The organism is Bradyrhizobium sp. 40 (genome assembly GCF_023100925.1).
GTDB lineage: Bacteria > Pseudomonadota > Alphaproteobacteria > Rhizobiales > Xanthobacteraceae > Bradyrhizobium.
Genome location: NZ_CP064688.1, coordinates 5030560 through 5144230 on the forward strand (window position 1 = coordinate 5030560; position 113671 = coordinate 5144230).

Annotated in this window: 110 protein-coding genes and 2 pseudogenes (2 of these 112 running past the window's edge); 67 read left to right on the top strand and 45 right to left on the bottom strand. The window is 64.2% G+C overall.

Translation table 11 applies throughout. The features are described 5' to 3' along the window. Both frc and IVB40_RS24330 read left to right on the top strand, forming a co-directional pair. Window positions 1-710, top strand: the 3' portion of a protein-coding gene (frc, locus tag IVB40_RS24325; protein WP_007608365.1) for a formyl-CoA transferase. Its footprint begins 568 nt before the window's first position; 710 of the gene's 1278 nt are visible here — the last part of the coding sequence; its start codon lies beyond the left edge, outside the window; it ends in the stop codon at window positions 708-710. 373 nt (window positions 711-1083) lie between these two features. Beyond that, window positions 1084-1266 carry a hypothetical protein gene (locus tag IVB40_RS24330; RefSeq protein WP_007608360.1) on the top strand — a complete coding sequence of 61 codons (183 nt, stop codon included), beginning with the start codon at window positions 1084-1086 and terminating at the stop codon, window positions 1264-1266. Between the two features lie 66 nt (window positions 1267-1332). Here IVB40_RS24330 and IVB40_RS24335 read toward each other — a convergent pair whose 3' ends face one another. The 3 genes from IVB40_RS24335 to IVB40_RS24345 form a co-directional block, all read right to left on the bottom strand. Beyond that, complete coding sequence (locus tag IVB40_RS24335; protein ID WP_027569146.1) at window positions 1333-1557, bottom strand: hypothetical protein; 225 nt, start codon at window positions 1555-1557, stop codon at window positions 1333-1335. Window positions 1558-1611: 54 nt separating this feature from the next. Next, window positions 1612-1854, bottom strand: a complete 243-nt coding sequence (locus IVB40_RS24340) for a hypothetical protein (protein ID WP_007593322.1) — start codon at window positions 1852-1854, stop codon at window positions 1612-1614. A gap of 98 nt (window positions 1855-1952) precedes the next feature. Further along, complete coding sequence (locus IVB40_RS24345; RefSeq protein ID WP_007593324.1) at window positions 1953-2162, bottom strand: cold-shock protein; 210 nt, start codon at window positions 2160-2162, stop codon at window positions 1953-1955. Between the two features lie 397 nt (window positions 2163-2559). Between IVB40_RS24345 and IVB40_RS24350 the strand changes: the two genes are divergently transcribed. Beyond that, window positions 2560-3003: an SRPBCC family protein gene (locus tag IVB40_RS24350; RefSeq protein ID WP_247816559.1), complete on the top strand. Its 444-nt coding sequence runs from the start codon at window positions 2560-2562 to the stop codon at window positions 3001-3003. A 40-nt stretch (window positions 3004-3043) separates the two neighbouring features. On the opposite strand, the gene IVB40_RS24355 is transcribed toward IVB40_RS24350, so the two are convergent. Next, window positions 3044-4375, bottom strand: coding sequence for an Hsp70 family protein (locus IVB40_RS24355; RefSeq protein WP_247288867.1), 1332 nt, complete (start codon window positions 4373-4375; stop codon window positions 3044-3046). A gap of 279 nt (window positions 4376-4654) precedes the next feature. On the opposite strand from IVB40_RS24355, the gene IVB40_RS24360 reads away from it, so the two are divergent. The 14 genes from IVB40_RS24360 to IVB40_RS24425 all read left to right on the top strand — a co-directional run bounded on the left by IVB40_RS24360 (window position 4655) and on the right by IVB40_RS24425 (window position 21026). Then, complete coding sequence (locus tag IVB40_RS24360; protein ID WP_197031186.1) at window positions 4655-4792, top strand: hypothetical protein; 138 nt, start codon at window positions 4655-4657, stop codon at window positions 4790-4792. 251 nt (window positions 4793-5043) lie between these two features. Beyond that, window positions 5044-6330, top strand: a complete 1287-nt coding sequence (gene oxlT, locus IVB40_RS24365) for an oxalate/formate MFS antiporter (RefSeq protein WP_027569143.1) — start codon at window positions 5044-5046, stop codon at window positions 6328-6330. A 260-nt stretch (window positions 6331-6590) separates the two neighbouring features. After that, the gene (gene oxlT, locus IVB40_RS24370; protein ID WP_247816560.1) at window positions 6591-7913 is read left to right on the top strand and encodes an oxalate/formate MFS antiporter; all 1323 of its coding nucleotides are present in this window, start codon (window positions 6591-6593) and stop codon (window positions 7911-7913) included. A 174-nt stretch (window positions 7914-8087) separates the two neighbouring features. Beyond that, entirely contained in the window at window positions 8088-8513 is a 426-nt protein-coding gene (locus tag IVB40_RS24375; RefSeq protein ID WP_027569141.1) for a CBS domain-containing protein, read from the top strand. 104 nt (window positions 8514-8617) lie between these two features. Further along, window positions 8618-9637, top strand: a complete 1020-nt coding sequence (locus tag IVB40_RS24380) for a 2-dehydropantoate 2-reductase (RefSeq protein ID WP_247288860.1) — start codon at window positions 8618-8620, stop codon at window positions 9635-9637. Further along, window positions 9637-10422, top strand: coding sequence for a fumarylacetoacetate hydrolase family protein (locus IVB40_RS24385; RefSeq protein ID WP_247816561.1), 786 nt, complete (start codon window positions 9637-9639; stop codon window positions 10420-10422). The genes IVB40_RS24380 and IVB40_RS24385 overlap by 1 nt, the downstream gene beginning before the upstream one ends. A 283-nt stretch (window positions 10423-10705) precedes the next feature. Then, window positions 10706-12112 carry a hypothetical protein gene (locus tag IVB40_RS24390; protein WP_247816562.1) on the top strand — a complete coding sequence of 469 codons (1407 nt, stop codon included), beginning with the start codon at window positions 10706-10708 and terminating at the stop codon, window positions 12110-12112. A 60-nt stretch (window positions 12113-12172) separates the two neighbouring features. Further along, window positions 12173-12889 carry a hypothetical protein gene (locus IVB40_RS24395; RefSeq protein WP_247816563.1) on the top strand — a complete coding sequence of 239 codons (717 nt, stop codon included), beginning with the start codon at window positions 12173-12175 and terminating at the stop codon, window positions 12887-12889. A gap of 170 nt (window positions 12890-13059) precedes the next feature. After that, the gene (locus tag IVB40_RS24400) at window positions 13060-13260 is read left to right on the top strand and encodes a hypothetical protein (protein WP_007608336.1); all 201 of its coding nucleotides are present in this window, start codon (window positions 13060-13062) and stop codon (window positions 13258-13260) included. A 67-nt stretch (window positions 13261-13327) separates the two neighbouring features. After that, complete coding sequence (locus IVB40_RS24405; protein WP_247816564.1) at window positions 13328-13978, top strand: hypothetical protein; 651 nt, start codon at window positions 13328-13330, stop codon at window positions 13976-13978. A gap of 915 nt (window positions 13979-14893) precedes the next feature. Beyond that, window positions 14894-15889: a nitronate monooxygenase gene (locus IVB40_RS24410; RefSeq protein ID WP_007593350.1), complete on the top strand. Its 996-nt coding sequence runs from the start codon at window positions 14894-14896 to the stop codon at window positions 15887-15889. Between the two features lie 25 nt (window positions 15890-15914). Beyond that, window positions 15915-16886 (top strand): zinc-binding dehydrogenase, encoded by a 972-nt coding sequence (locus tag IVB40_RS24415; RefSeq protein ID WP_247816565.1) that lies wholly within the window; start codon window positions 15915-15917, stop codon window positions 16884-16886. Between the two features lie 209 nt (window positions 16887-17095). After that, window positions 17096-18469 carry a cation-efflux pump gene (locus IVB40_RS24420; protein ID WP_027569135.1) on the top strand — a complete coding sequence of 458 codons (1374 nt, stop codon included), beginning with the start codon at window positions 17096-17098 and terminating at the stop codon, window positions 18467-18469. A gap of 226 nt (window positions 18470-18695) precedes the next feature. Next, a complete protein-coding gene (locus tag IVB40_RS24425; protein WP_027569134.1) occupies window positions 18696-21026 on the top strand; it encodes a PAS domain-containing sensor histidine kinase in 2331 nt (776 codons plus the stop codon). A gap of 3 nt (window positions 21027-21029) precedes the next feature. Here the strand turns inward: IVB40_RS24425 and IVB40_RS24430 are convergent, their stop codons facing one another. Further along, window positions 21030-21923, bottom strand: coding sequence for a LysR family transcriptional regulator (locus IVB40_RS24430; protein ID WP_247816566.1), 894 nt, complete (start codon window positions 21921-21923; stop codon window positions 21030-21032). A gap of 223 nt (window positions 21924-22146) precedes the next feature. On the opposite strand from IVB40_RS24430, the gene IVB40_RS24435 reads away from it, so the two are divergent. From IVB40_RS24435 to IVB40_RS24455, 5 genes and pseudogenes are all read left to right on the top strand, one after another. After that, window positions 22147-22623 carry a formate dehydrogenase subunit gamma gene (locus IVB40_RS24435; RefSeq protein ID WP_247288851.1) on the top strand — a complete coding sequence of 159 codons (477 nt, stop codon included), beginning with the start codon at window positions 22147-22149 and terminating at the stop codon, window positions 22621-22623. Then, window positions 22620-24176, top strand: coding sequence for an NADH-quinone oxidoreductase subunit NuoF (locus IVB40_RS24440; RefSeq protein ID WP_247816567.1), 1557 nt, complete (start codon window positions 22620-22622; stop codon window positions 24174-24176). Before IVB40_RS24435 ends, IVB40_RS24440 begins: the two co-directional genes overlap by 4 nt. A 10-nt stretch (window positions 24177-24186) precedes the next feature. Next, window positions 24187-27073, top strand: a pseudogene (gene fdhF / locus IVB40_RS24445) (formate dehydrogenase subunit alpha). A gap of 4 nt (window positions 27074-27077) precedes the next feature. Further along, a complete protein-coding gene (gene fdhD, locus IVB40_RS24450; protein ID WP_247407630.1) occupies window positions 27078-27905 on the top strand; it encodes a formate dehydrogenase accessory sulfurtransferase FdhD in 828 nt (275 codons plus the stop codon). Then, the gene (locus tag IVB40_RS24455; RefSeq protein ID WP_219680856.1) at window positions 27895-28128 is read left to right on the top strand and encodes a formate dehydrogenase subunit delta; all 234 of its coding nucleotides are present in this window, start codon (window positions 27895-27897) and stop codon (window positions 28126-28128) included. Before fdhD ends, IVB40_RS24455 begins: the two co-directional genes overlap by 11 nt. Here IVB40_RS24455 and IVB40_RS24460 read toward each other — a convergent pair. From IVB40_RS24460 to IVB40_RS24520, 13 genes are all read right to left on the bottom strand, one after another. Further along, a complete protein-coding gene (locus IVB40_RS24460; RefSeq protein ID WP_247816568.1) occupies window positions 28085-31072 on the bottom strand; it encodes a bifunctional [glutamine synthetase] adenylyltransferase/[glutamine synthetase]-adenylyl-L-tyrosine phosphorylase in 2988 nt (995 codons plus the stop codon). The two genes, IVB40_RS24455 and IVB40_RS24460, sit on opposite strands and share 44 nt — an antisense overlap. Further along, window positions 31069-32529, bottom strand: a complete 1461-nt coding sequence (locus tag IVB40_RS24465) for an ATP-binding protein (RefSeq protein ID WP_027569126.1) — start codon at window positions 32527-32529, stop codon at window positions 31069-31071. Before IVB40_RS24465 ends, IVB40_RS24460 begins: the two co-directional genes overlap by 4 nt. Further along, window positions 32513-33193 (bottom strand): response regulator transcription factor, encoded by a 681-nt coding sequence (locus tag IVB40_RS24470; RefSeq protein ID WP_035963061.1) that lies wholly within the window; start codon window positions 33191-33193, stop codon window positions 32513-32515. Before IVB40_RS24470 ends, IVB40_RS24465 begins: the two co-directional genes overlap by 17 nt. Window positions 33194-33474: 281 nt before the next feature. Further along, entirely contained in the window at window positions 33475-35058 is a 1584-nt protein-coding gene (locus tag IVB40_RS24475) for a Do family serine endopeptidase (RefSeq protein WP_027569124.1), read from the bottom strand. Between the two features lie 229 nt (window positions 35059-35287). After that, the gene (locus IVB40_RS24480; RefSeq protein WP_247816569.1) at window positions 35288-35770 is read right to left on the bottom strand and encodes a cytochrome c-type biogenesis protein; all 483 of its coding nucleotides are present in this window, start codon (window positions 35768-35770) and stop codon (window positions 35288-35290) included. A 4-nt stretch (window positions 35771-35774) separates the two neighbouring features. Then, entirely contained in the window at window positions 35775-37757 is a 1983-nt protein-coding gene (locus tag IVB40_RS24485; RefSeq protein ID WP_027569122.1) for a heme lyase CcmF/NrfE family subunit, read from the bottom strand. Next, window positions 37754-38281 (bottom strand): cytochrome c maturation protein CcmE, encoded by a 528-nt coding sequence (gene ccmE, locus IVB40_RS24490; protein ID WP_247816570.1) that lies wholly within the window; start codon window positions 38279-38281, stop codon window positions 37754-37756. The genes IVB40_RS24485 and ccmE overlap by 4 nt, the downstream gene beginning before the upstream one ends. Before the next feature lie 37 nt (window positions 38282-38318). Next, complete coding sequence (gene ccmI, locus IVB40_RS24495) at window positions 38319-39434, bottom strand: c-type cytochrome biogenesis protein CcmI (protein ID WP_247816571.1); 1116 nt, start codon at window positions 39432-39434, stop codon at window positions 38319-38321. Between the two features lie 131 nt (window positions 39435-39565). Then, on the bottom strand, window positions 39566-39835 hold the full coding sequence (locus tag IVB40_RS24500; RefSeq protein ID WP_247816572.1) for a hypothetical protein: 270 nt from the start codon (window positions 39833-39835) through the stop codon (window positions 39566-39568). A gap of 99 nt (window positions 39836-39934) precedes the next feature. Further along, window positions 39935-41335 (bottom strand): hypothetical protein, encoded by a 1401-nt coding sequence (locus IVB40_RS24505; protein ID WP_247467572.1) that lies wholly within the window; start codon window positions 41333-41335, stop codon window positions 39935-39937. Window positions 41336-41497: 162 nt separating this feature from the next. Next, window positions 41498-42874, bottom strand: a complete 1377-nt coding sequence (locus tag IVB40_RS24510) for a sensor histidine kinase (protein ID WP_027569118.1) — start codon at window positions 42872-42874, stop codon at window positions 41498-41500. Between the two features lie 121 nt (window positions 42875-42995). Next, entirely contained in the window at window positions 42996-43667 is a 672-nt protein-coding gene (locus IVB40_RS24515; protein ID WP_027569117.1) for a response regulator transcription factor, read from the bottom strand. Window positions 43668-43897: 230 nt separating this feature from the next. Beyond that, window positions 43898-44053, bottom strand: a complete 156-nt coding sequence (locus tag IVB40_RS24520) for a hypothetical protein (protein WP_007593402.1) — start codon at window positions 44051-44053, stop codon at window positions 43898-43900. A 233-nt stretch (window positions 44054-44286) separates the two neighbouring features. Here IVB40_RS24520 and IVB40_RS24525 point away from each other — a divergent pair, with 233 nt between their 5' ends. The 7 genes from IVB40_RS24525 to IVB40_RS24555 all read left to right on the top strand — a co-directional run bounded on the left by IVB40_RS24525 (window position 44287) and on the right by IVB40_RS24555 (window position 49887). After that, window positions 44287-45258 carry a Ku protein gene (locus tag IVB40_RS24525; RefSeq protein ID WP_247816573.1) on the top strand — a complete coding sequence of 324 codons (972 nt, stop codon included), beginning with the start codon at window positions 44287-44289 and terminating at the stop codon, window positions 45256-45258. A gap of 57 nt (window positions 45259-45315) precedes the next feature. Continuing rightward, on the top strand, window positions 45316-45552 hold the full coding sequence (locus IVB40_RS24530) for a hypothetical protein (protein ID WP_247816574.1): 237 nt from the start codon (window positions 45316-45318) through the stop codon (window positions 45550-45552). A gap of 173 nt (window positions 45553-45725) precedes the next feature. Next, entirely contained in the window at window positions 45726-45908 is a 183-nt protein-coding gene (locus tag IVB40_RS24535) for a hypothetical protein (RefSeq protein ID WP_027569114.1), read from the top strand. Window positions 45909-46099: 191 nt separating this feature from the next. Beyond that, window positions 46100-46264 (top strand): Flp family type IVb pilin, encoded by a 165-nt coding sequence (locus IVB40_RS24540; protein WP_027516964.1) that lies wholly within the window; start codon window positions 46100-46102, stop codon window positions 46262-46264. Between the two features lie 184 nt (window positions 46265-46448). Next, window positions 46449-48011: a hypothetical protein gene (locus IVB40_RS24545; RefSeq protein ID WP_247816575.1), complete on the top strand. Its 1563-nt coding sequence runs from the start codon at window positions 46449-46451 to the stop codon at window positions 48009-48011. Between the two features lie 188 nt (window positions 48012-48199). Further along, on the top strand, window positions 48200-49195 hold the full coding sequence (locus IVB40_RS24550; protein WP_247816576.1) for a glycosyltransferase family 2 protein: 996 nt from the start codon (window positions 48200-48202) through the stop codon (window positions 49193-49195). An 8-nt stretch (window positions 49196-49203) separates the two neighbouring features. Further along, window positions 49204-49887, top strand: a complete 684-nt coding sequence (locus IVB40_RS24555) for a class I SAM-dependent methyltransferase (protein ID WP_247816577.1) — start codon at window positions 49204-49206, stop codon at window positions 49885-49887. A gap of 1 nt (window position 49888) precedes the next feature. Here the strand turns inward: IVB40_RS24555 and IVB40_RS24560 are convergent, their stop codons facing one another. Further along, entirely contained in the window at window positions 49889-51334 is a 1446-nt protein-coding gene (locus IVB40_RS24560) for a hypothetical protein (RefSeq protein WP_247816578.1), read from the bottom strand. Between the two features lie 195 nt (window positions 51335-51529). On the opposite strand from IVB40_RS24560, the gene IVB40_RS24565 reads away from it, so the two are divergent. The 4 genes from IVB40_RS24565 to IVB40_RS24580 all read left to right on the top strand — a co-directional run bounded on the left by IVB40_RS24565 (window position 51530) and on the right by IVB40_RS24580 (window position 58127). After that, window positions 51530-51949, top strand: a complete 420-nt coding sequence (locus IVB40_RS24565; protein ID WP_247816579.1) for a hypothetical protein — start codon at window positions 51530-51532, stop codon at window positions 51947-51949. 184 nt (window positions 51950-52133) lie between these two features. Then, window positions 52134-53789 carry a thiamine pyrophosphate-requiring protein gene (locus IVB40_RS24570; protein ID WP_256468229.1) on the top strand — a complete coding sequence of 552 codons (1656 nt, stop codon included), beginning with the start codon at window positions 52134-52136 and terminating at the stop codon, window positions 53787-53789. A gap of 114 nt (window positions 53790-53903) precedes the next feature. After that, complete coding sequence (locus IVB40_RS24575) at window positions 53904-56405, top strand: GAF domain-containing protein (RefSeq protein WP_247816581.1); 2502 nt, start codon at window positions 53904-53906, stop codon at window positions 56403-56405. Between the two features lie 78 nt (window positions 56406-56483). After that, window positions 56484-58127: an alpha/beta-hydrolase family protein gene (locus IVB40_RS24580; RefSeq protein WP_247289107.1), complete on the top strand. Its 1644-nt coding sequence runs from the start codon at window positions 56484-56486 to the stop codon at window positions 58125-58127. Window positions 58128-58130: 3 nt separating this feature from the next. Here the strand turns inward: IVB40_RS24580 and IVB40_RS24585 are convergent, their stop codons facing one another. From IVB40_RS24585 to IVB40_RS24595, 3 genes are all read right to left on the bottom strand, one after another. After that, window positions 58131-59711, bottom strand: coding sequence for an MDR family MFS transporter (locus IVB40_RS24585; protein WP_247816582.1), 1581 nt, complete (start codon window positions 59709-59711; stop codon window positions 58131-58133). Window positions 59712-59918: 207 nt separating this feature from the next. Next, a complete protein-coding gene (locus tag IVB40_RS24590; protein ID WP_247359848.1) occupies window positions 59919-61010 on the bottom strand; it encodes a M12 family metallopeptidase in 1092 nt (363 codons plus the stop codon). A gap of 167 nt (window positions 61011-61177) precedes the next feature. Continuing rightward, window positions 61178-61693, bottom strand: coding sequence for a YcgN family cysteine cluster protein (locus tag IVB40_RS24595; protein ID WP_027569103.1), 516 nt, complete (start codon window positions 61691-61693; stop codon window positions 61178-61180). 294 nt (window positions 61694-61987) lie between these two features. Between IVB40_RS24595 and IVB40_RS24600 the strand changes: the two genes are divergently transcribed. The 4 genes from IVB40_RS24600 (at window position 61988) to IVB40_RS24615 (ending at window position 65981) form a co-directional block, all read left to right on the top strand. After that, window positions 61988-64276: a PBP1A family penicillin-binding protein gene (locus tag IVB40_RS24600; protein ID WP_027569102.1), complete on the top strand. Its 2289-nt coding sequence runs from the start codon at window positions 61988-61990 to the stop codon at window positions 64274-64276. Window positions 64277-64285: 9 nt separating this feature from the next. Further along, window positions 64286-64864, top strand: coding sequence for a DUF1214 domain-containing protein (locus IVB40_RS24605; protein WP_007593444.1), 579 nt, complete (start codon window positions 64286-64288; stop codon window positions 64862-64864). Further along, a complete protein-coding gene (locus IVB40_RS24610; protein ID WP_247816583.1) occupies window positions 64861-65445 on the top strand; it encodes a DUF1254 domain-containing protein in 585 nt (194 codons plus the stop codon). The genes IVB40_RS24605 and IVB40_RS24610 overlap by 4 nt, the downstream gene beginning before the upstream one ends. A gap of 398 nt (window positions 65446-65843) precedes the next feature. After that, complete coding sequence (locus tag IVB40_RS24615) at window positions 65844-65981, top strand: hypothetical protein (protein WP_247432951.1); 138 nt, start codon at window positions 65844-65846, stop codon at window positions 65979-65981. A 40-nt stretch (window positions 65982-66021) separates the two neighbouring features. Here IVB40_RS24615 and IVB40_RS24620 read toward each other — a convergent pair whose 3' ends face one another. The 3 genes from IVB40_RS24620 to IVB40_RS24630 form a co-directional block, all read right to left on the bottom strand. Continuing rightward, on the bottom strand, window positions 66022-66417 hold the full coding sequence (locus tag IVB40_RS24620; protein ID WP_247819586.1) for a response regulator: 396 nt from the start codon (window positions 66415-66417) through the stop codon (window positions 66022-66024). A gap of 311 nt (window positions 66418-66728) precedes the next feature. Further along, the gene (locus IVB40_RS24625) at window positions 66729-66974 is read right to left on the bottom strand and encodes a hypothetical protein (protein WP_247359852.1); all 246 of its coding nucleotides are present in this window, start codon (window positions 66972-66974) and stop codon (window positions 66729-66731) included. 178 nt (window positions 66975-67152) lie between these two features. Then, on the bottom strand, window positions 67153-69114 hold the full coding sequence (locus tag IVB40_RS24630; protein ID WP_247816584.1) for a PAS domain-containing sensor histidine kinase: 1962 nt from the start codon (window positions 69112-69114) through the stop codon (window positions 67153-67155). 237 nt (window positions 69115-69351) lie between these two features. Here IVB40_RS24630 and IVB40_RS24635 point away from each other — a divergent pair, with 237 nt between their 5' ends. Together IVB40_RS24635 and IVB40_RS24640 are read left to right on the top strand one after the other, a co-directional pair. Then, window positions 69352-70767: a hypothetical protein gene (locus IVB40_RS24635; RefSeq protein WP_247816585.1), complete on the top strand. Its 1416-nt coding sequence runs from the start codon at window positions 69352-69354 to the stop codon at window positions 70765-70767. Between the two features lie 285 nt (window positions 70768-71052). Next, window positions 71053-71313 (top strand): DUF1127 domain-containing protein, encoded by a 261-nt coding sequence (locus IVB40_RS24640; RefSeq protein WP_247816586.1) that lies wholly within the window; start codon window positions 71053-71055, stop codon window positions 71311-71313. Window positions 71314-71422: 109 nt separating this feature from the next. Here IVB40_RS24640 and IVB40_RS24645 read toward each other — a convergent pair whose 3' ends face one another. Genes IVB40_RS24645 through IVB40_RS24660 form a run of 4 tightly spaced genes read right to left on the bottom strand, consistent with a single transcriptional unit; the run spans window position 71423 to window position 73823 of the window. Beyond that, the gene (locus tag IVB40_RS24645; protein ID WP_247288807.1) at window positions 71423-71923 is read right to left on the bottom strand and encodes a heme-binding protein; all 501 of its coding nucleotides are present in this window, start codon (window positions 71921-71923) and stop codon (window positions 71423-71425) included. A 29-nt stretch (window positions 71924-71952) separates the two neighbouring features. Continuing rightward, complete coding sequence (locus IVB40_RS24650; RefSeq protein WP_247816587.1) at window positions 71953-72660, bottom strand: hypothetical protein; 708 nt, start codon at window positions 72658-72660, stop codon at window positions 71953-71955. Between the two features lie 3 nt (window positions 72661-72663). Further along, the gene (locus tag IVB40_RS24655) at window positions 72664-73572 is read right to left on the bottom strand and encodes a DUF1259 domain-containing protein (protein WP_247816588.1); all 909 of its coding nucleotides are present in this window, start codon (window positions 73570-73572) and stop codon (window positions 72664-72666) included. 17 nt (window positions 73573-73589) lie between these two features. After that, window positions 73590-73823, bottom strand: a complete 234-nt coding sequence (locus tag IVB40_RS24660) for a hypothetical protein (protein WP_247816589.1) — start codon at window positions 73821-73823, stop codon at window positions 73590-73592. 494 nt (window positions 73824-74317) lie between these two features. On the opposite strand from IVB40_RS24660, the gene IVB40_RS24665 reads away from it, so the two are divergent. The 3 genes from IVB40_RS24665 to fetB are packed head-to-tail and all read left to right on the top strand — an operon-like array spanning window position 74318 to window position 76749. Continuing rightward, a complete protein-coding gene (locus IVB40_RS24665) occupies window positions 74318-75352 on the top strand; it encodes a Cj0069 family protein (RefSeq protein ID WP_247816590.1) in 1035 nt (344 codons plus the stop codon). Window positions 75353-75355: 3 nt separating this feature from the next. Continuing rightward, window positions 75356-75952, top strand: a complete 597-nt coding sequence (locus IVB40_RS24670) for an ABC transporter ATP-binding protein (protein ID WP_027569088.1) — start codon at window positions 75356-75358, stop codon at window positions 75950-75952. Further along, the gene (gene fetB, locus IVB40_RS24675) at window positions 75949-76749 is read left to right on the top strand and encodes an iron export ABC transporter permease subunit FetB (protein ID WP_247816591.1); all 801 of its coding nucleotides are present in this window, start codon (window positions 75949-75951) and stop codon (window positions 76747-76749) included. The genes IVB40_RS24670 and fetB overlap by 4 nt, the downstream gene beginning before the upstream one ends. Here fetB and IVB40_RS24680 read toward each other — a convergent pair. The 3 genes from IVB40_RS24680 to IVB40_RS24690 form a co-directional block, all read right to left on the bottom strand. Further along, entirely contained in the window at window positions 76697-77944 is a 1248-nt protein-coding gene (locus IVB40_RS24680) for an MFS transporter (protein ID WP_247819587.1), read from the bottom strand. The two genes, fetB and IVB40_RS24680, sit on opposite strands and share 53 nt — an antisense overlap. 115 nt (window positions 77945-78059) lie before the next feature. Further along, complete coding sequence (locus IVB40_RS24685) at window positions 78060-79430, bottom strand: NAD(P)-binding domain-containing protein (protein WP_247816592.1); 1371 nt, start codon at window positions 79428-79430, stop codon at window positions 78060-78062. Window positions 79431-79482: 52 nt separating this feature from the next. Then, the gene (locus IVB40_RS24690; protein WP_063993077.1) at window positions 79483-79800 is read right to left on the bottom strand and encodes a metalloregulator ArsR/SmtB family transcription factor; all 318 of its coding nucleotides are present in this window, start codon (window positions 79798-79800) and stop codon (window positions 79483-79485) included. Window positions 79801-79933: 133 nt separating this feature from the next. On the opposite strand from IVB40_RS24690, the gene IVB40_RS24695 reads away from it, so the two are divergent. From IVB40_RS24695 to arsC, 3 genes are read left to right on the top strand one after another with little or no spacing between them, the layout of a single operon-like run. Further along, window positions 79934-80296 carry a metalloregulator ArsR/SmtB family transcription factor gene (locus IVB40_RS24695; protein WP_247816593.1) on the top strand — a complete coding sequence of 121 codons (363 nt, stop codon included), beginning with the start codon at window positions 79934-79936 and terminating at the stop codon, window positions 80294-80296. Further along, entirely contained in the window at window positions 80289-80993 is a 705-nt protein-coding gene (locus IVB40_RS24700) for an MIP/aquaporin family protein (protein ID WP_247816594.1), read from the top strand. The genes IVB40_RS24695 and IVB40_RS24700 overlap by 8 nt, the downstream gene beginning before the upstream one ends. Then, the gene (gene arsC / locus IVB40_RS24705; protein WP_247816595.1) at window positions 80990-81391 is read left to right on the top strand and encodes an arsenate reductase (glutaredoxin); all 402 of its coding nucleotides are present in this window, start codon (window positions 80990-80992) and stop codon (window positions 81389-81391) included. The genes IVB40_RS24700 and arsC overlap by 4 nt, the downstream gene beginning before the upstream one ends. Before the next feature lie 27 nt (window positions 81392-81418). Here arsC and IVB40_RS24710 read toward each other — a convergent pair whose 3' ends face one another. The 3 genes from IVB40_RS24710 to IVB40_RS24720 all read right to left on the bottom strand — a co-directional run bounded on the left by IVB40_RS24710 (window position 81419) and on the right by IVB40_RS24720 (window position 84385). Then, window positions 81419-82396, bottom strand: coding sequence for a tripartite tricarboxylate transporter substrate binding protein (locus IVB40_RS24710; RefSeq protein WP_247816596.1), 978 nt, complete (start codon window positions 82394-82396; stop codon window positions 81419-81421). A 74-nt stretch (window positions 82397-82470) separates the two neighbouring features. Further along, the gene (locus IVB40_RS24715; RefSeq protein ID WP_247816597.1) at window positions 82471-83376 is read right to left on the bottom strand and encodes a VOC family protein; all 906 of its coding nucleotides are present in this window, start codon (window positions 83374-83376) and stop codon (window positions 82471-82473) included. A 16-nt stretch (window positions 83377-83392) separates the two neighbouring features. Beyond that, the gene (locus IVB40_RS24720) at window positions 83393-84385 is read right to left on the bottom strand and encodes a zinc-dependent alcohol dehydrogenase family protein (RefSeq protein WP_247816598.1); all 993 of its coding nucleotides are present in this window, start codon (window positions 84383-84385) and stop codon (window positions 83393-83395) included. 106 nt (window positions 84386-84491) lie between these two features. On the opposite strand from IVB40_RS24720, the gene IVB40_RS24725 reads away from it, so the two are divergent. The 8 genes and pseudogenes from IVB40_RS24725 to IVB40_RS35810 all read left to right on the top strand — a co-directional run bounded on the left by IVB40_RS24725 (window position 84492) and on the right by IVB40_RS35810 (window position 89658). Beyond that, a complete protein-coding gene (locus tag IVB40_RS24725) occupies window positions 84492-85193 on the top strand; it encodes an FCD domain-containing protein (RefSeq protein WP_247819588.1) in 702 nt (233 codons plus the stop codon). A gap of 95 nt (window positions 85194-85288) precedes the next feature. Beyond that, a complete protein-coding gene (locus tag IVB40_RS24730; protein WP_027569076.1) occupies window positions 85289-86152 on the top strand; it encodes a fumarylacetoacetate hydrolase family protein in 864 nt (287 codons plus the stop codon). A 9-nt stretch (window positions 86153-86161) separates the two neighbouring features. After that, window positions 86162-86755: an amino acid synthesis family protein gene (locus tag IVB40_RS24735; RefSeq protein WP_247288779.1), complete on the top strand. Its 594-nt coding sequence runs from the start codon at window positions 86162-86164 to the stop codon at window positions 86753-86755. 95 nt (window positions 86756-86850) lie between these two features. Continuing rightward, window positions 86851-87124 (top strand): annotated as a pseudogene (locus IVB40_RS24740) (LysR family transcriptional regulator); the annotation flags it as partial. Window positions 87125-87306: 182 nt separating this feature from the next. Beyond that, complete coding sequence (locus tag IVB40_RS24745; protein ID WP_027569073.1) at window positions 87307-88461, top strand: helix-turn-helix transcriptional regulator; 1155 nt, start codon at window positions 87307-87309, stop codon at window positions 88459-88461. Between the two features lie 189 nt (window positions 88462-88650). After that, window positions 88651-88836 carry a hypothetical protein gene (locus tag IVB40_RS24750; protein ID WP_027569072.1) on the top strand — a complete coding sequence of 62 codons (186 nt, stop codon included), beginning with the start codon at window positions 88651-88653 and terminating at the stop codon, window positions 88834-88836. A gap of 433 nt (window positions 88837-89269) precedes the next feature. Further along, window positions 89270-89467: a hypothetical protein gene (locus tag IVB40_RS24760; RefSeq protein WP_247816599.1), complete on the top strand. Its 198-nt coding sequence runs from the start codon at window positions 89270-89272 to the stop codon at window positions 89465-89467. A gap of 59 nt (window positions 89468-89526) precedes the next feature. Beyond that, window positions 89527-89658 (top strand): hypothetical protein, encoded by a 132-nt coding sequence (locus tag IVB40_RS35810; RefSeq protein ID WP_256468202.1) that lies wholly within the window; start codon window positions 89527-89529, stop codon window positions 89656-89658. A 5-nt stretch (window positions 89659-89663) separates the two neighbouring features. Here IVB40_RS35810 and IVB40_RS24765 read toward each other — a convergent pair whose 3' ends face one another. After that, on the bottom strand, window positions 89664-90425 hold the full coding sequence (locus IVB40_RS24765) for a hypothetical protein (RefSeq protein WP_085395547.1): 762 nt from the start codon (window positions 90423-90425) through the stop codon (window positions 89664-89666). Between the two features lie 14 nt (window positions 90426-90439). Continuing rightward, window positions 90440-90628 (bottom strand): hypothetical protein, encoded by a 189-nt coding sequence (locus tag IVB40_RS24770; protein ID WP_027516916.1) that lies wholly within the window; start codon window positions 90626-90628, stop codon window positions 90440-90442. A gap of 254 nt (window positions 90629-90882) precedes the next feature. Here IVB40_RS24770 and IVB40_RS24775 point away from each other — a divergent pair, with 254 nt between their 5' ends. Continuing rightward, window positions 90883-91881, top strand: a complete 999-nt coding sequence (locus IVB40_RS24775; protein ID WP_247816600.1) for a DUF2336 domain-containing protein — start codon at window positions 90883-90885, stop codon at window positions 91879-91881. Here the strand turns inward: IVB40_RS24775 and IVB40_RS24780 are convergent. From IVB40_RS24780 to IVB40_RS24790, 3 genes are read right to left on the bottom strand one after another with little or no spacing between them, the layout of a single operon-like run. Beyond that, window positions 91878-92222 carry a DUF1491 family protein gene (locus IVB40_RS24780; protein WP_027569068.1) on the bottom strand — a complete coding sequence of 115 codons (345 nt, stop codon included), beginning with the start codon at window positions 92220-92222 and terminating at the stop codon, window positions 91878-91880. The genes IVB40_RS24775 and IVB40_RS24780 overlap by 4 nt on opposite strands. A gap of 56 nt (window positions 92223-92278) precedes the next feature. Then, a complete protein-coding gene (locus IVB40_RS24785; protein ID WP_247816601.1) occupies window positions 92279-92974 on the bottom strand; it encodes a peptidoglycan-binding domain-containing protein in 696 nt (231 codons plus the stop codon). Next, window positions 92967-94898, bottom strand: coding sequence for a PAS domain-containing sensor histidine kinase (locus IVB40_RS24790; RefSeq protein WP_247816602.1), 1932 nt, complete (start codon window positions 94896-94898; stop codon window positions 92967-92969). The genes IVB40_RS24785 and IVB40_RS24790 overlap by 8 nt, the downstream gene beginning before the upstream one ends. Before the next feature lie 384 nt (window positions 94899-95282). Between IVB40_RS24790 and IVB40_RS24795 the strand changes: the two genes are divergently transcribed. Then, a complete protein-coding gene (locus IVB40_RS24795; RefSeq protein WP_247359872.1) occupies window positions 95283-95708 on the top strand; it encodes a DUF5330 domain-containing protein in 426 nt (141 codons plus the stop codon). A 68-nt stretch (window positions 95709-95776) separates the two neighbouring features. Beyond that, window positions 95777-96208, top strand: a complete 432-nt coding sequence (locus IVB40_RS24800; protein ID WP_247816603.1) for a SufE family protein — start codon at window positions 95777-95779, stop codon at window positions 96206-96208. A gap of 5 nt (window positions 96209-96213) precedes the next feature. Here IVB40_RS24800 and IVB40_RS24805 read toward each other — a convergent pair whose 3' ends face one another. After that, entirely contained in the window at window positions 96214-96630 is a 417-nt protein-coding gene (locus tag IVB40_RS24805; RefSeq protein ID WP_027569063.1) for a MucR family transcriptional regulator, read from the bottom strand. 174 nt (window positions 96631-96804) lie between these two features. Beyond that, the gene (locus tag IVB40_RS24810; RefSeq protein WP_247359874.1) at window positions 96805-97677 is read right to left on the bottom strand and encodes a DUF308 domain-containing protein; all 873 of its coding nucleotides are present in this window, start codon (window positions 97675-97677) and stop codon (window positions 96805-96807) included. Window positions 97678-97990: 313 nt separating this feature from the next. Between IVB40_RS24810 and IVB40_RS24815 the strand changes: the two genes are divergently transcribed. Beyond that, window positions 97991-99640, top strand: a complete 1650-nt coding sequence (locus tag IVB40_RS24815) for a glycosyltransferase family 39 protein (protein WP_247816604.1) — start codon at window positions 97991-97993, stop codon at window positions 99638-99640. Between the two features lie 180 nt (window positions 99641-99820). Further along, window positions 99821-100600, top strand: a complete 780-nt coding sequence (locus IVB40_RS24820; RefSeq protein ID WP_007593534.1) for a class II aldolase/adducin family protein — start codon at window positions 99821-99823, stop codon at window positions 100598-100600. A gap of 197 nt (window positions 100601-100797) precedes the next feature. Here IVB40_RS24820 and IVB40_RS24825 read toward each other — a convergent pair whose 3' ends face one another. The 3 genes from IVB40_RS24825 to IVB40_RS24835 all read right to left on the bottom strand — a co-directional run bounded on the left by IVB40_RS24825 (window position 100798) and on the right by IVB40_RS24835 (window position 105335). Then, a complete protein-coding gene (locus IVB40_RS24825; RefSeq protein ID WP_247816605.1) occupies window positions 100798-102192 on the bottom strand; it encodes a M20/M25/M40 family metallo-hydrolase in 1395 nt (464 codons plus the stop codon). A 52-nt stretch (window positions 102193-102244) separates the two neighbouring features. Further along, window positions 102245-103573, bottom strand: coding sequence for a glycosyltransferase family 87 protein (locus IVB40_RS24830; protein ID WP_247816606.1), 1329 nt, complete (start codon window positions 103571-103573; stop codon window positions 102245-102247). Window positions 103574-103706: 133 nt separating this feature from the next. Beyond that, entirely contained in the window at window positions 103707-105335 is a 1629-nt protein-coding gene (locus IVB40_RS24835) for a helicase HerA-like domain-containing protein (RefSeq protein WP_247816607.1), read from the bottom strand. 346 nt (window positions 105336-105681) lie between these two features. Between IVB40_RS24835 and IVB40_RS24840 the strand changes: the two genes are divergently transcribed. The 9 genes from IVB40_RS24840 to IVB40_RS24880 form a co-directional block, all read left to right on the top strand. Continuing rightward, window positions 105682-106047: a DUF2267 domain-containing protein gene (locus IVB40_RS24840; RefSeq protein ID WP_247816608.1), complete on the top strand. Its 366-nt coding sequence runs from the start codon at window positions 105682-105684 to the stop codon at window positions 106045-106047. 26 nt (window positions 106048-106073) lie between these two features. Continuing rightward, window positions 106074-106481 carry a DUF4332 domain-containing protein gene (locus tag IVB40_RS24845; RefSeq protein WP_007608193.1) on the top strand — a complete coding sequence of 136 codons (408 nt, stop codon included), beginning with the start codon at window positions 106074-106076 and terminating at the stop codon, window positions 106479-106481. Between the two features lie 233 nt (window positions 106482-106714). Continuing rightward, window positions 106715-107575: a dihydropteroate synthase gene (gene folP / locus IVB40_RS24850; RefSeq protein WP_247816609.1), complete on the top strand. Its 861-nt coding sequence runs from the start codon at window positions 106715-106717 to the stop codon at window positions 107573-107575. Continuing rightward, the gene (folB, locus tag IVB40_RS24855) at window positions 107572-107940 is read left to right on the top strand and encodes a dihydroneopterin aldolase (protein ID WP_027516901.1); all 369 of its coding nucleotides are present in this window, start codon (window positions 107572-107574) and stop codon (window positions 107938-107940) included. Before folP ends, folB begins: the two co-directional genes overlap by 4 nt. A 1-nt stretch (window position 107941) precedes the next feature. Continuing rightward, window positions 107942-108433 (top strand): 2-amino-4-hydroxy-6-hydroxymethyldihydropteridine diphosphokinase, encoded by a 492-nt coding sequence (gene folK, locus IVB40_RS24860; protein WP_027569055.1) that lies wholly within the window; start codon window positions 107942-107944, stop codon window positions 108431-108433. An 82-nt stretch (window positions 108434-108515) separates the two neighbouring features. After that, window positions 108516-110402, top strand: coding sequence for a methylmalonyl-CoA mutase subunit beta (locus IVB40_RS24865; protein WP_247816610.1), 1887 nt, complete (start codon window positions 108516-108518; stop codon window positions 110400-110402). Beyond that, the gene (locus IVB40_RS24870; protein ID WP_247816611.1) at window positions 110399-110863 is read left to right on the top strand and encodes a GFA family protein; all 465 of its coding nucleotides are present in this window, start codon (window positions 110399-110401) and stop codon (window positions 110861-110863) included. Before IVB40_RS24865 ends, IVB40_RS24870 begins: the two co-directional genes overlap by 4 nt. A gap of 23 nt (window positions 110864-110886) precedes the next feature. After that, window positions 110887-113043, top strand: a complete 2157-nt coding sequence (scpA, locus tag IVB40_RS24875) for a methylmalonyl-CoA mutase (protein ID WP_247816612.1) — start codon at window positions 110887-110889, stop codon at window positions 113041-113043. 53 nt (window positions 113044-113096) lie between these two features. Further along, window positions 113097-113671, top strand: partial view of an RsiV family protein gene (locus IVB40_RS24880; protein ID WP_247819589.1) — the 5' portion only. Its footprint extends 196 nt past the window's final position; 575 of the gene's 771 nt are visible here — the first part of the coding sequence; it begins with the start codon at window positions 113097-113099; its stop codon lies beyond the right edge, outside the window.

Here is a 113671-nt window from a genome sequence, read left to right on the forward strand (position 1 = left end):
GCAAGGGCCAGAAGGTGACGGCCGCTATGCAGGACGGCGTGCTCAACCTCGCGCGCGTCAAGCTGCGCGACCAGCAGCGCCTCGCCCATGGTCCACTCAAGGAATACAGCCAGTTCGGCGAAGGCATTCCGTTCGGTGATGCCGTGCCACGTGCGGGCAACGATTCCGGCGGCGGCCAGCCCGGCCGCATCCTGAAGTGCAAGGGCTGGGAGACCGATCCCAACGCCTACATCTACTTCATCACGCAGGCCCCGGTCTGGGAGAAGATCTGCGACGTGATCGGTGAGCCCTCCTGGAAGACCGATCCGAACTACGCCAAGCCGGCCGTCCGCCTGCCGCGCCTCAACGAAATCTTCGGCCGCATCGAACAGTGGACGATGACGAAGACGAAGTTCGAGGCGATGGAAATCCTCAACAAGGACGACATCCCCTGCGGCCCGATCCTGTCGATGAAGGAGATCGCCGAAGACCAGTCGCTGCGCGCGACCGGCACCGTGGTCGAGGTCGACCACCCCACCCGCGGCAAGTACATCTCGGTCGGCAACCCGATCAAGCTGTCGGACTCCCCGAGCGAGGTGGAGCGCTCCCCGCTGCTCGGCGAGCACACCGACGAGATCCTGCGCACCGTGCTTGGCTTCTCGGACCATCAGGTCGCCGATATCCACAAGTCCGGCGCGCTCGATCCGCCGCAAAAGCAGGCCGCGGAGTAAGCGGGCTTATCTCACGACGCGAAAGGCCGCCGGCTTCGGCGGCCTTTTTGTTGGCGCGCAAAGGCTGCATCGCACGATCGGCGCGCTTGCCGCGCCGCCAAGGCTGGATTAAAGATTGTTTCGCGAGGAACAGATGCGGTGGCCGGCCGTTACTCCTCGACCGGCGTGCTCCCGGAAATGCGAGCATGCCCGGAAAAGCCAGCATGCAATCTCCACGGCGAGTGCAGCACGCCTCGCAAAGACCCTGCCCCACGCTGAAGAACTGGTCGCCTCCGCTTCCGAGGATGGCAAGTCGGCCTTTCAGTTCGGGCACAGGTGGCGTCGCGTCCGGCACTCGCCAGGACCACGCTCGTTGATCAAATTGAGGGCTTAAATGTCGAAAGATCAATCCTCTGATCGCGCCAAGCGTGAAGCCAACAAGGCGTTCAAGCCTGCGACAACGCAGAAGCCGATCAATGACTATGCGAAGGACCAGAACTCCTTCAACGAGAATCGCGAACGGCTGAAAGCGGAGCGATTGGCCCGGGAGGCGAAGCCGGGAAGCGGCTCCGAATAAGAGCGTCGGTCCCAGACTCCGATCGCGGATTGCGCTGAAGGCGCGGCACTGAAATCTGCGCCTGCCCTACAGCATCGATAGCACGACGATTCCGTCTTCGACTGCACCAGAAGCGAGCCGCGCCCGCGCCATGCGCTCGAACTCGGTCCGGTTCTTGCGAAGATAACTGAAAGCCTGCTTCTGCGTCAGGAAGGTCGTCGCAAGACGGCACATCTGTCGTCCCGCGCCAAGCGCGAGAAAGAAGGTGATGGTGCCTCCGCCATCCGACTTGATTCTAGGCACGACCCGCACTCTTTGGCATGTGATCGGCCCTCTCCGAGGTGTCGTCGGCGCAATGGAAGCCAGCTATGGCGTCACCTTCTTCTTGCGCTTCGTCGGGGTGGCGGCGGGCAATGATGCCTGAAGGGCGGCGTCTGCCGCTTCCTTGGCTTCGCGCAGCTCTCGAAGCCGCGCCATGTTCTTGCGAACATCGACGGCTTGCTTTCCAACATCCACCATCGCCCGAGCGCCTTCCTCTGCGGCCAAACGCTGACGGTTAGTACGCGCGATGCTTTCGGGTGACGGTTCGGCCGGTCTCTTGGCGCTCATTATTCACCCTGCTCTGCAACGGACAAAAACCCGCTCAATCCTGGGATCGAGCGGGTGGCATGGCCGTTTCAGCACATCCGTGAAACGGCACCAAGGCTTTAGGCCAGCGAGAGATTCTCGGCGCTGACCTTGCCCCGCATCTTGTCGGTCTTGAGCTCGAAGTTGACCTTTTGGCCTTCAGCGAGACCTGCAAGACCAGCCCGCTCGACCGCGCTGATGTGAACGAACACATCGTTGCCGCCGTCGTTCGGCTGAATGAATCCAAAGCCCTTCTGGCCGTTAAACCACTTCACAGTACCTGTCGTCATTTTCTTCTCCAAAGCGCATACGCGCAGGTTCCGCGTGCTCGTCACGCAGAACAAATTCTATTCGTCGATGTCTATGGAAAAGGAGCCCGCGGGCGCATTCAACAAGGCACAGCGGCTGAACGAACAGCCTCAACGTATACCACATCCTCGCTATTTGCAAGGCTTGGCCGAATTTAACGGCCCGGGAGCCCGGCGGTAGGTACAGGACGTGCGCTATTCGGCGCTCATCGTTCGCCCCCGGCGAGCTGCTCTGGGAGGGCTGCCGAGCGCAACATGCGTGGATCCATCAAAAAATTAGAGATGCCCCGTCGGATCGGCGGTACCTCGTCCGTCATCTGGACATGAACGGGCAATAGACGCTGACGTCGAGCCCGGCGCTTCACGAGGAAGACTGATCATGCCCAGCACTGTCCGCCTGCACCGCGTTTTGACGACCAGCCCGGAGAAAGTCTATCGCGCCTTCCTGGAGGCGGATGCGCTGGCGAAATGGCTTCCGCCGAACGGCTTCACCTGCACCGTCCATCATTTCGAGCCGAAGGTCGGGGGCACGTTCAAGATGTCGTTCCGCAACTTCACGACGGGCAACAGCCACGCCTTCGGCGGCGAATATCTCGAGCTCGTCCCCGGCGATCGTCTCCGCTACACCGACCGGTTCGACGACCCCAATCTGCCCGGCGAGATCCAGGTCACCGTGATCCTGAAGAAAGTATCCGTCGGCACTGAGCTGGATATCACGCAGGCCGGCATCCCCGACGTCATCCCGCCGGAGGCATGTTATCTCGGCTGGCAGGAATCGCTGCGCAATCTGGCGAAGCTCGTCGAGCCTGAGATCAAGCAATAGCGACCGGACGGGACTTAGGGGCGGCCGCGCGTACCGCAGGCTACGCGCCCGCCCTCGACTGGAGGCCGCCACTTGCGGTCCAGCGGTCGGGATCCGGGCTATGTCCGATCAAAGCAAGGCCGTAGGCGATCGACTCGAACTGGTCGCCTGACATCAGCCGTTCGTTGCCGAACCGCTCGGCGAACAGTCTTCGAACGGCTGGCACGAAGGACGTGCCGCCGGTCAAAAACACCTTCTCGATCTCGCGCGCGGTAATGCCGGCTTCGCCAAGCACCTTGTCGACGGTAGCCCCGAGCCTCGCGATATCGTCGGCAATCCAGGCTTCGAAATTCTTCCGCGTGATGGTCGAGCCGATGTCGACGCCACCGCCTTTGAAGCGGAACTCTACCTGGTCCTGCGCCGACAGTGCGACCTTGGCGTCGGACACCGCGCGGTACAGCGCAAAGCCGAGGTCGAGATCGACGATGGTGATGAAATCCTCGAGCAGTGCCGGCTTCACCGCGGTGCGCGCAAGCTCCCGGAGTTCGCGCAGGTCGCCGTTGCTCTTCATCATCGCGAGCTGATGCCAGCGCGCGAGATTGGTGTAGTGGCCGGTGGGGATCGGTAGCACCTTGTCGAACGAGCGGAAGCTCGAGCCCTTGCCCAGCCGCGGCGAGACGACGTGATCGACGATGCGGTAATCGAAGGTGTCGCCCGCAATCCCGATGCCGGCATGGCCGAGCGGCTCGGCGCGCAAGGCCCCGCCGGCACGCGAGAACCGCATCACCGAGAAATCGCTGGTGCCGCCGCCGAAATCCGCGACCAGCACGGTCGCATCGCGCTCCAGTCGGCGGGCGAAGGAGAACGCGGCTCCGACAGGCTCGTAGACGTAGCGGGCGTGGCCGGCCCCAAGGCGCTCGAACGCGGCCCGGTAACGTTGCATCGCCAGCGCCTCGTCGGGATTGCCGCCGGCGAAGCGGACGGGGCGACCGACCGTGATGGTGGACGTCTCGAAGCCGAATTTATCGCCGCCATGACGCGCCAGCGTCCGCAGGAACGCCGCCAAAATATCCTCGAACTTGTAGCGCTGCCGGAACACCTGGGTGGTGTTGAAGCTGGAGCTCGCGGCGAAGGTCTTGAACGACTGGAGGAAGCGGTAGACATGGCGGCCTTCGAGGAACTGCTCGATCGCCCACGGGCCGCCTTCGGCCTGGGCGCCGGCGCCCGGCCGGTCCTCCCAGAAACACAGCGCCGACACGAAGACGCTGTGGCGCTGTCCGCCATGGTCGAAGCGGATGGCTTCGACCCGGCGGTCGTCCGCTGCAAGGGCCACGACCGTGTTGCTGGTCCCAAAATCGATGCCGATCGAGACGGCGGGCGAGGCGCTCGACATGAACCACTCTGACAGATGATTGGAAGGGGGCAGACCACTAACGGCTTCGTGTACCGCTGCCAAGGCTCCGTTTTTGGACATCGACGGTCAAATGGTTCAGTTTCGGCCGGTCTTGGGCATATCCCGCTCAAACCGGCCCATTTAACGGATTGTTATGCTGCAATGCGAAGAGCTAAATGCTGCTATGCAATGGCATGCATAGACATTGGCATCTGGTATACATAAATTCCCCTTCGAAATGAGACAGCACTACTGACCGTCTCAAGAAAGGGAATTCCGATGTCCAAGACCGCTTCCGTCGCTCTCGCGCCCTCCTCCTCGCTGTTCGCCCGTCTGATGGCCACGATCGACCGCCTCCTGATGGCGAGCGCCAGGATCTCGAATCACAACGGCGACCTGCCGCGCTTTGGCCTGTGACCCGGGCAGCCTCCCGCCCCTGCGCGCACAGCGGCAGACGGTTTTAGATCAGTCCGCATACTACTTTTGATGAATGGCCCCGGATGACGGGGCCATTTCTACTTGTGCTGTCCTGAGTCACAGCCGCAACCGGGCAAGGTCCTGCGGCATTTGCGCACGGTGACCGGACCAGCGCTTGAAGCTTGGCATAATGCATACAAGAATGCCGTTCCAGCGCTCGCAGAAAAATGAGAGGCGCCACGGGAGGCTTTATGACGGACATGGTGCAAGCAACCGCCCCGACAGCCGCGCGCGTTAGCGACACGTATCGCTGGACGCAATTGGCGGTCGGTGTCGCGGCGATGGTGATGATCGCCAACTATCAATACGGCTGGACGTTCTTCGTCCCCGACATCCAGAAGAAGTTCGGCTGGGATCGCGCGTCGATCCAATGGGCCTTTACCCTGTTCGTGCTGTTCGAGACCTGGCTCGTCCCGATCGAAGGATGGTTCGTCGACAAATACGGTCCGCGCCTCGTCGTCCTGGTCGGCGGCGTGCTCTGCGCCGCCGGCTGGGCGATCAACGCGCAGGCGACCACGCTCAACGGCTACTATCTCGGCATGATCATCGCGGGCATCGGCGCCGGCGGCGTCTACGGCACCTGCGTCGGCAACGCGCTGAAGTGGTTTCCGGACAAGCGCGGTCTTGCCGCAGGCATCACGGCCGCGGGCTTCGGTGCAGGCTCTGCGCTGACCGTCGCGCCGATCCAGGCCATGATCAAGGACAGCGGTTTTCAGACCACCTTCCTCTATTTCGGCCTCGGACAAGGCATCATCATCTGCATTCTCGCCTTCTTCCTGCTGGCGCCCAAGGCAGGCCAGGTGCCCAGCGTGGTGGCGAACGCCAATCTGCAACAGACCCGCCGCAACTATCAGCCGACCGAAGTGCTGCGTCAGCCAATCTTCTGGCTGATGTACTTCATGTTCGTGATCGTCGGCGCCGGCGGCCTGATGGTGACGGCCAATTTGAAGCCGATCGCGGCCGACTGGAAGATCGACAACGTGCCGGTCACGCTGATGGCGGTGACCATGACCGCGGTGACCTTCGCGGCCACGATTGACCGCGTGCTCAACGGCCTGACGCGTCCGTTCTTCGGCTGGATCTCCGACATGATCGGCCGCGAGAACACGATGTTCATCGCCTTCGGCATGGAAGGTATCGGCATTTGGATGCTCTACCTCTGGGGCCAGGATCCGCTCTGGTTCGTGCTGCTCTCGGGCTTCGTGTTCTTCGCCTGGGGTGAGATCTACTCGTTGTTTCCCTCGACCTGCACCGATACGTTCGGCGCCAAGTTCGCGACCACCAATGCCGGCCTGCTCTACACCGCAAAGGGTACGGCCGCGCTGCTGGTCCCGATCGGCAACTACATGCAGCAGTCGTCGGGCAGTTGGGACAACGTGTTCATCATCGCAGCCGGCGCCAACATCCTGGCCTCGGCGCTGGCGATCGCGGTGCTCAAGCCCTGGCGCAAGGTGGTGGTCGCGCAATCGACTGTCTGACGCGCTCCAAAAGCGCCTTCTCGTGCAAAACGCCCGGCCTCACGGCCGGGCGTTTTCGTTTTGCGCAACGTCTTCATGAGTCCGCCGTTCCCAAACGGAACCCCGCATATTTTTGTCAGTGGCGCGCCAAGATAGGGCTTGCAATCTGGAATATGGTATACCAAGGTCCTCATCGCGCTTGCGACGATAAGCCACAATATTGCGACATCAGGTCATCTTGCGACCGGTGTCGAACCAGACAGGCGCTCGGGAGGTTTTTGATGATTTCCAGCACCGATGGCGCTGTCACGGCCGCGCCTCTTCGCACAGGTTTCCGTTGGCTCCAGCTGGTCATGGGCATCGTCTGCATGGCGATGATCGCCAACCTGCAATATGGCTGGACGCTGTTCGTCGATCCGATCGATCACGCGCACCATTGGGGACGCGCCGCGATCCAGCTCGCTTTCACCATCTTCGTCGTCACCGAAACCTGGTTGGTGCCGATCGAGGCCTGGTTCGTCGACAAATACGGCCCGCGCATCGTCATCATGTTCGGCGGCGTCATGATCGCGCTGTCCTGGATTCTCAACTCCTATGCCGATAGCCTCACCTTGCTTTACGCGGCCGCGATCATCGGCGGCATGGGCGCGGGCGCGGTGTACGGCACCTGCGTCGGCAACGCACTGAAATGGTTTCCCGATCGCCGCGGCCTTGCTGCCGGTGCGACCGCCGCCGGCTTCGGCGCAGGCGCCGCCCTCACCGTCGTGCCGATCGCGACCATGATCGCAACGAGCGGCTATCAGCACGCGTTTCTCACCTTCGGCATCGGCCAGGGCGTGATCGTCTTCGTGCTCGCCTTCTTCATCCAGCCGCCGCGGATTTCGATCCCGCCGAAGAAGAAGCAGCTCAATCTGCCGCAGACCAAGATCGACTTTACCCCGCCCGAGGTGCTGCGCACCCCTGTTTTCTGGGTGATGTATCTTGTGTTCGTCATGGTTGCCTCCGGCGGCCTGATGACCGCGGCGCAGATCGCCCCGATCGCGCACGACTTCAAGATCGCCGACACGCCGGTCACGCTCGCCGGCTTCCAGATGGCGGCATTGACGTTCGCGATCTCGCTCGACCGCATCTTCGACGGTTTCGGACGGCCCTTCTTCGGCTTCGTCTCCGACACGATCGGCCGCGAGCACACCATGTTCATCGCCTTCGGCACCGCCGCGCTGATGCTGCTGACGCTGTCGGCCTATGGCCACGTGCCCGTCGTCTTCGTGCTCGCCACCGCCGTCTATTTCGGCGTGTTCGGGGAGATCTACTCGTTGTTCCCCGCCACCTGCGGGGACACCTTCGGCTCGAAGTTTGCAACCACCAACAACGGCATGCTCTACACGGCGAAGGGGACGGCGTCCCTGCTCGTTCCGCTCGCAAGCGTGATCTCGGCCGCCTATGGCTGGAAGGCCGTGTTCGTGGTCGCAGTCGCGCTGAACGCGACGGCAGCCCTGACGGCGCTGTTCGTGATCAAGCCGATGCGCCGCTCCTTCATCCTCGGCAAGGAAGCCGAGAGCGCCAACGCCGCGACGGGGAACGCCAAGACCGAGACGGCATAACCACACGCCTTGCATGGGTGCGACAGGGGGCGCAGCGATGCGCCCCTTTCTTTTTGGCTCACGACAAATGTCAGTATTGCTGCCGCAAGAATTTTCGGATCAGCCAAACCGAACGCTTGACGATTGGCATTATGTATACCACACTTGCCACATCATTCACCCAGGGAGGTTGCAATGCTGGTCGGAGACATTCTGCGCAAGAAGACACCGCGCGTTGTCACGGTGCGAATGAACGAAACGGTGGGTATCGCCGCCAAGCTGATGCGCGCCAACAATATCAGCGCACTGGTGGTGAAGGACGTGGTCCGCTCCGAGGGTAACACCGCGGTCGGCATGTTCACCGAGCGCGACGTCGTGCGCGCGGTCGCCGAGCACGGCGCCAATGCCGTCAACGTCAAGGTCTCGCAGCTCGTCTCGGTGCAGCAACTCGTGTCCTGCACCTCGAGCGACACGATCGAGCACGTCCGCCATTTGATGAATCGGAATCACATCCGGCACCTGCCTGTCATCGACGATTACAGCCTCGTCTCGGTCATCAGCATGCGCGACATCGCGGCCGTCATCGACGAAGCACTCAACGGCACGCCGCAAGCAGCTTAAAGCGCCTCACTTCCCCTGCGAATACTGGCCCCGGCTCGGACCCTTCCGAGCCGGACCGGATCTTTCGTCCCGAAATCCGGCTTCTGCTGCTCCGCGAGGATTCCATGAAGATCTGCATCTACGGCGCCGGCGCAATCGGCGGATATCTCGGGGTTCAGCTCGCGCGTGCGGGCGCCGATGTCAGCCTGGTCGCACGCGGCGCGCACCTTGCCGCGATGCGCGAGCGCGGCCTGACGCTGCTCGCGGGCGAGGAGAAGCACACCGTGCATCCGCGCTGCACCGACGATCCGGCCGAGCTCGGCGTGCAGGACTACATCATCATCACGCTGAAGGCGCACTCGATCACTGGCGTGATCGAGACAATGCAGCCGCTGCTCGGCCCCCACACCCGCATCGTCACCGCCGTCAACGGCATCCCCTATTGGTACTTCTACAAGCACGGCGGCCAATACGAGAATTCGACGCTGGAGAGCATCGACCCCGGCGGACGGCAGTGGCGCGAAATCGGCGCCGAGCGCGCCATCGGCTGCATCGTCTATCCCGCCACCGAGATCGAGGCGCCCGGCGTGATCCGTCACGTCTACGGCAACAACTTTCCGCTCGGCGAGCCCTCCGGCGAGACCACCCCGGACGTGCAACGCCTCGCCGATCTCTTCGTCGCAGCCGGGCTGAAAGCGCCGGTGCTCGACCGCATCCGCGACGAGATCTGGCTCAAGCTGTGGGGCAATGTCTGCTTCAACCCGATCAGCGCACTCACCCATGCAACACTCGACGTGATCTGCACCGATCCGGCGACCCGCGCGCTGTCGCGCGCGATCATGATGGAGACGCAAGGCATCGCCGAGACGTTCGGCGTCAAATTCCGCGTCGACGTCGAGCGCCGCATCGAAGGCGCCCGCAAGGTCGGCGCGCACAAGACCTCGATGCTCCAGGATCTCGAGCGCGGCCGTCCGATGGAGATCGACCCGCTCGTCACCGTCGTGCAGGAGATGGGCCGCCTCACCGGCATCGCCACCCCCGCGCTCGATTCAGTGCTGGCGATGGTGACCCAGCGCGCCCGCATCGCCGGTCTCTACGACGGCATCTCGACACGATCGGATCCGCGCGCACTGGCGGTGGCGTGATGGCTGGCGAGGTCAAACAATGGCTCCGCTTCCGCAATAGCGGTGCGACCGGGTTCGGCACGCTGAATTCGTCAGGCATCAGCGTGCACGAGGGCGAGATGTTTGGCCGCCATGCGGCCACCGGCAGGACGCTGGCGCTGTCGGAGGTCGAACTGCTCGCGCCCTGCGCGCCCAGCAAGATCGTCGCGCTCTGGAACAATTTTCACGCGCTCGCGGCCAAGCTCAACCAGCCCGAGCCGCCGGAGCCGCTCTACCTCCTGAAGGCCACCACCAGCATCACGACACCAGGCGCCGTGATCCGCCGTCCCTCTTTTTACGACGGCAAGACCACGTATGAAGGCGAGCTCGGCATCGTCATCGGCAAGACCTGCGCCCGGGTGTCGCCGGCGGAAGCGGACAGCTTCATCTTCGGGTACACCTGCGTCAACGACATCACTGCCAACGACATCCTGACCAGCGATCCCACTTTCCCGCAATGGGCGCGGGCCAAGGGCATCGACGATTACGGCCCGTTCGGCCCCGTCATCGCCACCGGTCTCGATCCGGCAAAGCTGGTGGTCCGCACCATCCTCAACGGCGCGGAGCGGCAGAACTATCCGATATCGGACATGATCTTCTCCGCGCAGGAGCTGGTCAGCAGGATCTCCCACGACATGACCCTGCTCCCCGGCGACCTCATTGCCGTCGGCACCTCGGTCGGCGTCGGCGTGATGAAAGAGCCGGTGAACATCGTGACCGTCGCGATCGACGGCATCGGCGAGCTGACCAACGAGTTTCGGCTGTAGCCACCAACGCGGTGCGGTAGCCCGGATGGAGCGAAGCGAAATCCGGGGCTGGCACTCAAGGCTTGCAGAACCCGGCTTGCGCTTCGCTCCATCCAGGCTACGGAACACTCCATCCAAGCTCGGGAAATCCCGGCAACCAACTTCTCCTCCACCGATCGGCTGACGCATTCAGCCGTGGATCGTGCGACCGGACCTATCCGGCAAGCGCCCGCCGCCCTTGATCTCGGTTCCGCTCTCCAATAGCAATTATGGCGATAATGTGTGCCGGCGTGAGGAAGTCACGATGTGGCTGTTTTTCCTGGTTGCCTGGTTTGTTCTGCTCACCGCCATCGCGATCTTCGCCCAGCAGGCGCTCGGTTACGATGTCGGCCACCTGCCTGCCTGGTTCGGAGGCCTGCCTGTCCCGCAGCGGTTTGCGACCGGCGCGATCCTGGCTCTGGCGCTGGCACTGATCGGCGCCTCCGCCTGGCGGCTCTCGCGCCAGGACCGGCGCCTCGACACATTGCGCGACCGCCTCAAGAAGACCCGCGAGGACGTCGTCGTCGCTCATGCCCTGCAGAACCACCTCGACGCTACCGTCCAGCATCTGATCGAGAGCGATCCCCGGGAGGCCGTCTCCGCCCTCCATGACAAGCTGGGCGAGACCGAGCAGCGCGCCCTGCTGCAGCGGGGCCGCAACGAATCTACCGACATGCACGACCAGCTCGCCGAAATCCGCCGCCGCCAGCAGGAACTGCGCGACATTGTGGGCAAGGTCGCCGAGCAGCGCCGCGCGGTCGAGCCGGTTTTCACCGAGATCCGCGACCGCCAGAACCAGCTCGAACGCTCGCTGCACGACCTCGAGACCGACGACCGCAAGAACAATCTCGCCGACCGGCTCAAGGACATCGCGCGCGACGTATCGACGTTGCTGTCCCGGGTCGGCACGGTCCAGGGCACCTTTGCTACCCTGAACCAGTACAAGGAAGATCTGGCGAAGTCCCACGCCGAGCTGGTGCCGCTGCGCGCCTCGGACGCCGGCCTCAATGCCTTGATTGGCGAGCTGGGCCTCAGCCATGAGCGCCTCGTCAAGAGCGTCGACGAGCTCGAAACCGTCGGTGAAGCGCCGCTTGGCACCCGCGTCGAGACGCTGTCGAAGAACAAGGTCGAGATCGAGCAGCGCCTGGCCCGCATCGACGACAGCTTCCACATCCTGAAAGGGATCGGGCTCGACTTCGAAGAACTCGGCCAGCGTCGGGCCCAGCTCGAACGCTCGCTCGCCGGTGTCGAGATCGACGCCGAGGGCAAGACGCTTGCCGACCGCCAGAATGCGCTGAACGATTTTGTTCTCCAGTCGCGCCAGCGCCTCGGCGCCTTACAGGAAACGCTGGCGACGCTGAACGCCTTCAAGACGGAGCTGTCGAAGTCGCAGGCTGACCTCGTCCCACTGAAGGCGCCCGTGTTCGGAATCGAGGCCATGATCGCGGACGTCGGCACGACGCGCGACCTCCTCGCCAAAACCGTCGGCGAGATCGAGGCGAGCGGCGACGTCAGCCTCGCCTCGCGCGTCGACGCGCTGACCAAGAGCAAGCGCGAGGTCGAGGACCGCCTCGCCCGCATCTTCGACAATTTCAACGCGCTCGACGGCCTGCGAAAAGACATCGGCGGCATCTTCTCGACCATCAGGAACAGCCTGAACCGGATCGGGTGAAGGCACCCGATCCTTCGGGATGGTTCGAACGCGATCCCCATCCGCGCGACCAATCCGGACATGCGCTTGATCCTCGGCCTCTTCTCCGCCCTGCTCGGCGCGCTCGCCGGCTGGTCCGCCCTTGCCGCACTGGTGATCGCGCTGGCCGGGCCAGACCGCGATGGCGGCATCGCCATGGGCGCCTTCTTCGACATCGGTCCGATCGGCGGTGTGGTTGGCCTGATCGCCGGCATCTGGCTGTTCGTGCGCTTCGGCCTGGTCCGGAACGCAACGCCACAGCCGCCCACGGAAACCTCCGACACTACGCCTCACCGCACCACCCAGCTCTCTGCGCCCTTTGCTCTGATCGTTCTGCTCATCGCGGCAATCCTTGGCTATTGGGGCTGGTACGAACTCATCCGCTCGCCCTATCTCAGTCACGGCTACATGACGCTCCACATCGAGTTTCGCCTTCCCGCCGGCATGACGCTGCCGGACAAGGCGGAGGATGTGCACATCGAGGTCGAGGAAGCGACAGGTTATGCCAATGCCAATTTGCCTCCGAACTGGCGCGCGCATGAAGGCGAGCGCAAAGCGATCATTGCCTCCACGTCGTTGACGTACAAAACGCGTCACCGCGCCGTCAGCCTGACGCTTCCGGGTTCGCCGACGCAGAGCTGGCCGATCGATCTCCCCTCCGATCCTGATCCCACCCCTGGCTTTTCACCCTGGCGCGTGGCGGGCGATGCGTCACCCGCGAAGATCGAGATGCATTTCCGCCTCACCGCCGATCACTGACCAACGAGGGGCGCGAAGGCGAACATTCAGACACATCACGTCTCCGCGCGCCCGGCAGATGCCGCCAACATGTCGCGCGGATGCCGCACTGTGGACGCATTCGGCCGCCCTTCTGTGAGGCGTGTCTGGGGGCACGGCGGTGCCGTGTTTGGACCAAACCTTCTAGGGGTATGACTGTGAAGAAGATTGTATTTGTCGTGGGTGCTACGCTTGCTCTGGTGACGGTTGCGAATGCTGCGGATCTGCCGCGCCGCCAGCCCGTTCCCGTCTATTCCGAGCAGGCGCCGATCGGCAAGATGCCGATTGGCAAGAGCCCGGTTGGAAAGGCCCCGATCGGCAAGGCGCCCGGCCCCGTTGCCGCGCGCTACTGACGCGCAGCGAAATACGCAGAAGCAAGCGTAGACTCTCCGTGAGTGGCCGACATTCGAGGGGCATAGCGTGACGAACAAACCTGATCGATCGGGACCCTGCATCCTTGCGGGATTCGCGCTCGCGGCCATGCTCGCGTGCACGACACCCTCGGCCTCGGCCCACGAAGCGAACAAGCGCGTTGCTGACGCAAACGCGCTTGCCACGACCGACGCCGTATCACGACCAGCGCCGCAAACGACGCGGCGCGCAGTCGCGCGCGCTGAGAAAGGTCCGTACTACGTCGATTTCCGCGCCCGCACGGCCGCGAGCTGGGGCCACGCCTTCGTCTGGTACGGCAAGACCAGCGAGCGCGCCGTCGAGGTCGCAGGGCTCACGCCCGCCGGCGACACCTGGGCCTATGTGCTCGGTCACCTCACCTGGGTGCCGGCGGAGACCGGCGCGAGTTACGGCGATCTCGACCCCGATTACCTGACCGCGAACTACCGCGTCTATTTGAACGAAGCCGACGCCAAGCGTGTGTTTGCCTATATCAAGAAATTGCAGGCGAGCTCGCCGGTCTGGAATGCCGAGACCACCAATTGCACCGGCTTCATCGGCGACATCGCGGAGTACATGGGATTGAAGGTCCCCAACCGCTGGCAGCGCCCGGAAAACTTCGTCAACAGCCTCAAGGAAATGAACGGCGGCCGCCAGATGGTGCGGCTGTCGACGGAGTAGCTGAAGCCGTCTTGCCCGTCGGGCAAAACACCCGCGCAATTCCCGCCTCGCCTGTCAATCCCGGCTCGCCGAAATATTCCACTTTACCGAAATTCGGATTTGTCGTACGTACGCGATACCCTGACCCGGGACAAGGGGCGGATCGCGATCGTCACGAACCGCGGGTTGGGCAGCGATGGACGCGACGGCGTCGGGCGCGGCAAGCCTTGCAGGGCGGGAAACCGTGAGCACAGGCTTTCGCGCCTACGACACGGCGCCGACAGCGTCTTCGCATGGTTTCGGGTGCGAGCACACGCCAGCTCCCGAAGGCCCAGCGAGGACGTGCGCGGACGAACAAGTCGTGTGGTCCTGACGCCCGGGGTCTGTGCGTCAAGTCCTGCGGTGATGTGGCGGTCCAACCGGGCGCGCGCATCAGTCATCTGCATGGCGACGGGGGCAATAGTGCATCGCTCCCCGGGGAGAGCACGAAGGACACGTTAAAACCATCGCGCAGGGAAGGCCGGGCGATCCGGCGAACCTGTGGTCCACCCCGTGTGCATTCCTTTGGCGCACGGACTTGCGGGTGCCAGCCGGCGCCCGGCCTTCCCTGCGCCCTTGTCACGACGAGGGCGATGCGATCGGGCAAAGCTCGGGCGAATGCGCCGCGAGAGGGCGGAGGCGTGCCTTGCGAGAAAATGCAAGTTGATGGTCTCCGAAAGCTCCTCATCCTCCGTCGGTGTTGAAGCAGCGGCGCACAAAAACCCTCGCGCCACCCGGTGCTACCACCTCAATTATCCGCCTCACGGATTCCCCCCACTCCCCGCATGATCGCCCCGCCTCCACCGCACGCCCTCGCAATAGACTTTTCCCGACCCGGGCGGCATCCTGCCGCCATCAAACGATAACAGAGCGCCACACAGGCGGAGGAAACAGACCATGCTGCAGACACGGTTCACCAAGCTCGTCGGTGTCGAGCACCCGATCGTCCAGGGCGGCATGCAATGGGTCGGGCGCGCCGAGCTGGTCGCCGCCGTCGCCAATGCCGGAGCGCTCGGCTTCATCACGGCGCTGACCCAGCCGACGCCGGAGGACCTCAGGAAGGAGATCGCCCGCTGTCGCGATCTCACCGACAAGCCGTTTGGCGTCAACCTCACCATCCTGCCCGCGATCAAGCCGCCGCCTTATGCCGAATATCGCGCCGCCATCATCGAGAGCGGCATCAAGGTGGTCGAAACTGCCGGCAACAAGCCGCAGGAGCACGTCGACGAGTTCAGGAAGCACGGCGTCAAGGTCGTGCACAAATGCACCAGCGTCCGTCACGGGCTCTCGGCCGAGCGCATGGGCGTCGACGCCATCTCGATCGACGGGTTCGAATGCGCCGGTCATCCCGGCGAGGACGACACCCCCGGCCTGATCCTGATCCCGGCCGCCGCCAACAAGATCAAGATCCCGATGATCGCCTCCGGCGGCTTTGCCGACGCCCGCGGCCTCGTCGCCGCACTGGCGCTGGGCGCCGAAGGCATCAACATGGGCACGCGCTTCATGGCGACCAAGGAGAGCCCCATTCATCAGCTCATCAAGGAGAAGATCGTCGCCAATGACGAGCGCGAGACCGAGCTGATCTTCCGCACCATGCGCAACACCTCCCGCGTCGCCAGGAACGAGATCTCGACCAAGGTCGTTGCTATGGAGAAGGAAGGCGCCAAGTTCGAGGATATCCGCGAGCTCGTCGCGGGCGCCCGCGGCAAGATGGTCTACGCGACCGGCAACTCGGATGAAGGCATCTGGTCGGCGGGCCAGGTCCAGGGCCTGATCCAGGACATCCCGACCTGCGCCGAGCTGATCTCCCGCATCGTGCGCGAAGCCGAGGCCATCATCCGCAGCCGGCTCGAAGGCATGATAGTTCATCCTACAGCGCAGGCTGCGGAATAATCACTGCAAGAAGCGAGAGCAATACATGAAGGCTTATGTCTACGGCCCTGGCGGCGCTACAATTTCCGACGTCGCTCAACCAAAGCCTGAAGGCACGCAGGTGCTGGTCCGGGTCCGCGCCTGTGGACTCAATCGCGCCGACACCGGCATGCGCAAGGGCCACGCCCATGGCGCGGCCGGCGGCGCCGGGACCGTGCTCGGCATGGAGTGGGCCGGCGAGGTCGCCGCACTCGGACCGGATGCCAAGGGCGTCAAGGTCGGCGACCGCATCATGGGCTCGGGCGGCGCGGCGTTTGCCGAATATACGCTGGCCGATCACGGCCGGCTGTTCCGCGCGCCCTCGAACATGAACTTCGAGGAAGCCGCCACCCTGCCCGTCGCGCTCGCGACCATGCACAACGCCGTCGTCACCATCGGCGGCGTGCAGCCCGGGCAGGCCGTGCTGATCCAGGGCGCAAGCTCCGGCGTCGGCCTGATGGCGATGCAGATTGCGAAGCTCAAGGGCGCGAGACTCGTGATCGGCTCCTCGACCGATGCCGCCCGCCGCGGCCGACTGAAGGAGTATGGCGCCGACCTCGCGGTCGACTCCTCCGACCCCTCATGGGTCGACGAGGTGCTGAAGGCGACGAACGGCGAAGGTGTCGACCTCATCGTCGACCAGGTCTCGGGCAAGGTCGCCAACCAGAACCTCGCGGCGACCAAGGTCAAGGGTCGAATCGTCAATGTCGGCCGGCTCGGCGGCACCCATGCCGATTTCAACTTCGACCTGCACGCGGCCCGCCGCATCGACTATGTCGGCGTCACCTTCCGCACCCGCACCGTCGCGGAAGTCCGCGAGATCTTCGACGAGGTCAAGAAGGACATCTGGGGCGCGGTCGAGTCGCGAAAACTGCAGCTGCCGATCGACAAGGTGTTTGCCTTCGACGACATCGACAAGGCATTCGAGCACATGGAGGCCAACAAGCATCTCGGCAAGATCGTCGTGACGGTGCCGTAACATTCCTGAGGCCAAAGACCTAGGTCTAGTAGGGTGGGCAAAGCGAAGCGTGCCCACCATGCGTCAGCGTCCCCGAAAGATGGTGGGCGCGGCGCTCCGCGCCGTTGCCCACCCTACAAAACCGGGGGATCCCCGCTCCTGCAACTCACTAGCGTCTACGCCTGTCGATCGTCGCTTGATGTTCGGTCACAGGCTGCTAAATCCCCGCCATGAGCTCCCAACACAACAAGACCTCGGTCGCAGCAATCTCGATCTTCGCCAGTGGCGGCATGGCGGCGGCGAAGTTTGCGGTCGGGATCGCGATCGGCTCGCTGGCGCTGATTTCCGAGGCGCTGCATTCCTCGATCGACCTGGTCGCCACCATCATCACCTGGGCGGTGGTGCGGGTATCCGACAAGCCGGCGGACGAGGAGCATCATTACGGCCACGGCAAACTCGAAAGTGTCTCGGCATTGGGCGTGACCGCCCTGCTCTACGTGCTCGCCGGCGGAATCCTGGTCCAGTCCTACAGCCATCTCCGAGAGGGAGTTGCGCCGCCGACGATCTCCGCCGTCCCTTTCGTCGTGCTGGTGATCGACATCGCCGTCAATTTCTGGCGCGCCCGTGCCCTGCACCGTGCCGCACGGGAGACCAGGAGCCAGGCGCTCGCCGCCGATGCGCTGCATTTCGCCTCCGACGTGATGGGCTCGTTCGCCGTGATCGTGGGCCTGATCCTCGCCGGCCTCGGCTTCTGGTGGGGCGACGCGGCTGCCGCCGCCGCGGTGGCCGTGATGATCGCCCTGCTCGGCCTGCGCATGGCCGGCTCGACTGTGCAGACGCTGGTGGACCGCGCTCCGGAAGGCGCGCATGAGACGGCCACGGCCGCGATCCGCAGCGTACCGGGTGTGATCGACATCGAGCGGCTCCGCGTGCGCATGGTCGGTGCCACCACGTTTATCGACACGATCGCAAAGGTGCCGCGGACTTACCCCATCGACCGGGTCGAGGACATCAAGCGCAACGCGCAAGCGGCCGTCGAGAAGGCCTTCGGCGATACCGACCTCACCTTCACCGCAGTCCCCGTGGCGCGCGACAACGAGACCGTGCGCGACCGCATCATGGTCATCGCCCACAATTCGGGCCTCGCCATCCACCACGTCACCGTGCACGATCTCGGCGCCAAGCTGATCGTCAGCATCGACCTCGAGGTCGACGCTGGGATGCAGCTCGACGCCGCCCATGAGGTCGCCAACACGCTGGAACGCAACATCCAGGAAGAGTTCGGCGCGGACGTCGAGGTCGACGTCCACATCGAGCCGCTGGAACCGGAACTGCCGTTCGGGGTCGATGCCGCGTCGGAACGGGTGCAGGCCATCGCCGCCGCCCTGACAGAGTATGCCGCCGGCGGCGAGATCCACGACATCCACAATGTCCGCGTCCGCAACACCGACGCCGGCGAAATCGTCAACTTCCACTGCCGCGCCGAGCCGTCGATGAGCGTGATCAGGGTGCACGAGCATGTCGACGCGATCGAGCGCGCGTTGCGGCGCGCGTTCCCGAGCGTGAAGCGCGTCATCAGTCACGCCGAACCGCCGCGTGCGTGACAGAGAATGTGCGAGGAGTCACACGTTCTCGTTTCGGACTCGCCGCGCACGTAAGTTTGCGGACGCGCGACGCACAAACTGCGCGTTGGATAAGAATAAATTCGCGTTAACGATTCGTTGACTCTCGACAGCCCGCGAAATCTGGATTCAAATCGACCATGATTCGGAAGCGATGTGGGGCTGCTTCCAAAATCAAGTTGCAAGCAGGTTCCAGGGGGCTTTAGGCATGTCGCGTGCAGACGCCGCGAACGCGTGCGTCCAATCCGATTCGATCAAAGGATTGGCGCAATCGATCGCGAAACCTGCCTATCATCGGCTCCTGATCGCGGAGCCTGCGCTGCGCCGTGCCGTGCCGACGCTCATCATCGCGTTCCTGATCACGATCTGCCTCGGCGCGTTCGTGCAGGTCGTCGACCAGACGCGCCAGAAGCGTCTGGTGATCCGCCACGACATCTCGGCGCTCGCCGACCTGCTCGCCGAGCGCATCGACCGCCTCACCTCCGCGCGACAGGAGCGGCTGAAGAACATCGAGAGCCTGCCGGCGCTGCTGCCTGACCTCATTCCATCCTGGGGCACCGCCTCGGGCCGGCACGTCATCGTCACCTCGGCCGGACTCGACCGCCGCATCCTCGCTCGCATCCCGGTCGACAGCGATCCCTCGGGCAACGACCGCCTGCTCGACGCAATCACGACGGCGCAACTGCTGGCGGCGCCGCCGCGCGACGGCAACATCTCCGACATGACGCTGCCGAATGGCAACGCCGCGATGGCGACCTCGCGGCAGATCAAGTCGCTGCCCGGCTTCGTCACCGTGATCCAGGAGCGCAACGAGCCGATCTGGGGCTCGGACGCCGCGCTGTCGGTCACGCTGTCGGCCACCACCGGCTTCGTCGTCCTGATCCTCGGCTTCGCCTTCCACTGGCAGTCCACACGTGCCCGCGAGGGCGACCTGATCAACGACGCCGTGCGCGGCCGGATCGACACCGCACTCAACCGCGGCCGCTGCGGACTGTGGGACTGGGACCTGTCACGCGGCCGCATCTTCTGGTCGCAGTCGATGTTTTCGATGCTCGGCCTCGACGGCCGCAACGAGCTCCTCACCTTCGGTGAGGTCAACGCGCTGGTGAAGTCCGACGACATCGACCTGTTCGAGATCGCCGACCAGCTCATCTCCGAGAAGATCGACCACATCGACCAGACCTTCCGCATGCAGCATGTCGACGGCCACTGGATCTGGCTGCGCGTCCGCTGCGAAAAGACCAGCGGCGCGACGGACTCCAGCGTTCACCTGATCGGGATCGCCGTCGACATCACCGAGCAGAAGAGCCTCGCCGAGCGGACTGTCGAAGCCGATTTGCGCCTGCGCGACGCGATCGAGACCATTCCCGAAGCCTTCGTGCTGTGGGACGCCAGCGATCGCCTGGTGCTCTGCAATTCGCACTTCCAGCGCCTGCACAAGCTGCCTGACAGCGCCGTCATCCCCGGCACCTCCTACGAGACCGTGCTCGAAGTCGGCCGCATGCCCGAGGTCCGCACCCGGCACAACGAGACTGCGAGCCAGGGCCCCGGCGCGCGCACCTTCGAGGCGCAGCTCGACGACGGCAGCTGGCTGCACATCAGCGAGCGCCGCACCAAGGACGGCGGCTACGTCTCGGTCGGCACCGACATCACCCGCATCAAGGAGCACGAGCAGAAGCTGGTCGACAACGATCTACGCCTGCGCGCCACCGTCATCGACCTCAAGCGCTCGCAGGCAGCCCTGGAGCGCCAGGCGGGCGAACTCGCCGATCTCGCCGAGAAATATCAGCGCGAGAAGACCCGCGCCGAGGAAGCCAACCAGACCAAGTCGAAATTCCTTGCCAATATGAGCCACGAGCTGCGCACGCCGCTGAACGCGATCATCGGCTTCTCCGAGATCATGGGCTCGGGCATGTTCGGCGAGCTCGGCTCGGAGAAGTACCAGGAATACTGCCACGATATCCTGACCAGCGGGCATTACCTGCTCGAAGTCATCAACGACATCCTCGACATGTCCAAGATCGAGGCCGGCCGCATGAAGCTCGACATGGAAGAGCTCGACCTCGCGCAGACGCTGGCGGAATCCCTGCGGGTCGTCACCGGCCGCGCGCAGGACAAGCACCTGACGCTCGACGCCGACATCGCGAAATCCATCTCCGTCGTCGCCGACCGCCGCGCCACCAAGCAGATCATCGTCAATTTGCTCTCCAACGCCGTGAAGTTCACGCCCGACGGCGGACGCATCGTGGTGCGCAGCCGGCAGCTCGACGACAGGATCGTCCTGATGATCGCCGACACCGGCATCGGCATCGCGCCGCATTCACTGGCGCGGCTCGGCCGCCCCTTCGAGCAGGTCGAGAGCCAGCTCACGAAGACCTATCACGGCTCGGGACTGGGGCTGGCGATCGCCCGCTCGCTCGCGCAGCTCCATGGCGGCTCGATGCGGCTGCGCTCCAAGCTGGAGGTCGGCACCGTCGTGCGCGTCACCCTGCCCCGCGACGCGATCAAGTCGGCGTCAGGAATATCGGCCGCGGCCTGATTGCTATGATTGCAGCGACGGCGCGACTTCCCGCGCGACGTTGACCAGCGCCGCGATCAGCGGCGTCATCGGATCACGCTGCGGGATCACCATGCCGATGCTGTAATTGACATCGGGATCGGTGATCGGGATCGAGCGCACCGTATCGGACAGGCCGAGCGTCTCGGCGAGCTTGGCCGGCATCACGCTGGCCCAGCGCCCCGTCTTCACATGCGTGAACAGCACGAGCAGCGAATTCGAGGTCAAGGTCGGCATCGCCTCCGCGCCGACCGAACGTAACGCGCGGTCGATGATGCGGCGGTTCTGCATGTCGGGCGTCAGCAGGCACAGCGGCACCTGCCCGACCTCTTTCCACGTCACCGTCTCGCGATCGCCGAACATTCCATCCGGCGCGGTGAGCAGACGATAGCTCTCGCTGTAGAGCGGGATGGTGCGCACCTTGCCGATCGGCTCGTTCTCGATATAGGTCAGCCCTGCATCCACCTCGAGATTCTCGAGCAACCCCAGCACCTCGGACGAGGTCGTGGAGCGGATACTGAAGCGCACCTCGGGGTGCCTGGCGCGGAACGGCGTCGTCAGCGCAGCGACCATGCCGAGCACGGTGGGGATCGCGGCAATACGGATCTCGCCGGAGAGCTGATGCTTCAGCCCGTTGATCTCGTCACGCATCGCGCGGGCATCGCCGACGATCCGGCGCGCCCAATCCAGCGCCCGCTCGCCTTCCGGCGTAAAACCCTGGAAGCGGGAGCCGCGCTGGACCAGCATCACGCCGAGGATCTCCTCGAGCTGCTTCAGCCCGGTCGACATCGTCGGTTGCGTCACGCCGCACATTTCGGCGGCCCGGCCGAAATGCCGCTCCTTCGCCAGCGCCAGCAGCAGTTCAAGCTTGTCGAGCAACCGGTCATCCCCTCGGATTGTGTGGTGGCATACAAGCTAGCATGCCCGCCCCTTCCCAACACGCAAAAACCGCCCGGCGGACGGCTCCAATCGCAAATTCAAATCGAGTGATTGCCGTCGCAAATCGATCTGAATCCGCAATCGCAGCATGAGACAGCTTTATTGATCTTCGAACGATTCCAAATAGTTTGCGATCAGCAGACGCTCTGGTCGAGAACGAAGAATGACAACGGTTTTTGAGCCTTGGGACGAAACGCGCGGCGCCGAGATTATCGCCGAACGCAGCGGGCAGGAAGGCGCGACGCTGGTGATCCTGCACGCGCTTCAGGAGGCGTTCGGCTACGTGCCGGCGGCGGCCATTCCCATGGTGGCGCACGCACTCAATCTGTCGCGCGCCGAAGTGCATGGCGTGTTCACGTTCTATCATGATTTCCGCCACAAGCCGGCCGGCCGCCATGTGCTGAAACTCTGCCGCGCGGAGGCCTGTCAGGCGGCGGGCGGCGACGCGCTGGCTGCGCGTGCGGAGGCGAAGCTCGGCGTGTTGCTGGGCGGCACCACGGCCGATGATCGCGTCACGCTGGAGCCGATCTACTGCCTCGGACTGTGCGCAACCGCGCCGTCCGCGATGCTCGACGGCCGACTCATCGGCCGGCTCGACGAGAAGCGCATCGACGCGCTTGTGGCGGAGGCGCAGCGATGAGCATCCGTCTATATGTCTCTCGCGATGCGGGTGCGCTTGCGGTCGGCGCCGACGAGGTCGCGCTGGCGCTGGAGCAGGTCGCAGCCAAGCGTGGCATTGCCGTCGAGATCGTCAGAACCGGCTCGCGCGGCCTGTACTGGCTCGAGCCGCTGGTCGAGGTCGCGACGCCGCAGGGCCGGATCGCGTTCGGCCCTGTGACCGAGACCGATGTGCCCTCCCTGCTCGACGCGCTCGCGAGCAACACGCCGCATCTGCTGCGGCTCGGGGCCACCGACGAGATCCCCTGGCTCAAGCGCCAGACCCGCCTCACCTTCGCGCGCTGCGGCGTGATCGACCCGCGCTCGCTCGATGACTACCGCGCCCATGGCGGCTACAAGGGCCTCGAACGCGCGCTGTCGCTCGGCTCGGAAGCCATCCTCAATGAAGTGACGGCGTCCGGCCTGCGCGGCCGCGGCGGCGCAGGCTTCCCGACCGGCATCAAGTGGAAGACGGTCGCGCAGGCGAAAGCGGATCGCAAGTTCATCGTCTGCAACGCCGACGAAGGCGACAGCGGCACCTTCGCCGACCGCATGATCATGGAAGGCGATCCCTTCCTCGTCATCGAGGGCATGACGACCGCCGGCATCACCGTCGGCGCGACCAAGGGTTACATCTACATCCGCAGCGAATATCCGCACGCGGTCGAGGCGATCAACGCGGCCATCCAGGCTGCGAAGCGCGGCGGCTATCTCGGCGCGAACATCAGTGGTTCCACGCACAGCTTCGATTTCGAGGTGCGCGTCGGCGCCGGCGCTTACGTTTGCGGCGAAGAGACCTCGCTGCTGGAAAGCCTAGAAGGCCGTCGCGGCATCGTGCGCGCAAAGCCGCCACTGCCCGCGCATCACGGCGTGTTCGGCAAGCCGACCGTCATCAACAACGTGCTGTCGTTCGCCGCCATCCCCTTCATCCTGGCCGAAGGCGCCAAGGCCTATGCCGATTTCGGCATGGGTCGCTCGCGCGGTACGATGCCGATCCAGCTCGCCGGCAACATCCGCCACGGCGGGCTGTTCGAGACGGCCTTCGGCGTGACGCTCGGCGAGCTCGTCGACGACATCGGCGGCGGCACGTTCACGGGCCGCCCGATCCGCGCGGTACAGGTCGGAGGCCCCCTGGGCGCCTACTTCCCTCGCGCGCTGTTCGACACGCCGTTCGACTACGAGGCCTTCGCCGCGCGCGACGGCCTGATCGGCCACGGCGGTATCGTCGTGTTCGACGACAGCGTCGACATGCGCAAGCAGGCGCGTTTCGCCATGGAATTCTGCGCCATCGAATCCTGCGGCAAGTGCACGCCGTGCCGGATCGGCTCGACCCGCGGCGTCGAGACCATCGAGAAGATCATCAAGGGCGAGCGCGTGAGCGAAAACCTCGCACTCGTCGAAGACCTCTGCAACACCATGAAATTCGGCTCGCTCTGCGCGCTCGGCGGCTTCACGCCCTACCCCGTGCTCAGCGCATTGAAGCACTTCCGGGAGGATTTCGTCCCGGCCCCGACCACGCTTCAGGCCGCGGAATAGGAGGACGACAATGTCTCTGATCGAAGAAATCGACTTCGGTACGCCGCGCTCGAAATCGGAAACGATGGTGACGCTGACCATCGACGGCAACCGGGTCACGGTGCCCGAGGGCACCTCGATCATGCGGGCGGCGATGGACGCCGGCCATCAGATCCCGAAACTCTGCGCGACCGACATGGTCGACGCGTTCGGCTCGTGCCGCCTTTGCGTCGTCGAGGTCGAAGGCCGCGCCGGCACGCCGGCGTCCTGTACCACGCCTGTCATGTCCGGCCTGATCGTGCACACCCAGAGCGAACGGCTCAAGAAGCTGCGCAAGGGCGTGATGGAGCTCTACATCTCCGACCATCCGCTCGACTGCCTCACCTGCGGTGCCAATGGTGATTGCGAGTTGCAGGACATGGCCGGCGCCGTGGGCCTTCGCGACGTGCGTTACGGCTATGAAGGCGAGAACCACGTCTTCGCCAAGACGCCTGGCAAGTCCAATGGCGAGATCAACGCCGCCTGGATGCCGAAGGACGAGTCCAACCCGTACTTCACCTACGATCCCTCCAAGTGCATCGTCTGCTCGCGCTGCGTCCGCGCCTGCGAGGAGGTGCAAGGCACCTTCGCGCTCACGATCTCCGGCCGCGGCTTCGACAGCCGCGTGTCGCCGGGCATGAGCGAGAGCTTCCTCGGCTCCGAATGCGTCTCCTGCGGCGCCTGCGTGCAGGCCTGCCCGACAGCGACGCTGACCGAGAAATCCGTGATCGAGATCGGCCAGCCCGAACATTCGGTCGTCACCACCTGCGCCTATTGCGGCGTCGGCTGCGCCTTCAAGGCCGAGATGCGCGGCGAGGAAGTCGTCCGCATGGTGCCGTACAAGGACGGCAAGGCCAATCGCGGCCATTCCTGCGTCAAGGGCCGCTTCGCCTGGGGCTACACCAACCACAAGGAACGCATCCTCAACCCGATGATCCGCGAGCGCATCGAGGATCCCTGGCGCGAAGTGTCGTGGGACGAGGCCTTCTCGTTTGCCGCCGACAGGATGCGCGGCATCCAGAAGAAATACGGCCACGACGCCATCGGCGGCATCACATCGTCCCGCTGCACAAATGAAGAAACCTATCTGGTGCAGAAGCTGATCCGCGCCGGCTTCGGCAACAACAATGTCGACACTTGCGCCCGCGTCTGTCACTCCCCGACCGGCTATGGCCTTTCGACCACATTCGGTACCTCCGCCGGCACGCAGGATTTCGACTCGGTCGAGGACACCGACGTGGTCGTCATCATCGGCGCCAACCCCGCTTCGGCCCATCCGGTGTTCGCCTCCCGCCTGAAGAAGCGGCTGCGCCAGGGCGCCAAGCTGGTCGTGATCGATCCACGCCGTACCGAGATGGTGGAATCGCCGCATGTGAAGGCGCTGCACCTGCCGCTGATGCCCGGCACCAACGTTGCGGTGATGACGGCACTGGCGCATGTGATCGTCACCGAAAATTTGGTCGACGAGGCCTTCGTGCTCGAGCGTTGCGACTGGAGCGAGTTCGAGGAATGGGCGGCGTTCGTCGCCCAGCCGAACAACAGCCCGGAAGCCACTGCCATCCTCACCGGCGTCGATCCGAAGGATCTGCGCGAAGCAGCGCGCGTCTACGCCACCGGCGGCAACGGCGCGATCTATTACGGTCTCGGCGTCACGGAGCACAGCCAGGGTTCGACCACCGTGATCGCGATCGCCAACCTTGCGATGGCCACGGGCAATATCGGCCGTCCGGGTGTCGGCGTGAACCCGCTGCGCGGCCAGAACAACGTGCAGGGCTCCTGCGACATGGGCTCGTTCCCGCACGAGCTGCCCGGCTACCGCCACATCTCGGGCGACGCCGTGCGGGACCAGTTCGAAGCGCTGTGGAACGTCAAGCTCAACCCCGAGCCGGGCCTGCGCATTCCCAACATGTTCGACGCCGCGGTCGAAGGCACGTTCATGGGGATTTACGTGCAGGGCGAGGACATCCTGCAATCCGATCCCAACACCAAGCATGTGGTGGCAGCACTCTCGGCGATGGAATGCGTCATCGTCCACGACCTCTTCCTGAACGAGACCGCGAACTACGCCCACGTGTTCCTGCCGGGCTCGAGCTTCCTCGAGAAGGACGGCACCTTCACGAACGCCGAGCGCCGCATCCAGCGGGTCCGCAAGGTGATGACGCCGAAGAACGGGCTTGCCGACTGGGAGGTCACCATCGGCCTCGCCAGGGCCATGGGCTTCGAGATGACCTACAGCCATCCTTCCGAGATCATGGACGAGATCGCGGCGCTGACCCCGACCTTCGCCGGCGTCTCCTATGCCAAGCTCGACGAGCTCGGCTCGGTGCAGTGGCCCTGCAACGACAAGGCGCCCGAGGGCACGCCGGTGATGCATATCGACGGCTTCGTCCGCGGCAAGGGCAAGTTCGTCGTCACCGAATACGTCGCGACCGACGAACGCACCGGCCCGCGCTATCCGCTACTGCTCACCACGGGCCGCATCCTCAGCCAGTACAATGTCGGCGCGCAGACCCCGGCGCACCGAGAACGTAGTCTGGCATGCCGAGGATCGGCTGGAGATCCATCCGCACGATGCCGAACAGCGCGGCGTGCGCGACGGGGACTGGGTGCGGCTGAAGAGCCGCGCCGGCGAGACCACGCTGCGTGCGGAGATCACCGATCGCGTCGCGCCGGGCGTCGTCTACACCACCTTCCACCATCCGGACACGCAGGCCAACGTCATCACGACCGACTATTCGGACTGGGCAACCAACTGCCCCGAATACAAGGTCACGGCGGTGCAGATCTCGCCGTCGAACGGCCCGTCCGACTGGCAGAAGGCCTACGACGCACAGGCGCGGCATTCCCGCCGTATCGCGCCGGCCGAGGCCGCGGAGTAGCGGCATGCACGTACCGGTCCAGGCCATCGACCGCGAGATCTGGCGCAACGGTGTCGCGTCCGAAGGAGCGCGGCTGATTCCGGAGGAGACGCCGCTGGCGCTGACCTACAATGGCGGCACCTACGCCGTCATGATGGGGACGCCGCAGAACCTCGAAGATTTCGCGGTCGGCTTCAGCCTGGACGAAGGCATCATCAGATCCGTCGATGACGTCAAGTCGCTCGAAATAGTCCGCCTCGACGACGGCATCGAGCTGCGCATGTGGCTGGCACCGGAAAATGCTGCGCGAATCAGCGAGCGCCGCCGCCACATCGCCGGCCCGACCGGTTGCGGCATTTGCGGCATCGACTCGATTGCCGAAGCTGTGCGGCCTGCGGCCGTCGTGCCGCAGGGACAGATGTTTACGCCCGAGCAGGTGATGGCGGCGATGCAGACCATCGCACCGCTGCAATCAATAAATTTGCAAACCCGCGCCGTTCACGCCGCCGCGTTCTGGACGCCTGCCGGCGGTATCGTCGCGCTGCGCGAGGATGTCGGCCGCCACAACGCGCTCGACAAGCTCGCCGGTTCGCTGGCGCGCAGCCGCACGGCTGCAAGCGGCGGCATCGTGCTGCTGACGAGCCGCGTCTCGGTCGAGATGGTGCAGAAGACCGCCGCCATCGGCGCGCCGGTGATGGTCGCCATCTCTGCGCCGACCGCGCTTGCGGTGCGCACCGCGGAGGCCGCCGGCATCACGCTGATTGCCATTGCCCGCCAGGACGGGTTCGAAGTGTTTTCGCATGGCGGCCGGGTTGTCGCCTGTCATGCCACGGAGGTTGCCGATGTCGCCTGACCGCCTGATCTACATGGCCAACCAGATCGGCACGTTCTTTCGGAGCCAGGGCCACGACAAGGCCGTGCCGGGGATCGCCGACCACATCAAGAAATTCTGGGACCCGCGGATGAAGCGCGCGATCTTCGCCCATCTCGATGCCGGCGGCGTGGGTCTTGAGCCGAATGTGCGGGAGGCGCTCACCTCGCTGAAGCCGACGACGTCCCTTCCAGCAGCGCCCTGAAGACACGCCGCACCTCGCTCTGCGTCTCCTTCACGCGCGCCTCCAGCGAGGAGAAATGCGGCGCGTCGCCGGCGCGTGCCATCACGCGCAAGAGGTCAGTACCGGCGGTTTCCGGCTTGAACCGGTCGCTGACGCAGAGCCGCAGGATCTGCGTCAGGTCGTGATAGAGCCGCGCCGCGGCACGCAGTATCTCGGTCTCCGATTGCGCGAGCACGCCGAGCCTGCATGCATTGTCCAGCACCTGCGTAGTGCCGACGTCGAGAATCTCCGGTTTCTCGTGAGCATGCACGAGCTGGAGATATTGCGCGATGAAGTCGATGTCGACCATGCCGCCGGCTGCATATTTGAGATCCCAGCAATCGGCCTCGCCCTTCTCCTGGGCAATCGCACGCCGCATGTCGGCAACGTCGTTGGCGATGATTGCGGGATCGCGGCGACGGGTCAGGACATCGCGAATGACGTGTTCGATCCGCTCCCGGAATTCGGGCGAAGCCGACACGACGCGCGCGCGCGTCAGCGCCATGTGCTCCCAGGTCCAGGCCTCGTTGGCCTGGTAGTCCGCGAACGAGACGAGGCTCGAGGCCACAGGGCCGGCACGCCCCGAGGGGCGCAGCCGCATGTCGATTTCGTAAAGCACCCCGTAATTGGTGCGCGTCGTGAACGCGCTGATCAGGCGCTGGGTGAAGCGGGCGAAGTAATGCGCACCTTGCAGTGACTTCGCACCGTCGGAGTCCGGATTGTCGCTGTCGAAATCGTACAGCAGGATCAGGTCGAGATCGGATGACGCGGTCATCTCGCGGCTGCCGAGCCGGCCCATCGCGATGATTGCGCTCTCCTGCCCCTCGATCCGGCCATGCTGGGCGGCGAAGCGGTCGGCGACGAGACCATGCACGGTATGGACGATGCCCTCGGCGACGTCGGCAAAGGCCGTGCTCGCCTGCTGCGCCGAGACGGTGCCGGAGAGAATGCGCGTGCCGATCAGGAACAGGCTCTCCTGCCCGAACAGGCGCAGGCGGTCGAGGAACTCTTCGTAAGAGCCGGCATCCTGCACGGTGGTCGCGAGCCGCCCCGACAATTCCTGCCGGTCGGGCATGGCGCCGAAGAAGCGCGGATCGATCAGGCCGTCCATGAGCTGCGGCTGCCGCGCCAGCATCTCGCCGAGCCGGGGCGCCGCGCCCAGCACCAGGGCCACGAGCGCAACGAGATCGCGATTCTGGCCGAGCAGCGTGATCAGCCGGCCGCCGCGCTGAAGCGCCCCAAGGAAATGGTCGAACGCCACGACGGCCCGATCCGGCTCCTCGGCATGAGCGAGACCGTCGATCAGGGCCGGCACGAATTCGACGAATGCGTTTCGCGTCGCCTCAACGCGGAACACGCGGTACTCGCCGGTGATCCAGTCACGCACGGTCTGCGCGACGGCGGCAGGCTTCTTGAAGCCGAGCGTGGCCAGATACTGAAGCAGCCGCGAATCGTCGGGACCCGCACCGTAGTCGAGCGCCGGCAGCTTGGCCGTGCCGGTCGGATCGTCGCCCTCGAACAGTTTTTCGTAGTGGCCCTGGACGATCTCGAGCTGGCGCAAAAGGTCGCGGGCAAAGGCCTCGCGATCCGGATAACCGAAGAACCAGGCGAAACGCTCGACCGCTTCCTTGTCCTCGGGCAGCGTGTGGGTCTGCTCGTCGGCGATCATCTGGAGGCGATGCTCGACCCGGCGCAGGAATTGGTACGCCCTGGTCAGCTCGTCACGCGCGGCGACCGTGATCCAGTTGCTGGAAGCTAGCACGCCGAGCGCGGCGAGCGTCGGCCGCACGCGCAGTTCGGGATGCCGGCCGCCGGCGATCAATTGCTGGGTCTGGGCGAAGAACTCGATCTCGCGGATTCCGCCGCGCCCGACCTTCACGTTATGGCCTTCGACTGCGACCTCGCTCTGGCCGCGATAGGTCTGCATCTGCCGCTTCATGTCGTGAACGTCGGCAAGCGCGGCGAAGTCGAGATGCTTGCGCCAGACGAAGGGCGCGATCTCCGCGAGCAGCGCCTCGCCCGCCCTGGGATCGCCGGCGCAGGCGCGCGCCTTGATCATCGCGGCGCGCTCCCAGGTGCGCCCTTCCCGCTCGTAATAATTCAGCGCGGCGTCGCGCGAAATCGCCACCTGCGTCGAGGATGGATCGGGACGCAGGCGCAGATCGACGCGGAAGACGTAACCGTCATAGGTGCGCTGCTGGAGAATGCGTGCAATCCCCTGCGTCACCCTCACGAAGAATGGCTGGGGTTCGATATCGGCGGCGAGCGTCGTATTGTCGGGATCGAAAAACACGATGAGATCAATGTCGCTGGAATAGTTCAGCTCGCCTGCGCCCATCTTGCCCATCGCAAGCACGATCAGCCCGCAGCCCTCCTCCGGCGCCTCGGGATTGGGCGGCGAGAGCTTGTCGCGTGCGGCTTCCTGCCGCAGCAGGTATTGAAGCGCCGCCCGCACCGAGGACACTGCGACATCGGTGAGCGCTGCGGTCACCCGCATCACCGGCCAGACCCCGCCGATGTCGCACAGTGCGATCAGGAGCGCGGCCTCCGCCTTCATGCGGCGCAGCAGCCGCATCACCTCGGCTTCGTCGGATGCCGCGAGCACCGCGCCGTTCGCCTCCGCGACCAGCGTGGCGAGATGCGCATCCGGATCGCATTCCAGCAGCCGGATCAGACGCTGCGGATCGGCGCGCAGCAGCTCAAACAGATAAGGCGAGAATTCCGCGATGCCGGCCAGGATGTCCCGCGCGAAGCGGTGAGCCAGCAGCGCTTCAAGACGAGTGAATTGCGCGGGCTCGAGCTCGGCCAGCCAGCTTTCAAAACGTCCTTGGTCGGTGACGGAAGCGGCAATATGGGGAGCCTCCGCAAAGCGCGCGGCAAGTCTCTCACCATGCTTGTCCGCGTTTCCCGGCGCGGAATGGTTCATGCCACCTTCTGTGGCACATCCTGCATTGGCGGAGCAACCCTGTCGCCAGCCCCCGCGCGCGCCGGCAGCACCAGCGTGGCGACAAGACCGGGCTGGGCGTCACCCAACCTCAACTCACCGCCATGCAATGTCGCGACCGCGGAGGCGAGACTGAGGCCGAGGCCGGATCCAGGCAGCGTGCGGCTCGCTTCCAGCCGCACGAATCGTTCCACCACATGCTTGCGGTCGGCTTCGGGGATGCCGGGACCGCGATCGGTGACGCTGAGCAGCACTTGATCGCCCTCGCGCCTCGATTCGATCGTGATCTGCCTGCCCTCCATGCTGACCACAGTTCCCGCCGGCTGCGCGGCCGGCTTGCCGTATTTGATCGCATTCTCGACAAGATTGGCGAGGGCCTGGCTGATCAATTCGCGGTTGGCGTGGACCGGGGTCGGCTCGCACCTGACCTTCAAGGTCATGCCATCGTCTTCGGCCAGTGGCTCGTAGAGCTCGTGAATGCCGTTGGCGACATCGGCCGCGTCGAAATCATCCATGTTGCCGCGCGCCTGCCCGGACTCGGCGCGCGCGATCATCAGCAGCGCGTTGAAGGTGCGGATCAGCCCGTCCGATTCCTCGATGGTCCGCTCCAGCGCGGCGCGGTAGTCGGCCTCGCCGCCGGATTTCGCCAGCGCCTCCTCGGCGCGGTTGCGCAGGCGCGTCAGCGGCGTCTTGAGGTCGTGTGCGATGTTGTCGGAGACCTCCTTCAGCCCCGCCATCAGCGCCTCGATCCGCTCCAGCATCGCGTTGAGGTTTTCGGCGAGGCGGTCGAGCTCGTCGCCGCTGCGCCCCACAGGCAGGCGTTCGCTGAGATCGCCCGTCATGATGCGATGGGCGGTGCCGCTCATCGCGTCGATGCGCCTGAGCACCCTGCGCGCCACGAAGATGCCGCCGCCAAGGCCGAGCACCACGACGATCAGGATCGACCATTGCGCGGCCTTCGCCACGATGCCGAACAGCCGTCGCCGCTCGGCCAGATCGCGTCCGATCAGAAGCCGGAAGCCGTTTTCCAATTCGGTGACGCGGACGAGCGCAAGATGGTCCCGATCATCGGCATCCTCGATCCGCCGGTAGGCGGTCTCGGACCAGCCGCGCGTCGCCATCACGCCGGGCGCGAGCGAGCCGACGTTGCCGGCGATCGACTGGCCGGTCGGCGTCGTCACCAGATAGAGGTTGGCGCCCGGCCGCAGCGCCCGGTACTCGATCGCGAGCACGAGAGCGCGCAAGCCGCGGCGGCCGTAGATCTCGTTGATCTCAGACGTCTCGGCATTGACCGTCTGCGTGATTTCCTCGGTGATCAGCCGCCGCGTATTCCAGGCGAAATAGGCCAGCAGCGAGGCCGCGAACATCGCGAACAACAGCAAATAGACCAGCGTCAGCCGGAATGCCGTGGTGCGGACGAGTTTACCGAATGCCGTCACGAATCATGTATCCCGCGCCGCGGATCGTGTGCAGCAGCGGCCGCTCAAAACCCTTGTCGATCTTGGAACGCAACCGTGAAATGTGCACGTCGATCACGTTGGTCTGCGGATCGAAATGATAGTCCCAGACGTTCTCCAGCAGCATGGTGCGGGTCACCACCTGGCCCGCATGCTTCATCAAATATTCGAGCAGGCGGAATTCGCGCGGCTGCAGCGTCAGCTCGTCCTTGCCGCGCGCGACGCGGTGGGAGAGCCGGTCGAGCTCGAGATCGCCGACCCGGTACAGCGTGTCCTCGGCCGGACCTCCGCGGCGGCGCGACAGCACCTCGACCCGGGCCAACAGCTCGGCGAAGGAATAGGGTTTCGGCAGATAGTCGTCGCCGCCGGCGCGCAGGCCCTTGATGCGGTCGTCGACCTGGCCGAGCGCGGAGAGAATCAGCACCGGTGTCGAATCATCCTTGTCGCGAAGCGCGCCGATCACCGATAGGCCGTCGCGCTTGGGCAGCATGCGGTCGACCACCAGCACGTCGTAGTCGCCGTTCTCGGCCATGGCGAGGCCTTCCTCGCCGTCGCCGGCGTGGTCGGCAATGTGCCCGACCTCGCGAAACGCCTTCACGAGGTAGTCGGCGGATTCGCGGTCGTCTTCGATGATGAGGAGGCGCATCGTGCGTTCGGCAACGGTCAAGGGAGTGAACCTTCTCTAAACATGGCGCGAGCGGCAATCGCATGCAAGCCGAGTGAGAGACTCTGGCATGGAGAAAAAGGCGGGCGGTGAAGCTGGGGGGACTTCACCGCCCTAGGCCTTCCGACGGAGGGGGGCGTATTCCACCGGAAGGTAGACAGGGGAAGCAAACGTTGCGCTGCTCCCCCGAAGGGCGCCGTCGGCGGGGGCGACTGATGCCGGCGACACCCTTCATCTCGGAGGTCCTGAGGCCGGGCCCTTCGTTACCCCTTGGCGATGGGCACGGCGACGAAGCGCGACTGGCCGCCGCTCTTCACTCGCATCAGGACGCTGTTCTTGTTGTCGGTCCGCGCCGTGTTGATGGCGTCGCGGACTTCGCCGGCGGTGCTCACGCTCTTGCCGCCGACTTCGAGAATCACGTCGCCTTCCTTGAAGCCGCGTTCGGCAGCCGCGCTCTTCGGATCGACCTCGGTGATCACGACGCCTTCCTTGCCGGCGCCGGCCACGGAATCGGCGGGCGCCACGGTCATGCCGAGCTTGGGCACGTCGGTGCCGCGGCTCGCGCCCTTGCCGCTGTCCTTGTCGATGTCGGCCTTGGCCTCGATCGTGTTCGGCAGCTGGCCGAGGGTGAGGTTCACCACCTTGTCCTGGCCCTTGTGCAGCACGTTGAGCTTCACGGTCGCGCCGGGCGCCAGGCCGCCAATGGTACGGGCGAGCTCGCGGGCGTCCTTGACCGATTCGCCGTTGACCGACGTGATCACGTCACCGGACTCGATGCCGGCCTTGGCCGCCGGACCATTCGCCTGCGGCTCGGCAACCAGCGCGCCTTCGGCCTTCTTCATGCCGAGGCTGTCGGCGATGTCGGATGTCACCGGCTGAATCTGCACGCCGATCCAGCCGCGGCTGACCGAGCCCTTGTCCTTGAGCTGCGCCACCACGCTCTTCACGGTGCTCGCGGGAATCGAGAACGCGATGCCGACGCTGCCGCCGGAGGGCGAGTAGATCGCGGTGTTGACGCCCATCACCTCACCGTTGGTGTCGAAGGCCGGACCGCCGGAATTGCCCTTGTTCACGGGCGCGTCGATCTGGATGAAATCGTCGTAGGGGCCGTTGCCGATGTCGCGGCCGCTGGCCGAAACGATGCCGGCAGTCACGGTGCCGCCGAGGCCGAACGGGTTGCCGACCGCGAGCACCCAGTCACCGATCCGCGGCTTGCCGTCGGCAAGCTTCGCGAACGGGAAGTTCGAGCTGCCCTCGACTTTGATCAAGGCGAGGTCGGTGCGCTGATCGGTACCGATCACCTTGGCGGTGTAGGTCTTGCCGTCGTCGGTCGTGACCTCGACCTTGTCGGCGCCGTCGACCACGTGGTTGTTGGTCACGGCGAAGCCATCAGCCGAGATGAAGAAGCCGGAGCCCTGGCCCTGCACGACGCGGCCACGACCGCCACCACCCTTCAGGCCCGGCATGCCATCCGGACCGCCGAAGCGGCGGAAGAACCGCTCCATCGGCGAGCCCGGCTGGAACGGCGACTGCGCGTCATCGCCATCATCATTGCTCGCGGTCTTTTCCTTGATGTTGACCTTCACCGAGATCACCGACGGCTTCACGCGCTCGACGATGTCGGCGAAACCGATCGGGCGTTCGACCTTGCGGACCTCGTTGTTGACCTGTGCATGCGCCGGGCTCGAGAACAGGTCGGCCGGCGAGGTCGACGTGCCGAAGCCGTAGACGGCGGCGCCGAGGCCGGCGACGACCGAGGCCATCAGCGCGATCTTGCGGGCCGAGAAAACGGATCGGCGGGGCTGCCGGTAGGACGGAAGGTGCGAGAGGTCGGAACGGTCGGTCATGCAGAGATCTCCAGGGCCTTGAAATCCATTTGGCGCCTGACGGCGGCACCTTACGGACCTGAAGATGGGGGCTGCCGCCTTACCGTGCGCTGGCGGCGGGGTTAAACTTTTGTAATGAATGCGGATTCGGATGCGGCAGTTTATCGCGCCCGAAAGTCGTGAATCGACAGGAACTTATCGAGGTTCCAGGAAATGCCGTGCAGTGCCGGCTCCATGCGCAGCAACGTAGCTAGCGCGATTTGGCTTCATCCACCATCAATGCGGCGAGCCGCGTTTCCTCGTCGGGCGTGAGCGGCGGAGCCGGTAGGTCTGCACCATTTCGCGAGCGCCGGCGGATTTGAAGCCATAGCGCCAGGCCGCCGCCAAGCAGCAGCAGCGGCGCGAGCAGCCACAGCAGCATGTTCTGGCGCTCGAAGCGCGGCTTGAGCAGCACGAACTCGCCGTAGCGCGCGACCAGGAAATCGAGCACTTGCGAATTGCTGTCGCCGGCCGCGATGCGCTCGCGCACCAGGAGCCGCAAATCGCGCGCGAGCGGCGCATCGGAATCGTCGATCGACTGGTTCTGGCAGACCATGCAGCGCAGCTCGCGCGACAAGTCGCGTGCACGCGACTCCTTCACAGGGTCCGACATGATCTCATCGGGCTGCACGGCATGCGCCGCAGGCAAGGCCAGCAGCATCAGTGCGACGAACGCGACCATCATTCGACGCATCAGATCACTCCGCCGGCTGCAGGCGCTGCTTGGCCCGCGCCGGTTTTGGCGCACCGACCCGCAGGCGCCGGTCCGAGAGCGACAGCACGCCGCCGAACGCCATCAGCACCGGCCCCCACCAGATCAGCAGCACCAGCGGCTTGTGATAGATGCGCACGGCAATGGCGCCCTCGGCAGTGGCGTCGCCGAGCGAGATGTAGAGCTGGCTGGCGCCACGCGTCAGCAGCGCGGCCTCGGTGGTCGAGGAGCCGCGGGTGGTGAAGCTGCGCTTGGACGGCGTCATCACGCTGAGCTTCTCGCCGTCGTGGCTGACGTTGAATTCGGCGATCATCTCGTGGAAGTTCGGCCCTTGGCGCTGAAACAGGCCGTCCAGCTTGACGTCATAGCCGGCGACATGGGCGACGTCGTTCTGCTTCATCGTGGCGATATATTCGCTGTTCCAGGTGGTCTCGCAGACGATTCCGATCAGCGCGACGCCGAGGCCGGCATGCGCGAATACCGAGCCCCAGGCCGAGCGCGGCAGACCGCGGGCACGATGCAGCGTCGTCGCGAACGGCAGGCGGAACAAGCCGGTTCGTTCGGCCAGATCCGTCGCAGCGCCGGCAATGACGAAGACGCCAAGTCCGATTGCCAATGGCGCCAGCGCGCTGCCGCCGAGCGCCCAGCCCCAAACCATGGCAACGGCGACAAGCCCGGCAACGCCGGCCGCGAGCAGACGTTGGGTGACGCCAAGCAGATCGCCGCGTTTCCATGCCAGCATCGGCCCGAACGGCACGGCGAGCAGCAACAGCGTGAACAGCGGGGCGAAGGTCAGATTGTAGAAGGGAGCACCGACCGACATCTTGAAATCGGCGAGCATCTCCATCGCCAGCGGATAAAGCGTGCCGAACAGCACCACCGCGCAGGCGACCGTGAGCAGCAAATTGTTCAGCACCAGCGCACCCTCGCGCGAGATCGGCGCAAACAGGCCGCCTTGCTTCAACGAGGTCGCGCGCCCCGCGAACAGCGACAGGCTGCCCCCGATGAACAGGCAGAGAATCAGGAGAATGAACACGCCGCGGGTTGGATCGGTCGCGAAGGCATGCACCGAGGTGATGACCCCCGAGCGCACCAGGAAGGTGCCGAGCAGCGACAGCGAGAAGGTCAGGATCGACAAGAGGATGGTCCAGACCTTCAGCGCGTTGCGCTTCTCCATCACCAGAGCCGAATGCAGCAGCGCTGTTCCGGCAAGCCACGGCATCAACGAGGCGTTCTCGACCGGGTCCCAGAACCACCAGCCGCCCCAACCCAGTTCGTAGTAGGCCCAGTACGAGCCCATGGCGATACCGAGGGTCAGGAAGATCCAGGCGACCAGCGTCCACGGCCGCACCCAGCGCGCCCACGCGGCGTCGATCCGCCCCTCCAGCAACGCCGCGATCGCGAAGGAGAACGAGATCGAGAAGCCGACATAGCCGAGATAGAGCATTGGCGGATGCACGGCGAGACCGATGTCCTGAAGCACCGGATTGAGATCGCGTCCCTCGATCGGCGGGTTGGCGATGCGCAGGAACGGGTTGGAGGTCACCAGGATGAAGAGATAGAAGGCGCTGGCGATCCACGCCTGTACGGCCAGCACATGCGCGCGCAGCGACAGCGGCAGATTGTTACCGAAGGCCGCGACCAATCCGCCGAACAGCGCGAGGATCGACACCCACAAGAGCATCGAGCCTTCATGGTTTCCCCACACGCCGGTGATCTTGTAGAGCAGCGGCTTCATGGAGTGGGAATTCTCGTAGACGTTCGCGACCGAGAAATCCGACTCTACGTGCAGCATCACCAATGCGATGAACGACGCACCGACGAACAGAAGCTGCGCCAGCGCAGTGGAGCGCGCCACATTCATCAGCGCATCATCGCGCAGCCGCGCACCGATCAGGGGCACGATGGATTGGATCAGTGCCAATCCGAGCGCCAGCACCAGCGCGTAATGTCCTGACTCCGCGATCACCGCACTGCTCCCTGCGGATTGCCCTGCGCGGTCGTGGCCGCGGGCTTGACGCTATCGGAAGCCTTGACCCCATCATAAGTCTTGGCGCCGTAGTCATCCTTCCAGTGCCCCTGCTTCTTCAGGGCATCGGCGACGTCCTTGGGCATGTAGGTTTCGTCGTGCTTGGCGAGCACGGTGTCGGCCTTGAACACGCCATCGGCGTCGAGCGCGCCTTCGGCGACGACGCCCTGCCCTTCCCGGAACAGATCGGGCAAAATCCCCTTGAAGGCGACCGGAAGCTTTGCGCCGCCGTCGGCGACCTCGAAGGTCACTGCGAGATTGTCGCCGCGCTGGAGCGAGCCGGGCTGCACCAGGCCGCCGAGGCGAAACCGCTTGCCGGGCGCAACGTGCTTCTCGGCGACCATGGTTGGCGTCGAGAAGAACACGATGGAGTCGCGCAGTGCGTTGAGCACCAGCGCGGCGGCGAGCGCGAGCACGGCAAGCGAGCCGCCGATGATGGTCATACGTCGCTGCTTGCGCGTCATGGCGTATCCATTCCCTGCCCGTCTCGTCCTGACATCGTCATCCGTCGAGCCCGAGTGTCTTGAGGCCTTCATCGAGCTGGCGCAACCGCGCTGCATCGTTGGCAACCGCCTGGCGGGCATCGGTCGATGCCCCCACCGCCTTGTCGCGATCACCCATCACGAGATAGGCGCGCACCAGGCGCAGCCAACCCTCGACGTCGTCGCCGTTCTGCTTGAGGCGCGTGGCGAGCCGTTCGACCATGCCGCGAACCATCGCGTTGCGATCGCCCTCTTTCATGTCCTTGGAAGCTGCAAGGGTTTCATCCGACAGCGCCGGCATCGTAGCGCCACCGCCGCCGACCCGGGCGAGCGAGGTCTGCACCAGAGGGCGCCACGGCGCATCCGCCGGCGCTTTCGCCAGCAGCGCGCGCCAGATGTTGGCGGCATCGTCCTTGCGGCCGTCCTGCTCGGCGGCGAGACCGAGAAAATAGTTCGCCTTGGGGTCGTCAGCGCTGAGCGCCCGCGCGCGCTCGAACTCGGTCTTGGCCTCGGCGGTCACGACGCCGCCGGCGGCGGCCGAGATCGCTTCGCCAAGATCGGACCGGCGTTCCGCGCTCTCGCCATTGTAGGTGAGCGAGTTGCGATAGGCGCGCACGGCGTCATCGAAGCGGCCAAGCCGCTCCAGCACGGGCGCGATCACGTTCCAGCCGCGCCCGTCGGTCGGATTCTTTTCCAGATGTTGCTCGACCTGGACGACCAGATTCTCGAGCGACTGCGCCATGCCGGACCCGGATCCGCGCTCCCGCTGCGCCAGTGGAAAGTCCTGAAGCCTGGGCGAGCCGAGCGGCACATAGACGCTGATCGCAACCAGCGGCAAGCCGGCAAGCGCCAGCACGGCCGCCGCGCGGCGCCATTTGAGGCTGGATTTCGGTGCCGTTGCGGGCTCGCTGCCGGCTGCGGCGAGCAGCCTGCGGCTGACCTCGACGCGCGCCGCCTCGGCTTCGGGCGCTGCGATCAGCCCTGCGGCAAGATCACGCTCGATCTCGGCGAGTTGGTCCTTGTAGACCGCGACCTCGCTGCCCTGATTTTGCGCGCGTCCGCTACGGCCGAGCGGCAAAAGCACGGCGAAGATCGCCGCGACCGTCATCAGCGCGAACACGAACCATAGTATCATCTGGCAAGCTTCCGGCAGCGCGCAAGCCGCGCCCACAGGTGGCTTTACACCACGGCCGGACGATGCGGCAATTGACAATTGTCAATTCGGCGCGACCGCGCACGGTCCCGAAATGGTGAAAATCCAACGGCTTAGCCGATCTCGAAGTCAGCGCTTTGGGCGGCGTCCTCGCCATGACCGTTGAAGGCCTTCAGGAAGTATGTTCCCGGCTCGATAGCGTCGGGCAATCTGATGCGCAACGCCCCGACCGGAACGGGCGATGCAACCCTGGTGACCGTCTCAGGAAGCTGCCGACCGCTTACCTTCTCGACCAGCACCACCTTCGCGCCGACCATCAGCCTTTGATATTTGGCAACGACGACGCGATTCTCGATTTCGATGGAACTGATAACGGATTTCATGCGCCCACAGATAGAAATATCAAAATTTGCACGGCGACCGTAGGGCCCGACATCGGCATCGTCAACCTGAAATTGTGGCTACTGAAATATGCGCCTGGATCAGCTCGCGCGCGACGATTTGCGCTCGCCCGTGGCCGCGTTCTCCGCGGCGCGGCTCATCAGCGAGGCATAATCATCGCCGAACAGCACCTGGCAGAAGCGGATCGCGGCCTGCACCTGCTGCTGCCGATAGGTGCGGACCTTGTGATCGGCGCCGCGCAGCGACTGCACCAGCTGCTCGGTTGAACGCTCGACATATTGCTGCAGGTCGGAATAGGTGCGCAGTGTCACCTCGTTGATCGCAAGCTCGCTCGCATAGTTGCGACAGGTCGCGACGAAATCGATCAGCGCCACGGTTTCCTCGACCTCGGTGCTGTCGATCCGCGCGCCCGGCGGAATGTCCTTCTCGGCGCGCTGGCGCAGGATGCGGCGGACGCGGCCGGGAACGCTGTCGATCTCGGATTGCAGCGCGTTGGAGATGTCGGCCCGGATCGAGGTCAACTGCTTGCCCCAGGCGGAATCGTTGCGCAGGTCGAGTTCGGTACGCAGGCCCCGGACGCCGTCGTGCAGCGTCTTGAGATTGCCGGCGACATTGTCGAAATGGCCGCGCTTGATGTCCATGCGCAGGATGGCGGCCACGCAGGACAGATCATGCAGCGCTATCGTGACGGCGACTCCATAGGGCGTTGCCGCGACACGGATCTCGTCGTCGGACGCGGCAATCTTGATGGCGAGGCGGATGATCTGCCACGGCGCGGTCATCCGTTGCACGACCATCGAGAGCGCGAAGGGCAGCATCTGCGGCGTCTGGAGGACGGGAATGTTGAGCGCGGCAGTCACCGAGGCGATCTGGGCATCGCCGAAGGCGCGCAAAGAGCGCGGCAGCTTCTCGTTCAGGGTGCCGATAGCCTCGCGGACCGCGAGGACCGCCCCGGTCGAATAGAGATCCTCGATCACGTTGGGCGGACCGACGCGGGCGAGCGCACGCGATTTGTCACCCCCGCCCGGCCCCGTCAGCTCGAAGATGGCATCTGCGGCGACCGCCTGGAGCTTCGAGGCCAGCGCTTCGACCTGCCCTGCACTGTCGGCCGGCATGCGCGCCAGCGCCGCCTCGAATTCGCTCAGCTTGGCCGGAGCACCGTCGCGGCCGAGCCATTGCCAGATCGGAGCCAGGGAAGAGCGGCGGATCTGCCCGGCCCGGATCGGGGCGCCTGCTTCGACCAGGAATGGTTCCAGTACCTGGAACAGTAGCCGCGACAGATCGTCCGTGCGCGGCGGTGTTGCTTCCTCGGCTTCTGTCTTGCGGACAATCTTGCGCAGCTGGTCGAGCACGAGGGTCGCCACGGCCGTGTCTTGGCCGCGCTCAAGCGCGCGCTCGAACTCCCGCATCAGCAGTGCCTGCGCCTGCGGCGGGAGCTGCGCGAGATATTCCCTCAGCCGCTCGATCGATGTCTGGCTCATGCGCCCGGGTAATGAACGGTAAAATGGCGAACGTGGGATCCGTCCTGCTCGATCATAGGTGGGCCCGCTTAAGAAGCCGTTTAGGAAGTCGCTCCGAATACCCCTGGTTTCTTCCGGATCGGTGTGCTTCTGCAGGTCAAATAGTCGCGTCGGAACAAGGGATTATATTCCGGGGAGGACCAGCTCCGCCCGCAAGCCCCCGGTCGGCGCGCGACCGAGTGAGAGGCTGCCGCCGTAGAGCGCAGCGAGCTCGGTCACGATCGACAGCCCCAGCCCCGATCCGGGCTTGGACTCGTCGAGCCGTTGGCCGCGCCGTGAGACCTGGGTACGCTCGGCCTCCGACAGGCCGCGGCCGTCGTCGTCGACGATGATATGCAGCCGCGGACCGGCGCTCGCCTGATGCGGCGCCTCCACCAGAACTTCGATGAAGACCCGCGAGGCCGCCCATTTGCAGGCGTTGTCGACGAGATTGCCGACCATCTCCTCCAGATCCTGCCGCTCGCCGCGAAATTTCGCCGACGGATCGGCCTCGGCCTCGACCACGATGCCGCGGCCGCGGTGGATCTTCTCCATGGTCCGCCGCAATGCCTCGATGGCCGGTGCAACCTCCGTCACCGTCGCAACGACCGAGACCCGCGCCGCGATGCGCGCGCGCTCGAGATGATGGGCAACCTGGTCGCGCATCACGTCCGCCTGCTCCATCACCTTTGCCGCGAACGGATCAGCGGGATGCGCGCCGGCCTCGTTCACGATGACCGAGAGCGGCGTCTTGATGGCGTGAGCGAGGTTTCCGACATGGGTGCGGGCGCGCTCGACGATCTCGCGATTGGCGTCGATCAGCGCGTTGGTCTCGCGCGCCAGCGGCGCGATCTCGACCGGGAACTCGCCCTCGAGCCGCTCCGCCCGCCCGGACCGGATGTCGGCGATGGATTCGGAGATGCGCTTGAGCGGCGCGAGACCGAAGCGGACCTGGAACACGGTGGTCAGCAGCAACACGATGCCGAGCGCGGTGAAGGTGCCGCCGAGATAGTAGTCGAAACTGCGCGTCTCGTCGAAAATCTCGGTGTCGTCGCCGGCGACACTGACGAGAAATTTGCCGTCCGCGCCGAGATCGACCGGCCGCTCCACCATGCGCAGGTTCTGTCCCTCGGGACCGTCGACATAAGCGATCCGGATGCCGGCGGCGGTAAGCTCGGTGCCCTGCTCTTCAAGCTTCGGCAGCTTCTTGTCCCAGAGCGAGCGCGACGAGCGCACCTCCGGCTTTTCGGGGTCGGTCCGCGTGATCTGCCAGTACCAGCCGGACAACGGCAGCTCGAACAGAGGCTCGCCGAGCGACTGGAACTGGCGGTCCGGCGGCTCGTCGGGGGTGGCGACCTCGGCGATCAGTGTGCGGAGATAGAGATTGAGCCGGCGGTCGAAGGCGCGCTCGGTGGCGTTCTTGTAGACCGACGACAGCACCACGCCGGTGATGGCCAAGATCACCACGAGCCACGCGGTCGCCGACAGGAACAGGCGGTTCGCGAGCGAGCTGGCGGGCATCGGAATGATCCCGGAGGCGCGGGGTGGTATGGCGTCGGAACTCATGACCCGAACAAGGCCTCTGCCGGGCCGCCCGTCAAGCCAAGATACGTCTAGACAAGATCGTTCGAGACACCACGCTTCAGGCGCCGGGGGGCGGCGGGGTCAGGAGATAGCCGAGGCCGCGGACAGTCTGGATGATGTCGACGTCGAGCTTCTTGCGGATGCGGCCGACGAAGACCTCGATGGTGTTGGAGTCGCGGTCGAAGTCCTGGTCGTAGAGATGCTCGACCAGCTCGGTGCGGGACACGACGCGCCCCGAATGATGCATCAGGTAGGCCAGAAGCCGATATTCGTGCGACGTCATCTTGATGGGATTGCCCGATACGCTGACCCGACCGGTCCTGGTGTCGAGCGTGACGGGGCCGCAGCTCAGCTCGCTTTGGGCATGGCCGGTGGAGCGGCGCAGCAGCGCGCGGATGCGCGCCAGCACCTCCTCCAGATGGAACGGCTTTGCGACGTAGTCGTCGGCGCCGGCATCGAAGCCCTGGACCTTGTCGCTCCAGCGGTCGCGCGCGGTGAGGATTAGGACCGGCATCGTGCGGCCGTTGCGCCGCCAGGCTTCCAGGACCGAGATGCCGTCCTTCTTCGGCAGGCCGATGTCGAGCACCACAGCATCGTAGGGCTCGTTGTCACCGAGATAATGCCCCTCCTCCCCGTCGAAGGCGCGATCGACGACATAGCCGGCGTCGGTCAGCGCCTTTGTGAGCTGGCGATTGAGATCGGGGTCGTCCTCAACGACGAGCAGGCGCACGCTTCTCTCCAGAATTAGGCCGCATGAACACCCGCACAGATGAGCAATTCCGGCGTGAACTGAATATGAACGCGGGGAACCGGCCGCGTTACTTTTTGGTCATATCCGACCTGTTCGCGCTAAACGCATTGCGCCCGCCAAGCCACCGGACGAACCGACGGCCTGGCGGGCGCAATGTGCCGCGTTATGCGGCGAGTCGGAAGGTGCGAACCGTCCGGTCGATCTGCCGATCAGGTCCGGAAGAACACGAACCAGATGACCGCGAGGATCAGGATCGCAAGCCCGGTGGATATGGCGAGCAGCGCCGCCACCGACGGCCCAGGCTCGCCCTGGCGCGCCTCGGTCGGAGTTTCCACGATCTGACGTTGGTCTCGCGTGGTTGCCATGGTGACCTCAATTCTGGCTGTCGCGTCGGATGGCCGCGACTGCTCGCGGCGGAATGTCTCGTGGCAACGCATGATGGGATATGATGTTCCGGCCTTTGCGGCCTGATCAGGTTGCACCCGCGCACCGGGCGGCCGATTAACGCAGTTGCAAGATTCAGCAATCCGCCTTGCTATGATTCGTTGTTCCCCGATGGTATCTTCGTCTTCTGTCCCCGTTGCGTTTGGAGTAGCCCATGGCCCCCCGCGCCAATTGGAAGGGTTTTCTGCGTTTGTCGCTCGTGACCTGCCCGGTCGCGCTCTATCCAGCCACTTCGGATACCGAGAAGGTCTCGTTCAACCAGATCAACCGCAAGACCGGCCACCGGATCAAGTACCTCAAGGTCGACGCCGAGACCGGTGACGAGGTGACCTCGGAGGACATCATCAAGGGCTACAAGGTCGACACCGACACCTATATCGAGGTCACCAAGGACGAGCTCGACGACATCGCGCTGGACTCCACCCACACGATCGAGATCGACGAGTTCGTACCGAAGACCGACATCGACAGCCGCTATCTGATCCGCCCCTATTATCTCGTGCCCGATGGCAAGGTCGGCCACGACGCCTTTGCGGTGATCCGCGAGACGATCCGGAGCATGGACAAGGTGGCGATCGGCCGCGTGGTGCTGACCAACCGCGAGCACATCATCGCGCTGGAGCCGCTCGGAAGCGGCCTGATGGGGACGCTGCTGCGCTACCCTTATGAGGTGCGCGGCGAGAAGGACTATTTCGACGACATCCAGGACGTGAAGCTGACCAAGGACATGCTCGACCTTGCTAAGCACATCGTCGAGAAGAAGTCCGGCGCGTTCGAGCCCGAGCTGTTCGAGGACCATTACGAGACCGCGCTGATCGACCTCATCAACAAGAAGCGTAGCGGCGCGCCCATCGCAGCAAAGGCCGCGCCCAAGACCGGCGGCAACGTTATCAACCTCATGGACGCGCTGAAGAAGAGCATCGCGAACGAGAAGGACGCAAGCCCTGCGGCGAAGGTGACCAAGGACGCCGTCAAGGGCAAGAAGCCGAAGAAGCGCGTCGAAGGCCAGCGCGAGATGCTGCTGCCGATCGCCGGCAAGGGCGGCAAGGACGCTGCTGCGAAAGCCGCTCCCAAGAAGGCCGACAAGCCAGCGCGCGCGCCGGCGCGGGCGAAGAAGGCCGGCTAGAAGCATCGCACAGCGACGACGCCGTGATGCCTCCCCTCGTCGATTGGCCGACCTGACATGCCCTGGTCGACTGCGTTCGACGACCCCATTTCGTTACATGGCGGGCGCAAGCTCCGGACGCTGCAAGAAGCTGCCGATCACATCATGCGACTGCCCGAGGATACGCAGCATGCGAGCCACTGGCAGACCGCGATCGAAACCCTGATCAACGCGGCCGAGACCGGCGGCGGTTGGATGATGTTCGCCCGCATCGCGGTGTTGCGGGCGCTGAATGCGGACGCTCGGCGCGACTGAGCTTTGCACCCCGGTCGAGAACAGGCTCAACAATCCGTTAAGCCAAGCCCGCGCTTTCAGCGTCTGCCCGCAGTCGCGGAGGCGGCACGTAATCCTACGGAAGACAAAATTAACCGACGCTTCCCGCTCAGCGCAGCATGGTCGCCCTCGATTGAACTCGGGGTTGCAGGCTCGTGCAGCAGCAGGACGCCAGAAAGAACTACATCGGCATCGTCAACGACGCGGCCGAGGAAGAAAGCCTCGCCGGCAGCTCCGCGCGGGCGCAGCCGTCCGTGGTCAGCTATCTGGTCGGACGTCTGGCGATAGTGCTGAAACGCCCGGGCAAGGCGGCGCCGAAACGCCAAATATCGTCCTGAGACACCACGACGAAATCGCCAAATGCGTCTGAATTGGGTGACGAAACCTTAAGTCAATCGATGACACCATATCAAACGGCAGGTGAGGACCATCCACCTGCGTTTTGACGCGCCCGCGAAAAATTAGTGAATCAATTTACCATTCCGAAAACGGCACCAGCCTAGGTTGGACGGATGAACAGGAGTTGACGATGACTTTGCTCAAGTCATTTCTTGCCGACGAAAATGGTGCCACCGCCATCGAGTATTGTCTGATCGCCACGGGCATCGCGCTCGCGATCATCACGGCCGTGAACAACACGGGCGGTGCACTCCTGAGCGGCAAATTCAACTCGATCAGCGCGGCGGTGAAGTAGCCGGCATAGCCGACGCGCCGCAATCTCATCAGCACGAGTCCGCGTGCAGCGCGCCGGATGACGGGCTCCTCCTTCCGATGCGGCGGCGACCCCAGCTTGATTTTCGCGAAGTTCACATTATGGCGTTGTGTCGTGCGGTTGCGCCGTCGTAGAGCGTAAGCTCAAACTCCAGCGGCCCTATGACATGATTCCTTCCGACAAGCCGACCTCGACAATCCGGGCTCGTCTTGGCTCGGACCAATCGGTGGCGATCACCGTTCTTGCTGTCCTGGTGGCCCTGTCGTTTCTTCCGGTGCTGCTGACCCCTATCCCCGCGATGGTCGACTATCCCAATCACCTCGCCCGGATGTACATTTTGAGCCAGAACGGCACTCCCAATGCCAATCCGTATTACGAAGTGGCCTGGGCATTCTATCCCAACCTTGGAATGGATCTGCTGGTCCCGCAAATGGCGCGGCTGATCAGCGTCGAGAACGCCACGCGGCTGTTTCTGCTCCTGAGCCAATTGCTGATCGTCGGAGGCGCGCTTTTGATCGAATGGGCCCGGAAGGGACGGGTCCATCTCGCCGGCTTTGCGGCGCTCGCTTTCCTTTACTGTCTGCCGTTCAGCTGGGGCTTCGTGAATTTCGAGTTCGGACTGGGCCTCGCTCTCTGCGGCATCGCGCTCTATCTGATGCTCGCGGAACGCCGATGGCCACTGCGTTTCGTCGTCAACATGGTCTTCGTCGCGGCGCTGTTTGCGGCGCATTTCTTCTCCCTCGGCATCTACGGGGCGACGCTCGGCCTTTGCGAGCTCTCGCGCATCCGCCATGGGCGAATATCTTACGGTGTCGCCGCCGCGCGGCTCGCTGCGTTGGCCATACCGGCGCTTGCCCTGTTTGGGATCATGCGCATGACCGCGGGATCGATCGGAAGCGAAGGAACGAACTGGTTCTTCGGATTCAAACCGATCTGGCCGTTGCGCATCATGAACGGCTACAATTTGACGGTCGCGGCGGCGACCGGACTGACGCTGATGATCTCGCTGTTCTTCGCCGCAAGGCGCGGCGTCCTCAAGCTCGAAGCAGCCGGAAGCTGGCTCGCGATCGGCTTCGCGCTGCTCTATGTCGTCATTCCCTCGAAGCTGTTCGGAACCTCGTTCGTCGACCTGCGCGTGATCCCCGCTGCGGCTCTGATCCTGCCGGCTTTCTGCTCGCTGACGCTGCCCAGCCGGGTATGGGGAATGGCAGCGCTCGCCGCGGTCAGTAGCCTCATACTGATCAATCTCGCTGTCGTGCTCGCGGTCTGGCTGCCTTACCGCACCGACTATGCGGCCATCGTCGCATCGTTCCACAAGATCGATCGCGGTTCGCGCATCCTCGTCGCCAGCACGGACGACAATGGAGACCCGCCCTTCGCCGACCTCACCTCGTATCCGATGTATTATGCGCCGACGCTGGCCGTGCACTATGCCAACGCGTTCGTGCCCAATCTATTCACGGAAGCGGGCAAGCAGCCCGTACGGCCCCGCGAGGACGTGCGCCGTCTTGCCATTCCCTACGGGGGGCCGGTGCCGCTCGGCGTGCTTACCGCGATTGCGGCAAGCCGGCCGCCGGCTGGCGTTCCGCCGTTCGTCAGCACCTGGCACCAGGATTACGACTATCTCTACGTCCTCGGGCCGAAGGTCGCAAACCCGCTGCCGGATCTACTGGAAGCGCTGGACACCTCGGAACGATTTGTTCTCTACAAGATCCGCCGCAAGTCCTAGGCCGAAGTCCTAGGCCGCGAGTCCTAGACCAAAGCCGCCGCCGCCCAGCGTGGTTAATCGGGTATCCCATCCGCACCCGCCTCATTGGAAGCCGCCACGGCGCCCCATATCCTTAATGGTTGTGGCAAGGCGACCTTAACCACCGCCGGCATAGACTTCCGCTCCTGCAACGAGTTGGACTCTCTCGCATGGCGGCCAATTTCCAGTCGATCCGCTACAGCCTCGTCATCCCCGTGTTCAACGAGGAAGCCGTGTTGCCGGTGCTGCTGCGCAGGCTCGACCTGGTCTTGTCCCGGCTCGACGGGCCGGCAGAAGCAATCTTCGTCGACGACGGCAGCAGTGATTCCAGCTCGATCGTGCTACAGGCGCTCGCCACGCGCGACCCGCGCTTTCGCTATATCGGCCTGTCGCGAAATTTCGGGCATCAGATTGCCATTACCGCCGGCATGGACGCCGCGCAAGGTGAAGCGATCATCGTCATGGATGCCGATTTGCAGGATCCGCCCGAAGTGATCGAGCAATTGATCGCAAAATGGCAGGACGGCAACGACATCGTCCACGCCCGCCGCCTGTCGCGCGACGGCGAAAGCCGATTCAAGCGCGCGACCGCGCATCTGTTCTACCGGCTTCTCGGCAGGATGTCCTCGGTCGGCATCCCCGCCGACGTCGGCGACTTCCGCCTGATCGATCGCAAGGTGCTCGACGCGCTTCGGCAGATGCCGGAGCAGGACCGCTTCGTACGCGGCATGATCGCATGGCTCGGCTTCCGGCAGGCCGAGGTCACCTTCCACCGCCTCGAGCGTGCAGCGGGCGAGACCAAATATCCGCTGTTCAAGATGGTGCGGCTCGCGACGAACGCCGCGCTCGGCTTTTCCGATTTGCCCTTGCGGCTCGCAATCTGGTGCGGATTGACGGTGTCGGGTCTGGCACTGCTCTATGGCGGCTGGGTGATCCTGTTGTGGCTCAGCAACGATAGTCATCTCGTGACCGGCTGGTCCTCGACGATGGTCGTCGTGTCCCTGCTGTGTGGAATGAACATGCTGATGACGGGTATCGTGGGGCTTTACGTCGGCCGCATCCATGCCGAGGTGAAACGCCGTCCGCTCTATGTGGTGCAGACACGCGCCGGCTTCGACCGCAACGAGGCGGCAGCCGCACCCGCGATCCACGCCGTCAACGAGTGACCCAGCGCATGACCGAACTCTTCGACGGTTATCACGACAACTACCGTGACGTGGTCCAATCCTCGATCGACTTCTCCGGCTTGCCGCATCATTTCTTCATGCGCGCCAAGGCCGATCTGCTGGGCAATCTGATCGCGCAACGGCTCGACACGGAGAGGCCCGACATGCTGGACGTCGGCTGCGGCGTCGGCAGCCTTCATCCCCTGCTTCACGGCATGGTCGGCCGCTTGAGCGGCATCGACGTTTCGTCGGCCAGCCTGGCGCAGGCACGCGCTGACAATGGCAGGGTCGACTACCGTAAGTTTGACGGCCGCACCTTTCCATTCGACGATGCCAGCTTCGATCTGGTCACGGCCGTCTGCGTGATGCACCACGTCGTGCCGGCCGAATGGGCGCAATTCATCGCGGAGATGCGGCGCGTGACCCGCCGCGGGGGACTCGTCTGCGTCATCGAGCACAATCCATACAACCCGCTGACCCGCCTTGCCGTCGCGCGTTGTGAGTTCGACCGGGACGCGGTCTTGCTCGGGGCGGGCAAAGCCCGAAAATTGATGGCTGCCGGCGGCTTGCGCGAGATCGGTGCGCGCCATTTCCTGCTGCTGCCTTGGGACACCAAGCCCGCGCGGCGCCTCGAAGCGATCCTGAGCAGCGTGCCGCTCGGCGGCCAATACGCCGCCTTCGGGACCGCTTGATCTATCTTTGCGGCATATCTCGCCGCTTGTGCACGACCGCCACGTCATCGCTGTAGACGCGCTGCCATTGGGGCAGCCGGTCCAGCATCGCTATCGCCGGCGTCCCCGGCGCGAGCAGCGTCGCGCCGATGGTGTATTCGTCGAGCAACTTGAGAAAGTCGCCGAGATCGACCAGCGCCAGAGCGCGATTGTAGCGGTTGATGAACGCTCCCCCGTACAGTTCACCGCGACCGTCGATAAAGGTGGGAATGCCGGCAAAGATCAAATAGCCACCGAAGGAATAGTCGTTGAGCACGTGCCCCGTCGTGGCGAGCTTGGCTTCAGTGACGGCAGCCTGTGGGGTAATGGCCGGAGCCGGCCGTATATCACGGGCCAGCGTCGCCCCGCTCACCACGATCAACACACCGAGCGCGGCCAGGTTCAGGCCACGCGACGAGCCGGCAGCATCTTCCGCAATCGGTCCTCCGAACTTCCGCCCCAGCGGAGCCGCCAGATAGAGCGGCGCCAGCATGGCCAGCAGATCCGCATTGCGGATCTGGGCCAGCGCGAAATGCAGCAAGCCGATCACGACCAAGGCCCGCACGACCGGCAGTGTCACGCCGCGCGAGAGCGCGAAGATGCCGGCCAGCAGCAGCAACTCGAAGAAGCCTATGTGGCTGAAATCCTGCGGCCGCCATTCCGCGATCCAACCGAGCGCGGGGCCGAGGCCGAGCGTGGTCAGCGGCATCAGCAGCGGTTCCGGCCCGTAGGGCGTCAGGCAGGACGCCGCGACCGCAAGCGCGGTGAACGGCAGCCAACGCAGGAATACGCGCGGCCATTCGCTGCGCTTCTCGCGCAGCAGCGCTTCGAGCCCCGCAGGGCCGATCAGTCCAAGCGCCAGCACCACACTGCCGTGCAGATTGGCCCACACGACCAGCAGCGGGAGAGCCCAGTACGGCGGAGGCCCTCCACGATCCATGCAGCGTACCAGGGCAGCCGCCCAGGTCACCATCAGCGGCAGCACCAGCACGTGTGGCCGCGCCAGCATATGCGGCGCCAACAGGATCACGGCCGCGATCACCATGAGCAGCGTCTGGGCCGGCGAAAGCTCGCGCAGCAGGAAGAACGTGAACAGGCCGAAGGCGAGCGCTATCGCCGCGGCGCCGACGACGAGGACGCCCTGCCAGCCGGCAAGCGCGTAGGCTCCGGCGTAGATGAGCTCCGAGAGCCATTCGAAGGTGATCCAGGGGGCGCCGTGCCTCGAAAAAGAAAATGGGTCGCTCGCCGGTAGCGTGCCGTGCGCGATGATCCAGCGCCCGACCTCGATGTGCGAATAGGTGTCGGGATCATTGAGCAGCCGCGGTCCTAGGATCAGCAGCAGGACATAGACGCCAAGGCTCACCAGCCAGGGGAGCGCCGCGCGCGCCGAAAACGGTTGAACCTCGCTGTGGACGGCCTGTTCACTCATGGCGAGCGCAAGTTAGGGCCCAAGCGTTAAATTCCTCTTTGACGTTCACGGCGGCTGGGGAGTGCGCGGCGGGCCGGTCACCCTTTGTGAACCATACTCCCGGCTGCGAAATCCGGGCTGCGGCGCTTTGACGACCATGCGGGTCCTGATACCCTTCATACTGTCAATCGACCAACCACAGCTGCAAGGATGCGGATGAGAAGCGTGATGCTCTTGGCTTTCAGCCTCGTCTTTGTCGGCGTCTGGTCGCAGGACGGCGCGAGAGGACAGACTTCGGCCGCACCGCCGGTTTCGCTTTCTCCGCCCAATGGATCGCCGTCGCACGCGGGCGCCAAAAATTCCAGACCTCCGCCGGCAGCATCCATCAAAGAAGCTTCGCCGCCGGTGATCGGGGGGCTTCCATCGGCGCCGAGCCCAGCCGCCGACTACGATGGCTTCAGCGTAGGCACTGGCGACGATAACGACACATCGCATCAGGTGGTCCCGCCTGTGAGGTCACGCACGGCGACGGGCTCCAGGGCCGACCCGGGTGCTAAAGGCGCCGCTGAGCAATTGATCGATCAAGAAGACGAGGCGTTGAAACGCAAGCTGAGGATCTGCCAAAGCTGCAAGTAGCGGACGGAGCGCGGCGAAATTGGTCACGGGTCTATCCGGGTGGCACGGCCCCGGATTGCGCTGCGCTCCCTCCGGGCTACGGCAGCTCGCTGCATAGCTGGCCTACCGCAGCTCTCACGCGCTCACGCTTTACCCTCCCCCAATTTCCTGATCCTCTCTCCCCTAATCAGCCGGACCAACCGGCCTGCCCAGGGAGAGAGACGCCATGAAGCTCGGCACCGCGATTGCGGAAATCATGAAGCGCGAGGGAATTGAGATTCTCTGCGGCTATCCGGTCAACCATCTGATCGAACATGCGGCCAAGGCCGATATCAGGCCGGTGATGGTGCGGCAGGAGCGCGTCGGCATCCACATGGCAGATGCGATCTCGCGGGTGGCGTCGGGACGCTCGATTGGCGCGTTCTGCATGCAGCATGGGCCCGGCGCGGAGAACGCGATGGGCGGCGTCGCGCAATGCTACGGCGAATCGGTTCCCGTGCTGGTGCTGCCGATGGGTTATCAGCGCAGGCTTGCGCATATCGAGCCGAACTTCAATTCCAGCGAGGCGATGAAGGCGTTTTCGAAATCGTCCGAACCGATCATCCTTGCCGCCGAGGTCGCCAACATTTTTCGCCGCGCCTTCACCAAGCTGAAGAACGGCCGAGGCGGGCCTGTCATCGTCGAGATCCCCGCGGACATGTGGAACGAAGATGTACCGGAGCCGCTGAACTACACGCCTGTGCTGCGCACCCGCTATGGGGCGGACCCTGTTCATGTGAAGGAGGCCGCCCACCTGCTCGTCAACGCCAAGCGCGCGGTGATCTATGCCGGCCAGGGCGTGCATTACGCGCAGGCGTGGCCACAACTGAAACGGCTGGCCGAACGGCTCGCCGTTCCCGTCACCACCAGCCTTGGGGGCAAATCGTCCTTCCCGGAGACGCATCCGCTCTCGCTTGGCTCTGGCGGCCTTGCGGTGCCGCGCGCGGTGCCGAAGTTCCTGGCCGAGGCCGACGTCATTTTCGGCATTGGCTGCTCCTTCACCGAAACAAGCTTCGGCATCGCGATGCCGAAAAACAAAACCATCATCCACTCCACACTCGATCCGAACCATCTCAACAAGGACGTCGAAGCCAGGATCGGCCTCGTCGGCGATGCCGGGCTCGTGCTCGATGCGCTGCTGGAGGAGATCGGCAAGACCGTCACCGCGGATCGCGACGCCTCGGTGGTCGCGGCCGAGATCGCGGCCTCGCACAAGGAGTGGCTGGCGAAATGGATGCCGAAGCTCACCAGCAATGACGCGCCCTTGAGTCCCTATCGCGTGCTGTGGGACCTGCAGCACACCGTCGACATCGGCAACACCATAATCACCCACGATGCCGGCAGCCCGCGAGACCAGCTCTCGCCGTTCTGGAAGTCGGTCGAGCCCCTCACCTATCTCGGCTGGGGCAAGACGACGCAGCTCGGCTACGGCCTTGGGCTGGCCATGGGCGCCAAGCTCGCAAAGCCCGACAAGCTCTGCATCAATGTCTGGGGCGACGCGGCGATCGGCTTCACCGGAATGGATTTCGAGACCGCGGTGCGCGAGCGCATCCCGATCATGTCGATCCTGCTGAACAATTTTTCGATGGCGATCGAATTGAAGGTGATGCCGGTCTCGACCGAGAAGTATCGGTCGACGGACATTTCCGGCGACTACGCCGCGATGGCGCGCGCCTTCGGCGGCTATGGCGAGCGGGTGACAAGACCTGAGGACATCATCCCCGCGATCAGGCGCGGCATCCAGAAGACGCAGGAAGGCGTTCCCGTGCTGCTGGAGTTCATCACCAGCAAGGAGACCGAGGTGTCTCGGCCGGGCACATAAAGCTGGCCGGATTCAGGCAGCAAAACTCGCTGTCGCGGACGCTGGCTCCGGCCGCAGGAGATGTGATAATCCGCCCTGGTGCCGCGCTTGTCGCAGCATCAAGCCGGATTGCGAATGACCGCCCCTTCCAACGACATCGCGGAACTCAAGCGCCTGTTACAGGTGGCCACAGCCGAGAACGCGCAGCTTCGCAGCGAGCTCGCGATTGCGCGCGATCGTCAGAACGCCAGCGCCGGGATTCTGCGCACCATCGCGGCCTCTCCCTCCGATGCCCGGCCGGTCTTCGAGGCGATTGCGTCCAGCTCCAGGCGTTTGCTCGGCGGCTTCTCCGCCACCGTGCTTCAGTTCATCGAGGACGAGCTCCACCTCGTGGCGTTCACACCAACCAGCCCCGAGGCGGACGAAGGGCTCAAGGCGTCGTTCCCGCGCAAGATTGCCGACTTTCCGACCTTCGCGCTGGTGCGCGGCGGCGAGACGATCCAGTTTCCAGATAGCGAAGCCGCGGAGGTCCCGGAGCTGAACCGGAATCTCGCGCGGCTGCGCGGCTTCCGCAGCGTGCTGTTCATGCCGTTGATGAACCGGGGGACGCCAGTCGGCATGATCAGCGTCACGCACGCCGAGCCCGGCGCGTTCGCAACCGACCTCGTCCAGCTGCTCCAGACCTTTGCCGATCAGGCGGTGATCGCGATCGAGAATGCGCGCCTGTTCAACGAGACGCGCGAGACGCTGGAGCGCCAGACCGCCACCGCCGACATCCTGAAAGTGATGGCCGCCTCGCCGTCCGACGTACAGCCGGTGTTCGACGCCATCGCCGCCAACGCCAACCGGCTGATCGGCGGCTTCTCCACGGCGGTGCTGCGCTACATCGGCGGCGCCGCGCACCTTGCGGCGTTCACGCCGACCGATCCGGCCGGTGATCGCGTGCTGCAGTCCTCGTTCCCGGTGCCATTCGCGCAGTTCCCGCCCTACCGGCTCGTGGCCGGTGGGGTGGCGGCGCAATTGCCCGACACCGAGGTCGAACCGGCGGCCCGCGACATCGCGCGCGCCCGCGGCTACCGCAGCATGCTGTTCGCGCCCTTGATGAGCGACGGTGAGGCCATCGGCGTCATCATCGCCACGCGACGCGCGACCGGCGCGTTCGGCGAGCATCACGTGCGGCTGCTGCAGACCTTCGCCGACCAGGCGGTGATCGCGATCAAGAATGTCAGCCTGTTCAACACCACGAGGGAAGCGCTGGAACGGCAGACCGCGACCGCCGACATTCTCAAGGTGATCGCGGCCTCGCCCGCGGATGTGACGCCGGTGTTCCAGGCGATCTCCGATAGCGCCAAGTCCCTGGTCGGCGGCCATTCCTCCACCGTCACGCGCGTCATCGACGGCCTGCTGCACCTGGCCGCCTTCAGCACCGACAACGAAGCCGGCAATGAAGAGCTGCTCAGCTCGTTCCCGGCGCCGCTGTCGGCATCCGGCATTCACAGCCGGGTGGCAAGAAGCGGAGAGTTCGCATCCCGCAGCGACATGCAGAACGAGCCCGACCTCACGGACGCCATGAGAGAGCTGGCGCGGACGCGAGGTTATCGCAGCATCCTCGTGATCCCGATGCTGCGCGACGGCGTCGCGATCGGCACCATCGGCGTGACGCGGCCGGAGGCCGGTCCTTTCCCGGACAAGGCGATCGCCCTGCTCAAGACCTTTGCCGACCAGGCCGTGATCGCCATCGAGAACACGCGCCTGTTCAACGAGGTGCAGGATCGCACCCGGGACCTCGCCAAATCGCTCGACGATTTGCGCGCAGCCCAGGACCGGCTGGTCCAGACCGAGAAGCTGGCGTCGCTCGGCCAGCTCACGGCCGGCATCGCGCACGAGATCAAGAATCCGCTCAACTTCGTCAACAATTTTGCATCCCTGTCCGCCGAACTGACGGACGAACTGAACGAGGCGCTCGCGCCTGTCCCGCTCGCGGACGACGTCCGCAGCGAGGTCGACGAGCTGACTGGACTGTTGAAGGACAATCTCGCCAAAATCGTGCAGCATGGCAGGCGCGCCGACTCCATCGTCAAGAACATGCTGCTGCATTCCCGCGAGGGCGGCGGCGAGCATCGGCTGAGCGACATCAACGCGCTGGTCGAGGAGAGCCTCAACCTTGCCTTTCACGGCGCCCGCGCCGAGAAGCCACAGTTCGACGTGACGTTGAAGCGCGAGCTCGATCCGGCGGCCGGGCAAGCGGAAGTGTTTCCGCAGGAGATCACCCGGGTGCTGCTGAACCTGATCTCGAATGGCTTCCACGCGGTCGCCAAGCGCAAGTCGGATGACGGCGCCGCCGATTACGAGCCGGTGGTGATCGCCGCGACGCGCGATCGGGGCGACAGTATCGAGATCAGCATCCGCGACAATGGCACCGGCATTCCGCGCGAGGTGAAGGAAAAGATGTTCGATCCGTTCTTCACCACCAAGCCCGCCGGCGAAGGTACCGGCCTCGGATTGTCGATGAGCCACGACATCGTCGTGAAGCAGCACGGCGGCACCATCGACGTCGCGACGGAGCCGGGCAAGTTCACGGAATTCACGATCGGGCTGCCGCGACAGAGCAGTTTTTCAGACAAGAACAAGAGATAGACTCGCCCGGAGGATGCCGTGACGAATCTGGCTTGGCTCGTTCGACGGCAATTGCTCTCGCTGTCCGGTGTCGGCCTCATGCTGGGCGCCCTGTTCTTTGCTGCCGCGCTTACGCCGACGCTGATTCCGCGGAGCTATCTCACGCAAGGCGCGCTTGCCGGCGGCTGTTTTGCGATCGGCTATTTCGCCGGCGTGCTGTGGCGCCGGCTATGGCACTATCTCGAATTGCCCGAACCTTCGCCGCGGGCGAGATCGATTGCGAATGCGCTGGTCACGGCCGGTTGCCTGCTGGTCGTCGTTATCTTCCTGCGGCGAACCGCCGAATGGCAGAATTCGATCCGCACAGTGATGAAGATGACGCCGGTCGAGACCGCGCATCCGCTCAAGGTCTGCGTCATCGCCCTGATCACGTTCGCCGTTCTGCTGGTGCTGGGGCGGCTGTTCGCGTTTGTCGCCCGCTTCCTCGCCGTACGCACAAAGCGCGTCATTCCGCGGAAGCTCGCCAATGTCCTCGGCGTGCTGATCGCAGGCCTGCTGTTCTGGTCGATCGCCAGCAACGTCCTGGTCCGGACCGCGTTCAACGCGCTCGACTCCTCCTTCCGCGAACTCGACGCCCTGCAAGAGCCCGAGCGGCCGCAACCGGCCGCCCCCAATCGAACCGGGAGTTCTGCGTCGCTGGTGAAGTGGCAGGAACTCGGGCGCATGGGGCGCCGGTTCATTGCCTCGGGTCCGAACGCGACAGAGATCAGCGCCGTTACGGGACAGCCCGCGCAGGATCCCGTGCGCGTCTATGTCGGTCTCGGCAGCCGCGACACGGCCCAGGCGCGCGCCAAGCTTGCGCTCGAGGAGCTCAAGCGCCAGCACGGTTTTCAACGCAAGGTCCTGATCGTCGTTACGCCGACCGGCACCGGCTGGGTCGATCCATCCGCGATGGATACGGTGGAATATCTCCACCATGGTGATGTCGCGAGCGTCGCGATGCAATATTCGTATCTCAACAGCCCGCTGTCGCTGCTGTTTCAGCCCGAATACGGAGCGGAGGCGTCGCGTGCGCTGTTCGCCGAAATCTACGGCTACTGGACGAGCTTGCCCAAGGACAAGCGGCCAAAGCTGTATCTGCACGGGCTCAGCCTCGGCGCCATGAACTCGGAAAAATCCGTAGAATTGTTCGAAACAATCGGCGATCCCATCGCCGGCGCACTATGGAGCGGAGCGCCATTCGAGAGCCGCATCTGGCGCTCGATTACCGATAACCGCAATCCAGGATCACCGGCGTGGCTACCAAAATTCCGCGACGGCCGCTTCGTGCGCTTCATGAACCAGAACGGACCGACGGTGCCGCCGGATACGCCCTGGGGCCCGATGCGCGTGGTCTATCTGCAATATGCCAGTGACGCGATCACATTCTTCGACTACGGCGACGCCTATCGGGCGCCGGCCTGGATGGACGCACCGCGCGGGCCTGACGTATCGTCGGAACTGCGATGGTACCCCATCGTCACGATGCTGCAGCTCGCTCTCGACATGGCGGTCGCAACCAACACGCCGATGGGTTTTGGCCATGTCTACGCGCCCGAACACTACGTCGATGGCTGGGTCGCGGTCACAGATGTCGGCGATTGGTCTGCCGAAGCGCTCGCACGGCTCAAGTACCAGCTCGCGACGAAAGCGCGGAAGACGGGCGCGGGCAATGGCGACGATGATCCCGACCGCGGTGGCTAACCCTTACTCCGCCATCTCCACCTGCTGCGTGACGGAGGGACCGGCCAGCGGGCGCTCCTCCATCATGATCAGGCAGAGCGCGGCGCCGGCCATCAGCGCCGTGGCGGCGCCGAACACGTAACGGAACGCATGCCGCATGTCCTCGGCGGGGATCGCATTGACGGCGCCGTGATGCTCGCCGGCGAGTGGAACGTCGGCACCGAGGGCGATGAGCAGGATGGCCGCGAACGCCGCGACCGTGAACGAGGACATCAGCGAGCGGAAGAAGTTCAAGGCGCCGGTGATGGTGCCGACCTGCGGACGGGCGACCGAATTCTGCACCGAGACCACGCAGACCGGAAAGGTGGTGCCGAGGCCAAGCGCAAACGCGGCCATCAGTGTCAGCAGTGCCCAGAGCGGCAACGTCGTCAACGTCAGGCCGAGGCCGCACAGCGCAGCCCAGGACGTTCCGACGATGGCGACCCGCTTGTAGTGCTTGGCGCGCGCCATGGTGCGGCCGGCGACGGCCGCGCCGACGGTCGAGACCGCCGCGAGCGGAATCAGCGCGAGGCCCGCTTCGCTGGCGCTGAGGTGATAGACCGCCTCGTAGTAGAGCGGCAGCTGCACCGTGAGGCCCGTGATCGCACCGAGCGCGCAGCCGCCCGCCGTCAGCCCGAACGGCACAACCGATCCTCCGAGCAGCGGCAGCGGCAGGAACGGCTCGTCGGCGCGGCGCGCATGCCACACGAAAGTGACCGCGAGCGCGACGGCACCGCCCACCATCGCAAGTACGGTCGGCGAGAGCCACGGGAAGCGCGTGCCGCCCCAGGTCAGCACCAGCATGAAGACGACGGCGGAGGCCATCAGCAGCACGCCGCCGAGCCAGTCGACCTTGCGCTTGCGGTGGAACACCGGGATCTTTTTCATCCTGGGCAGCAGCAGCGCGATCGCCGCGACCGCGAGCGGCACATTGATCCAGAAGATCATCGACCAGTGCAGATGCTGGGCGAACACGCCGCCGATGACCGGGCCGAGAATGCCGCCGACCATCCACACGCTGGAGAAATAGGCCTGGTACTGGCCGCGCTCGCGTGGGCTCACGACGTCGGAAATCACGGTCTGCACGACAGGCATGATGCCGCCGCCGCCCAGTCCCTGGAGACCGCGTGCGAGAATCAGCATCGGCAGGTTCGGCGCGATCGCGCACAGCACCGAGCCCGCGACGAACAGGCTGAGCGAGATGATGATCATCACGCGGCGTCCGTAGATGTCGCTGAGCGTGCCGAATACCGGCGCGACCGCGGTCGAGGCGAGCAGATAGGCTGTGATGACCCAGGAGAGATTGGAGACGTCGTGGAACTGGCGTCCGATGGTCGGCAGCGCGGTGGCAACGATGGTCTGGTCCAGTGCGGCCAGGAACATCGTCAGCATCAGGCTGATGACAATGGTGCGGACCTCGTCCTGCGACAGCGGTGCCGGCGGCGCGAGCGAGGGAGCGTCATCGACGCTCAAGACCTCGCTAGGAAGGCGTGACAATTCCTCGGCGATGTCGTCGGGCAATGTCTGGGTGTCGGCAGAACTGCTCTGCCGCTCGAACTTGTTCATCTCGACCGGAAGCCATGGGGCGGCGCAACGCCGCGAAGGATTCGTTCTATGCAGTCCAATGTAGACAGCAAAGTTCTTCCCAGGCAGGCACCGCGGCGCATGGGTGCATCCCAAAGTCGGGCCATCGCGACGATTGGCGTACGGACCCAAGTGAGAGTCGCAGGGCCCCCGTCGCTGCTGGCAGCCCTGCGACGTCCCAGGGCACCTTTAGGAAAACATCAGTGCCGTCTTGCCCGAGGGGCCTGGATGCACCAGTCGCAGCCGGGCGATATAGCTTCGGCCGGCGAACAATTTGTAGGAAATCCTCGCGTTTCGATCCTCGCCGCTATCATCGTCGCCCACGAGAAACCGCGGCGTTCCGTTCACCTCCTCGAACAGGACCAGCGTTGCGTCAGACGGCCCTTTGGTCTCGATGGTATATTTGCGTGAGGCGCTGGGTTTGATCGCATAGTCCATCTGCTGACCAGCGGCGAGATCGACCACGGCCGGATGGAAGGGCTGAAGCGTCGTCAAGGCCGGCTGTAGCGGCGGATACCAACGGCGGATCCACTGCTTGTCTCCGGCGGAGAGCGTCCCCGGAGGAACCAGACCATTGGCCTCGTAAGGCTTCGGCTCCGCAATCAGCCCCGGCTCAAACTCGTATTCCATGATGGAATCCGGGTCCCATGTTGAACCCTGTACCTGCTGCGGGGTGAGCTTCTCCAGGATGTTGTGAAACGTCGTCGAGCGGCTCCACTTGTTGGGCGGGGCGCCCAGCGACTTGTAAACAGCCTCGTCATGCCACTTGATGCCGGCGAAGGGGTTTTGATGCTCGTGCTCCATGCCAAGCACGTGTCCGAGTTCGTGCAGCGCAGTGCCGCTGCCATATTGCGAGGTCAGATCCCAACCATACACGGTGGTCGGCTCGGTCTGGGATACCTGCAGCACGTCCCTGCCAACCTGCGAGGCCGACGATCCGTCTGGCACTGAATAGCCAATTCGCACTTCGGCTTCAGCGAGTTGGGAGACCTCCTGGAATTCGAGGCCGATGCCTACCGCCTTCCATTTCGCGAAAGCCTTGCGTACCGCGTCCGCCTGGGCCCTGGGAACTTCAAAGTGACCCGAGGTGAAAAAGCAGTAGTGCAGGACCGTGCCGTTCACCCACTTGGATCGGCTCGAGATAATCGCACGTGCGCGAAGGGTGTCGGCCATGACAGCCGGACTGAGCTGCGGCAGGACTCTTGGGCCGTTCTGACAAAATGGCCGGGCCTGACCTTTGACCACGGGAGATTTCTTCGCCTGCTTTTGCGACTTTGCCATAAGCCTCTCCAAAGATTTACGCCCCCGGGTGGGGGACTGAAAACAGAAGGCAAGAGAAAAAACGGATCCGTAAAACGGCGCCAGTCTATCACAATCTCAGATTGTATCAATATGCTGCGCCAGAGGCTGGGCGTCCGCGCCGGTGCGACGTCGATCTCGCAGGCGGATCAGTCCTTCGGACGTCGCTTCAGCCGGGCCCGTTTCGGAAGCTGCGCCGGCCACTGCACGATGTGGTTCTCGAGCTCATCGTCCGGGATCTCCACCTCGCTGCCTTCGACCCGTCCGCGCACGGAGACGCCCGCCTCATGCACGGTGTCGGGGTCGCCTGACACCAGCGGATGCCACCAATAGAGGTCGCGGCCTTCCGCGACGAGCTTGTAGCCGCAGCTCGGCGGCAGCCAGTTCAGGGTGCGGACATTGGCCGGGGTCAGGCGGACGCAGTCCGGAACCTTGTCGGAACGATTCGCATAGTCCTTGCAGCCGCAGGTCACCCCATCGAGCAGCTTGCAGCCGACATGGGTGAAATAGATGTCACCGGTGCCATCTTCCTCGAGCTTGTTCAGGCAGCAGCGGCCGCAGCCGTCGCACAGGCTCTCCCATTCGGGCCCCGACATCTCTTCCAACGTCTTGGTTTTCCAGAAGAATCCTTCCTGGCCTGAAGGTCGTTTGGGAGCTGCGGTCATGCGCCTCAACAAAAGTTCGAAAGAGCTACGGCTGGTGCCATCTAGGGCGTGCGGCCGCGGGGCTGCAAGCAACGCCCGCGTGAGGCCCGTAATGAACCGGGGTCAATTAGGCCTGTTGTTCAAAATCGCAAGCGTGACCATTGGTTTATAGGCCCTGCTCGGCTAGAAGGAACAGCAAGTCCCCACCGTCGCTGGCCGGGCGCCTTGGGTTTGCCGCAACACTCCCGCAAGACGTCTCGATGCCGCCCCGGCCGGGTGCTTGAACGCTTTCGAACCAAGCCGCAAGGGTTCTAGGTGCGCCAGATCATACCACCGCATTGGAAGGCCCGGATCCGGAATTTCTTCCTGGACCTCGATGCGCGCATCGACTCCTCGCTGTTCTCCTCGGCCAAGGGCATCCGCGAGCTCTACGAGCGCTACTCGACCTTCATGGACCGCTTCTATGTCGGGCGTTGGAAGCGCTGGGTGTTCATCGAGCCGCTGTCGGAGGCTGCGACGCTGGGCCTCGGCGGCCTGGTTGTGATGCTGACCCTCGCCATCCCCGCCTTCCGCGAGACCGCGGACGAGGACTGGCTGAAGAAGTCCGACCTCGCGGTGACCTTCCTCGACCGCTACGGCAACCCGATCGGCAGCCGCGGCATCAAGCACAACGATTCGATCCCGCTGGAAGATTTTCCGGACGTGCTGATCAAGGCGACCCTCGCGACCGAGGACCGCCGCTTCTACGAGCATTTCGGCATCGACATCGCCGGCACCGCGCGCGCGCTCGTCACCAACGCCCAGGCTGGCGGCGTCCGCCAGGGCGGCTCCTCGATCACCCAGCAGCTCGCCAAGAACCTGTTCCTGAGTAACGAGCGCACCATCGAACGCAAGGTCAACGAAGCCTTCCTCGCGGTCTGGCTGGAATGGCGCCTGACCAAGAACGAGATCCTCAAGCTGTATCTCGACCGCGCCTATATGGGCGGCGGCACCTTCGGCGTCGACGGCGCCGCGCATTTCTACTTCAACAAGTCGGCACGTGACGTGACGCTCGCCGAAGCCGCGATGCTCGCCGGCCTGTTCAAGGCGCCGACCAAATACGCGCCTCACATCAACCTGCCCGCCGCACGCGCCCGCGCCAACGTCGTGCTCGACAACCTCGTCGACGCCGGCTTCATGACCGAGGGCCAGGTGTTCGGCGCCCGCCGCAATCCCGCGTTCGCGGTCGACCGCCGCTACGAGGCGTCGCCGAATTACTATCTCGACTACGCCTTCGACGAGATGCGCAAGCTGGTCGACACCTTCCCGAAATCCTACACCGAGCGCGTCTTCGTGGTCCGGCTCGCGATCGACACCAATGTGCAGAAGGCCGCGGAGGACGCGGTCGAGAACCAGCTCCGCCAGTTCGGCCGCGACTATCACGCGACCCAGGCAGCGACCGTCGTCTCCGATCTCGACGGCGGCATTCGCGCCATGGTCGGCGGCCGCGACTACGGCGCCAGCCAGTTCAACCGCGCCACCGACGCCTACCGCCAGCCGGGCTCGTCGTTCAAGCCTTACGTCTACACCACCGCGCTCCTCAACGGCTTCACGCCGAATTCGATCGTGGTCGACGGCCCGGTCTGCATCGGCAATTGGTGCCCGCAGAACTATGGCCATTCCTATTCCGGCGCAGTGACGCTGACGCAGGCGATCACGCGTTCGATCAACGTGGTGCCCGTCAAGCTGTCGATCGCCATCGGCCAGAAGAACGAGCCCAAAGCGCAGAACCCGGCCAAGGTCGGCCGCGCCAAGATCGTCGAGGTCGCCCGCCGCTTCGGCCTCAAGGCGCCGCTGCCCGACACGCCGTCGCTGCCGATCGGCTCGGACGAAGTCACCGTGCTCGAGCACGCGGTGGCGTATGCGACCTTCCCCAACCGCGGCAAGGCGGTGACGCCGCATTCCGTGCTCGAAGTGCGCACCGGCGCAGGCGATCCGGTCTGGCGCTGGGACCGCGACGGGCCGAAGCCGCGCCAGGCGATCCCCGCCTCGGTGGCCGCCGACATGGCCGGCATGATGAGCCACGTCGTCAGCGAAGGCACCGCGCGCCGCGCAGCCCTTGACGGCATTCCGACCGCGGGCAAGACCGGCACCACCAATGCCTATCGCGACGCCTGGTTCGTCGGCTACACCGGCAATTTCACCTGCGCGGTCTGGTACGGCAATGACGACTATTCGCCGACCAACCGCATGACCGGCGGCTCGCTGCCGGCGCAGACCTGGCACGACATCATGCTCGCGGCGCATCAGGGCGTTGAGGTCCGGGAAATCGCCGGCATCGGCATGGGCCAGAAGCTGCCGCCCGAGCGGATCGCCAACGCGCAGGCCAATGCGGCGCCGAAGGTGCTGGAGACCAAGCCCGGTCCGCCGCCGGTATTGACCAAGCGCGGCGCCGACGTGTTGGTGCGGGTCGAGAAGCTGCTGGATGACGCTGCCAGGACCGCGACCAAATCGGCGGCCACCGATCCCAAGCAAGCCAAGCCGGCATCGTCCACGAGCGCGCTCGCCTTCCCGCAGAACTATGCGGAAGAGAATGCGAACGCATCCGCCCCGCGCAAGAACTGATCGAAACAAGTGCGGCTGATCCTGATCACATTGACGGCCCTTCTGCTCGCAACCGTGGTGGGCGTCGGCGCGACCTGGATGACGACGACGCGCGGCACCGAGATCGGCGCGCTGACCATCGGCCCCTGGACCGCGCGTCCGCGCACCGGCACCGCCGATGTCGATCCGTATTCGCGCGCCACCATCGTGCGCAACGGCGAGCTGCCGATCGGCACCGGCGACGGCGTCGCCTTCACCGCGACCGCCGACGACAAGAAGAAGGTGCTCGACGGCCGCTGCGACGTCGTGGTCTCCGGCGTGACGCCGCCGGCACGGTTCTGGACGCTGACGCTTTATGACCGCAAGGGTCATCTCGTCCCGAATTCGCTGCAGCGCTACGGCTTCACCAGCCAGGAGATCGTGCGGCAGTCCGACGGCTCGTTCGAGATCCGCATCGCCTCGCGCTCGCGCGCCGGCAACTGGCTGCCGACCGGCGGCATCGAGCGTTACGCGCTGATGCTGCGACTCTACGACACCCCGGTCGGCGTTGCCACCCGCACCCAGCGCGACGCGCCGATGCCCACCATCACGACGGCGGGCTGCTCATGATCCGGCTGTTGTTCACAATCGTTGCCGGCGTGGTGCTGGGCCTCGTGGTCCATCTCGTCAGCGTGCTGGCGTTGCCGCGGATCGCGACCCAGGACGCCTATTCGCGGCTGACGCCGATGACGAAGCTCAACGGCGTCACCCAGCTTCCGCTCGCCGATCCCAGCACCTCGCCGATGCCGTTCATGGACCCGGCCTTTGCGCTGGCGATCTGCCGCTACGATCTGTCGAACGGGCCGATCAAGCTGACGGTCCCCGTCAGCCAGGCCTACACCTCGGTGTCGTTCTACACCCGCAACGAGATCGCCTATTACGCCATCAACGACCGCTCGGCCGGCAAGAAGGTGATCGAGCTCGATTTGATGACCGAGCCGCAGCACAACGAACTGCCGGAGGACGAAGAGATCACCGCCGCCGACCGCCTGATCATCGATTCCCCCAGCACCACCGGCCTGATCGTGATGAAGGCTCTCGCCGCCGAGCCCGGCCTGATGCCGCAGGCGCAAGGCTCGCTTGCGGCCGCGAGTTGCGGCCCGCAGACCGAGGCGCCGGCCAAGGCGGAGGCGCCGCGCGGCCGGCGCTGAAGGGCTCCGCTTTGGCAGCGCAAAAACAAAAACTCGAAAAACAACCCCATGCACAGTAGCGGGGGCGTTGAAATCGTTAGCCATTTTGGTTGCACCAAATAGGCGTTTGCCGGACCGATACATCCCTGCCCGTCGCGCTGTTCGGCTTTGACTCGTCGGGCAAAACACTGGCAGAATGGCATCATCGAAAGTTCACCCGCGCGGAGCAATCCGCTGCGGGTTTTTTCATGCTGGAGCAGCTTGCGCTTAGAATGGCGGGGCTCGTTCGAGATTGTCCCCGCCTGAATTCGGAACGAACATTCGACCCTTGAATCATTCCACGTCGGCTGAGTGTCGGATGTCCAACCGGGTCGCGCTTAAACCAGTTCGCCCGTGAGGCCGCAGCGGAATTGCTGCGCATGGCAAAAACCACAAAGGATCCCACGGTCGCTGCTGGCTTCGTACAGCGTGCCTCAGACCTGAAAGACGGCACCGGCGAGCTTCCTGCCATCGATGTCGAGGCCATGGCCGAACAGCCGCCCAAGCCCTTCGAATAACTAAGGCTGCCTCGGTCGGCGAAGGCTTCGTCCACTCCCCTCAGGACTGAGCGGGCGGAGCTCCGGTGTTCAGAAGTTGAGCTACGGCGGTCACGATTTGCGCAGGTGCAAATGGCTTGGTCAGCAAGATGCTGTTGGGCACGCCGTGGGCGGGCCATTGATCGGCCGCCGCGCCTGTCATGTAAATCACAGAGATGTCCGGATTTAGCTCCCTGGCGCGATGGCCGATTTGCCAGCCATCGAGCTTTCCGAACAAATTTATATCGGTAACGAGTGCGCGATACTTGGTTTGGTTGCCCTGCAGAAGACTAACTGCATCCTCCCCACTGACGGCGACTTCGGCTTCAAAGCCGCCATCTGACAATGCGTCGGCCACCATGTCGCGGATAAGCTGTTCGTCTTCGACGACGAGGATAGTAACTCCCGCCCCTTGCATGCTGTCCCCCTGCGCACCCCGCTGTGCGATCGGGGAAGGAACTCGCGATAAAGAGTTATTTTCCATTTTGAACACAGCGAGCAAGGGTCCCCCGCCCAACGAATGTCAGCTCGACTTCAGGAGTGCAGCTTCTTGCGCGACTTCCCGATCAATTCGCGAAGGCCGGCGACATGCTCGTGGAGGATGCGCCGCCGGGCCTAGTCGCCCTCGCGGACTTTCACTTTTGGCTTGGCCGGCGGCTTATCGCGCCTGACATCACACCAGCCGCACGGCCGCAGGCGGCCTGGATCGAGATCGATCTTTTCACGCTCTCAGGGCTGCGGCGGTTCTTCTGGCGGGCTTGGTGGCGGCAGTCCGTATTCCAAGGCGCGCTTTGCCGCCAGCTTTCTGTAAGCCGCCGCCTGGTTCAACAGCTGAGTTTTGAAGGTCGAATCCTGCTCGCCCGCCGCCAATTTCTCCAGACTGACGGCGCGCTCTAGGTATTCGGTCAACAGTTTCATCGCCGCCCCCGGCTTTTCTCCGACCCGTAAAAATCTCACGGCGCGAAAAAAGGTCAAGCGGGGAAAGTCCGGCTACCGATCCACTCCCTCAGGGTGAGCGCAGTACGGGAATCTTGGTGCCCGTTGAGGCACCAGGCAGACAGGAAGGGATGACGGCTAAGGCCCAGAGAGCGGACGGTGCTACAGTGATCGCCGCCGGCCAGCGGTCAGGATACTACCGCTGGTTAGACCTTGGTCATTCAAACTGATCCAGAATCTCTCGCACCTTCAGCGCTAGTTTGGCTTGCGAGATTGGCTTCTCCAGCAGGTTGACGCCTTCATCAAGCCTTCCCTGATGGACCACGGCATTGCGCGAATAGCCGGTCATGTACAGGATCTTCAGTCCAGGTCTAATTTGATGCGCGCGCCTGCCGAGTTCGCGACCATTGATCCCCGGCATGACCACGTCAGTGAGAAGAAGGTCCACCTTCGAGTCGTCTTGCAGGAGAATGGTCAGAGCGGCCTGGGCGCTGCGGGCCGAGAGGACGCGATAGTTGAGCTCCCGCAGGACGTCAGAGATATAGACGCGCAGATCTTCATCGTCCTCGACGACGAGAACGGTCTCGGATAGCTCACCCTCGGCAATTTCTTCGGGTGCGATTTCCTCGCGCGGTGTGCTTCCGGAAAAGCGCGGAAAGTACATCTTGATGGTGGTGCCTTGCCCCACCTCGCTGTAGATTTTTGCGTGGCCTCCGGATTGCTTGACGAAGCCGTAGACCTGGCTCAGGCCAAGCCCGGTGCCGTGGCCCGGCTCCTTTGTCGTAAAGAAGGGCTCAAAGGCGTGACTGAGAACGTCCCGCGACATTCCGCCTCCGGTGTCAGTCACGCAAATGGCGACGTACTGACCGGGCGCCAGTTCAGGATTGAGCCGGCAGTAATCATCGTCGGCGGAGATGTTGGCTGCTTCCAAAGTCAGCTTTCCGCCGTCGGGCATTGCGTCACGAGCGTTGATTGCCAGGTTGACGATGGCTGACTCCAGATGATTGGCGTCGGCTTCGATTTCCCAAAGACCCGCACTTCCGACGGTCTGGACTTCGATGCGCTCTCCGAGCGTGCGCTGAAGGAATTCCTGCAGGCTATTGACGTAGTTGTTTATGTTGATTGGTTTGGGATCAAGCGCTTGTCGGCGCGAAAATGCCAACAAGCGACTGGTCAACGCCGCGGCTCTCTGCGCGCCTCGTTTGGCGTTTGCGAGCGCCCGGTTCAGATTGGCTCCGGGCGCCTTGGCGTGCCGTTCAGCTGTCTCGAGATTGCCAAGGACGATCATGAGCAGATTGTTGAAGTCGTGCGCGATCCCGCCGCTGAGTTGCCCCACCGCCTCCAGCTTTTGGGATGCGGCGAGTTGCTCCTGAACGTGCTTGAGCTCGTCCTCGGCGCGCTTCCGGTCCGTAACGTCGCGCGTGACTTTGGCGAACCCGACGATGTTTCCGGCCTCGTCCGTGATGCGATCGATGATGACCGACGCCCAAAAGCGGGAGCCGTCTTTTCGCAGGCGCCAGCCTTCCGCTTCGAAGCGACCATGCTCCGCCGCCTCTGAAAGCGCACGCTTGGGCACACCGAGTTCTATCTCTTCAGGCGTGTAAAAAGCGCTGAAATGCCGACCGATGATCTCCGGCGGCGCGTAGCCCTTGATCCGCTCTGCTCCGGGATTCCAGGTTGTCACGTTGCCGAGTGGGTCGAGCTGAAAGATCGCGTAATCGACCACGGCCTCGACCAGCTGGCGATAGCGCCGCTCACCATCGAGAAGCTCTTCATGGGCTTCCTGACGTTCGGTAACGTCTCGCGTGACCTTGGCGAAGCCGATCACTTCACCGGCTTGATTGCGGACGGCATCGATGATGACCGATGCCCAGAAACGGCTTCCGTTCTTGCGGACTCTCCATCCTTCGGCGCTGAAGCGGCCTTCTCGTGCTGCGACGCTCAAGGCGCGCTCTGGAAGCCCATTGGCGCGATCATCTAGCGTATAGAAGGATGCGAACGACTTGCCGATGATTTCGTCAGGCGAGTAGCCCTTCAACCGCTGGGCACCGGAGTTCCAGCTGCGGACTGTGCCGTCGAGGTCGATCATGTAGATGGCGTAATCAACGATTGCGTCGATGAGCAGTTGAAGGCGCGCAGTATCGTCGATCCCGTCAAGTTTTGACTGGTGGGCTTGCAAATGGTCGACTCCGGTGTCGGGGGAAACCGTTTAACCGCGAAGTCTTTTTATTGTTCCGTAGTGCTGCTCCGTGCCAGCCTCGGATGGCATGATCTCTGTCGGGGTCTGAAGTCCGTTAAGGGCGGTTATCGGATTCCAGAAAAAGCGCTGGTGGCATGTCTGCTAAGGGCCCACAAGTGGACTTCGCTGAACTGAGCGCCTATCGGTTTCGGTACCGAAACTGGCGATGCCGCCCCGATGTCGCTCCGCAAGGACCACGGTTTACCAACCGTTAGGGTGCTGCGGGCCACAACCAAAGGTGTTCCACCATCTAGCGAAGAGCCTCGATCGCAGGTGAAATCTCAAGCGCTATTTAAGATTCTTGGCGACACTTGCATCTCCGCTGTGATTGCCGCCTTCTCGGCGGCTTGCGTCTGGAGCGCGGCTGTCGCGATAGGCATCGTGCTCATGTTCGCGCCCGGCTTAATAGTTCTTTTTTTCGCTGCATATGCCGCGCCGTTCATTCTTTTGCCCATCTATGGACTTGCGAAACAGCGAATCGGCTTTGTTTTTGGACCGATCATCCTTGCCGGCATCGTCTATGGCGGTTCGTTCTTACTGATAACGGAAGAAAAGGATCTGTTCATAGGTCTCACATCCTACACGGCCGAACCCGAGCGAAAAAACCATACGCTGCTCGCGGTTGAAGACGACAACAATAATCTTTGCGATAAGGTCTGTATCAAGGTTCTGGCCACATCCAATCACACGGTTGCACTTCGATCTAACACTCGGGCTCCCCGTAGTTGGATGCTCTATTCCCAAGCTGAGGGCGCTACATGTCTTGGGAAAGATAACGCCAGACTTGCTCTTGAATTTCTTCTATGGGGCTACCCCGGAAAGTGTGCGACGCGACGGGAAGTCGCCGAATTTGATGACGGTTTACTGTTACGTGTAATAACGTCAGACGCGAGATGGCCACGAAAGTCAGATCTTCCGAAGGGGTTCACGGGCGAAACCGACGAATATTTTGAACGCATTGGCGGCAAGGATCGCTTTCTGGCTCGTCATATCAAAGGTGGCCTCTCGAACCGAACGCAATTCCTGCTTCTGTTTGAAAGGCGACCGCCAGCAATCGATGCAGGGCCGCCGATCGACCGGTTGTCTTTTCTCGCAAACGCTATCGGAACTGACATCGAAACTCTCCGAAAACCAGCCGAGCCGTTCCCATTCGACGAAGTGCTGACCGGCGTTGAGAAATACTTCGATCAAAAGGACGCGATTGGCGCAGATGCGCTCGGAACGGCAAGATGGACCTGGTCGCAGATCGCATCCAATGCATCGAGGACGCAACCTCAACTATTGAGAGAGCGCATTCTTCGTTTGCTCAAAAGTCACGAAGCCTTTCGGATCAACCTGGGCACCGAAGCCATATACAACTTGCGATTAGATGAGCGCACTTTTCCAGATGATGTGATGCTCGACCTGGTGTTTGCTCCGATAACGGAACCAGCCACGATTTCACTTCTCGAAAAACAGTTGGAGCGACAATTTGCTCGGGGCCGGCTGGCTCCGGCTGGCGACGTGCTCGAACGAGCAAGAAGTCATTTGAACGACCCAAACCTCAAGCCTTGGCAGTCACGCATCCTCGGTCGCATTAGTCAGCTCCAATGAGAAGATGCTACCATGATGGGGCCACCGCTTCTGCGGCGGACAGAGTCGCTCAGCGTAAACACGCAAGTATGCTCCTTCGCAGGGCTGGAGGAGTAGGATACCCCATGACGTAGAGATAACCACCGACCCACAGCAACCTGAGGTCCGCAATGGGTCACTTGCCGAAGTCGGCAGGGTCGCTTGCGCGGCAAGGACGAGCATGATAGCAAGCGCCATCGGGTCAAACACAACCGCCCGACCAGCTTTCGAGCCAAGCGTTGTTTCGCTCCATTATGGAGGTGAAACATGTCTTGCGACAGCACCACTGGCTCAATCTGCACATCCAACGCAGCCTTCGTTCGTTCTCCAAACCCTCGATGGTTCTGGAAGCTAGCGCTCGCGCTGCTGGATGGCATCACGCGGCGCCGCCAATACGACGAGCTTCTCGAACTGGACGACCGGCTTCTCGCGGACATCGGCTTATCGAGAACAATCGTTGGGGAAGCTCGACGGTCTTATTTCTCAGGTTGGCGTGACAAATCGGATATTGTCGATTCCTGTCGGTGAGCGCCCCACACCTGCGCGTGCGAAGGCGGCGCGTCTGCTTGTCTCTGCGGATCGGACGGCCGCCAAGCTCGCAAAGGTCTGAAGATTTTTCCACCACGATCTTTACGCCTCAGAAGTCCAGCTTGTCTCGTATGGCGTCAATTCCCGCTTTCGCGCAGGCTTCGTCCGCGTCACCGCCCGGCGCACCGGACACGCCGACCGCTCCGACCAGGGAGCCGCCGGCTTCGACGATCAGTCCTCCGGCGATGACGACCGTTCCGGGAAGGTTGCGAATGCCCGCCTGCATCATGCCCGGCTGGCTGATCGCATTCAGCTCGGTCGTGCTGGTCTTGAACGAGGCAGCTGTCCACGCCTTGCCTGCTGCCGTCGAGGGCGTGTGAGGGCCTGCAAAGCGGTCGCGCAACATCACTTGCGTGACGCCGAAGCGATCGACGACCGCAACTGCAACCTGGTATCCACGGGTGCGGCAGTTCGCCAACGCAGCGCGCGCAAGATCGAGCGCCAGTTCCGGACCGAGGGATTTGTAGGCGACCAGACCTTCCTCCGCCCGCACCGGGCAGATGGACGCAATCAGCAGGGCCGTCGCGACCGACAGGCATCGAACGTTCATGGCAATCTCCGGCAAAGGTGACCAAACGCCTATTTGATCCCACCATATGTCAGATCATCGAACAGGGTTACGCTATCTGCCTTGGTCCAAAGGCCGATCATGCCGGCGTCCTGAATGGTGGCGTCTTCCACCTCGAACAATTGCCTTCCGTCATAGCTCACCTTGAACCGACTTCCTGCGAAGTCGCAGCGCAGCAGGTGCCATTGCCCCGACGACACCGGCGCGCTGACGCCATAGCCGCCTCTGCGACCCACGATCTCAAGTGATGTTCGGACGCCATTGGCCGTCTTGTACAGCACGACATTGTCCTCCAGCGCATTCGCGCGGACCACGTAGTAATTGTCGGCATCCTTCGCACGCCAGATAACTCCCGCCGCGCGATCCTCGGAGCCGGCGACGGCCTTGAATTTCACCTCGACGAAGCCGTCACGGATGGACGTATCGCGCTTGATGGCGAGGGGAAACGTCGCCCGTCCGGATTGCTTGAGGACGTTCGGCTTGCTTGGCGCTGTCGACTCGGCCTCGACGGTCCATTTCGGCTGTCCCTTGCCGGTCATCGTCAAAGTCCATCCGTCGGGCGAGGTTCCGGCAGCAGCGTTGTCGAAATTGAAGGTCTCGGCCATGGCGTTCCCTCCCACTAACAAAGCCAGCATGGATGCCAGCGCAAGCATGCCCACGAGCTTGTCCAGGTGCTTGTCCAGGTGCTTGTCCAGGTGCTTGTCCACGTACTTGTCCATGCGTCAGCCCTTCGTGCTCGCCGTCTTGTCGAGCGCCGCACGGAGACCCTCTGCAAGTTTGACGGCATCGTCGTTGGCCCAGAAGTGCATGAAGAAGAGCCGCGGCTGTTCGTCCAGCATGTGGCTGTGCAGCGCGGTCACCTCGATGCCGTGCGTCCGCAGCGCCACGATGACCGGGTTTACCTCGTCGCTGGTCAGCACGAAGTCGCCGGTGATGGCCGCCCTACCCGCGCCCGTCGGCTGGAAATTGATGGCGATCGCGACGCCCATCGCGCCGACGGGCGTCAACAACATGCCGTCTTCCGTGATGGGGTCGCGCCGCTTCACGTTGAACTGGTAGACGCCGCCGTTCGCCTGCCCCTTGACGCCAATGATCTGATCGAGCTTCGCGGTGTCGAGGTCGATGGCGGGCGGCGGGTTCGCCGGCGCCGTGACCGTCAGCGGGGTCTTGCTTTCGGCCAGCGCATCATGGATCGCCGAGGCCAATTTGACGGGATCGCCATGGCCGGCGACGTGCATGTAGAACGTGGCCGGGCTCGCACGCAGCAGATGATTGTGCACGGCGGTGATCTCGAGCCCGCTCGCGATCATCTTCGCCATGACAGGATTGATCTCGGTCTCGAGCAGCACGAGATCGCCCATGACCATGGCGCCGCCATGCGCAGGCTTGAACGCGATCCAGCCGCCCAGCGCCAGCGCCGGCTTGATCGCAACCCCATCCAACGTCACGGAGAGATCGCTGCGGGGAAAGCCGTAACGGCGGACGTCGTCCGAGACGGCGGGCTTGCGACCCAGGGTCTCGTCCACCTTCTGCCAGTCGGCATCCTGAGCATATGCCGGGATGAAGGGGCCGAAGCGAAATGCAAGAAGACAGACACCAATGCCGACCACGGCCCAAATGATTCTTTTCATCGCGCTACTCCCTAGGCTTAGTTTCGCTCTTTGACCTTGCCGCTGCTGTCGACGACCAGCGTCACCGCCTTGCCGTTCTTCACCGCCTTGGCGGTGATGCCTTCGGCCGTCGACTTGATATCGCTGACTTGCGTGTAACCGGCCGCCTGGATCCTGGCGACGAGCTCCTCCTGCGTCAGAGCGTGCGCGCTCGACAGCCCGCCCGCGATCGCAAGCAACAGGATCGTGCGGAAGATTGGTCGTGTTCGCATGATCATTCTCCTGGTTTGTCCTGCCCCAAGTTTTCTTGCCCCAGGTGAAGTCCGTTTCGCGATCTTCCCCTACGCGATGCCCACAAGGCGCAAGAGGGTCCGAGCATCGATGCGCATAGCGATGCGACCGGCGCGGACGCCGTGCCGAAAAGTCGAGCCGGTCTGACGGATGAAATCGGGGATGTATGATGACATGCTGCGCCCTTGGTGATCAGGACGCGATGCTTGGGCATGTCGCCTCACGGGGAGATCGCACATCCCCGAGCCCCAAGTAAAAACCCGAGGGCGGCAGCTGTCAACGGGCCCAGGCTTTGGGCGGCGCACCGACGCCGCCGGCGAACGTCACAAAGAGTTCACCGCTCCGCGGAACCCCGCCAGCCACGTCTTGAAACTGGCGGACGGCCCCGCTACTGTCCTTTGCGTGGGGACAAAGCAGACTCCCCGTGAGGCCTCGGTCCAAGCTCTGCGCAGCACGCCATTTGTGGAGCTTGCGCATGGACACCGAACGACACCCTTCTCACCAACACACCATCGCCATCCTCTCACGCGGAGACGCTGCCGCGCGACGGGATGCGACGGCGCAAAACAGCCGCTTCGGGCAGCTTTTCGAAGCGCTCGCCGCCGTCGGCATTGAAGCCCAGCCGGCGATCTATGATGAAGGCTTCGCCGAGGGCGTCCGTGAACAATTGCTCGGGGTGGACGGCGTGCTGGTCTGGGTCAACCCCATTCAGGACGGTCGAAGTCGCATTGGTCTCGACGCATTGCTGCGGGACGTCGCGGCGCAGGGTGTGTGGGTAAGTGCCCATCCCGATGTCATCCTCAAGATGGGCACCAAGGAGGTTCTGTATCGTACCCGCGCGATGGGCTGGGGAAGCGACACGGCGCTATATGAAACCGCTGCGGCGATGCGCGCCGAGTTGCCGATACGGCTCGCCGCTGGTCCGCGCGTGATCAAGCGGAACCGGGGCAATGGCGGCCAAGGCGTCTGGAAGGTCGAGAGTCTGCCGACCTCCTCCATGATAAAGGTGCTGGACGCGACCAGGGACGCGCCCGAGGAACTGACGCTGGATGATTTTCTCCGTCGTTGCGCCGAGTATTTCGAGAACGGTAGCGTGATCGACCAACCATTCCAGCCTCGCCTGGGCGAGGGCGTCGTACGTTGCTACATGGCAGGCGATCGCTGTGCCGGCTTCGGCCATCACAATGTCAAAGCCCTGGTTGATTCGCCAGCCGCACGCGCCGAGGCCGGACCACGGCTCTATTCGTCCAACGCAGACCCGCGCTTCCAGCGGCTGCGTCGCTTGATGGAAGACGAGTGGACGCCGCAGCTGACGTCGTTGCTCGATATTCCGCGGCTCGACCTGCCTGCGATTTGGGACGCCGACTTCATGCTTGGCCCGGTCCTTCCCGACGGGACCGACAGCTATGTCCTCGGTGAGATCAATGTCAGCTCGGTGCATCCTTATCCGGACGAGGCGCCGGCGGAGATCGCGAGGCGAGTTGCCGATCGGCTCCGGCGCAAGCTTTGAGACATGCTGACGGTCCGCGCACTCAAGCGCTTGCACATTTCCGTTTCATTCGACTTGCAGGACGGCGAATGCGTCGCCCTGCAAGGGCCCTCGGGCGTAGGGAAGACCCAACTCCTTCGCGCGATCGCGGATCTCGATCCCAACGAAGGAATGGTCAAACTGGACGGAACGCTCAGGGAGGCGATGCCCGCCCCCGCCTGGCGCAAGCGAGTGACCTACCTCGCTGCCGAGCCGGGCTGGTGGACAGACATCGTGCAAGATCACTTCGGTGGCTGGGATGATGCCCTGCCGCTGGTCACGAGATTGGGGTTGCCCTGTAGTTGCGGTCCCTGGCCGGTCCAGAGACTTTCGACCGGCGAGCGACAGCGGCTGGGGCTGGTGCGGGCGCTGATGCTGCGATCGCGGGTTCTTCTCCTGGACGAGCCGACTTCGGCCCTCGATTCGGCATCGACGGCGGCCGTGGAATCCTTGATCGCCGAACGCATTTCGAATGGAACGAGTGTCGTCTGGAGCACTCACGACAACGCCCAGGCCCGCCGCGTCGGGTCGAGGGTCCTTGTGATGAATGCCGAGGGCGGAATTGAGGACAATAGGCCGTGAGTTACATTCACCTGGCATACGGCGACTTGGTTCTGCCCGCGCTCCTTGTCGTCATGGACGGCGCTCTCTCGCTCGCTCTCCGCCTCAAGCTTGAAAAGCAGCTGGCCATCGCCACCGTGCGGATGGTGGTTCAGCTGGTGCTCGTCGGATACGTATTGACGTTCCTGTTTGCCGCGGTCTCGCCGCTCTGGACCGCCCTCGCCGCTGTCGTCATGGTTCTGTTCGCATCACGGGAAATCGTCGCTCGGCAGAAGCGACGCCTGCCGGGTATCTGGAGCTATGGCTTAGGAGCGGGATGCATGCTGCTCGCGGCCGGTACCGTCACGATGTTCGCGCTTCTGACGGAGCTACGCCCGGATCCCTGGTATCATCCGCGCTATGCGCTGCCATTGTTGGGCATGATCCTGGGCAACACCATGACCGGGATAAGCCTGGGCTTGGACGTGCTGACGAATAGCCTGGTGCGCGAACGGGCCGCCGTCGAAGCTTGCCTTGCTCTTGGCGGTACGCGCTATCAGGCGTTGCTGCCGGTCCTGCGAGACGCATTGAGAAGCGGCTTCACGCCAATCATGAACAGCATGGCGGCGATCGGCCTTGTCTCTTTGCCGGGGATGATGACCGGTCAAATCCTTGCAGGCGTCGAACCGATCGACGCCGTCAAGTATCAACTCCTGATCATGTTCTTGATCGCCGGCGGCACGGGATTGGGAACGCTCGCCGCGGTGACGGGGGGCGCTCGCCTTCTCACCGATCATCGACATCGACTGCGCCTTGATCGATTTTCCACCGCCGAGTAGAATTGCGCGACCTCACATCGACTGCGCCCGAACAGACTGGCCCCTTCCGCGCCCACAGCAGCGCGAATGGACCCAACGCGATTCCGGCCGCGAGGACGCTGAACGCCAGCAGCCAGCCGGTCGCGCTCTGCGGGCCACCGGCTGCGTCGAGCGCGGCGCCGGTGCCCCAGGCGCCGACCGCCGACAGGCCGAAGCCGACCGTCGAATGCAGGGCCAGGGTCGCGCCGCGATGTTCGGACACAGCCGCCGCGGACATGCCGGCGGTCAATGCGCCCGAATCCGCCGGCACGGTCAAACCGTAGCCGAGCAGCAGAAGCGCGAGCACCCATGCCGGCGCTGTCGCGTTAAGGCCGATGATGAGCGCGACGCAGGCCGACGCGATCATCACGACCGTGATCGCGCGATGGCGGCCGAACTTCAGCGCGGCCTCGTTGCCGAGGATGCTCGCCGGCATCGAGATCACCGCAAAGCAGAAGCTCAGCACGACGGGACTCAACCACGACGGCGCGCCTTGGTGGGCGACGACGAAGGTCCAGAACCCGACCAGCCAGGTGCGGATGCCGTAGAGCTCGAAGCAATGAGCGCCGTAGCCGAAGATGTATCCGAGCGCCTCGCGGTTGGCGAAGACGGGCGCGAAGTTCAAGAGCCGTCCCGCCTTCGGCGCGGGCCGCTGCGCCTGCATCAGAAGACACGCGACGACCATGGCGATCGGACCGAAGCCGGTGACAAGGAAGGCGGTCCTCCATCCCCAGCGGTCGGCGATCACTTGCGCGACCAGGAACGAGAGGCCGACGCCGACCGAGAAGCTCGACGTGTACAGCGTGACGGCGCGCGAGGTGTCGCCGGGGGGAAGCCGGTCCGTCAGCGCCTTCAGGCCCGGCATGTAGGCGCCGGCAAATCCGAGCCCTGCCAGGGACCAGATCGCGATCGCGGACCAGAACCCTTGCGCGAAGATTCCGAACGCTGCGGTCGCCAGTCCGCTGACGATAGAACCCCAGAGCAGAACGAGCCGTGCGTCGATCCGGTCGGTCAATGTCGTCAGCACGGGCACGGCGAGCATGTAGCCGAACGCATAACCGCTCGCCATCAAGCCGCCTTCGGCCGCCGACAGCCCCCACGCCGGCATCAGATGCTGCGCCAGATTCGCGGACAACGTCACATGCGGCAGCAGATTGCCGACCTGGCCGATGCACATCACCGCGATCAGAGACCGCCCGCTCAAGTTACGAATGCTGTCCTCCCGCCCCCACGCCGACACGGCGCACCAACCACAATGGGCAACTCTCCGGCTTCACCTGCAAGACCCAAATTCATGAACAACCGCAGCCGGAAGCGCCGGCCTTCTTCGCCGCTTCGTCGTCGGCGCAACAGGCCGTCGGTTCCTGCTTCGCCGGCCCGCCGCAACATCCTGATCCGGCCGCGGCGGCTTCGACGTCGCCGCGCGTGCAGACGCCGGTCTCCGGCAACACGAGTTCCACCCTTGCGGCGGCTTTCTTGTCGCCGGCGAGATCGGCCGCAATCGAGCGCACCTGCTCATACCCTGTCATCATGAGAAAGGTCGGCGCGCGGCCATACGACTTCATGCCCGCCATGTAGAAGCCCGGCTCATCGTGCGAGAGCTCGCGCGCGCCGTGCGGGCGCACCGTGCCGCAGCTGTGCTCGTTGGGATCGATGAGCGGCGCCAGCGCGACCGGCGCCTCGATGGCGGGATCGAGCCGCAGGCGCAATTCAGACAGAAACGAAAAATCGGGACGAAAGCCCGTCGAGACGATCAGCTCGTCCACGATCAAGCTCCGTCCGCCGCAACCCGAGCCGGCCGCGATCTCGAGGCGGCCTTCGGAGTCCGACAGATGCGTGACGCCGAATTCGGTTTCGACCCTGATCTTTCCGGAGGCAACAAGCGCAGCGAACGCGCTGCCGAGCTCTCCGCGCGCAGCGAGCTTGTCATTCCGGCCGCCGCCAAAAGCCTTGGCGGGATCGGCGCCGCGCAACAGCCAGATCGCTTGCGTCCCCGGCACCTCGCCTGCGAGCTGCACCAGATCGATCAGCGTGCCCACCGCGGAGTGGCCGGCGCCGAGCACGGCGACGGTCTTCCCGGCATATCTGGCGCGGCCGACACCACGGACATCGGGCATGCCATAGGCGATGTGGCCGGCGCATTCACGCTCGCCGATCGCGGGCAGACCATTACCTCCGGCCGGATTGGGCGAGAACCATGTGCCGGATGTATCGATCACGGCATCCGCGCGCAGCACTTCAGGACCTTTGCCGTTCTGGTAGCGGATTTCGAACGGCGCCTGCTCACGTCCCGTCGTCTTCGCCTTGTCGAAGCCGACGCGGCTGATGGCCGTGACACGGCTGGATGTCCGGATCACCTCGCGCAACGGCGTTCGCGTCGCAAGCGGCGTCAAATATCGGTCGAGCAGCTCGCCGCCGGTCGGATAGGAGCCCGGGTCCGGCGAATTCCATCCCGTCGGCGCGAGCATGCGCGCGGCGGCCTTGTCGATATTGTACTCCCACGGTGAGAAGAGCTGGACCTGCTGCCACTGGCGAACCGCGTGCCCCGCTTCGGGTCCTGCCTCGAGCACGATGGGGGACATGCCGCGTTCAAGCACATGCGCAGCTGCTGCGAGGCCGACAGGCCCTGCCCCGATGATGGCGACCGTCTTTGCGTCTCTCATGCCATTATTCCTATCATTCTAGAATCATCGAATAATTTGACCTGAAAAATGATCACGCCGCCGTTTGCGTCGTCTTGCATCCGACTTCGTCTGCGCAGCACTCCGCCGCCAGGAAATCGACCAGACCCCGCATCGCGTCGAAGTTTGCGTGGCAGATCAGCGTCGTCGATTCCCGGACCTGGCTGACGAGCCCGACCGAGACCAGGGTCTTGATGTGATGCGACAGCGTCGATGCCGGTATCTTCAGCTTGTCCTGCAAGCGACCCACGGGCATGCCCTTGTGCCCTGCCCGCACCAGGGCACGATAGATCTGAAGCCGGGTCCGGTTACCCAAGGCCTCCAGGCGTGCTGCTGCGTCGTCGATCTTCATGATCGCCAGGATGCGCCTGCGGATGCCAAACTGTCAAACCGTATTTCTAGAATCTTCGAAAGATTGGCTCGGCCGCCCAACGGGCAAGAATTCCGGATTGACGCGCTCCAATTAGTTCCATAAGTCTGGATATATGGAAACAGAAGAAGCCGTCCTGGCGCTCGCCGCGCTGTCCCAATCGACCCGGCTGGAGGCCTTCCGCGCACTGGTCAGGCACGAGCCTGATGGTCTCGCTGCCGGCGATCTCGCACGGCTGTTGGAGGTCCCTCAAAACACGCTCTCGGCGCATCTGTCGATCTTGACGCGCGCGCGGCTGGTGACCTCCGAGCGGCGCAGCCGTTCGATCGTCTACCGCGCCAATCTCGGCGAATTTCGCGGCGTCGCGGTCTTCCTGCTGCGGGATTGCTGCGGCGGACGGCCGGAAGTCTGCGAACCTATCGTCGAAACCCTGCAAGCCTGCTGCAAGCCGAGACGAAAGGAGCGAAGCCGTGCCTGATCAATTCGATCTTCCGCGGCGTCTCGCGGCCGAGGCGCTCGGCACGGGCATTCTGGTTACCACGGTGGTCGGCTCCGGCATCATGGCGGAGACGCTGACCAGGGATGTCGCGCTTGCGCTTCTCTGCAACACCCTGCCGACCGGCGCCATTCTGGTCGTCCTGGTCACCGTGCTCGGTCCGATCTCCGGCGGACACTTCAATCCGGCAGTGACCCTCGTCTTCACCGGCAAGCGGGAGCTGCCGGTGAACGACGCCGCATTTTACGTCGTCGCGCAGATCGCCGGTGGCATCGTGGGAACGATGGCGGCGCATCTGATGTTCGGACTGCCGTTGCTCGATCTCTCGGCGAAGGTGCGAACCGGAGGACCGCAATGGTTCGCCGAAGCCGTCGCCGCTTTCGGTCTGGTCGCGACGATCCTGGCCGGCATCCGGTTTCAGCGCACTGCGGTCCCCTGGCTGGTCGGTCTCTACATCACCGCGGCCTATTGGTTCACGGCCTCGACCTCGTTCGCCAATCCGGCCGTGGCCATTGCGAGGTCGCTGACCAACACGTTCACGGGCATACGTCCCGCCGACCTGCCCGGATTCATTCTCGCGGAGCTCTGCGGAGCGTTCGCCAGCGTGCTGCTGATGAATTGGCTGCTCGCAGACGCCCGCGCGGCCGACCCCATCCCAATCGCGGAGACCACCCGATGAGCGTCACGATCTACCACAACCCCGCCTGCGGCACATCGCGCAACACGCTGGCGATGATCCGGCAGAGCGGCGTCGAGCCGGACGTGATCGAATATCTGAAGACGCCGCCATCCCGCGAAAGGCTGGCCGAACTCGTCAAGGCCCTCGGCATCTCCGTTCGCGCGCTGCTGCGCGAGAAAGGCACGCCCTACAAGGAGCTCGGCCTCGACGACCCGAAATGGTCCGACGACGAGCTGATCGACCAGATGCTGGCGCACCCCATCCTGATCAATCGTCCGATCGTGGTGACCCCCAAGGGCACACGCCTGTGTCGTCCTTCGGAAGCCGTGATCGATCTCCTGGACCATTCCGTCGGCCGGTTCGTGAAGGAGGATGGCGAGGTGGTCGAAGCGCGATAGGCTTACGAGATCCCTGTCCTATTGGGATCAGATCTTCGGGATCTTCGCCCGCTCCACCACGCCGGTCCATTTGCTGATCTCGGTCTCGATCAGGGCCTTCATCTCCTCGGGCGAACTGCCGCGAACCTCGCCGCCGACGGCGGTCTCCAGACGCTGCTTGAGGTCGGGATCCCTGAGTGCGTCGAGCGTCGCCGCATTGAGTGCGGCCATGATGGCGGGCGGCGTTCCCTTCGGGGCCAGCAGGCCGGCCCAGGTGCGCACGTCATATCCCTTGATACCAGCTTCCTGAACCGTCGGCACATCGGGCAGCAATGCGGTGCGCGTCGGGGAGGTCACCGCCAGGCCGCGGATCGCACCGGCCTGGATCTGCGGAGCGAGCAGGACCGGCGTGCCGACGATCACCGGAACCTCTCCGCCGAGCAGCGCGGTGACCGATTGAGAATCGCCGCGATAGGGCACGTGCACAATCTCGACGCTGGCGGCTGCGTTCAACAGCTCTCCTGCAAGATGGTGCGTGCTGCCGAAACCGACCGATCCGAAGGAGAGCGCACCCGGCTTCTGCTTTGCCATGGCGACAAGCTCGCCCAGCGATTTTGCCGGATAATCGCTACGCACAGCGATGACGAGCGCGTAATAGACCAGCGTCGAGATCATCTCGAAACTCTCGGCCGGCTGGTAGGCGAGGCTCTTGTAGGTCGCGGCGGAAATCGCGTGAGCGCCGGTGACGAGCCCGATCGTGTAGCCATCGGGCGCCGCTTTCGCGATGGCATCCGCGGCGATGTTGCCGCCGGCGCCGGGCTTGGCCTCGACGATGATCGGCTGGCCGAGCTTCTTCGAGAGCCCGTCGGCGATGATGCGCGACAACGTGTCGGCCGCGCCGCCGGCGGCAAATCCATGCAGCAGCCGGATCGGGCGCGATGGATAATTGTCCGCCGACGCCGAAGTGGCTGCTAAAAAGCCGCCAAACAGAAAAATCGCCGCAGCAAGCCGCTTCATCCTTCGCATGGATGCGTCCTCCCTTTGACTGTTCTATCGTTGGCCGCGACGAGGCGGCGTTCTTCAAGTCGAGTTTGAATCCGCTAGCGGGCGAACTCCGTGCATTCAGGCGATGGCGGCATGCCCCAGACGTCGCGCGGCAGACCGACCCAGACCTTTGGCCGCTGCGGTCGATCGCGATGCCAGGGACGCGGCTCGAAGTAGCCGAGCTCTTCGTCGGTCATGCGGTCGAGATCGAAGAACAGCTCGACCACATGTCCGTCGGGATTGCGGTGGTAGATCGCGGTGTTGTGCCCGGGGCCATGACGAACCGGCCCCCAGAGAACCGGCAGCTTGTGCCGCGCGAGATGATCGCAGGCCTCGTGCATGTGGGCGGCACCACGCAGCTCGAACGCGACATGATGCAGGCCACGGACGGGCGCGCGGGCGAAGTTCAACGTGTGATGCTCGAAGCCGCTGCGCATGAACACGAAGCGATCCTCGATCCAGTCTGAAACCCGCAGGCCCATCATGTTCGCGTAGAACTCCGAGGCGGCGCGCGGATCGGGCGTGCCAAGCGCGACATGGCCGAGCTTGGTGACGGCAAGCGCACCGATCCGCTTCTGCGCAGGCGTCGGCGTCCAGCCCTGGATCAACTCGAAGCGCGTGCCTTCGGGGTCGCTGAACGACAGCGATTTGGAAACGCCAGGCAGGGGATCGCTATGCAGCTCGGGCCGCAGATCGGCCTGCTTCAGCGCGGCGCCCATCGCCTCGATCTGGACATCAGGAGATATCTCGAAGGCGATGCTCGTCAGCGCCGCGTCGCCGGGTTCGATCACCAGCGAAAGCTGCTCGGAATCGTTGGCAAGGAAGATGCGGTTGCCGTCGCGGCCGACGAGGCCAAGACCGATCACGGCGCGGTAATAGTCGAGCAACCGCTCGGGATCGGGCGAGGCAAAGCTCGCGTGCCGGAGCCGGGTGAAGCGTGCAATGGGTGCTGGTGTCGTCATCGTGCAATCCACCCCCTCATGGCGTCATGATGATCTTGCCGAGCGCCGAGCCTTGCTCGAGCAGCGTGTGGGCCTGCCTGACCTCGTCGAGCTTCAGAACCGCCGAGATCGCCGGCTTGATCGCATAGCGGCTCAGCGCGTCGATCACGTTGCGCATGAGCGCGCGACGCCCGTCGCGATCGTGGTCGTAGATGTGGAAGGAGAAGCAGCGTATCGCCGGGCAGATGTCGAGATGATCGCGCATCGCCGCCATCAGGTTTTCTTCCGGCAATCCTGCGAAGGCGTTGTACGACAGCAGCGTCCCCCATTTGCCGAGCGCGCCGAAATAGCCGGTGAACTCGGGCCCACAGACGTGATCGAGCACGAGGCCGACGCCCTCGCCATTGGTCAGCTCGCGGGTCCGCGCCACCACGTCTTCGCGGCGGTAGTAGATGACGTGATCGGCGCCGTTGCCGCGCGCGAATGCGGCCTTCTCCTCGTTGGAAACCGTGCCGATGACATTCATCTGCGCGAGCTTGGCGAGCTGCACCAGCGCGGTGCCGACACCACCCGCCGCCCCGATCACCAGCATGCTGGCCGGTGCGCGCGGATGGCGGCACTCGTTCAGCAGCGCGTAGGCCACCTGGTAGTTCGACAGGCACACGGCCGCTTGCAGATCGACATTGTCGGGCAGCAGATGAACGGCGTCGGCGGGGGCGACCACATAGTCGGCGTAGCAGCCGCCACGCTGCGACAGATCGCGTGCGCTCAGCAGCACCTTCTGGCCGATCGCAAACCCTTCTACGCCGGACCCAAGCGCGGCAATGCGGCCGGCGACGTCGTTGCCGGGATTGGCCGGCAGCGGCGGCATCCATTTGTAGACGCCACGCCGGATCAGCACATCGGGCTGCCCCACCCCGAACGCTTCGGCCCGGATTTGCACATGGCCGGGTCCGGGCACAGGCACCGGACGCTCCACCAGTTCGAGTGCATCCGGCCCACCCGGCTGACGCACCAGCACCGCCCTCATGATTTCATCTCCCGCCCATATTTTCGAAAATAATATCGTTTACGAAAATTATTGCAAGATGCTCGTTACCGCGGCATGTTGAGCCATCGATTCAATGACCGAAACCATGTCCGAAAGCGCCATTCGCCCCCGCAAGGAATTCGGCAAGACCGTTGCCGCCGACATCACCCATCGGCTGCGCGAGGAGATCATTGCCTGCGGCCTGGCGCCGGGCGAGCCGCTGCGATTCGACGTCCTGCGCGAACGATTCGGCGTAAGTTTCACGACGCTGCGCGAGGCGCTGACGGCGCTTACCGCCGAAGGCCTGGTCGACGCGCAGGAGCAGCGCGGATTTCGGGTGGCGCCGGTCAGCCGCCAGGACCTGGTGGAAGTCACCGATGCCCGGGTGCTGATCGAGGTGGAATTGATCCGCCGGGCGATCGAGCGGGGCGACGACGATTGGGAAATCGCCGTCATCTCGACGCTGCATAGATTGAACCGAATCGAGCAGCGCGATCCCGAACATCCGCTGCGCGATCCCGAATGGAAGATCGCCCACCGCCAATTCCACCAGGCACTGGTGTCCGCCTGCGGCTCCGCTACCCTTCTTGCCATTCGCGCCGACCTGTTCGATCGCGCCGAGCGCTATCGGCATCTGTCGGCCAATTTCCGGCCGCGGCCGCGCGACAAGGCCGGCGAGCACCAGGCGATCATGCAGGCCGCCATCTCGCGCAATCCGGATCTCGCGGTTCAGCTGATCGAGACGCATATCCGCACGACGGCCGACAACGTCGCGACCTACGCCGCGCATCTGCTCGATATCGAATAGGCGGCAACCGCTTTTTACCGCCGTGGGCTTGCGCCCCGCCCGATTTTCGAAAATAATATACAAGATCGAAAATGCCAACCCTTTGGGGCGTAACCATGAAGCTGCTGTCGTTCTTGGACGGAAATCGGGAAAGCTGGGGCGCCGTTGTCGAAAATGGCGTCGTGGATCTCGGCCGCGCCCTGCCCCAGTACCCTGTTCTCGCGGACTTCCTCGGCAGCGACGACTATGCGCGGCGCGAGGCCATCGTCGCCGGACACAAGCCCACGATGGCGCTGAGCGACGTCAAATATCTGCCGGTGATCCCGCGTCCGGAGAAGATCGTCTGCGCCGTGCGCAATTATCTCGACCACCACAATGAAGCCGTGGCGTTCGGGATGAAGCGCGAGATCACGGAGTTTCCGCCGATCTTCCTCCGGGTCTGGCGCTCCCAGGTCGCGCACAACGCGCCGGTGATCCGGCCGAAGGTCTCGGACAATTTCGACTGGGAGGGCGAGCTGGCTGTCGTCATCGGCAAGGGCGGCCGTCACATCAGCCAGGCCAACGCCTGGGATCACGTGGCGGGCTACTCGATCTACAACGACGTCAGCGTGCGCGACTGGCAGCGTCACGCCCAGCAGATCGCCTCCGGCAAGAACTTCGTCGGCACCGGCCCGTTCGGACCATGGCTGGTGACGCCGGACGAGATCGGCGATCCCACCAAATTGAAGCTCGAGACGCGCGTCAACGGCGCGGTGGTACAATCCTCCGACACCTCGATGCTGATCTTCTCGATCCCGCGGCTGATCGAGTACAGCTCGACCATCTTCGACCTCGTCCCCGGCGACGTCATCGCCACCGGCACGCCGGCTGGCGTCGGCTTCACCCGCAAGCCGCCTGTTTTCCTCAAGCCCGGCGATGTGGTCGAGGTCGAGATCGAGAACATCGGCGTGCTGCGCAATCCCGTCGTCGACGAAGCATAGCGCCTGCGCATGTCGTCTCAAGACGTGTCCCATGACATCCGCAAGACCGCCCTTAGCGTCGAGACCATCTGGCACGAGCGCGGTCCCCGGCTGGAGAAGCCGCTGCTGGTCGGAACGGCCATTGCGGTGATCCGCAATCCCTTCGCGGGCCGCTTCGAACCTGATCTGATGCCGTTTCAGGCATCCTTGCGCGAGCTCGGGCGCGAGCTTGCAACGCGGCTGATCGCGCAGCTCGGCGGCGCCGCGCAAATCGAAGCCTATGGCAAGGGCATCATCGTCGGCGAGGACGGCGAGCTCGAGCACGGCGCGGTCTGGCACGAGGCCGGCGGTCAGGGCATGCGCGAGGTGCTCGGTCAGCCCAAGGCGATCGTTCCGGCGGCGAAGACCATCGGCGGTCCGGGCACGCGGCTCATGGTTCCGCTCGGGCACATCCACGCCGCCTATGTCCGCAGCCATTTCGGCACCGCGGAGATGACGCTGTGGGATTCACCACGGCGCGACGAGATCGCATTCGGGCTCGTGATGGCGACCGGCGGCCGGCCTCACGCGCGCATCGGAGGCCTCGCGGCATCCGCGATCTCCGCGCACGACGGACAGCGCTGACGGCCCGAGCAGCGCACTCAATGTGCGTCGCACCTGCAGCGCTCATAATCGGCGGGATCGTGGCTGTTGACGACGCTCACGCGATCGCCGTGGTTCAGATCATCTCGAAGACCATGTTGCGCGCTGACGAGCATTTCGTCGCGATGTGAGCGAGCGTTATGTCGCAGCGCCGCCGCCGTCGCATCCGCTGGCGCTGAAGGAGAAGCTTCGCACCGCCGATCTCGCCCGCGTCCCCTTGATCGACCGCTGCCATTGCGAGCAAAGCGGCAATCGGAAGACTGGGCCATGGCGCTGGTCGCTGCCGGGGTCGGCATCGCCATTGTCCCGGAAGGCGTGGCGCGCGGCAATCCGGACGTCGCAGTGTCAAAAGCAGCGCGCCAAGTCTCCACGGGGCCGAGCGGCCGTGGCGAACGCGAAGAGATCGCCTCGTCCGCGCTAGCGCATCCATATTGCAGCGCAAAGTAGCGCTCGTAAATCCGTCAATCATGTGCTATGTATATTACGCCGGTTGTTTGCCTAAAAACTAATCAAAGAAGAATGAAAGAGGCGTCATGATCGGTTTGGAGGGGGTTTCCGCCCAAGCGTTATCCGACACCATCGGCGCCATCTACGACTGCGCCCTCAATCCGCAGCTTTGGGCGGCCACCTGCCGGAAGATCGCCGATCTCTGCGAGAGCACGGCGGGCGGCATCTGCGTTCACGACATGAAGCACGTCCAGAACGACCAGCTGTTCGTGTTCGGCTACGAGCAGACGTTTCTGGAAAAGCTCGGCGAGAACTACGCGAAGACCCCGATGGCGGCCGCGGATATCGTCGCCGACATCGGTCATGTCAGCGCGCTCTCGATGAACGATCTCGATGAGCTGCTCGAAAGCCGGTTCTACCGGGACATTCTCCAGCCTCACGGATTGCAGGACATCATCTGGTTTCCAGCTCTGCGGACCGGCGGGCGCATGGCCTCCATGCATGCCTCTCGGACGGCGAAGACGCATCGCTATCAGCAGCTGGACATCAACCTGTTCAAGATGCTGTCCCCTCATGTCTGCCGCGCCCTCACCATCTCCGACGCACTCGACCTCAGGACGCTGCGGTCGGAGATGCTGGAGCGGACATTCGACATGCTTGCCGTCGGTGTCTTCCTGACGGCGCGCGACGGCCGGGTCGTCTACATGAACGAGACTGCCGAGCGGCAGATCAAGACCGGCAACGCCGTTCGTGTTCTCGGCAACCGGATCTTTCCGACCGATGCCGCCGCCCGCGACGCGCTGTCCAAGGCCATCGACGAAGCGTCCCGCGACGATGCGGATTTGAGCGGACACTCGCTCGCGATCCCCGATATCGACGGCGCCGGCTACATCGCCACCCTGCTTCCTGTCGATCGCGGTCAGCGCAGCGGAATCCTCGCCCCGTTTGCCGCATCGGTAGCCGTCTTCATGAAGGACCCCGCCGAGGTGCCGATGATGCCGGGCGAGGCTTTTGCGAGGCTCTACAAGCTCACGGGCGGCGAGCTTCGCGTGCTGATGACGCTCGCGCAAGGTCTCGGCGCGAAAGAGGCGGCCGACATGCTCGGCATCGGCGAGTCAACGGTGCGCTCTCACCTGCAGCGCATCTTTGCCAAGACGAACACGACGAGGCAAACGGATCTGCTTCGCCTGCTGCAAAGCGCGACGCCGCCGCTTCTGCCCGCACAAGGCGCTGTCGGCTAATTCGTCATCTGACATACGCCTAAATCGTCGTCATTTGCCTGCGCCGCCGGCTTGCGCCGCGCTACGCATGCCGGGCGAAATCTCCAGACACAAAAAATTCGTCGACGACGGTTGCGTTTCATTGGTTCCGATGATGCGGCGATGCGGGATGACTGATTTTCTCATCGTCACGACATCAGGAGATCAACGATGCGGACGGCAACTGGCGGGCGCTGCCTCGATACGGACGACCATCGGCCCGAACCAAAGCGATGGCGTCTCGCGTCTTACGTCTTTCTGATCGCGCTGATGTTGCTGGCCATGTTCGAGCAGAAGCAAGCCAGCGACGTCTCAATTCTTGCCACCGGCCCACTGCCGGCAATCAACATTCCTTGAGTGAGGCCGCGTTGGCGCACCCTTTGCTTCGATTTGGTTTTTATCTGCATTGGACATTTCATGACTCAAACCGCGAGCGATCAAGCGTTTTTGCTCATGCTGATTTCAGCCTGCCTGGGCGCGTGTTTCGTTTGGGCGTTCTGGGAAATCGAGGAAGCCCGCCGGCGCCGGCAACGGTACGACGAGTTCACGCGCGAAGCGCAACGGCCAGTCAGGCCCGGCCATTAGCCCACGTTCCGGATCATCATGCGAGCCCTCGCAACCGCCACCATTGCGAGCGCTTTTGCTCGCGCATTCCCCGCGTCTTCGTTGCGGGCACATGTTCTCAAGCAGCTCACTTTGTGCTGCGGAGCCGTCCTCTTCGTATGGCTGCTGTCGCTGACCCACGGGTTGGATCTCAGCGCCGGGTTCTTCTGACCGATCGGATTCGACCATGAGCATCATGTCAGTTTGGTCCGGAGCGGCCTCTCAGGTTCCCAACCGCCACGTCGGACCGGCTTCACGAGGCATCTTCGCCTTCATCATGTCGGCGCTGCACGCCTCGCGACGGCACCAGGCAGGTCGCGTCCTGCGCCATTACGAGCACTTGCTCACCAACGAACTCAAACATAATGCCGGAGAACGAGAATGATCGTTGCGAACAGGACAGCTGAGGCAGGATTGACGGTGCGGTCTCCGCAGCGCAGTGAAATGCGTTGGCTCCTGGCGGTCGCAGCCGCATTCCTCGTCGTTCACATCGTCGCCGTGATGATCTGGGGACGCGCGGCGGCGAGCGAGGCCGCGGCTCCAATGCAGCCGACCATATCGCCCTTGTGCGACTAACTGGGTTAGCCCTTCGAGACGACCGCGCGGCCGTAGGGCGGCTGGGCCGCGACCGGCGGGTTGGCGGTCTGGGCGGCGAGTTCGCCGATCAGGCGGTCGGCATCGGCGGCCATGCCGTCGGGCGCCTGGATCACCAGCCGCTCCAGCCCCCAGCGATAGGACGAGACGCGCTGCTCGAGGCACTGCTGCACCCACTGGATGATCAGCGAATTCTCCTGCATGCGCTCGACCGCGTCCTCCTTCTCCTTCGGCGAGAGGGAGGAGACACGCGCCATGCTGGCATTGCGCTTCTTGTCGAGGTCGATGACGCGGATCGCGGAGGCGAAGAACGGCTCGAAGCGGGTGATGTCGTTGCGCACGTCCTCCATCAGCTGCGTGTAGCGCGAAGAATGCGAACGGTGCGGCTCGTCGATCAGTGTGCGACCATACATGGTGCGGTCGAACACGATCTTTTGCCGCCAGGGCGAGGGCAGCGCCTTGTAGTCGCCGAACACACTTTTCCAGGCGGGCCGCGACAGCGGCGGCTCGATCAGCGGATAGGCGAGGTCGCGAAGCTGGCGCTCCTCGTCGGTGAGCTGGAACTGGGATGGCTTGAGGCCGACGCTGGAGGTGACTTCCGCGCCCAGCCAGCGATGCATGTCGTCGCTGCGCATGTCGGCGCGGGTCCGGCCGAAATCGCCACCACTACAGGCGGCAAGCGTCGCGCCCAGCACTGCGAGCATGATGGCCGTTACGACCGGCCGGATCTGGCGGAGGTTCTCCGGCATTTCAAGGCCGAAGGCTAGCGGCGACGACGACGGCGCCCCGGCGCTGTGCCCTGCTCCGGCCCGTGATCGCCGCTGGTTTCGTCGCTCTCGCGCTCGATGCGGATCACGGGAAGGATCAAAATCGTGCCCATGTCCGCGCGCGGAGCCACGTCCCCCGACGCGCTCACCCGGCGACCGGCCGGAAATTCGATGATGGTCCCCATATCAGCTCTCTTCAATTGCCGCGCGACCCGGCGCGCCTCTGCAACATGCATTCATTAAGATCAGTTCATGGTTAACGGGGTGTAAACGTGCCGGCGGGACCGTAACCGCACGGGCGGGACCCGGCCGTCCCGTTGCGGCACGAGAACGCTTCAAATTGCCCGCTCGGCTTCACGCCTCGTTTTCCTTAACGAGCCTTTAAAGGAGCCCGCGATAGGCTGGCGGCGAGTATCTCTTCCAGGTCGCGTATCTCTCCATGACCAAGTCGTTGTTTCCAGGATTCGACGGGCTGATGACCCTCTCCCGTCGCGAAGGCGTCGATGTTCGTCCGACGCTGCTGCGCGTGCTGACCGACCTCTATGTACAGTCGAGCACCCATAGCGACGACGAGCAGCGCCAGTTCGTCGAGCTCGCCACACGACTGATCGACCAGGTCGACGACGCGACGCGCGCGGCCGTCAAGGCGCGGCTTGCGATCTATCCGTCGACGCCCACGCCGATTATGCAGAAGCTCGGACTGTCGGCCGCGCAGGAGGGCCGCAGGGTTCCGCTCGCGCGCGAAATCCCGGCGCCCGTCCTTGCCCCCGCTCCTGCTCCCGCTCCTGTCCCCTTGCCGGTTCGCACGCCTAGCGACGCCGAGCTGCGCATGGCCTCGAACATGGCGATGCAGCCAAAGGACGCGGCCGATATCCACGACATGTTCTTCCGCGCTGGCGCTACCGAGCGCGCGCTGATCCTGCACAATCTGGCGCAGACGCCGCTGAAGGCCGCGCCGCGGATTCCGACCGTCCGCGCCAAGCGCGCGATCCAGATCCTCGAGATGGCGGCGATCGCGGGCGATGTCGAGAATTTCACCTTCGAGCTCGGCGACAGCCTGATCCTGCCCTCGCGCGTCGCAGCCCAGATCGTCGACGATGCAAGCGGCGAAGCGCTCGCGGTCGCCGCGCGCGCACTCGACATGCCAAGCCCGGTGTTCCAGCGCATCCTGCTGTTCTTCAAGCCGGAGATCGGCAACTCCGTGACCGACGTGTACCGGCTGTCGCGGCTTTACGATCGCCTCAGCGACCGCGCGGCGCTGGTGATGCTGGCCGCCTGGCGCGGCTCGACGCTTGCCGTCACTCGTGCCAAGTACCAACCGTCGCTGCACGACAGCGAGCGCCAGCGCGCACGCGCGGGCGCAAGCCAGACGCGTCCGGGCGTGCAGCCCGGCTCCGCGCCTGCGGTGCGGACGGGGACTGACGGATCGGATCGTTAGGTCTTCGCCAGCTCGAGGAAATGCCGCCCGGCGCGGTCTTCGGTCTCGACGATCCAGATGTCGGAGTCGAAGCGGATCTCCTTGGTCAGACGCTCCTCCACCGCGGACTCCGGCATCGGCTGCGGCGCAAGCGGCACGAAGAAGCGATCGACCGGCCGACCGTCGTCATAAGAGGTCTGCGGCGCCGGCACATAGAGCATCGCATTGCCGTCAAGCAGCGAGACCTTCACGAACACCGCACCCGCCTCCTCGGCGCCGCGACGACGCACCGCGCCGTACACGCCCTCGGTCTGGCACCGGCGCAGATAGGCTGAGACCCAGATGTTTGATTTCAAACGCATGGAGGCCACGATAGGACAGCGCTGCAATCAGCACCAGCCTTCGCACAACATCACGACTATTCGACGGGGTGGCCGATCGCGGCGCCGAGCTCGCGGAGCAGGCGGTCGGACAGCTGGCCGGTGACCTGCATCTTGTGCTCGCGCTCGAATTTCTGGATCGCGGACTGGGTCTCGGCGCCCATCGCGCCCGTGATCTTCAAATTCCCGTAGCCGTATTCGGAGAGCGCGCGCTGCACGCCGGCGATGCGCCGCGCGGCCGGGCCCTGCTGCACGGGGATTGGCGCCGGCGGACGTGAGACGGAGGGCGGCGCCGAAATCGTTTGCTTGACCAGATTGGTCATGGGATCGCCCGAGCGCGGCGTCGATGCAGTCGCCTCGACGGGCCTCTCCGGCGGCTTGTCTGCAGGTTTGGGCTCGGCACGAAACTCCGTCGCTCTCGGCTCGAGCGGAGAGGTATCGGCGCCGACGGGACGCGGACGGGGCAAGGGGTTCGACAGCGCCATGGACGACGGTGCGGGAAGATTGATCACGGTACCGAACATCGGCGCCGGGTGCCGGCCGGTCTGCAGGAACAGCGCATTGGCAACGATCGCGCCGATGGCGGCAACGGCGACGAGACCGGCCAGCGTATCCTTGGGGCTATGCAGCAGCACGCGCAGCACAAGATTGCGCTCGGTCTCGACATCGATGTCCGCGGCCTTGGCGCCACGGCGGCGCGGAGCGGCTTCGTCCTTGGCAGACTTCTTAGGCACTTTTCTTCACCAGAGCGGGTTGGTCCTGAACTTGGTCGTGAGGATGGTCGTGAAGTTCGTGGTCCTGAAGTTCCTGGCGCAGCACCGGCGTCAAGGTCGCGATCTTGCTCTCGCTCGCCTTGCTGTCGGACATCTTGCCATCAGAAGTCTTCATATCAGACGTCTTGGCCTGCGGCGTGTAGACCAGCGGCAGCTTGACGGTGACGGCAGTGCCCTCGCCCAGCCTGCTTTGTACCGTCAATTCGCCGAGATGCAACGCCACCAGGCTCTTCACGATCGAAAGTCCGAGGCCGGTGCCTTCGTGACGGCGCTGATAGGTCTTGCCGGCCTGGAAGAACGGCGCGCCGATGCGCTTGAGATCGTCAGGCGCGATGCCTATACCGGTGTCGCTGACGCGCAGCGCAAGCTGCGAACCCGAGACCGCGGCTGTGACGGTGACCTGACCGCCGCGCTCGGTGAACTTGACGGCGTTGGCGACGAGATTGAGCACGATCTGCTTGAAGGCGCGTGGATCGCCGGTCATGACAGGCAGGTCCTGCGGCGCATCGGTGACGAGATCGACGCCGTTCTCCCGCGCCTTCAGCGCCAGCAGATTGCAGCAATGCATCAATGATGCACGCGGCGCGAACGGTTCCGACGCCATCTCGAAATTGCCCGACTCCATCTTGGACATGTCCAGGATGCCGTTGACGACCGAGAGCAGATGCTGGCCGGAATCGTTGATGAGCTGGGCGTATTCCCTCCGCTGGGCCGCGCCCAGCATCAAGGTCTGCTCCTGCGTGATCATCTCGGAGAAACCGATGATGGCGTTGAGCGGCGTGCGCAGCTCATGGCTCATGGTGGCGAGGAAGCGCGTCTTGGCGGCGTCGGCCGCCTCTGCAGCGCGGCGTGCCTCGTCGAACGCCTGCTCTCCGAGCTTGCGGTCGGTGACATCGCGCATCACGGCGACGACATCGGCCTCGCGCGTGGCATCACGGCCCATATCCTGATCGAGCGGGCGGCACCGCATCTCGACCCAGATGAAGTCAACCTGGCCGCGTTCCGAGCCGGCACGTTCCCGGCGCAACCGGAACTCGACGCTGCGCACGTCGCCGCGCGCAGCATCGGACAGCGCCGTCAGATACGCCGGCCGATCGGCGACATGGACCCGATCGAACAGGCCGTGGCCGAGCAGTTGCGCGACGGGCACGCCGAGCATGGCTTCCACTGCCGGTGAAATGAACTGCACCGCGCCGTTGCGCTGATGCCGCGAGATGACGTCGCTCATATTCCGCGCCAGGAGGCGGTAACGCTCCTCCTCCCGCGACAGCAGCGCCACGCTGGTGCGCGCGAGCGATTCCGCGCCGAAAGCCAGGCCCGCGGCATAGAGCGTCGCCGAGGCGACGCCGAACGCCATCAGCACGCCGCGTTCCGCGGCGCTAGTGCCGCCAATCGGCAGCCAGCCGAGCTGGCTGACGAGGATCAGGATGCCGGCGCAGGACAGTGCCAGCAGCGATGCAAAGGCCGCGACGCGGCGCGAGGCCGACAGCGCAGCTTCGAGGGGAACCACGACCAGCCAGATCGCGGCGAAGGATTCGATGCCGCCAGTCGTCACCGCCACCGCCATGATCAGGCCCGACAGCGCCAGCGACGACAGCACATGCGCGCCTTCGTAACGGCCGGTGCGCGACAGGAACCAGGACAACAGGATCGGCGCAATCAGCCAGGCGAAGGCCGCGACCTCGATCGCGCTCGGCGCGCCGCGCATGGCGAGATAGACCGGGAATGCGGCAAAAGCGGCCAGGCTGCCGAGCAGCCGCGGGGCCATGAAGGCACGATGGCGCGCTCGCGTCAGCGCGTCGTAACGCGCGGAGGGATGCAGCAGCGCATCGAGACAATCGCGGATGATACTCAAAACTGTCACGGGTCTCGCGCTTCGGCTCATTCGTCGGGAAGACGCGCCGGAACGCCTCCTTATCGTTGAGCCACCGTGTCAGAGCGACCTTAAACGAACACTAAGGCAGCGCGGCGCGCCGCCGGACACCGCGTCATCGCAGGGCTTTTTAGACGATTTGACGACGTCATCGGCGAGGATGGTGAACACAGGGTTTCCCCGTGATCCGCATGGTTTCGAAATGGTGGACGGGCGTGGCGGCAGAGTTCACGGCACGGACGTCAATCGAAAATTTACGACACCGTCGATTGCAAAGATTCTTGAGTCAATTTTCCGCGAATTAAGCGGAAGGCAATCACTTGCGATTTATCGAGAGTTGCTAGGTCCGACATCCGCGGAGATCGCCGCGACGGGGTCTAACATACAGGTCGCAAGATGCGCTTTCTGCTTCGCATCACATTCTGGCTCGGGCTGGTGCTGGTGCTCCTGCCGCGGGACAAGACGCCCGAATCGGACAAGCTGCCGCAGATCGGCGCTGCCGACGCGGTGCAGGCTGCGACCGCGGCCGTCTCCGACATGACTCAGTTCTGCAAGCGCCAGCCGGCGGCCTGCGAGGTCGGCGGACAGGCCGCCACCATCATCGGTCAGCGCGCGCAGGACGGCGCAAAGAAGATCTACCAGATCATCAACGACAAGAAAGAGCAGCTCGAGAAGCCCGACAAGAAGGCGCCCGACCACACCGGTTCGATCGCGCTGGCCGGCGAAGGCGATACCGCAACCAGCGAAGCGCCGCGCGACACCCTGTCCCAGGACGACCTCGCGCTGGAATGGCGCGGCCCTGCGCCCGCACCGGCGAATTAGCGCCCAAACCCTATCGATTTCGGCGCTTTGCGTCCCTATATTGGCCTGAACGGGAACTTTGGGCCAGCATGACGACGATCGACGAAATCAGGGATAATTTCGAGATTCTGGACGAGTGGGACGACCGCTATCGGTACGTCATCGAGCTCGGCCGCACCCTGGAACCGATGTCCGAGGCTGAGCATTCGGCCGAGAACAAGGTCAATGGCTGTGTCAGCCAGGTCTGGCTTCAGAAGCTGATCGATCATCGCGATGGCGGCCAGCCGGTCCTGACATATCGCGGCGACAGTGACGCCCACATCGTGCGCGGGCTGGTCGCGATCGTGCTGTCGCTTTACTCCGGCCACACGCCTCAGGAGATTCTTGCAACCGATGCCATTGCCGTATTCGACGAGTTCGGCTTTCGCGATCATCTGACGCCGCAGCGTTCCAACGGCCTGCGCTCGATGGTCGAGCGCATCAAGACCGACGCGAAAGAGGCGCTCGCGGAAGCGTCGTAGAAAATCTACTTCCGCTTCCGCTGCTGCTGTCCCAGTCCCATCTGCTTCGCAAGCTGCGAGCGGGCCACCGCATAGTTTGGCGCGACCATGGGATAGTCGGCCGGCAGGCCCCATTTCTCGCGATATTGCTCCGGCGTCATGTTGTATTGGGTGCGCAGATGGCGCTTCAGCGACTTGAAGCGCTTGCCGTCTTCCAGGCAGACCAGATAATCGGGTGCGATCGACTTCTTCAGCGAGACCGCCGGCTTCGCGGGCTCAAGCGGCACCGTCTCGGTGCGGCCCGACGAAACGCGCACCAGCGCGCCATGCACCTGGCTGATCAGGTTCGGAATCTCAGCCGCAGGCGTCGGATTGTTGCTGAGATAGGCCGACACGATGCCTGCCGTCAGCTCAATGAAATTCTTAGCCCCGGCATCCGACATCGCCCCGCCTTTCTCCACCTTGCGTCTCACGGGAGAGACGACGTCAGAGTATTCCGTGTCAACAATACGTTTGGCTGAAATGGGACGACTGAGGAGTATGGGCTGATTTACTGACGCACCAACAAGAACGCCAGCGCTTTACTTGGCTGCGCCAGAGTTGCCTACGCCCGCTCTTCAAGCGCCCCGCTGGTCAAGGTGGGAGCGCAGTTCGTCGATCGAGGCAAAGCGCATCATCCCCTCCGGCATCTGGGCTTCGATCGAGCCATCGGAGTAGAGCGAATAGGCCATGCCGTCGACGATGCCGGATTTGAGCACGGTCACGGGCGCCTGCTCGGCCGCGGCCGTCGGCTCCGGTGCAGGTGACGGAGCAGCCTCCGCGAAGGTCGACGGCGAGCGTGGTGGCGGGCGCCGCGAGGCGGCCGGCGGCTCTGCAGGCCTCATGCGATCCGGCTTCGGCCAGGCGTCGTCAAAGCTCGCAGGCGGCGCCTCCGGGGCGGCAGGCTCCCCCGACGGCTCGGCATGCGGCAGCGGCGGCACGCCCTCGCCGGTCTTCGCCTCCGCGCGCTCGCGCTCCTTGCGGGAGGTCGAGGCGAACAGCAAATTGCGCCGGCGCGGCGGCTCCGGAACCTCAGGCGGGCTCGGAGCTTCCGGCGGTGGCGGAGGTTCGACGCGCGGTCGCTCGCGCGCGGCTGCTTCGTTCTGCCAGGGCGGCGGGCCTGCGGCCGGCAATGGCGGCGCCGGCTCCATCTTCTCCGCGCCCGGCTCAGGCGAGGGGGCAGGCGTTCCAGGCATCCCGAGACCCGGCAGTACGGGCCGGACCCGAACGTCGGATGGTGCGATTGATCCAGCGAGCCGGCGGGCCATGCCCTTCAATTCCGCGACCACGACGTAGAGGCCGGCCAGTAACATTCCGGAGCAGACGCCGATGGTGCCGGAGATTATGAGGGTACTGCCGAGACTGAATTCCCTGACGGTGAAGCCGAACAGGATCGCAAGGAGGCCCGCCAAAACGGCGAAAATCCCCGCGATCAACAATACCAACGCCATCGAACTCACCCCCGGCCGCGCAGCCACACGCGACACTCGTCACGCCACGATACCGTCATCCGGTGTTCCACGCCAACGTCGAATTATAGCCTGCGTTCCTAAAGGAAAGGAAATCAGGGACTTATTCACATTCCCTTCAGCTACGGCTCGCTACTTCTAAGCTGCTCTCGAGCTGGTCGGATTTGCTGCGTTGCATCAGGAATTTAGCCATAATGCCCAATTACTTGGTAATGGAACTGCGCTATAGGGATTCCGGGGAGCAGGCCCGCGCGCACCAGCAGGGCCAAGAGGGGATTCCGGGTCACCAATAGCCATGACATCCATCACGACTTCGGCGATCGACACGCCTCTGCGGCGCTCGGTTGAACGGACTTGCGACGATCTCGCCATGCTGGTGCTGGCTGCGGTCGCCGTCATTGCCGGTTTGACCTTCCGCGACTACGGGCTCGGCTGGGACGACTACACCCACGCCGAATATGCTGACCTGCTGCTGCGCATGTTCGGTTCCGGTTTCAAGGACACCGCGGCACTCTCCTTCGCCAACCTTTACATGTATGGCGGCGGCTTCGACATGGTCGCGGCCCTCCTGCACAAGGTGATTCCGCTCGAGCTGTTCGAGACGCGCCGTCTGGTCGGCGCCGTCGTCGGCGTGATCGGACTTGCGGTGACGTGGCGGCTCGGCCGCCGTATCGGCGGCCCCCTTGCGGGACTTGCCTCGCTCCTGCTGCTCGCGCTCTGCCCGATCTTCTACGGCCACATGTTCATGAACCCGAAGGATGCGCCCTTCGCGGTGGCCATGATCATCCTGATGCTGGGTCTCGTCCGCCTCGCCGAGGAATATCCGCAGCCTTCGCCGCGCACGATCCTGATCGTCGGCCTTGGTGCCGGCCTCTCGCTCGGCACCCGCATCCTCGGCGGCCTTGCGCTGGTCTATGCCGTGATCGGCTTCATGCCGCTGTTCCTGGAGGAACTGCGTAGCGAGGGCCTGCGCGAGTCGGTCCGCCGCTTCGCTTATGTCGTCTACGTGCTGCTGCCCGGCCTCGTGCTCGGCTACCTCGTGATGGGGCTGATCTGGCCGTGGTCGATCATGGAGCCCGGCAATCCCTTCGAGGCGCTGACCTACTTCTCGCACTTCTTCGAGAAACCCTGGAAGGAGATGTTCGACGGCGCGATCGTATCCGTGCCCGACATGCCCTGGTCCTATCTGCCGACGCTGTTCGCGCTTCAGTTGCCCGAGGTGATGCTGGTGCTGATGTTCGGCGCCGTGATCGGCACCTTCGCACTGCTGCCGCGTCGCGAGGTTCCCGCCCGCCGCAAGACCATCATGCTGATGCTCACGCTCGCCGCGACGCTGCCGCTGGCGATCGCGATGGTGAAGCGGCCGGCGCTCTACAACGGCATCCGCCATTTCGTCTTCGTGATCCCGCCGATGGCGGTGCTGGGCGGCGTTGCCTTTGGCTGGGCCATGGAGCGGCTGCGCGCCAATCACCGCACCTGGCAGCCGGTCGTGCTCGCCACCTTCTGCTTTGGCTTGGCGCTTTCGCTCGCCGAGATGATCCGGCTGCATCCCTATCAATACACCCACTTCAACCACATCGCCGGCACCGTGCGCGGCGCCGACGACCGCTTCATGCTGGATTATTGGGGGCTGGCGCTGAAGCAGGCCTCGGACGAATTGCGCGAGCAGCTGGTCGAACGCCAGGAAGTGCCGCCGCGCAACCGCAAATGGAAGGTCGCCGTGTGCGGTCCGCAGCGCCCCGCCCAGGTCGCGCTCGGCCCCGATTTCACCATCGGCTGGGATTCCAATGCCGCCGACTTCGCCATGACGCTCGGTGAATTCTACTGCAAGGGCCTCACCGCGCCCGTGCTGGTCGAGATCAAGCGCGACGACGTGGTGTTCGCCCGCGTCTACGACATCCGCGGCAGCAGCATTTCCAGCCTGCTCTCGATCCCGGCACCGTAATAAATTTCTCCGGATCGTAGCCCGGGTGAGCGCATCGACATCCGGGGCCTATCAGACAGCCCCGCATGTCGCTTCGCTCATGCGGACTACGCTGGACTGCCGCGCTTTGTGTGCCTTGCTGGCAGCTCGCGGCAGGACTACGCTCCCTCCCCGCAACAACGATGTTCGGAGAGATCAACCATGTCGCCAGCGGAAGCGCGCCTGAAGGAAGTGCCGTCGAACATGACGGAGGCCGAGTGGCAGCAACGGGTCAATCTCGCCGCCTGCTATCGCCTCGTCTCGCTCTACGGCTGGGACGATTTGGTCGACACCCACATCTCCGCGCGCGTGCCCGGCCCCGACCATCATTTCCTCATCAATCCCTACGGGCTGATGTTCGACGAGATCACGGCGTCGAGCCTGGTCAAGGTCGATCTGCACGGCAACCAGCTCTCCGAGAGCGAGTACAGCATCAACCCCGCCGGCTTCACCATCCATTCGGCGATCCACGAGGTGCGCGAGGACGCCATCTGCGTGCTGCATCTCCACACCCTCGACGGCACCGCGGTCTCGAGCAGCGCCGAAGGGCTGCTGCCGCTGAACCAGACCGCCCAGCTCGTCACCCACGACCTCGCCTATCACGACTACGAAGGCATCGCGCTCGACCACGACGAGCGGCCGCGGCTGCAGAAGGACCTCGGCGACCACAACCACATGCTGCTGCGCAACCACGGCACGATGACGGTCGGCCGGTCGGTGGCCTCGGCCTTCGAGCGCATGTATCACCTTGAGCGGGCCTGCTCGATGCAGGTACGTACGCGCGCGCTGGGCACGCCGGTCTATCCGGTCGACGATGTCGCGATCGACAAGAACACCGAGCTGCTCGCCAACCGCGACCGCGCCGAGTTGCGCGCCACCAACCTCGTGTGGCCGCCACTGCTGCGCAAGCTGGACCGCGAGCTTCCGGGCTACCGCTCTTGAGATTTTCGGGATTTGGTGTAGGGTAGGTCTCAACACCCTCTACACATTTTCGGAATGAAACGCCGCCCAATTCCGGGCGGCGTTTTTATTTGGCCCCGTCATTGCGAGGAGCGAAGCGACGAAGCAATCCAGGCTGTCTCCGCGGAGAGATTCTGGATTGCTTCGCTACGCTCGCAATGACGAGGACAGAGCGCCCGCTACTTCACCTCCGCCAGCGCCGCGAGGATGCGCGCCCAGGAACGGATGCCTTTCTGGAAGCTGCGGAGGTCGTATTTCTCGTTCGGCGAGTGGATATTGTCGTCGTCGAGGCCGAAACCAACAAGCAGCGAATCCAGCCCCAGCGTGCGCTTGAAGTCCGCGACGATCGGGATCGAGGCGCCCGAGCCCATCAGCACGGTCTCCTTGCCCCATTCCTCGGTCAGCGCGGTCTTGGCCGCGGCGAGCGGCTTCATGTTCCAGTCGAGCGCAATCGCGGGCCCGGCAGAGTGGTCGCCGAACTCGACCTTGCAGTCCCCCGGAATGCGCGCCGTCACGTACTCGCGGAAAGCCTTGCGGATCTTCGCGGGATCCTGGCCTTCGACCAGCCGGAACGAGACCTTGGCCGACGCGTGCGACGGGATCACCGTCTTCGAGCCCTCACCGATATAACCGCCCCAGATGCCGTTGACGTCACAGGTCGGACGCGTGGAAGCCTGCTCGACCAGGAGCCTGCCCTTCTCGCCGGCCGGTATCGATAGCCCAACGGGCTTGAGGAACGTGTCCGGCGTGAAATCGAGCTTCTTCCACTGCGCGAGAACGTCCGGCGGCGTGTCCTTCACCCCGTCATAGAAACCCGGAATGGTGATACGGTTGTCATCATCGAACAGCCCGCCGAGAATTTTGGTCAGCACCCGGATCGGGTTCATCGCGCTGCCGCCGAACACGCCGGAATGCAGGTCGCGATTGGCGGCGGTGATCTTGAGCTCCTCATAGAGCAGACCGCGCAGCGAGGTCGTGATCGCGGGCGTGTTGCGGTCCCACATGCCGGTGTCGCAGACCAGCACGTAGTCAGCCTTAAACTCGTCCTTGTTGGCTTCGATGAAGGGCACGAAGTTCTTCGAGCCGACTTCTTCCTCGCCTTCGATCAGGAAAGTGACGTCGATCGGCAGCGATCCCGTCACCTTCTTCCAGGCGCGGCAGGCCTCGACGAAAGTCATGACCTGACCCTTGTCGTCCTCGGCGCCGCGCGCCACGATGATCTTGCGGCCGTCGGCATGGTCGGTCACAACAGGCTCAAATGGCGGACGGTGCCAGAGCTCGATCGGATCGACCGGCTGCACATCATAGTGGCCGTAGAACAGCACATGCGGCCGGCCGCCCGCGACGCTCTTGCCGACGACCGCGGGGTGGCCGGCGGTTGGCCTCACTTCAGTCGCAACGCCGAGGCTCGCGATGTCCCTGGCAAGATGCTCGGCCGCCGCCTTGCAATCGGCCGCGAAGGCCGGATCGGCGGAGATCGACTTGATCCGCAACAGCGAGAACAGGCGCTCCAGGCTGTTGTCGAACTCCTTGTCGATGTGGTCGAGCACGGATTGAAGCTGCGCATTTGCCATTGTCGTATTCCCTGCGTTCGAATCCCAAGACGTCGGGGCTCAAGCTGTCTTCTCAAGAACTATCGGCTTTTAGCGCTGCCGCGGCGTTGGGGCCAGCCGCAACCGGCGGATGCCGGATGTGCCATGCGAGACTAGCTGCGAGGACCGCTGTGGCGACGAGGTTATTGCCCCAGGCCTGAAAGACATTGGGAAACCACGGCAGTGCCAGCAGCATGAGCATGCCGGCGGCGCCAAGGGAAAGCCAGGTTCCCAGGCGCACGTTCGCCCGCTCGTCGAAGGCGGCACGATGCATCAGCACCGTCATCGGGAAGAACAGCCACATGAAGTAGTATTGCCGCGCCAGGGGCGATGCCACCGTCATCAGGCAGAACAGGATGCCGAGCTCCTCGGCGTCCGACCGCGCCGTACGCTGCCCCTGCCGTGGCATGACCGCGACGAAGGCGAGTCCGAGCAACGCCGACAGCGCCAGCACGATCCAGTTCGCCGTCCTGTAATCGACGTCGATGACATTCATCGTGCGCGGCGGCTTGTTGGCATCTTCCTGATTGTAGTTGATCGGCCGGACCAGCCGGTGCGTGACGGCAATGAGGGACTGGTTCACCCACGACCAGTTCTGCTCGTCGCGCTGGCCAAATCCCTTTTCGGAGCTCGACCCGACCATGCCCTGATACCAGGACTTGACCTCGGCGGCGTTGCGCTCGAAGCCGCGTATGGGGGCCGGCACGATATAGAGAAGCATGCCGGTGAAGGCGACCGTAGCGACGGCGGCTCCCCAGTTTCGACGCCAGACCAGATAGGGCAGCACCGCAATGGGAAACACTTTGATGGCGGTGGCGAGCGCGAACATGAAGCCTGCAAGCCAGGAGCGCTGATGCTGCAAGCTCCAGAAGCCGTAGAGCATCATCGCCAGCAGGACGAGGTTCGGCTGGCCGAGATCGAACATGTCGAACACAAAAGTCACGGTGACGAGAGCGGGCAGCGCCTCCAGCCAGGGGCCGGGCCTGTGGCCCGAACCAGTCATGGCGTTGGAAAACATTCCCGTGTACCACCACGCCACAATATTAAGGATCGACAGCACGGTGTAGAGCGCGACCTTGCCGAACCAACTCGGGATCGCCAGCAGGATTGCCGGCAGCGGTGGGTAGATGAACTCGAAGTACTCATGGATGTCGCCGGGATAGAGCGGCCCACCCTGCAAGACCTGCCGCCCAGCCCAGTACCACAGCCCGTAATCCTTGGTCTTGCCGTGCCCGAAGATCTCGGGACCGAGGACGTCGGCGGCCAGGATGAAGCAGCAGAGCAGGAAGAGCAGGTCGAGCGGCGCACGCAACGACAGGTTTCGGAATGCGCCGGGTCGGACGAAAGATTCAGGTGAGGTCACGATGTGGTCCAGTCAGGAGCCATAGCACCTAGCAGACCAACGGACGCTTGGAGAGTCCTGATCACCCGAATTTGTACCCGCCGCGCACAAGCGGCGGGTCTGCGGATGAATTGCCTCAAACGAGGCTTTCTGCCTACCTGCGCAGCAAGCCGCCGAGCGCGCCGCGGACCAGCGTGCGGCCGATCGAGCCACCAAGCTGGCCGGCGACCGACTTGCCGATATTGGCGGCCATCCCCCCGATCACCTGATTGGTGACCGATCGGGTCATGTCGCGCGCGATGACCTGCCCCGTCGAGAGGCGGCCGCGCTTGACGTTGGTACCGAAGATGGTGCCGACGATCGAGCCGATCTGGCCGAGGATGCCGCCGCCTCCATTTCCGCCAGCCGCGCCTGGATCGGCAGTCGCAGCCGTGCCGGCAATGCGCTTCTGAATCATCTCGTAGGCGGACTCCGCATCGACGGCGGTGTCGTATTTGCCCTTCACCGGGCTTGCATCCATGATCTCCTTGCGCTCTTCCGGCGTGATCGGTCCGATCCGGGCCGATGGCGGCCGGATCATCACTCGCTCGACCATCGCCGGCGTGCCGTTGCCTTCGAGAAAGGACACCAGCGCCTCGCCCTTGCCGAGCTCCATGATCACCTTGGCAGTGTCGAGCTTCGGGTTGGGCCGGAAGGTCTGGGCCGCGGCGGCGACCGCCTTCTGGTCGCGTGGGGTGAAGGCGCGGAGCGCGTGCTGCACCCGGTTGCCCAATTGTCCGAGCACGCGGTCGGGCACGTCGACCGGGTTTTGCGTGACGAAATAAACGCCGACGCCTTTGGAGCGGATCAGGCGCACCACCTGCTCGATCTTGTCCATCAGCGCCTTGGGCGCGTCGTTGAACAGCAGATGCGCCTCGTCGAAGAAGAAGACCAGCTTCGGCTTGGGCAGGTCACCGGCCTCGGGCAGCTCTTCGAACAGCTCCGACAGCATCCACAGCAGGAATGTCGCGTAAAGCCGTGGGCTCTGCAGCAGCTTGTCGGCGACGAGGATGTTGACCATGCCGCGGCCGTCGCGGTCGGTCTTCATGAAGTCTTTCAGCGTCAGCGCCGGCTCGCCGAAGAATTTGGTGGCGCCCTGGTTCTCCAGCACCAGAAGCTGGCGCTGGATGGTGCCGACCGTGGCCTTGGTGACGTTGCCAAAACCTTGCGCCGCTTTCTTGATCTCGGCAAGCGGACTCTCCTCGGCATCCGCCCCCTTCTTGCCGGCATCGGGGACGATGGCATCGAGCAGCGCGCGCAGATCCTTCATGTCGATCAGCGTCAGCCCGTTGTCGTCGGCGACACGGAAGGCGACATTGAGCACGCCTTCCTGCACGTCGTTCAGGTCGAGCATACGTGCGAGCAGCAGCGGGCCCATTTCCGTGACGGTCGCCCGCACCGGGTGGCCCTGCTCGCCGAACACGTCCCAGAACACCGTCGAGAACTGGTCGGGCTGGAACGTCAGTCCCATCTCGGTGGCGCGCTTGACGATGAAATCTTTGGCTTCGCCGACTTCGGAGATGCCTGAGAGGTCGCCCTTGATGTCGGCCGCGAACACTGGAACACCAGCGCGCGCAAATCCTTCTGCCATCACTTGCAGCGAGACTGTCTTGCCGGTTCCGGTTGCACCCGTGACGAGGCCGTGGCGATTGGCGAACGCCAGCGTCAGCCATGCCTGCTCGCTTCCTTTACCGACGAAGATCTTGTCGTCGGTATCACCGAGCTTGCTGTCCTGTGCGGTCATTATGCCCTGATCTCTCTGCCTTGTTTCGCATATCGAAACTCGAATGCACCAGTTCCGTAGTTTAACGCATATCGCGCGCTGATTGAAACCATTCAACGCGCTCCGGGCATGCGACATCGTCGGAAACATGCGAGTGACATCCGCCGAAAGTAGGAACGACGCATTCGCATCGCGGCATTTTTCTGCCGATTTCATCTCCGCCCTTGCATCGCTGCAACACTTCTCGCGCGTTCGAGAATGAATCGGAACGTTGACGGCGTTCATCGCTTGTATTTCACATCACACCGGCTCAAGATCATTTTCGAAAGCAATACTCCGGCATGTGAACCGGCTGAGGGGCGGCCATATGGACGAGCTGATCGGGCGGCTGGCGACAAACGCCAGCATAGATGGTGCTGTCGCTGAAAAGACCGCCGGCATTATCCTGGGCTTCCTCCGCAACGAGGGTCCTTCCGACAGCGTCCAGGTCCTGATCGACCAGATTCCAGGTGCAGAAGCGGCAATCGAGGCGTCCCGCAGCGGCGCAGGACTGTCGCGGCTGATGGGCGGCGGCCTGATGGCGGTCGGCACGCGCCTGATGGGCCTGGGACTTGGCATGTCCGAGATTCAGAACATCGCCCGTGAACTTTTTCGCTTCGGCCGAGACAAAATCGGAGCGGATCAGATGGGCAAGATCATCGCGGGGACCCCGGGCCTCAGCCAGTTCGCCTGACGCCTGCGCATTTCACATCGAGTATCATGACATATCCGATCTCCGAGATTGAGGGCCTGTCGGCCTTTGCCGCCAACAAGTTGAAGGCGCAGGGTATCCGCACCACCGATGCGTTGCTCGAGGCGGCTTCGACCGTGAAGGGCCGCAAGGCGCTCTCCGCCAAGACCGGCATCAGCGAGCAGTTGCTGCTGGAATGGGCCAACGTCTCCGACTACATGCGCATCCCCGGCATGGGCCGGGCCAAGGTCGGCCTGGTCCGGGCCGCCGGCGTCACCACCGTGCGCGAGCTCGCCTACCGAAATCCGGCAAGGCTGGCCCAGAGCATGCGGGATGCCAACGAGAAGAAAAAGCTCCTCCGCATCCTGCCCTCGGAAAAGTCGGTCGGCGACATCATCGCCAAGGCGAAAAAGCTGCCGCCGAAGATTTCATATTGATCCGGGGACAAGGCTGGGCAGATAGAGCACCGCTCCTTCCCGGCCGTCATTACGAGCGCAGCGAAGCAATCCAGAGTCCCTCCGCAGCGGCAGCCTGGATTGCTTCGCTACGCTCGTAATGACGGAGCGTGGCAAGAGCATCGCGCCCTCACCGGCCCCGGAGTGCATTGGGCGACTGGATCGCCCCCAATCCCGCCTTGAATCCCCCCTCCCCGACCGCTAAAGCGGGCCGCATGAATGCCTCGCCCTCTCCATCCGTCCCGGCGGCCGGTTCAGTCGGGCCTGACGTGCTGCGGACGCTGCTGGAGCGGCCGATCCCGGCGGTCATGGGCGTGCTCAACGTCACTCCGGATTCATTCTCCGACGGCGGCGAATTCATCGCGCCCGAGCAGGCGCTCGCGCGGGCACGGGCGATGATCGAGGTCGGGGTCGACATCATCGATATCGGTGCCGAGTCCACCCGGCCCTACAAGGGCGCTCGGCCGGTCACGGCGCAAGACGAGCTGGCGCGGCTGCGGCCGGTGCTATCGGAGATCGTGGCGCTCGGTGTGCCCGTCTCGATCGACAGCATGAAGGCGGAAGTGGTGGCCTTCGCGCTCGATCAGGGCGCGGCGATCGCCAACGACGTCTGGGGCCTGCAGCGCGATGCCGCCATGGCGCCGCTGATTGGCGCGAGAAGCGCCCCCGTCATCGTCATGCACAACCGCGACAGCGTCGATCCCGCCATCGATATCGTCGTGGACATGAAAGCGTTTTTCCTGCGTTCGCTGGAGATCGCGGCAAAAGCCGGCATCGCCCGCGACAAGATCGTGCTCGATCCCGGCATCGGCTTCGGCAAGACAGCCGAACAGAGCATGATTGCGCTGGCGCGACTTCGCGAGCTCGACATGTTTGGCCTGCCGATCCTCGTTGGTGCCTCGCGAAAACGCTTCATCGCCTCGGTGTCGCCGTCGGGGCCGACAGAGCGGCTCGCCGGCTCGATCGCCGCGCATCTGATCGCCGCGCAGCGCGGCGCGAAAATCATCCGGACACACGACGTCGCCGAGACCTTGCAGGCCCTGCGAGTGGCGCACGCAATCGAGAGCAAGCCATGACCGATACGATCTTCGTGAGCGGCCTGTCGATCCATGCCCGCCACGGCGTGATGGAGCACGAGACCGAGGTCGGCCAGCGTTTTGTCATCGACCTCGAGCTCTATACCGACCTGTCGGAGCCGTCGCGCAGCGACCGGCTCGCCGACACCGTGTCTTACGCCGACGTCGTGGCGACGACCACCGCGGCCTTCAAGAACACCAATTACAAGCTGCTGGAGCGCGCGGCCGGCGCGGTCGCCGATGCCATCCTGTCGCACTTCCCGCGTATCCGCGCCGTGAAGATCACCGTGCACAAGCCGCATGCGCCGATCGCCGCGATCTTCGACGACGTCGGAATCATGCTGACGCGTTCGCGGCACCCCTGACATGGCAAGCGTTCTGATCGCGCTCGGCGGCAATGTCGGCGATGTCCGCGCGACGTTCCAGAAGGCGATCGCCCATATCTGCGGCATGGCGCAGGCTGCGTTGATCGCGCGCTCGTCGGACTATACGACCCCGCCCTGGGGCGACGAGGACCAGGCTCCCTTCATCAACGCCTGCATCGAGATCGAGACCGATCTCGATCCGCATGCGCTGCTGTTCGTGATGCAGAAGGTCGAGCAGAAATTCGGCCGCTCGCGCGATAAGGAGCGGCGCTGGGGCCCGCGCACGCTCGATCTCGACATGATCGCCTATGACGATGTGTCGATGCAGAAGCCCGATCTGACCCTGCCGCATCCGCGCCTGTTCGAGCGCGCCTTTGTGCTGGTGCCGCTGGCCGAGATCGCGCCCGACCGCGTGATCGCAGGCATTCGTGTCCGTGACGGTCTCGCCAGCGTCTCGACACAAGGCATTGAGCGGCTTCCGGATACCGGTTAACCAAAAACAACCGTTTGCAGGGACGGCCGGCCGTGGCAATTTCGCCTGCGAACAACAAGATTTTTCGGGAGCCCTTCGCCGCATGACCTCCGCGACTGACGACCTGCCGCTGGCGGCGGATTTTCCCAAGGCGACCGTCGACGACTGGCGCAAGCTGGTCGATGGCGTGCTGAAGGGCGCGCCGTTCGAGAAGCTGGTCGGCAAGACCTATGACGGAATCAGGATCGATCCGCTCTATCCGCGCGCCAAAGGCGTTGCGCCCGTGGTGGGTCGGCCGGCGGCAGCACCTTGGCAGATCATGCAGCGGATCGACCATCCCGATGCAAGTGCAGCGAATGCACAGGCACTGACCGATCTCGAAAATGGCGCGACAGGGCTTGCGCTGGTGTTCGCCGGCGGCAATGCCGCTCACGGTTTCGGGCTGGAACCGACCGCAGACGCAATCGCGAAGATCTTGAAGGACGTCCATCTCGACGCCGGCATCGGGCTGGAGCTCGAGATCGGTCCGCAATCGCGGATGGCGGCGGTCCACGTCGCGGAATATGTGAAGAGCAACGGCATCGATCCCGCGGCCTGCGACATCCGCTTCGGGCTCGACCCGCTTGCGGCCGGCGCGGTGTGGGGCCACAGCCCCTATACCTGGGACGAGATCGTTCCGGCCGTCACCGGCGGCATCAAGGGCCTCGCCGCGCTCGGCTTCAAGGGACCGTTCGCATCAGCCGACGGACGCGTCGTCCACGATGCCGGTGGCTCGGAGGTGCAGGAGCTCGCCTTCGTGCTCGCCTGCGGCATCGCCTATTTGCGCGCGATCGAGGGCGCGGGCGTTCCGCTGGAGCAGGCGCAGGGCATGGTCTATGCGCGGCTTGCCGCGGATGCAGATCAGTTCCTCACCATGGCAAAATTCCGCGCCTTGCGGCTGCTGTGGGCGCGTATCGAGACGGCGTGCGGGCTCGCGCCAAAACCGCTGTTCATCGCCGCCGATACCGCCTGGCGCATGCTGACGCAACGCGATCCCTATGTGAACATGCTGCGCGCGACCATGGCGACGTTTGCGGCCGGCCTTGCCGGCGCCAACGCGATCACCGTGCTGCCGCATACGCTCGCGCTCGGCCTGCCCGATCCGTTCGCGCGGCGCGTGGCGCGCAATACGCAGCTCGTGCTGCTGGAAGAGAGCAATCTCGCCAAGGTCAGCGATCCCGCGGCAGGCGCAGGCGGCATCGAGACTCTGACGGGCCAGCTCTGCGACGCCGCCTGGGCGCTATTCCAGGAGAGCGAGAAAGCCGGCGGCGCCTTCGCTGCGCTTCAGCAGGGCCTGTTCCAGAGCAAGGTCGCGGCCGCGCGAAAAGCCCGCGACGCCAACATCGCAAAACGCCGCGACGTGCTGACCGGCGCCAGTGAGTTTCCGAACCTGCACGAGAACGAGACGATGGTGCTGAAGGCGACGCCGATCGCGCTGGCGCCTTATGGCGAGCAAAAATACAAGTTCGACCCGCTGCCGCCGATCCGGCTTGCGGAACCGTTCGAGGCGCTGCGCGACAAATCCGATGCGGCCTTGAAGGCACACGGCGCGCGGCCGAAAGTGTTCTTGGCCAATCTCGGCACGCCCGCCGATTTCACGGCGCGCGCGACCTTTGCCAAGAGCTTGTTCGAGACCGGCGGCATCCAGGCCGTCGACAGCCAGGCCGTCGACAGCCAGGGCTTCGCCGATTCGGCCCAGTTAGCTGCCGCCTTCAAGGCCTCCGGTGCCGGGCTCGCCTGCCTTTGTTCCAGCGACAAGGTCTATGCGGAACACGCCGAAGCCGCGGCGCAGGCCCTGCAAACCGCCGGCGCCCGACTTATCTATCTGGCTGGCTGCCCGACCGATGACGAGGCGGCGCTACGTGCAGCCGGCGTCACCGGTTTCGTCTTCGCCGGCGGCGACGCGCTTGCGACATTGCAAGACGCCTATCGACGAATGGAGCAGGCATGACCGAAGCCAGCAAACCAGTTCTCACCGGCGGCTGCCAATGCGGGGCAGTGCGCTTTGGAGTCATGACGGCGCCGAACAGGGTTTCGATCTGCCACTGCCGGATGTGCCAGAAAGCCAGCGGCGCGCCGTTCGCCTCTTTTGCCGACATCAACAAGACGGACTTTGCATGGACCAAGGGGAAGCCGTCGTTCTTCCGCTCCTCCTCCATCGCCGAGCGCGGCTTTTGCGCCGCCTGCGGCACGCCGCTAAGCTTTGGCCGCATCGACGGCGACCGGATCGAGATCATGACCGGCGCGTTCGACCGCGCCGATCACGTGGTGCCGACGCGGCAGTTCGGTTCCGAGTCCCGTCTCGGCTGGGTGGTCGGGATCGCCAATCTACCAAGCCAGACCACGCAGCAGAATTACGGGCCGGAGAAGATGGCAACCATCGTCAGCCATCAGCATCCCGACCATGATTGAGCGCCCATGATATGGTTGAAACCATGAGCCGCATTCCTGATTTCGCAGACATCGCCTTCGAGCGCACCACAAGCGCCGCGCCATCAGGCAGCGCCGAGCCGTGGCTGACGCCCGAGGGCATTCTGGTGAAGCCCGCTTATAGCGAGGCCGACCTGTCCGGGCTCGACTTCCTCGAGACTTATCCGGGCATCGCGCCTTATCTGCGCGGCCCCTACCCGACCATGTATGTCAACCAGCCCTGGACCGTCAGGCAATATGCCGGCTTCTCCACGGCGGAGGACTCCAACGCGTTCTACCGCCGTAATCTCGCGGCCGGACAGAAGGGCCTCTCGGTCGCGTTCGATCTCGCCACCCATCGCGGCTATGACAGCGACCATCCGCGCGTCGGCGGCGACGTCGGCATGGCCGGCGTCGCCATCGATTCCATCTACGACATGCGCACGCTGTTTGCGGGGATTCCCCTCGACCAGATGAGCGTGTCCATGACCATGAACGGCGCGGTGCTGCCGATCCTCGCGCTCTACGTTGCGGCCGCCGAGGAACAGGGTGTGCCGCCGGAGAAGCTCTCAGGGACCATTCAGAACGACATTCTGAAAGAGTTCATGGTGCGCAACACCTATATCTATCCGCCTGCGCCCTCGATGCGGATCATCTCGGACATTTTTGCGTATACCTCGCAAAAAATGCCGAAATACAATTCGATCTCGATCTCCGGCTATCACATGCAGGAGGCCGGGGCGACGCAGGACCTCGAACTCGCCTATACGCTGGCCGACGGAGTCGAATATCTTCGCGCCGGCCTTGCGGCGGGCCTCGATGTCGACCGCTTCGCGCCGCGCCTGTCGTTCTTCTGGGCGACCGGCATGAACTTCTTCATGGAAGTGGCCAAGATGCGCGCCGCGCGGCTGCTCTGGGCGAAGCTGCTGAAGCCGTTCAACCCCAGGGATCCGCGCTCGCTGTCACTGCGCACGCATTGCCAGACATCCGGCTGGTCGCTGACCGCGCAGGACGTCTTCAACAACGTGATGCGCACGACGGTGGAAGCGATGGCGGCGACGCAGGGTCATACCCAGTCGCTGCACACCAACGCGCTCGACGAGGCGCTCGCTTTGCCGACCGACTTTTCGGCGCGCATTGCCCGCAACACCCAGCTCTTCCTGCAGCAGGAGAGCGGCACCACCCGCATCATCGATCCCTGGGGCGGCTCGTATTATGTCGAGCGTCTCACGCGCGACCTCGCCGCCAAGGCCTGGGGCCACATCCAGGAGGTCGAGGAACTCGGCGGCATGGCCAAGGCGATCGAGGCCGGCCTACCGAAGCTGCGCATCGAGGAAGCCTCGGCCAAGACCCAGGCCCGCATCGATGCCGGCAAGCAGGCGGTGATCGGGGTCAACAAATACAAGCCGACGGACGAAGCTCCGATCGATATCCTCAAGGTCGACAATACCAATGTCCGCCGGCTCCAGATCGACAAGCTGACGCGGCTGAAGTCCGAACGCAACCAGAAGGACGTCGAGGCCGCGCTCGCCGCGCTGACGCGCTCGGCCGGCGAAGGCAACGGCAATCTGTTGGCGCTCGCCATCGACGCCGCGCGCGCGAAGGCAACCGTCGGCGAGATCTCGGACGCGATGGAGAAGGTGTTCGGCCGGCACCGCGCCGAGATCAAATCCATCACCGGCGTCTACAAGCGGGAGGCGTCCAGCATGGGTAACCGGGTCGAGAAGGTTCAGGCGCTGATCGATGCCTTCGAGGAGGCGGAAGGCCGCCGCCCGCGCATCCTGGTCGCAAAAATCGGCCAGGACGGCCACGACCGCGGCCAGAAGGTGATCGCGTCGGCCTTCGCCGATATCGGCTTCGACGTCGACATCGGGCCGCTGTTCGCGACTGCCGACGAAGCCGCGCGCCAGGCGGTCGAGAACGACGTCCACATTCTCGGCGTCTCCTCGCTCGCGGCCGCCCATCTCACTGCCGTGCCCGAACTGAAAGCCGCGCTGAAGAAGCAGGGCCGCGACGACATCATGATCATCGTCGGCGGCGTGGTGCCGCCACAGGATTACGACGCGCTCTACGCGGCCGGCGCGGAAGCGATCTTCCCACCGGGCACGGTGATTGCGGACGCGGCCGAAGAGCTGATCCGCAAGCTGAACGCCCGCCTCGGGCATAGCGAGGCGGCGGAGTAGGTCGCCATCGCTCTTTGAAAGGACAGTGCGTGATATTTTCCGCGCCAGCCTTCATGCGCGCGCTAATCGTGGTCGCAGCCTGCAGCGCGTTGTTGGCTACCGCCCATGCCGCTGACCCCAAGCCCGACGCGGTCATCAAGACCAAGAGCATCGAGGCCCGCGTCTTCCTCGACGACAAGGTCAAGGCTGCCCCGACGCTGGCGGCGGATTGCCTAGCCGAAGGCAGGAAGTGGCTCGACAAGAACGCGGCGGAAGCCGCCGCCTCGCGCAAAGAGGATCCGCAGTTCTTCAAGCAAGGCGGCTGGGACTTTGAGCGCAAATATGCGGTCCGCTCCGTCGTCGCCGACCGCTATGTCAGCATTCTCCGCAACGACTACATGGACACCCACGGCGCCCATCCCAATTCCGACGTGAACACGGTCCTGTGGGACAGGGCGGAGAACAAGCGCATCTCCATCCGCCCGTTCTTCACCGAGACCGCCGACAACGGCCCGGCCATGAAGGCGATGGTGCAGGCGGTGATCGCCTCACTGAAAACCGAGAAGAAGAAGCGCGGCGCCGGCGAGACCGCGACCGACGAGTGGTTTAAGGAGCTCGCACCGAGCCTGCTCAAGATCGGCGCGGTGAC

Bases quoted from the DNA above. Each gene is read 5' to 3' on its own strand.
- IVB40_RS24330 (WP_007608360.1), top strand. From the start codon at position 1,084: ATGTCGAAAGATCAATCCTCTGATCGCGCCAAGCGTGAAGCCAACAAG.
- IVB40_RS24340 (WP_007593322.1), bottom strand. From the start codon at position 1,854: ATGAGCGCCAAGAGACCGGCCGAACCGTCACCCGAAAGCATCGCGCGT.
- IVB40_RS24345 (WP_007593324.1), bottom strand. From the start codon at position 2,162: ATGACGACAGGTACTGTGAAGTGGTTTAACGGCCAGAAGGGCTTTGGA.
- IVB40_RS24350 (WP_247816559.1), top strand. From the start codon at position 2,560: ATGCCCAGCACTGTCCGCCTGCACCGCGTTTTGACGACCAGCCCGGAG.
- IVB40_RS24355 (WP_247288867.1), bottom strand. From the start codon at position 4,375: ATGTCGAGCGCCTCGCCCGCCGTCTCGATCGGCATCGATTTTGGGACC.
- IVB40_RS24360 (WP_197031186.1), top strand. From the start codon at position 4,655: ATGTCCAAGACCGCTTCCGTCGCTCTCGCGCCCTCCTCCTCGCTGTTC.
- oxlT (WP_027569143.1), top strand. From the start codon at position 5,044: ATGACGGACATGGTGCAAGCAACCGCCCCGACAGCCGCGCGCGTTAGC.
- oxlT (WP_247816560.1), top strand. From the start codon at position 6,591: ATGATTTCCAGCACCGATGGCGCTGTCACGGCCGCGCCTCTTCGCACA.
- IVB40_RS24375 (WP_027569141.1), top strand. From the start codon at position 8,088: ATGCTGGTCGGAGACATTCTGCGCAAGAAGACACCGCGCGTTGTCACG.
- IVB40_RS24380 (WP_247288860.1), top strand. From the start codon at position 8,618: ATGAAGATCTGCATCTACGGCGCCGGCGCAATCGGCGGATATCTCGGG.
- IVB40_RS24385 (WP_247816561.1), top strand. From the start codon at position 9,637: ATGGCTGGCGAGGTCAAACAATGGCTCCGCTTCCGCAATAGCGGTGCG.
- IVB40_RS24390 (WP_247816562.1), top strand. From the start codon at position 10,706: ATGTGGCTGTTTTTCCTGGTTGCCTGGTTTGTTCTGCTCACCGCCATC.
- IVB40_RS24395 (WP_247816563.1), top strand. From the start codon at position 12,173: ATGCGCTTGATCCTCGGCCTCTTCTCCGCCCTGCTCGGCGCGCTCGCC.
- IVB40_RS24400 (WP_007608336.1), top strand. From the start codon at position 13,060: ATGACTGTGAAGAAGATTGTATTTGTCGTGGGTGCTACGCTTGCTCTG.
- IVB40_RS24410 (WP_007593350.1), top strand. From the start codon at position 14,894: ATGCTGCAGACACGGTTCACCAAGCTCGTCGGTGTCGAGCACCCGATC.
- IVB40_RS24415 (WP_247816565.1), top strand. From the start codon at position 15,915: ATGAAGGCTTATGTCTACGGCCCTGGCGGCGCTACAATTTCCGACGTC.
- IVB40_RS24420 (WP_027569135.1), top strand. From the start codon at position 17,096: ATGAGCTCCCAACACAACAAGACCTCGGTCGCAGCAATCTCGATCTTC.
- IVB40_RS24425 (WP_027569134.1), top strand. From the start codon at position 18,696: ATGTCGCGTGCAGACGCCGCGAACGCGTGCGTCCAATCCGATTCGATC.
- IVB40_RS24435 (WP_247288851.1), top strand. From the start codon at position 22,147: ATGACAACGGTTTTTGAGCCTTGGGACGAAACGCGCGGCGCCGAGATT.
- IVB40_RS24440 (WP_247816567.1), top strand. From the start codon at position 22,620: ATGAGCATCCGTCTATATGTCTCTCGCGATGCGGGTGCGCTTGCGGTC.
- fdhD (WP_247407630.1), top strand. From the start codon at position 27,078: ATGCACGTACCGGTCCAGGCCATCGACCGCGAGATCTGGCGCAACGGT.
- IVB40_RS24455 (WP_219680856.1), top strand. From the start codon at position 27,895: ATGTCGCCTGACCGCCTGATCTACATGGCCAACCAGATCGGCACGTTC.
- IVB40_RS24460 (WP_247816568.1), bottom strand. From the start codon at position 31,072: ATGAACCATTCCGCGCCGGGAAACGCGGACAAGCATGGTGAGAGACTT.
- IVB40_RS24470 (WP_035963061.1), bottom strand. From the start codon at position 33,193: ATGCGCCTCCTCATCATCGAAGACGACCGCGAATCCGCCGACTACCTC.
- IVB40_RS24475 (WP_027569124.1), bottom strand. From the start codon at position 35,058: ATGACCGACCGTTCCGACCTCTCGCACCTTCCGTCCTACCGGCAGCCC.
- IVB40_RS24480 (WP_247816569.1), bottom strand. From the start codon at position 35,770: ATGCGTCGAATGATGGTCGCGTTCGTCGCACTGATGCTGCTGGCCTTG.
- ccmE (WP_247816570.1), bottom strand. From the start codon at position 38,281: ATGACGCGCAAGCAGCGACGTATGACCATCATCGGCGGCTCGCTTGCC.
- ccmI (WP_247816571.1), bottom strand. From the start codon at position 39,434: ATGATACTATGGTTCGTGTTCGCGCTGATGACGGTCGCGGCGATCTTC.
- IVB40_RS24500 (WP_247816572.1), bottom strand. From the start codon at position 39,835: ATGAAATCCGTTATCAGTTCCATCGAAATCGAGAATCGCGTCGTCGTT.
- IVB40_RS24505 (WP_247467572.1), bottom strand. From the start codon at position 41,335: ATGAGCCAGACATCGATCGAGCGGCTGAGGGAATATCTCGCGCAGCTC.
- IVB40_RS24510 (WP_027569118.1), bottom strand. From the start codon at position 42,874: ATGCCCGCCAGCTCGCTCGCGAACCGCCTGTTCCTGTCGGCGACCGCG.
- IVB40_RS24520 (WP_007593402.1), bottom strand. From the start codon at position 44,053: ATGGCAACCACGCGAGACCAACGTCAGATCGTGGAAACTCCGACCGAG.
- IVB40_RS24525 (WP_247816573.1), top strand. From the start codon at position 44,287: ATGGCCCCCCGCGCCAATTGGAAGGGTTTTCTGCGTTTGTCGCTCGTG.
- IVB40_RS24530 (WP_247816574.1), top strand. From the start codon at position 45,316: ATGCCCTGGTCGACTGCGTTCGACGACCCCATTTCGTTACATGGCGGG.
- IVB40_RS24540 (WP_027516964.1), top strand. From the start codon at position 46,100: ATGACTTTGCTCAAGTCATTTCTTGCCGACGAAAATGGTGCCACCGCC.
- IVB40_RS24545 (WP_247816575.1), top strand. From the start codon at position 46,449: ATGATTCCTTCCGACAAGCCGACCTCGACAATCCGGGCTCGTCTTGGC.
- IVB40_RS24550 (WP_247816576.1), top strand. From the start codon at position 48,200: ATGGCGGCCAATTTCCAGTCGATCCGCTACAGCCTCGTCATCCCCGTG.
- IVB40_RS24555 (WP_247816577.1), top strand. From the start codon at position 49,204: ATGACCGAACTCTTCGACGGTTATCACGACAACTACCGTGACGTGGTC.
- IVB40_RS24560 (WP_247816578.1), bottom strand. From the start codon at position 51,334: ATGAGTGAACAGGCCGTCCACAGCGAGGTTCAACCGTTTTCGGCGCGC.
- IVB40_RS24565 (WP_247816579.1), top strand. From the start codon at position 51,530: ATGAGAAGCGTGATGCTCTTGGCTTTCAGCCTCGTCTTTGTCGGCGTC.
- IVB40_RS24575 (WP_247816581.1), top strand. From the start codon at position 53,904: ATGACCGCCCCTTCCAACGACATCGCGGAACTCAAGCGCCTGTTACAG.
- IVB40_RS24580 (WP_247289107.1), top strand. From the start codon at position 56,484: ATGCTGGGCGCCCTGTTCTTTGCTGCCGCGCTTACGCCGACGCTGATT.
- IVB40_RS24585 (WP_247816582.1), bottom strand. From the start codon at position 59,711: ATGAACAAGTTCGAGCGGCAGAGCAGTTCTGCCGACACCCAGACATTG.
- IVB40_RS24590 (WP_247359848.1), bottom strand. From the start codon at position 61,010: ATGGCAAAGTCGCAAAAGCAGGCGAAGAAATCTCCCGTGGTCAAAGGT.
- IVB40_RS24595 (WP_027569103.1), bottom strand. From the start codon at position 61,693: ATGACCGCAGCTCCCAAACGACCTTCAGGCCAGGAAGGATTCTTCTGG.
- IVB40_RS24610 (WP_247816583.1), top strand. From the start codon at position 64,861: ATGATCCGGCTGTTGTTCACAATCGTTGCCGGCGTGGTGCTGGGCCTC.
- IVB40_RS24615 (WP_247432951.1), top strand. From the start codon at position 65,844: ATGGCAAAAACCACAAAGGATCCCACGGTCGCTGCTGGCTTCGTACAG.
- IVB40_RS24620 (WP_247819586.1), bottom strand. From the start codon at position 66,417: ATGCAAGGGGCGGGAGTTACTATCCTCGTCGTCGAAGACGAACAGCTT.
- IVB40_RS24635 (WP_247816585.1), top strand. From the start codon at position 69,352: ATGTCGCTCCGCAAGGACCACGGTTTACCAACCGTTAGGGTGCTGCGG.
- IVB40_RS24640 (WP_247816586.1), top strand. From the start codon at position 71,053: ATGTCTTGCGACAGCACCACTGGCTCAATCTGCACATCCAACGCAGCC.
- IVB40_RS24645 (WP_247288807.1), bottom strand. From the start codon at position 71,923: ATGAACGTTCGATGCCTGTCGGTCGCGACGGCCCTGCTGATTGCGTCC.
- IVB40_RS24650 (WP_247816587.1), bottom strand. From the start codon at position 72,660: ATGGACAAGTACGTGGACAAGCACCTGGACAAGCACCTGGACAAGCAC.
- IVB40_RS24655 (WP_247816588.1), bottom strand. From the start codon at position 73,572: ATGAAAAGAATCATTTGGGCCGTGGTCGGCATTGGTGTCTGTCTTCTT.
- IVB40_RS24660 (WP_247816589.1), bottom strand. From the start codon at position 73,823: ATGCGAACACGACCAATCTTCCGCACGATCCTGTTGCTTGCGATCGCG.
- IVB40_RS24665 (WP_247816590.1), top strand. From the start codon at position 74,318: ATGGACACCGAACGACACCCTTCTCACCAACACACCATCGCCATCCTC.
- IVB40_RS24670 (WP_027569088.1), top strand. From the start codon at position 75,356: ATGCTGACGGTCCGCGCACTCAAGCGCTTGCACATTTCCGTTTCATTC.
- IVB40_RS24680 (WP_247819587.1), bottom strand. From the start codon at position 77,944: ATGTGCATCGGCCAGGTCGGCAATCTGCTGCCGCATGTGACGTTGTCC.
- IVB40_RS24685 (WP_247816592.1), bottom strand. From the start codon at position 79,430: ATGAGAGACGCAAAGACGGTCGCCATCATCGGGGCAGGGCCTGTCGGC.
- IVB40_RS24690 (WP_063993077.1), bottom strand. From the start codon at position 79,800: ATGAAGATCGACGACGCAGCAGCACGCCTGGAGGCCTTGGGTAACCGG.
- IVB40_RS24695 (WP_247816593.1), top strand. From the start codon at position 79,934: ATGGAAACAGAAGAAGCCGTCCTGGCGCTCGCCGCGCTGTCCCAATCG.
- arsC (WP_247816595.1), top strand. From the start codon at position 80,990: ATGAGCGTCACGATCTACCACAACCCCGCCTGCGGCACATCGCGCAAC.
- IVB40_RS24710 (WP_247816596.1), bottom strand. From the start codon at position 82,396: ATGCGAAGGATGAAGCGGCTTGCTGCGGCGATTTTTCTGTTTGGCGGC.
- IVB40_RS24715 (WP_247816597.1), bottom strand. From the start codon at position 83,376: ATGACGACACCAGCACCCATTGCACGCTTCACCCGGCTCCGGCACGCG.
- IVB40_RS24720 (WP_247816598.1), bottom strand. From the start codon at position 84,385: ATGAGGGCGGTGCTGGTGCGTCAGCCGGGTGGGCCGGATGCACTCGAA.
- IVB40_RS24725 (WP_247819588.1), top strand. From the start codon at position 84,492: ATGTCCGAAAGCGCCATTCGCCCCCGCAAGGAATTCGGCAAGACCGTT.
- IVB40_RS24730 (WP_027569076.1), top strand. From the start codon at position 85,289: ATGAAGCTGCTGTCGTTCTTGGACGGAAATCGGGAAAGCTGGGGCGCC.
- IVB40_RS24735 (WP_247288779.1), top strand. From the start codon at position 86,162: ATGTCGTCTCAAGACGTGTCCCATGACATCCGCAAGACCGCCCTTAGC.
- IVB40_RS24745 (WP_027569073.1), top strand. From the start codon at position 87,307: ATGATCGGTTTGGAGGGGGTTTCCGCCCAAGCGTTATCCGACACCATC.
- IVB40_RS24750 (WP_027569072.1), top strand. From the start codon at position 88,651: ATGCGGACGGCAACTGGCGGGCGCTGCCTCGATACGGACGACCATCGG.
- IVB40_RS24760 (WP_247816599.1), top strand. From the start codon at position 89,270: ATGAGCATCATGTCAGTTTGGTCCGGAGCGGCCTCTCAGGTTCCCAAC.
- IVB40_RS35810 (WP_256468202.1), top strand. From the start codon at position 89,527: ATGCGTTGGCTCCTGGCGGTCGCAGCCGCATTCCTCGTCGTTCACATC.
- IVB40_RS24765 (WP_085395547.1), bottom strand. From the start codon at position 90,425: ATGCCGGAGAACCTCCGCCAGATCCGGCCGGTCGTAACGGCCATCATG.
- IVB40_RS24770 (WP_027516916.1), bottom strand. From the start codon at position 90,628: ATGGGGACCATCATCGAATTTCCGGCCGGTCGCCGGGTGAGCGCGTCG.
- IVB40_RS24775 (WP_247816600.1), top strand. From the start codon at position 90,883: ATGACCAAGTCGTTGTTTCCAGGATTCGACGGGCTGATGACCCTCTCC.
- IVB40_RS24780 (WP_027569068.1), bottom strand. From the start codon at position 92,222: ATGCGTTTGAAATCAAACATCTGGGTCTCAGCCTATCTGCGCCGGTGC.
- IVB40_RS24790 (WP_247816602.1), bottom strand. From the start codon at position 94,898: ATGAGCCGAAGCGCGAGACCCGTGACAGTTTTGAGTATCATCCGCGAT.
- IVB40_RS24795 (WP_247359872.1), top strand. From the start codon at position 95,283: ATGCGCTTTCTGCTTCGCATCACATTCTGGCTCGGGCTGGTGCTGGTG.
- IVB40_RS24800 (WP_247816603.1), top strand. From the start codon at position 95,777: ATGACGACGATCGACGAAATCAGGGATAATTTCGAGATTCTGGACGAG.
- IVB40_RS24805 (WP_027569063.1), bottom strand. From the start codon at position 96,630: ATGTCGGATGCCGGGGCTAAGAATTTCATTGAGCTGACGGCAGGCATC.
- IVB40_RS24810 (WP_247359874.1), bottom strand. From the start codon at position 97,677: ATGGCGTTGGTATTGTTGATCGCGGGGATTTTCGCCGTTTTGGCGGGC.
- IVB40_RS24815 (WP_247816604.1), top strand. From the start codon at position 97,991: ATGACATCCATCACGACTTCGGCGATCGACACGCCTCTGCGGCGCTCG.
- IVB40_RS24820 (WP_007593534.1), top strand. From the start codon at position 99,821: ATGTCGCCAGCGGAAGCGCGCCTGAAGGAAGTGCCGTCGAACATGACG.
- IVB40_RS24825 (WP_247816605.1), bottom strand. From the start codon at position 102,192: ATGGCAAATGCGCAGCTTCAATCCGTGCTCGACCACATCGACAAGGAG.
- IVB40_RS24835 (WP_247816607.1), bottom strand. From the start codon at position 105,335: ATGACCGCACAGGACAGCAAGCTCGGTGATACCGACGACAAGATCTTC.
- IVB40_RS24840 (WP_247816608.1), top strand. From the start codon at position 105,682: ATGGACGAGCTGATCGGGCGGCTGGCGACAAACGCCAGCATAGATGGT.
- IVB40_RS24845 (WP_007608193.1), top strand. From the start codon at position 106,074: ATGACATATCCGATCTCCGAGATTGAGGGCCTGTCGGCCTTTGCCGCC.
- folP (WP_247816609.1), top strand. From the start codon at position 106,715: ATGAATGCCTCGCCCTCTCCATCCGTCCCGGCGGCCGGTTCAGTCGGG.
- folB (WP_027516901.1), top strand. From the start codon at position 107,572: ATGACCGATACGATCTTCGTGAGCGGCCTGTCGATCCATGCCCGCCAC.
- folK (WP_027569055.1), top strand. From the start codon at position 107,942: ATGGCAAGCGTTCTGATCGCGCTCGGCGGCAATGTCGGCGATGTCCGC.
- IVB40_RS24865 (WP_247816610.1), top strand. From the start codon at position 108,516: ATGACCTCCGCGACTGACGACCTGCCGCTGGCGGCGGATTTTCCCAAG.
- IVB40_RS24870 (WP_247816611.1), top strand. From the start codon at position 110,399: ATGACCGAAGCCAGCAAACCAGTTCTCACCGGCGGCTGCCAATGCGGG.
- scpA (WP_247816612.1), top strand. From the start codon at position 110,887: ATGAGCCGCATTCCTGATTTCGCAGACATCGCCTTCGAGCGCACCACA.